The organism is Pseudoxanthomonas mexicana (assembly GCF_001556105.1).
In the GTDB taxonomy this organism is placed as follows: Bacteria; Pseudomonadota; Gammaproteobacteria; order Xanthomonadales; family Xanthomonadaceae; genus Pseudoxanthomonas_A; species Pseudoxanthomonas_A mexicana_A.
On sequence record NZ_LSIF01000092.1, the window covers coordinates 1 to 112430 of the forward strand.

At 68.1% G+C, this 112430-nt stretch carries 109 protein-coding genes, 1 tRNA gene, 1 pseudogene and 2 riboswitches (1 of these 113 running past the window's edge); of the genes and pseudogenes, 38 read left to right on the top strand and 73 right to left on the bottom strand.

Annotated features, from left to right (window positions below):
* Positions 1-18: 18 nt before the first annotated feature.
* The 6 genes from AX730_RS15685 to AX730_RS15700 all read right to left on the bottom strand — a co-directional run bounded on the left by AX730_RS15685 (position 19) and on the right by AX730_RS15700 (position 1741).
* Complete coding sequence (locus AX730_RS15685; protein ID WP_062358105.1) at positions 19-318, bottom strand: hypothetical protein; 300 nt, start codon at positions 316-318, stop codon at positions 19-21.
* Positions 299-817 (bottom strand): HAD domain-containing protein, encoded by a 519-nt coding sequence (locus tag AX730_RS18965; RefSeq protein WP_157074297.1) that lies wholly within the window; start codon positions 815-817, stop codon positions 299-301. The genes AX730_RS15685 and AX730_RS18965 overlap by 20 nt, the downstream gene beginning before the upstream one ends.
* Positions 814-1182 carry a hypothetical protein gene (locus tag AX730_RS15690; protein WP_232310282.1) on the bottom strand — a complete coding sequence of 123 codons (369 nt, stop codon included), beginning with the start codon at positions 1180-1182 and terminating at the stop codon, positions 814-816. Before AX730_RS15690 ends, AX730_RS18965 begins: the two co-directional genes overlap by 4 nt.
* Before the next feature lie 54 nt (positions 1183-1236).
* On the bottom strand, positions 1237-1380 hold the full coding sequence (locus AX730_RS19425; RefSeq protein WP_232310283.1) for a 3'-5' exoribonuclease: 144 nt from the start codon (positions 1378-1380) through the stop codon (positions 1237-1239).
* 4 nt (positions 1381-1384) lie between these two features.
* Complete coding sequence (locus AX730_RS15695) at positions 1385-1627, bottom strand: hypothetical protein (RefSeq protein ID WP_062358107.1); 243 nt, start codon at positions 1625-1627, stop codon at positions 1385-1387.
* Positions 1628-1648: 21 nt separating this feature from the next.
* A tRNA-Ile gene (locus tag AX730_RS15700) sits at positions 1649-1741 on the bottom strand.
* 381 nt (positions 1742-2122) lie between these two features.
* Here AX730_RS15700 and AX730_RS15705 point away from each other — a divergent pair.
* Positions 2123-2680 carry an outer membrane beta-barrel protein gene (locus AX730_RS15705; RefSeq protein ID WP_062358108.1) on the top strand — a complete coding sequence of 186 codons (558 nt, stop codon included), beginning with the start codon at positions 2123-2125 and terminating at the stop codon, positions 2678-2680.
* Between the two features lie 149 nt (positions 2681-2829).
* Here AX730_RS15705 and AX730_RS15710 read toward each other — a convergent pair whose 3' ends face one another.
* The 5 genes from AX730_RS15710 to AX730_RS15730 form a co-directional block, all read right to left on the bottom strand.
* The gene (locus tag AX730_RS15710; protein WP_062358110.1) at positions 2830-3867 is read right to left on the bottom strand and encodes an NAD(P)H-dependent glycerol-3-phosphate dehydrogenase; all 1038 of its coding nucleotides are present in this window, start codon (positions 3865-3867) and stop codon (positions 2830-2832) included.
* A gap of 52 nt (positions 3868-3919) precedes the next feature.
* Positions 3920-4435, bottom strand: a complete 516-nt coding sequence (secB, locus tag AX730_RS15715; protein ID WP_062358111.1) for a protein-export chaperone SecB — start codon at positions 4433-4435, stop codon at positions 3920-3922.
* Between the two features lie 99 nt (positions 4436-4534).
* Positions 4535-4978 carry a rhodanese-like domain-containing protein gene (locus tag AX730_RS15720; protein ID WP_062358283.1) on the bottom strand — a complete coding sequence of 148 codons (444 nt, stop codon included), beginning with the start codon at positions 4976-4978 and terminating at the stop codon, positions 4535-4537.
* Between the two features lie 63 nt (positions 4979-5041).
* Positions 5042-5464 carry a hypothetical protein gene (locus AX730_RS15725; RefSeq protein WP_062358113.1) on the bottom strand — a complete coding sequence of 141 codons (423 nt, stop codon included), beginning with the start codon at positions 5462-5464 and terminating at the stop codon, positions 5042-5044.
* Between the two features lie 26 nt (positions 5465-5490).
* Positions 5491-5949: a YiiD C-terminal domain-containing protein gene (locus AX730_RS15730; protein ID WP_062358115.1), complete on the bottom strand. Its 459-nt coding sequence runs from the start codon at positions 5947-5949 to the stop codon at positions 5491-5493.
* 16 nt (positions 5950-5965) lie between these two features.
* Here AX730_RS15730 and AX730_RS15735 point away from each other — a divergent pair, with 16 nt between their 5' ends.
* Genes AX730_RS15735 through AX730_RS15745 form a run of 3 tightly spaced genes read left to right on the top strand, consistent with a single transcriptional unit; the run spans position 5966 to position 9065 of the window.
* On the top strand, positions 5966-6736 hold the full coding sequence (locus AX730_RS15735) for a uroporphyrinogen-III synthase (protein ID WP_062358117.1): 771 nt from the start codon (positions 5966-5968) through the stop codon (positions 6734-6736).
* A gap of 44 nt (positions 6737-6780) precedes the next feature.
* Entirely contained in the window at positions 6781-7809 is a 1029-nt protein-coding gene (locus AX730_RS15740; RefSeq protein ID WP_062358118.1) for a uroporphyrinogen-III C-methyltransferase, read from the top strand.
* Positions 7806-9065 (top strand): heme biosynthesis HemY N-terminal domain-containing protein, encoded by a 1260-nt coding sequence (locus AX730_RS15745; RefSeq protein ID WP_062358120.1) that lies wholly within the window; start codon positions 7806-7808, stop codon positions 9063-9065. The genes AX730_RS15740 and AX730_RS15745 overlap by 4 nt, the downstream gene beginning before the upstream one ends.
* A gap of 3 nt (positions 9066-9068) precedes the next feature.
* Here AX730_RS15745 and AX730_RS15750 read toward each other — a convergent pair whose 3' ends face one another.
* Positions 9069-9929, bottom strand: coding sequence for a DUF4349 domain-containing protein (locus AX730_RS15750; RefSeq protein WP_198147219.1), 861 nt, complete (start codon positions 9927-9929; stop codon positions 9069-9071).
* Between the two features lie 282 nt (positions 9930-10211).
* On the opposite strand from AX730_RS15750, the gene ggt reads away from it, so the two are divergent.
* A complete protein-coding gene (gene ggt / locus AX730_RS15755) occupies positions 10212-11969 on the top strand; it encodes a gamma-glutamyltransferase (RefSeq protein WP_062358123.1) in 1758 nt (585 codons plus the stop codon).
* Positions 11970-12030: 61 nt separating this feature from the next.
* On the opposite strand, the gene AX730_RS15760 is transcribed toward ggt, so the two are convergent.
* Together AX730_RS15760 and AX730_RS15765 are read right to left on the bottom strand one after the other, a co-directional pair.
* Positions 12031-12300 carry a hypothetical protein gene (locus AX730_RS15760; RefSeq protein ID WP_062358125.1) on the bottom strand — a complete coding sequence of 90 codons (270 nt, stop codon included), beginning with the start codon at positions 12298-12300 and terminating at the stop codon, positions 12031-12033.
* A gap of 128 nt (positions 12301-12428) precedes the next feature.
* Positions 12429-13709 carry an acetyl-CoA C-acetyltransferase gene (locus tag AX730_RS15765; protein ID WP_062358127.1) on the bottom strand — a complete coding sequence of 427 codons (1281 nt, stop codon included), beginning with the start codon at positions 13707-13709 and terminating at the stop codon, positions 12429-12431.
* 107 nt (positions 13710-13816) lie between these two features.
* On the opposite strand from AX730_RS15765, the gene AX730_RS15770 reads away from it, so the two are divergent.
* Positions 13817-14701 carry a hypothetical protein gene (locus tag AX730_RS15770; protein WP_062358128.1) on the top strand — a complete coding sequence of 295 codons (885 nt, stop codon included), beginning with the start codon at positions 13817-13819 and terminating at the stop codon, positions 14699-14701.
* A gap of 63 nt (positions 14702-14764) precedes the next feature.
* On the opposite strand, the gene AX730_RS15775 is transcribed toward AX730_RS15770, so the two are convergent.
* A complete protein-coding gene (locus AX730_RS15775; protein ID WP_198147220.1) occupies positions 14765-17260 on the bottom strand; it encodes a hypothetical protein in 2496 nt (831 codons plus the stop codon).
* Between the two features lie 146 nt (positions 17261-17406).
* On the opposite strand from AX730_RS15775, the gene AX730_RS15780 reads away from it, so the two are divergent.
* Complete coding sequence (locus AX730_RS15780) at positions 17407-17964, top strand: ECF-type sigma factor (RefSeq protein ID WP_062358132.1); 558 nt, start codon at positions 17407-17409, stop codon at positions 17962-17964.
* On the top strand, positions 17961-20825 hold the full coding sequence (locus AX730_RS15785) for a serine/threonine-protein kinase (protein WP_062358133.1): 2865 nt from the start codon (positions 17961-17963) through the stop codon (positions 20823-20825). Before AX730_RS15780 ends, AX730_RS15785 begins: the two co-directional genes overlap by 4 nt.
* Positions 20826-20847: 22 nt before the next feature.
* On the opposite strand, the gene AX730_RS15790 is transcribed toward AX730_RS15785, so the two are convergent.
* The 11 genes from AX730_RS15790 to glnA all read right to left on the bottom strand — a co-directional run bounded on the left by AX730_RS15790 (position 20848) and on the right by glnA (position 32413).
* Positions 20848-21609, bottom strand: coding sequence for a DUF6683 family protein (locus AX730_RS15790; RefSeq protein WP_062358135.1), 762 nt, complete (start codon positions 21607-21609; stop codon positions 20848-20850).
* Positions 21606-22160 (bottom strand): hypothetical protein, encoded by a 555-nt coding sequence (locus AX730_RS15795; RefSeq protein ID WP_062358137.1) that lies wholly within the window; start codon positions 22158-22160, stop codon positions 21606-21608. The genes AX730_RS15790 and AX730_RS15795 overlap by 4 nt, the downstream gene beginning before the upstream one ends.
* Before the next feature lie 26 nt (positions 22161-22186).
* Positions 22187-23698, bottom strand: coding sequence for a hypothetical protein (locus tag AX730_RS15800; protein WP_062358138.1), 1512 nt, complete (start codon positions 23696-23698; stop codon positions 22187-22189).
* Between the two features lie 66 nt (positions 23699-23764).
* Positions 23765-24139, bottom strand: coding sequence for a hypothetical protein (locus AX730_RS15805; protein ID WP_062358140.1), 375 nt, complete (start codon positions 24137-24139; stop codon positions 23765-23767).
* Between the two features lie 2 nt (positions 24140-24141).
* Positions 24142-25410 carry a DUF6630 family protein gene (locus AX730_RS15810; protein WP_062358142.1) on the bottom strand — a complete coding sequence of 423 codons (1269 nt, stop codon included), beginning with the start codon at positions 25408-25410 and terminating at the stop codon, positions 24142-24144.
* 138 nt (positions 25411-25548) lie between these two features.
* Positions 25549-26121 carry a superoxide dismutase family protein gene (locus tag AX730_RS15815; RefSeq protein WP_062358144.1) on the bottom strand — a complete coding sequence of 191 codons (573 nt, stop codon included), beginning with the start codon at positions 26119-26121 and terminating at the stop codon, positions 25549-25551.
* A gap of 76 nt (positions 26122-26197) precedes the next feature.
* Positions 26198-27634, bottom strand: coding sequence for a nitrogen regulation protein NR(I) (ntrC, locus tag AX730_RS15820; protein WP_062358145.1), 1437 nt, complete (start codon positions 27632-27634; stop codon positions 26198-26200).
* Positions 27624-28676 carry a two-component system sensor histidine kinase NtrB gene (locus AX730_RS15825; RefSeq protein WP_157074299.1) on the bottom strand — a complete coding sequence of 351 codons (1053 nt, stop codon included), beginning with the start codon at positions 28674-28676 and terminating at the stop codon, positions 27624-27626. Before AX730_RS15825 ends, ntrC begins: the two co-directional genes overlap by 11 nt.
* A 61-nt stretch (positions 28677-28737) precedes the next feature.
* Positions 28738-30216: an ammonium transporter gene (locus tag AX730_RS15830; protein WP_062358149.1), complete on the bottom strand. Its 1479-nt coding sequence runs from the start codon at positions 30214-30216 to the stop codon at positions 28738-28740.
* Positions 30217-30232: 16 nt separating this feature from the next.
* Positions 30233-30571: a P-II family nitrogen regulator gene (locus tag AX730_RS15835; protein ID WP_055941078.1), complete on the bottom strand. Its 339-nt coding sequence runs from the start codon at positions 30569-30571 to the stop codon at positions 30233-30235.
* A 432-nt stretch (positions 30572-31003) separates the two neighbouring features.
* The gene (gene glnA / locus AX730_RS15840) at positions 31004-32413 is read right to left on the bottom strand and encodes a type I glutamate--ammonia ligase (protein WP_062358150.1); all 1410 of its coding nucleotides are present in this window, start codon (positions 32411-32413) and stop codon (positions 31004-31006) included.
* Between the two features lie 217 nt (positions 32414-32630).
* On the opposite strand from glnA, the gene AX730_RS15845 reads away from it, so the two are divergent.
* From AX730_RS15845 to AX730_RS15855, 3 genes are all read left to right on the top strand, one after another.
* The gene (locus AX730_RS15845) at positions 32631-33428 is read left to right on the top strand and encodes an undecaprenyl-diphosphate phosphatase (RefSeq protein ID WP_062358152.1); all 798 of its coding nucleotides are present in this window, start codon (positions 32631-32633) and stop codon (positions 33426-33428) included.
* A gap of 70 nt (positions 33429-33498) precedes the next feature.
* Complete coding sequence (locus AX730_RS15850; protein WP_062358154.1) at positions 33499-34317, top strand: META and DUF4377 domain-containing protein; 819 nt, start codon at positions 33499-33501, stop codon at positions 34315-34317.
* A 148-nt stretch (positions 34318-34465) separates the two neighbouring features.
* Complete coding sequence (locus tag AX730_RS15855) at positions 34466-35836, top strand: hypothetical protein (RefSeq protein WP_062358155.1); 1371 nt, start codon at positions 34466-34468, stop codon at positions 35834-35836.
* A gap of 15 nt (positions 35837-35851) precedes the next feature.
* Here the strand turns inward: AX730_RS15855 and AX730_RS15860 are convergent, their stop codons facing one another.
* The 10 genes from AX730_RS15860 to AX730_RS15905 form a co-directional block, all read right to left on the bottom strand.
* Positions 35852-36361 carry an RDD family protein gene (locus tag AX730_RS15860; protein ID WP_062358157.1) on the bottom strand — a complete coding sequence of 170 codons (510 nt, stop codon included), beginning with the start codon at positions 36359-36361 and terminating at the stop codon, positions 35852-35854.
* Positions 36358-36972 (bottom strand): YbhB/YbcL family Raf kinase inhibitor-like protein, encoded by a 615-nt coding sequence (locus AX730_RS15865; RefSeq protein WP_062358158.1) that lies wholly within the window; start codon positions 36970-36972, stop codon positions 36358-36360. Before AX730_RS15865 ends, AX730_RS15860 begins: the two co-directional genes overlap by 4 nt.
* Before the next feature lie 25 nt (positions 36973-36997).
* The gene (locus AX730_RS15870) at positions 36998-39064 is read right to left on the bottom strand and encodes a tetratricopeptide repeat protein (protein WP_062358160.1); all 2067 of its coding nucleotides are present in this window, start codon (positions 39062-39064) and stop codon (positions 36998-37000) included.
* Positions 39065-39113: 49 nt separating this feature from the next.
* Positions 39114-40103 (bottom strand): YheT family hydrolase, encoded by a 990-nt coding sequence (locus AX730_RS15875; protein WP_062358284.1) that lies wholly within the window; start codon positions 40101-40103, stop codon positions 39114-39116.
* A 91-nt stretch (positions 40104-40194) separates the two neighbouring features.
* Positions 40195-40992, bottom strand: a complete 798-nt coding sequence (locus AX730_RS15880; protein WP_062358161.1) for a lysophospholipid acyltransferase family protein — start codon at positions 40990-40992, stop codon at positions 40195-40197.
* Positions 40993-41074: 82 nt separating this feature from the next.
* Positions 41075-41503 carry a hotdog fold thioesterase gene (locus AX730_RS15885; protein WP_062358163.1) on the bottom strand — a complete coding sequence of 143 codons (429 nt, stop codon included), beginning with the start codon at positions 41501-41503 and terminating at the stop codon, positions 41075-41077.
* A gap of 88 nt (positions 41504-41591) precedes the next feature.
* Positions 41592-43568: a phospholipase D family protein gene (locus tag AX730_RS15890; RefSeq protein ID WP_232310284.1), complete on the bottom strand. Its 1977-nt coding sequence runs from the start codon at positions 43566-43568 to the stop codon at positions 41592-41594.
* Positions 43565-44149, bottom strand: coding sequence for a YceI family protein (locus AX730_RS15895; RefSeq protein WP_062358286.1), 585 nt, complete (start codon positions 44147-44149; stop codon positions 43565-43567). Before AX730_RS15895 ends, AX730_RS15890 begins: the two co-directional genes overlap by 4 nt.
* Positions 44146-44622 (bottom strand): SixA phosphatase family protein, encoded by a 477-nt coding sequence (locus AX730_RS15900; RefSeq protein ID WP_062358164.1) that lies wholly within the window; start codon positions 44620-44622, stop codon positions 44146-44148. Before AX730_RS15900 ends, AX730_RS15895 begins: the two co-directional genes overlap by 4 nt.
* Positions 44623-44649: 27 nt before the next feature.
* Positions 44650-45282 carry a ParA family protein gene (locus AX730_RS15905; protein WP_062358166.1) on the bottom strand — a complete coding sequence of 211 codons (633 nt, stop codon included), beginning with the start codon at positions 45280-45282 and terminating at the stop codon, positions 44650-44652.
* A 157-nt stretch (positions 45283-45439) separates the two neighbouring features.
* Here AX730_RS15905 and AX730_RS15910 point away from each other — a divergent pair, with 157 nt between their 5' ends.
* Positions 45440-46939: an AAA family ATPase gene (locus tag AX730_RS15910; protein WP_062358168.1), complete on the top strand. Its 1500-nt coding sequence runs from the start codon at positions 45440-45442 to the stop codon at positions 46937-46939.
* Positions 46940-46949: 10 nt separating this feature from the next.
* On the opposite strand, the gene AX730_RS15915 is transcribed toward AX730_RS15910, so the two are convergent.
* From AX730_RS15915 to yczE, 9 genes are all read right to left on the bottom strand, one after another.
* On the bottom strand, positions 46950-47255 hold the full coding sequence (locus tag AX730_RS15915; RefSeq protein WP_062358169.1) for a hypothetical protein: 306 nt from the start codon (positions 47253-47255) through the stop codon (positions 46950-46952).
* The gene (locus AX730_RS15920; protein WP_062358171.1) at positions 47252-47704 is read right to left on the bottom strand and encodes a hypothetical protein; all 453 of its coding nucleotides are present in this window, start codon (positions 47702-47704) and stop codon (positions 47252-47254) included. The genes AX730_RS15915 and AX730_RS15920 overlap by 4 nt, the downstream gene beginning before the upstream one ends.
* A 56-nt stretch (positions 47705-47760) precedes the next feature.
* Positions 47761-48189: a VOC family protein gene (locus AX730_RS15925; protein ID WP_310162909.1), complete on the bottom strand. Its 429-nt coding sequence runs from the start codon at positions 48187-48189 to the stop codon at positions 47761-47763.
* 120 nt (positions 48190-48309) lie between these two features.
* Entirely contained in the window at positions 48310-48537 is a 228-nt protein-coding gene (locus tag AX730_RS15930) for a hypothetical protein (RefSeq protein WP_062358174.1), read from the bottom strand.
* A 419-nt stretch (positions 48538-48956) separates the two neighbouring features.
* Complete coding sequence (locus AX730_RS18970) at positions 48957-49316, bottom strand: hypothetical protein (protein ID WP_157074300.1); 360 nt, start codon at positions 49314-49316, stop codon at positions 48957-48959.
* 123 nt (positions 49317-49439) lie between these two features.
* Positions 49440-49820 (bottom strand): energy transducer TonB, encoded by a 381-nt coding sequence (locus tag AX730_RS19585; RefSeq protein WP_083537989.1) that lies wholly within the window; start codon positions 49818-49820, stop codon positions 49440-49442.
* Positions 49821-50218: 398 nt separating this feature from the next.
* Positions 50219-50704 (bottom strand): MgtC/SapB family protein, encoded by a 486-nt coding sequence (locus AX730_RS15940; RefSeq protein WP_062358178.1) that lies wholly within the window; start codon positions 50702-50704, stop codon positions 50219-50221.
* 57 nt (positions 50705-50761) lie between these two features.
* Positions 50762-51601: a PhzF family phenazine biosynthesis protein gene (locus AX730_RS15945; protein ID WP_062358180.1), complete on the bottom strand. Its 840-nt coding sequence runs from the start codon at positions 51599-51601 to the stop codon at positions 50762-50764.
* Positions 51598-52275, bottom strand: a complete 678-nt coding sequence (gene yczE / locus AX730_RS18975) for a membrane protein YczE (protein WP_062358181.1) — start codon at positions 52273-52275, stop codon at positions 51598-51600. Before yczE ends, AX730_RS15945 begins: the two co-directional genes overlap by 4 nt.
* 72 nt (positions 52276-52347) lie before the next feature.
* On the opposite strand from yczE, the gene yczR reads away from it, so the two are divergent.
* On the top strand, positions 52348-53787 hold the full coding sequence (gene yczR, locus AX730_RS15955) for a MocR-like transcription factor YczR (RefSeq protein ID WP_198147222.1): 1440 nt from the start codon (positions 52348-52350) through the stop codon (positions 53785-53787).
* Between the two features lie 10 nt (positions 53788-53797).
* Here the strand turns inward: yczR and AX730_RS15960 are convergent, their stop codons facing one another.
* The gene (locus AX730_RS15960; RefSeq protein WP_062358185.1) at positions 53798-54949 is read right to left on the bottom strand and encodes a hypothetical protein; all 1152 of its coding nucleotides are present in this window, start codon (positions 54947-54949) and stop codon (positions 53798-53800) included.
* Positions 54950-55020: 71 nt separating this feature from the next.
* Entirely contained in the window at positions 55021-55935 is a 915-nt protein-coding gene (locus tag AX730_RS15965; RefSeq protein WP_062358186.1) for an AEC family transporter, read from the bottom strand.
* A gap of 130 nt (positions 55936-56065) precedes the next feature.
* On the opposite strand from AX730_RS15965, the gene AX730_RS15970 reads away from it, so the two are divergent.
* The 8 genes from AX730_RS15970 to AX730_RS16000 all read left to right on the top strand — a co-directional run bounded on the left by AX730_RS15970 (position 56066) and on the right by AX730_RS16000 (position 65564).
* Positions 56066-56725: an alpha/beta hydrolase gene (locus AX730_RS15970; RefSeq protein ID WP_062358188.1), complete on the top strand. Its 660-nt coding sequence runs from the start codon at positions 56066-56068 to the stop codon at positions 56723-56725.
* A complete protein-coding gene (zapE, locus tag AX730_RS15975; RefSeq protein WP_062358190.1) occupies positions 56725-57876 on the top strand; it encodes a cell division protein ZapE in 1152 nt (383 codons plus the stop codon). The genes AX730_RS15970 and zapE overlap by 1 nt, the downstream gene beginning before the upstream one ends.
* A 362-nt stretch (positions 57877-58238) precedes the next feature.
* The gene (locus AX730_RS15980) at positions 58239-58988 is read left to right on the top strand and encodes a hypothetical protein (RefSeq protein WP_198147223.1); all 750 of its coding nucleotides are present in this window, start codon (positions 58239-58241) and stop codon (positions 58986-58988) included.
* A gap of 25 nt (positions 58989-59013) precedes the next feature.
* A complete protein-coding gene (locus AX730_RS18980) occupies positions 59014-59457 on the top strand; it encodes a GIY-YIG nuclease family protein (protein WP_157074303.1) in 444 nt (147 codons plus the stop codon).
* An 89-nt stretch (positions 59458-59546) separates the two neighbouring features.
* The gene (locus AX730_RS18985) at positions 59547-59696 is read left to right on the top strand and encodes a hypothetical protein (RefSeq protein WP_157074304.1); all 150 of its coding nucleotides are present in this window, start codon (positions 59547-59549) and stop codon (positions 59694-59696) included.
* A gap of 112 nt (positions 59697-59808) precedes the next feature.
* Positions 59809-61173: a 2-oxoadipate dioxygenase/decarboxylase HglS gene (gene hglS / locus AX730_RS15990; protein WP_062358195.1), complete on the top strand. Its 1365-nt coding sequence runs from the start codon at positions 59809-59811 to the stop codon at positions 61171-61173.
* A 210-nt stretch (positions 61174-61383) separates the two neighbouring features.
* Positions 61384-61600: riboswitch (cobalamin riboswitch) on the top strand.
* A gap of 273 nt (positions 61601-61873) precedes the next feature.
* Positions 61874-64225: a ribonucleoside-diphosphate reductase subunit alpha gene (locus AX730_RS15995; protein WP_083538008.1), complete on the top strand. Its 2352-nt coding sequence runs from the start codon at positions 61874-61876 to the stop codon at positions 64223-64225.
* Positions 64226-64544: 319 nt separating this feature from the next.
* A complete protein-coding gene (locus AX730_RS16000) occupies positions 64545-65564 on the top strand; it encodes a ribonucleotide-diphosphate reductase subunit beta (protein ID WP_062358197.1) in 1020 nt (339 codons plus the stop codon).
* A gap of 154 nt (positions 65565-65718) precedes the next feature.
* Here the strand turns inward: AX730_RS16000 and AX730_RS16005 are convergent, their stop codons facing one another.
* Complete coding sequence (locus AX730_RS16005; RefSeq protein ID WP_062358199.1) at positions 65719-67767, bottom strand: S9 family peptidase; 2049 nt, start codon at positions 67765-67767, stop codon at positions 65719-65721.
* Between the two features lie 188 nt (positions 67768-67955).
* On the opposite strand from AX730_RS16005, the gene AX730_RS16010 reads away from it, so the two are divergent.
* Complete coding sequence (locus tag AX730_RS16010) at positions 67956-68363, top strand: acyl-CoA thioesterase (protein ID WP_062358200.1); 408 nt, start codon at positions 67956-67958, stop codon at positions 68361-68363.
* 123 nt (positions 68364-68486) lie between these two features.
* Here the strand turns inward: AX730_RS16010 and pncA are convergent, their stop codons facing one another.
* From pncA to AX730_RS16025, 3 genes are all read right to left on the bottom strand, one after another.
* Positions 68487-69149 carry a bifunctional nicotinamidase/pyrazinamidase gene (gene pncA / locus AX730_RS16015; protein WP_083537993.1) on the bottom strand — a complete coding sequence of 221 codons (663 nt, stop codon included), beginning with the start codon at positions 69147-69149 and terminating at the stop codon, positions 68487-68489.
* Positions 69150-69234: 85 nt separating this feature from the next.
* Positions 69235-71526 (bottom strand): 5-methyltetrahydropteroyltriglutamate--homocysteine S-methyltransferase, encoded by a 2292-nt coding sequence (gene metE, locus AX730_RS16020; RefSeq protein WP_062358202.1) that lies wholly within the window; start codon positions 71524-71526, stop codon positions 69235-69237.
* A 198-nt stretch (positions 71527-71724) separates the two neighbouring features.
* A riboswitch (cobalamin riboswitch) is annotated at positions 71725-71958 on the bottom strand.
* A 79-nt stretch (positions 71959-72037) separates the two neighbouring features.
* Positions 72038-74206: a prealbumin-like fold domain-containing protein gene (locus AX730_RS16025; protein WP_083537995.1), complete on the bottom strand. Its 2169-nt coding sequence runs from the start codon at positions 74204-74206 to the stop codon at positions 72038-72040.
* Positions 74207-74410: 204 nt separating this feature from the next.
* On the opposite strand from AX730_RS16025, the gene AX730_RS19215 reads away from it, so the two are divergent.
* The 3 genes from AX730_RS19215 to purU all read left to right on the top strand — a co-directional run bounded on the left by AX730_RS19215 (position 74411) and on the right by purU (position 76936).
* Entirely contained in the window at positions 74411-75673 is a 1263-nt protein-coding gene (locus tag AX730_RS19215; RefSeq protein ID WP_198147224.1) for a serine hydrolase domain-containing protein, read from the top strand.
* Between the two features lie 75 nt (positions 75674-75748).
* Positions 75749-76066, top strand: coding sequence for a hypothetical protein (locus AX730_RS16035; protein WP_062358206.1), 318 nt, complete (start codon positions 75749-75751; stop codon positions 76064-76066).
* Between the two features lie 18 nt (positions 76067-76084).
* The gene (purU, locus tag AX730_RS16040) at positions 76085-76936 is read left to right on the top strand and encodes a formyltetrahydrofolate deformylase (protein WP_062358207.1); all 852 of its coding nucleotides are present in this window, start codon (positions 76085-76087) and stop codon (positions 76934-76936) included.
* A gap of 125 nt (positions 76937-77061) precedes the next feature.
* Here purU and AX730_RS16045 read toward each other — a convergent pair whose 3' ends face one another.
* Positions 77062-78399, bottom strand: coding sequence for an APC family permease (locus tag AX730_RS16045; protein ID WP_062358208.1), 1338 nt, complete (start codon positions 78397-78399; stop codon positions 77062-77064).
* Between the two features lie 151 nt (positions 78400-78550).
* Between AX730_RS16045 and AX730_RS16050 the strand changes: the two genes are divergently transcribed.
* Positions 78551-79864 (top strand): amidohydrolase, encoded by a 1314-nt coding sequence (locus tag AX730_RS16050; protein ID WP_083537996.1) that lies wholly within the window; start codon positions 78551-78553, stop codon positions 79862-79864.
* 93 nt (positions 79865-79957) lie between these two features.
* Here AX730_RS16050 and AX730_RS16055 read toward each other — a convergent pair whose 3' ends face one another.
* On the bottom strand, positions 79958-80746 hold the full coding sequence (locus AX730_RS16055) for a TSUP family transporter (RefSeq protein WP_062358209.1): 789 nt from the start codon (positions 80744-80746) through the stop codon (positions 79958-79960).
* 101 nt (positions 80747-80847) lie between these two features.
* Between AX730_RS16055 and AX730_RS16060 the strand changes: the two genes are divergently transcribed.
* The 3 genes from AX730_RS16060 to AX730_RS16070 all read left to right on the top strand — a co-directional run bounded on the left by AX730_RS16060 (position 80848) and on the right by AX730_RS16070 (position 86105).
* Positions 80848-81729 (top strand): DUF6624 domain-containing protein, encoded by an 882-nt coding sequence (locus tag AX730_RS16060; RefSeq protein WP_062358210.1) that lies wholly within the window; start codon positions 80848-80850, stop codon positions 81727-81729.
* A 41-nt stretch (positions 81730-81770) separates the two neighbouring features.
* A complete protein-coding gene (locus AX730_RS16065; protein WP_062358211.1) occupies positions 81771-83099 on the top strand; it encodes a M20 family metallopeptidase in 1329 nt (442 codons plus the stop codon).
* 132 nt (positions 83100-83231) lie between these two features.
* Complete coding sequence (locus tag AX730_RS16070) at positions 83232-86105, top strand: serine/threonine-protein kinase (protein WP_198147225.1); 2874 nt, start codon at positions 83232-83234, stop codon at positions 86103-86105.
* 10 nt (positions 86106-86115) lie between these two features.
* Here AX730_RS16070 and AX730_RS16075 read toward each other — a convergent pair whose 3' ends face one another.
* Both AX730_RS16075 and folE read right to left on the bottom strand, forming a co-directional pair.
* Positions 86116-86526, bottom strand: a complete 411-nt coding sequence (locus AX730_RS16075; protein ID WP_062358213.1) for a YchJ family protein — start codon at positions 86524-86526, stop codon at positions 86116-86118.
* An 89-nt stretch (positions 86527-86615) separates the two neighbouring features.
* Positions 86616-87221, bottom strand: coding sequence for a GTP cyclohydrolase I FolE (folE, locus tag AX730_RS16080; protein WP_062358214.1), 606 nt, complete (start codon positions 87219-87221; stop codon positions 86616-86618).
* 242 nt (positions 87222-87463) lie between these two features.
* Between folE and dcp the strand changes: the two genes are divergently transcribed.
* Both dcp and AX730_RS16090 read left to right on the top strand, forming a co-directional pair.
* Complete coding sequence (gene dcp, locus AX730_RS16085; protein WP_062358215.1) at positions 87464-89611, top strand: peptidyl-dipeptidase Dcp; 2148 nt, start codon at positions 87464-87466, stop codon at positions 89609-89611.
* Between the two features lie 105 nt (positions 89612-89716).
* Positions 89717-90928, top strand: coding sequence for a glycosyltransferase (locus AX730_RS16090; RefSeq protein ID WP_062358216.1), 1212 nt, complete (start codon positions 89717-89719; stop codon positions 90926-90928).
* 10 nt (positions 90929-90938) lie between these two features.
* Here AX730_RS16090 and AX730_RS16095 read toward each other — a convergent pair whose 3' ends face one another.
* The gene (locus AX730_RS16095; RefSeq protein WP_062358217.1) at positions 90939-91490 is read right to left on the bottom strand and encodes a YdeI/OmpD-associated family protein; all 552 of its coding nucleotides are present in this window, start codon (positions 91488-91490) and stop codon (positions 90939-90941) included.
* Between the two features lie 141 nt (positions 91491-91631).
* On the opposite strand from AX730_RS16095, the gene AX730_RS16100 reads away from it, so the two are divergent.
* Positions 91632-92060, top strand: coding sequence for a hypothetical protein (locus AX730_RS16100; RefSeq protein WP_062358218.1), 429 nt, complete (start codon positions 91632-91634; stop codon positions 92058-92060).
* 189 nt (positions 92061-92249) lie between these two features.
* Here AX730_RS16100 and AX730_RS16105 read toward each other — a convergent pair whose 3' ends face one another.
* Entirely contained in the window at positions 92250-92759 is a 510-nt protein-coding gene (locus AX730_RS16105) for a M48 metallopeptidase family protein (protein WP_062358219.1), read from the bottom strand.
* A 75-nt stretch (positions 92760-92834) separates the two neighbouring features.
* Here AX730_RS16105 and AX730_RS16110 point away from each other — a divergent pair, with 75 nt between their 5' ends.
* From AX730_RS16110 to AX730_RS16120, 3 genes are read left to right on the top strand one after another with little or no spacing between them, the layout of a single operon-like run.
* The gene (locus tag AX730_RS16110; RefSeq protein ID WP_062358220.1) at positions 92835-93383 is read left to right on the top strand and encodes a DUF2058 domain-containing protein; all 549 of its coding nucleotides are present in this window, start codon (positions 92835-92837) and stop codon (positions 93381-93383) included.
* A 58-nt stretch (positions 93384-93441) separates the two neighbouring features.
* On the top strand, positions 93442-94140 hold the full coding sequence (locus AX730_RS16115) for a class I SAM-dependent methyltransferase (RefSeq protein WP_062358221.1): 699 nt from the start codon (positions 93442-93444) through the stop codon (positions 94138-94140).
* Between the two features lie 42 nt (positions 94141-94182).
* A complete protein-coding gene (locus tag AX730_RS16120; RefSeq protein ID WP_062358222.1) occupies positions 94183-95286 on the top strand; it encodes an alpha/beta hydrolase in 1104 nt (367 codons plus the stop codon).
* 67 nt (positions 95287-95353) lie between these two features.
* On the opposite strand, the gene AX730_RS16125 is transcribed toward AX730_RS16120, so the two are convergent.
* From AX730_RS16125 to AX730_RS16140, 4 genes are all read right to left on the bottom strand, one after another.
* Positions 95354-95782, bottom strand: coding sequence for an energy transducer TonB (locus AX730_RS16125; RefSeq protein ID WP_062358223.1), 429 nt, complete (start codon positions 95780-95782; stop codon positions 95354-95356).
* A gap of 52 nt (positions 95783-95834) precedes the next feature.
* The gene (locus tag AX730_RS16130) at positions 95835-96197 is read right to left on the bottom strand and encodes a hypothetical protein (protein WP_062358224.1); all 363 of its coding nucleotides are present in this window, start codon (positions 96195-96197) and stop codon (positions 95835-95837) included.
* Positions 96194-96580, bottom strand: a complete 387-nt coding sequence (locus AX730_RS16135) for a hypothetical protein (protein ID WP_157074306.1) — start codon at positions 96578-96580, stop codon at positions 96194-96196. Before AX730_RS16135 ends, AX730_RS16130 begins: the two co-directional genes overlap by 4 nt.
* A gap of 101 nt (positions 96581-96681) precedes the next feature.
* A complete protein-coding gene (locus tag AX730_RS16140; protein ID WP_062358226.1) occupies positions 96682-97602 on the bottom strand; it encodes a LysR family transcriptional regulator in 921 nt (306 codons plus the stop codon).
* A gap of 68 nt (positions 97603-97670) precedes the next feature.
* Between AX730_RS16140 and AX730_RS16145 the strand changes: the two genes are divergently transcribed.
* Positions 97671-98456: an SDR family oxidoreductase gene (locus AX730_RS16145; RefSeq protein WP_232310285.1), complete on the top strand. Its 786-nt coding sequence runs from the start codon at positions 97671-97673 to the stop codon at positions 98454-98456.
* 164 nt (positions 98457-98620) lie between these two features.
* Here AX730_RS16145 and AX730_RS16150 read toward each other — a convergent pair whose 3' ends face one another.
* Positions 98621-98971, bottom strand: coding sequence for a PDZ domain-containing protein (locus AX730_RS16150; RefSeq protein ID WP_062358227.1), 351 nt, complete (start codon positions 98969-98971; stop codon positions 98621-98623).
* Positions 98972-99134: 163 nt separating this feature from the next.
* On the opposite strand from AX730_RS16150, the gene AX730_RS19220 reads away from it, so the two are divergent.
* Entirely contained in the window at positions 99135-99647 is a 513-nt protein-coding gene (locus AX730_RS19220) for a GNAT family N-acetyltransferase (RefSeq protein ID WP_062358228.1), read from the top strand.
* 17 nt (positions 99648-99664) lie between these two features.
* Here the strand turns inward: AX730_RS19220 and AX730_RS16160 are convergent, their stop codons facing one another.
* The 6 genes from AX730_RS16160 to AX730_RS16185 form a co-directional block, all read right to left on the bottom strand.
* Entirely contained in the window at positions 99665-100033 is a 369-nt protein-coding gene (locus AX730_RS16160) for a GFA family protein (protein ID WP_062358229.1), read from the bottom strand.
* Positions 100034-100048: 15 nt separating this feature from the next.
* The gene (locus AX730_RS16165) at positions 100049-100267 is read right to left on the bottom strand and encodes a hypothetical protein (RefSeq protein WP_062358230.1); all 219 of its coding nucleotides are present in this window, start codon (positions 100265-100267) and stop codon (positions 100049-100051) included.
* Between the two features lie 147 nt (positions 100268-100414).
* Entirely contained in the window at positions 100415-101095 is a 681-nt protein-coding gene (locus AX730_RS16170; protein ID WP_062358291.1) for a L,D-transpeptidase, read from the bottom strand.
* 146 nt (positions 101096-101241) lie between these two features.
* Complete coding sequence (locus AX730_RS16175) at positions 101242-101508, bottom strand: hypothetical protein (RefSeq protein ID WP_062358231.1); 267 nt, start codon at positions 101506-101508, stop codon at positions 101242-101244.
* A 314-nt stretch (positions 101509-101822) separates the two neighbouring features.
* On the bottom strand, positions 101823-102641 hold the full coding sequence (locus tag AX730_RS16180; protein WP_062358232.1) for a restriction endonuclease: 819 nt from the start codon (positions 102639-102641) through the stop codon (positions 101823-101825).
* A 159-nt stretch (positions 102642-102800) separates the two neighbouring features.
* Positions 102801-103076, bottom strand: a complete 276-nt coding sequence (locus AX730_RS16185) for a hypothetical protein (protein WP_157074307.1) — start codon at positions 103074-103076, stop codon at positions 102801-102803.
* A gap of 200 nt (positions 103077-103276) precedes the next feature.
* Here AX730_RS16185 and AX730_RS18995 point away from each other — a divergent pair, with 200 nt between their 5' ends.
* Positions 103277-103444, top strand: coding sequence for a hypothetical protein (locus AX730_RS18995; protein ID WP_157074308.1), 168 nt, complete (start codon positions 103277-103279; stop codon positions 103442-103444).
* A gap of 71 nt (positions 103445-103515) precedes the next feature.
* Here the strand turns inward: AX730_RS18995 and AX730_RS16190 are convergent, their stop codons facing one another.
* The 5 genes and pseudogenes from AX730_RS16190 to recC form a co-directional block, all read right to left on the bottom strand.
* A complete protein-coding gene (locus tag AX730_RS16190; RefSeq protein ID WP_062358234.1) occupies positions 103516-103860 on the bottom strand; it encodes a hypothetical protein in 345 nt (114 codons plus the stop codon).
* An 8-nt stretch (positions 103861-103868) separates the two neighbouring features.
* A complete protein-coding gene (locus AX730_RS16195; RefSeq protein WP_062358235.1) occupies positions 103869-104141 on the bottom strand; it encodes a hypothetical protein in 273 nt (90 codons plus the stop codon).
* Positions 104142-104320: 179 nt separating this feature from the next.
* Positions 104321-106189: an exodeoxyribonuclease V subunit alpha gene (recD, locus tag AX730_RS16200; protein WP_062358236.1), complete on the bottom strand. Its 1869-nt coding sequence runs from the start codon at positions 106187-106189 to the stop codon at positions 104321-104323.
* Positions 106186-109812 carry a UvrD-helicase domain-containing protein gene (locus AX730_RS16205; protein WP_062358237.1) on the bottom strand — a complete coding sequence of 1209 codons (3627 nt, stop codon included), beginning with the start codon at positions 109810-109812 and terminating at the stop codon, positions 106186-106188. The genes recD and AX730_RS16205 overlap by 4 nt, the downstream gene beginning before the upstream one ends.
* A gap of 212 nt (positions 109813-110024) precedes the next feature.
* Positions 110025-112430, bottom strand: a pseudogene (recC, locus tag AX730_RS16210) (exodeoxyribonuclease V subunit gamma) (its annotated part continues 963 nt past the right edge of the window); the annotation flags it as partial.

Consider the following 112430-nt stretch of genomic DNA (forward strand, 5'->3'; position numbering starts at 1 on the left):
CCATGCGGAACAAAGTCTCTACTTTACGTTGGCCCAGTTCTCTGGGGGTGGGTCAGGCGCGTCTGCGAAGATCTCGCAAGCCCCCATTGGCTCCAGAAAGCTCCGCAGCGCATCGGTCATGGCGTTGTCTGTCATTGCCGCTTGCCCGCGGTTGAGAAGCGGATAAACAGTGTCACGTACGAAGCTGGACGGCATACCAGGTAGCGGATCTCGCTCCGCATAGAAGACATGCTCGGCGTCCTCACTGATTAGAGCCAAGCTGACGAGCTCACGAAGCGCATCGTTGGCCCATTCGCTGTCAAGAAACAGCCTGATCATGGCCCATACCGCTCGGCCAGAGCGGCCTCCAGTCTTCTAAGCGTCCGGCATCTCCCAAGTCTCGCTCGCAATGCACCAGCTGCGGCCGCATGGCCTCCGGCCAACCCGTGGCATCGTCATCGATGGCCAACCAGTGGCTCCCTTGGTAGGAGCGGACATTCTGCAGATACCAAGAGATCTCTTCCCAGCGCGATCTGGTCTTCGTAGTAGACGGCAGATGGTGATACACGGCATCTACCACTCGATCTGCGACAGGCACCGGAAGCAACTGCCTTAGTTCGTCCAAAGTACGGCCTTTTCCCCAAGCCGAAGAGACCACGATCTCCAGATGTTCCAGAAAGGGCGAAAGAACTGAAGCCAGAGCAGATGCATGCAGGAAGAAGGGGCCCGCGTAAGGCGTTGGGCCAAAGGTGACCTCAAGCTGCCAGTCATTGAAGGGAGCGGAAGTCCATAGCGGATGCAGCACGCCGTCAAAATCGAGAAACAGAACGGCGTTCATCCGGGTGGGCGCTTCGGTCGAAGGCGCAGCATGTGCATGGTTCTCGCCCACTCAGGGGCGTCTACCCTTCCGGCCACCACCAGCCACGCGATTCGCAAAGCTTCTGCGTCAACCAGTGCATGATGGCGCCGGGCGGAGGCCGCCGGATGCGCCGCAAAGTAGTCCTCAATTATCATTCCCAGCGCACCTTCCTTCAGCATTCTAGTCATCACGGGCTGCGGGATTGGTCCACACGCCGCAGCCTGATCGTCTGAAAGGTCGAACCCTGCGATCACATACTGCAGAAGTGCTAGATCATTGGGATAGTCAGCCAACACGATCGGATCTGTGACAGCGCTCAGAAAGGCGCGCAGGCCGGTCGTCATGGCTTGGTCTGTCATACGCCACCTGCCGCGCTCGAGCAGGGGATAGACAACCGATCACACGAAGTCGGTGGCTACATCAGGCAAAGGGTCGCGCTCAGCGTAGAACCGATGGATTCCGTCTTCAGTGATGAGCGCCAGGCTCACCAGCTCAGAGCCCGTCGGATCCGCCCATTCGGTATCAAGGAATAGGTAGGTCATGGCTTCAGCTTGACGTGTACTTCTTCGGCCAGATCACTGTTGCCCCCTTAACCATCTCCGGCTGGATGAAATGCGTATAGGTGGGAGGCTTTCGCCCCTCGATTACGTCCAGGCGATCAAGCTCCTTGGTCCTGGCAATCATCTCTTGGACAAGAAGCCACTGGCCTTCTTCAGTCAGGCACCAGCCACCACGCACTTCGTCATAGACGATGTGCGAAAGGTAGTCTTCGGGATCTAAGACGGGCATAAGCAACCCCAGTGAGAGGTATGGTGCCCCTGGCCGGACTCGAACCGGCACAAGCCGCTTATCTGGCGCTGACGGGTTATAAAACCGCTGCTGTAACCATTGAGCTACAGGGGCTGATCAGTCGACTGATCAGCCAAGTATTCGAAGCGCGCGGTTGACGGAGTTCACGGGACCAAATCTAACAAGTCTCGCGCACAAATCAACCGCAACCAGCGCTTGCTTTGATTGGACGCCAAACGACTTCCGATGCCCTCGAACCCGGATCAAAACACCATAGTTGCCACAGCTTGGCGCCGTTGGCGCAGCAACTATGCCGTTCGCAGTGCTGCAACTTTGCTGTTCTGTCTACGCAAGTGGGGAAGTTCCCATCACAATCTTATAATTTATGTACTGGTCAGTTTTATATTCAGGGGGTGTTGTGAGCTGAAGCGGATACTTCGCCCACCGTCACTCCCCCGAAGCGACGGACACACAACAACAAGAGAGAAACACCCCATGAAGAAGTCTTTGCTTGCCTTGACCCTGCTGGCTGCCACTCCCTTCGCCGCATCCGCTGCAGAAGGCGTGTCCTACAACTACGTGGACGGCGGCTATGTCGCATCCAATCTCAGCAATGGCCTTCCCGATGCCGATGGTTGGGGCCTGAAGGGCTCCGTCGCCATCGCGCCAAATTTCCACATCTTCGGCGACTACACCTCGCAGAAGTTCGACAACATCAATTCAGACATCGATAACTGGCGCGTGGGCCTCGGTTACAACCACGAGATCAGCCAGCGCGTCGACTTGCTGACGCGCGTTGCCTATGAGCGCTACGAGCTACCTTTCAATAATTTGACGGGCTATAGCGCCGAGGTCGGCGTGAACAGCTCGCTCACCAATCGTGTCAATGGTTACGCTCTGGCTGGATACGAAGACACCGATCTCTATAACGGTGAGTTTTATGGCCGCCTCGGCGCACAGGTGAAGTTCACGCCGAACTGGAGTGCTTCCGCCGACGTCAAGCTGATCGATGGCGACACCCAGTGGTTCGTAGGTCCGCGTTTCACCTGGTAATCCGCGACAACGGTCCCCCGCGACGCGTCCTCTCTCCCCGCGTCGCACCCAAAGCCCGGCCCCAAGGCCGGGCTTTTCTTTGCCTGTGGGAAAGCGCTAAAGAGAAAGCCCGGCGTTGCCGGGCTTGTCTAATCGCGCACTGATGCGCCTCACTTGAACAATGTTTCCGGATACTCCGGCTTCTGTTCGCGCGAAAGCAGATGCTGCAGCCCTGCCGCCGGCGTGAGATCGCCATGCAGCACCGCACGTACGGCACTCGAAATGGGAAGGTCGATGCCATGGCGCTCCGCCTGGCGCATCACTTCGTCGGCGGTCTGCACCGACTCGACCACCTGGCCGATCTCGCGCACGGCATCCTGCAGCGACTGGCCCCGGCCAAGCGCCAAGCCCAGGCGCCGGTTGCGCGACAGGTCGCCGGTACAGGTCAGCACCAGATCGCCGAGCCCGGCCAGTCCCATCAGGGTTTCCGGCTTGGCGCCGATGGCGGCCGACAGACGCAACATCTCGTTGAGTCCGCGCGTGATCAGGCCGGCACGGGCATTGAGGCCCAGTTGCATGCCATCGGATACGCCGGTCGCCACGGCAAGTACGTTCTTCATCGCGCCGCCGAGTTCGGCACCGACCATGTCATCGCCGGTGTAGGCACGGAATGCCGGCCCGTGCATCACGTCGGCCACCGACTGCGCGAAGTCCGCATCGGCGCCATGCACGGTCACTGCGGTCGGCAGGCCGAGTGCGACTTCCTTGGCGAATGAGGGACCGGTGACGACGGCGATCGGCACGTCAGGACCGAGGACCTTCTCGGCGACTTCGTGCAGGAAACGACCGGAGCCGGTTTCGAACCCCTTGGTCGCCCATGCCACACCCGCTTTGGCAGGACGCAGCGGGGCCAGCGTGCGAAGGGTTTCGGTGAAGGCATGCGAGGGCACGACCACCAGCACCTGATCGGCATCGGCGAGCGACGCGGCCAGGTCGGTGGTGGCACCCAAGGTGTCCGGCAACGCGATGCCGGGCAGGTAGCGGGTGTTCTCGTGCCGGCCGTCGATGGCGGCCGCGACCACCGGGTCGCGACCCCACAGGGTGACATGGTGCCCGTGCCGCGCCATCAGCGCGGCCAAGGCCGTCCCCCACGATCCGGCGCCAAGCACCGCGATCTTCAGCACATCGGTGGATTTCGGGTCAGACATCCGTCACCCCTGTGTGCGGCGTCGCCGCCCTGACGGGACCGTGCACCGGCAATCAGGCGTTGCCAGCCGGTTCCGAGTTGGCCAGGCTGGCGTCGCCGCCCTGTGCACGCTGGCGCAGCGATTCGGCGTACAGCGCTTCGAAGTTGATCGGCTGCAGGAAGAACGGCGGGAAGCCTCCGGCCTGCACCAGGTCGCTGACCAGCTGGCGCACGTACGGAAACAGGATGTTCGGGCACTGGGTGCCGAGCAGCACGTCCACGGCCTGCGGCTCCAGCCCGATCAGGCCGAAGATGCCCGCCTGCTGCACTTCCGCCACGTACGCGGTCTTGTCGCCGGCCTTGCAGGTCAGGGTCACGCCCAGCACCACTTCGAAGGCGTTCTCGCCCAGGCGCTGCACGCGCTGGTTGAGGTTGAGCTGCAGTTCCGGCTGCACGTTTTCGGCGAACACGGCCGGGGCGCCGGGGGCTTCGAAGGAAACGTCCTTGACGTAGATCTTCTCGACAGTGAAAGCGGGGCCAGCGGCTTCGGCGGCGGGCGCGACCGCGCCGTTGGTGATCTCGTCGGACATTTCTTTGACTCCGGAATCTGGATTGCAGCGGTGAATGGAAACTATCTCATGGCGACATGCGGGGCCCGGTTCAAGGGCGGGTGCGCGGCCACCGGGGAATCAGCGACCCTTGACCAGCGGCAGATCGGCCTGCTGCCAGGCGGCGATACCACCCTCCAGCGCGTAGACCTTCTCGAACCCGGCCTTCTTCAGCCGCTTGGCGGCGCCGCCGGACGCCTGCCCGGTGCGGCAGACCAGCACGACGGGCTGGGACTTGGCCCCGGCCAGCAGCTTGTTGTCGGGGTCGAAGTTGCTGGGCAGCACGTTGCGACTACCCGCGATATGGCCCTTCTCGAAGTCGTTGCTCGCCGACAGGTCCACGACCAGGGCGTTTTCGCTGTTGACCAACTGGGTCAGCTCGGCGGGGCGCAACGTCTTGTAGCCGCGGAAGAGGCGCGCGATCTCGGTATAGACGATGGCGACCGTCAGGCCGACGAGGGCCAGCGACAGCATCTGGTTGAAGGGAGAACGGGTGGCGAAAGCCAGGATTTCTTCGAAATTCACAAGGTTGGCGATCTTCGAGTGGGCGGCGATTGTCGCACAGGACGCCATCCGGCCGCCGGTCGCTTATTCCCCGTTCCACAGGTCCGGCAGGCCCACCACCAGCCACCAGCGCTTGGACTCCGCGTCCCATCGCCAGCGCTCGCGGTATCGCAGGGTGCGCTCGGCCATGGTGTGCTTGTTGATCACGCGCAGCTCGACGGCCCGCTCGACGGTGCCGTCCGGGCCTGAGCTGATCGACAGGTCCCGGTAACCGGAAATCTGCACCTGCTGGTAGCGCTCGAACTCCAGCTCGGTCATCGGATGCTCGGCCCTGTACGCCGGATCGACCGCCTTCCAGGCATTGTCGAAATCGCCCCAGCGGATGGCGGTCGCGTAGGCATCCTGCACTTCCAGCAGCCGGCCGCGCTGCAGGCGGTTCTGGGCTGCGGCAGGCACGAGCATCAGCAGCAATCCGGCCGCCAACAGCATTTTCCCGATCATCCGCATGGCATTCCCCCGGTCATGGCCGCATGCTACCGCTTCGCGATGGCGACGAACCGCCCGCTCAGCGTGGTGGCCATACCGCCTTCAGGCAGCCGTACGCAGGCGTCTACCTGGATCCGCGCCCGGCCGCGCTGCACCAAGGTGTCGATGAAGGTCTCCAGCGACTGGCCGTCGGCAAAGGCCGCGTCCGCCGCCAGGTCGCCGTAGAGCGGCGCGAGATAGCGGATCTGGCTGTCCGCCACGTAGACCTCGGCCTTCAGGCCGGCCAGCCGCAGCTTCAGCGTCACCAGCCCCCAGCCGGCGATGGTCATCAGCGACGTCAGGCTGCCACCGAACGCGTTGCCCTTGTCGTTGACGTTCGCGGCAAGCGGCGCGGTCAGCCGCAACGCTTCGCCATGAAAGCTATCGACCTCCACCCGCATCGCCGCCACCGGCGGCATGGCGAGGCAGTACTCACGCAGTTCCTGCAAGGCTTCTTCCGGACTCATCACTCATAATCCGCGCATGGGACATCCAACGCCGCCGGCATGGTACGTCATCTCGCTGCGGCCCCAGGGCGGCCACGACGCGCTCAGGCGTGCCGCACGACGCCATGGCGCGGGACTCCTGGCGCTGTCGCCGTGGCGTATCCGTCGGTGCGACGACACAGCCACGCGGGACGCCCTGCGCGCTGCGCTTGCCTGCCCGATCGTCGTATTCACCAGCCCTGCCGCCGTTGCCGCCGCACAGACATTGCAGCCTCTGGAGGCGCATCCAGGCCAGACCTGGCTGGCGGTGGGCGCCGGCACCGCGGCTGCGTTGCGCCGCGCGGGCATCGACCGGGTGTCCTTCCCTGCGCGCATGGACAGCGAAGGCCTGTTGGCGCTGCCCGACTTGTCCGACATCCGCGGCGTCGGACTGGGCTTCGTTACCGCACCCGACGGACGCAACCTGTTGGTGCCGACGCTGGAAGCACGCGGCGCGGACGTTCATCGCGCGGAGGTATACCGTCGCGAACCCACGCCGCTGGGCACTCGCGCGCTCGATGCGTTCGCTGACCTGCAGGCACCCGCCTTCCTGCTTCTGAGCAGTGGCGGTGCTCTGCAACACGTCCTGGATCAGTTTCCCGCGTCCCTCGCCTCACGATTGAAGACGGTGCCGGTGGTGGCCGCGAGCCAACGCCTGGTCGACACCGCGCACGCTGCCGGCTTCATCCACGTCATCCTCGCCGACGGTCCGCGCCCGGCCCAGTTGATGAAGGCGGCGTGCACGATCCGGTCCACCCGCATCCGGTAGCATCTGCGGCGTCCATCACGTTTCACCTGCCGCCAAGGAAGCCTGTGAACGACCCATCCTCCCTTTCGCCCCGCCCGGGCCATCGCACGCGACTCGTCGTCGCTGCGCTGGCGGTGCTCGTCGTCGGCATCGGTGCATGGCGCGGATGGAGTTGGTGGCAAGCACGCAGCGCACAGCAGCAGACCGCCCAATCGGTGGCAGCCCAGCGCCTGGAAGCCCTGGAGTCACGCACCGACGCACTGCGCCGCGATCAGCGCGCGCAGGCGCAACGCCTGTTGGATGCCGCGGCCACCAACCGCGTGCTGCGCGATGAAGTGCTCGGCCTCGGCCAGCGCGGCGCCCTGCTGGAAGAAAGCGTGGCCAAGCTCAGCGATCCCACCCGGCATGGCGCGCAAGCGCTGCGGCTCGACGAAGTGGAACTGCTGCTTTCGCAGGCGGCGCAACGCCTGGATATTGCACATGACGTCGCAGGCGCACGCCGTGCGTATGCGCTGGCTGCGGGTGCGCTCGACGGCATCGACGACCACCGGCTGCTCAACCTGAAACAGACGCTGGCGCAGGAACGCATCGCCGTGGATGCGTTGGGTGCGGGCCCACACGCCGATGCACTCGGGCGGCTGGGTGCCATTGCCGCTGCACTGCCCGGCCTGCCGCGCGAACGTATCGCGACCATGGACACACCTTCACGTCCGGCGTGGCAGCGCTGGCTGGCACCCCTGGTCGACGTCCGTGCCACGCGCGACACCACGTTGGTGGCACCGGATGCCCGCACGGCCGCCGACGCAGCACTGCAGATCGACATCGGCCTCGCGCGGGCCGCCGTGGAACGCGATGACGATGCGGGCTATCGCGCCAGTCTGGCGCGCATCGACGCCTGGCTGCCGCAGTTGTGGCCGGATTCACCGGAACGACGTCGGGTTCACGCGCAATTGCGCACTTTGCAGGCGACATCGGCGCCGGCGCGCCCGAATGAACTCGGCAGCACGCTGCAGCAGTTGCGCGCACTGCGCAATGCCGGCCTGAGGCTGCAGGTGCCGACGACACCCGCCGAAACGCCGGAGGTAGCGCCATGAAGCCATTCCGCACCGTGGTGCTCCTGCTGTTGCTGCTGCTGGCAGGCGTGCTGGCATCGCAATGGATGGCGAGCACCGATCGCGACCTGGGCGAGGTCTTTGTTCGCTTCGCCGGTTACGACCTGCACACCAACGTGCCGCGCGCGCTGCTGTCGCTGCTGCTCGTCGGCGGCGCGGCATGGCTGCTGTGGCGCCTGTTGACGCTGCCGTTCCGCGCATGGGGACGCCACCGTCGCAAGCAGGCGCGCGCGCGCCTCATCGATGGACTGGATGCGCTGCATGCCGGGCATTGGCAGAAGGCGGAGAAGTTGCTTGAGCGAGCCGCGGACGACGATGAAGTCGGCGCGATCGCGCGCGTGGCCGCCGTGCGCGCGGCGCAGGCCCGTGGCGACGACGCGGCGGTGCAACGCCATCTCATCGCCTTGCGCGAACGATCCGCGCAGGCGCATGCGGTCACCGCGGCACAGATCGCGCTCGACGCGGGACAGCCGCAGAACGCGCTGGTCTTGCTGGATGCTGCCGGCGTGCAGCCGTTGCCGCCGCGCGGCCTGGCGCTGCGCACCGAAGCACTGGCCGGCACCGCCCGGGCGGGCGAGGCCTACGGCTTGCTGGGCGCACTGAAGCAGCAGCAGGCACTCGCGCCCGCCGCATTCGACGCGATGGAGATCCGGCTGGCGGCGCAGTCGTTGCACGAAGCCACCGACCCCAATGTACTGGCCGAACGCTGGGAAATGCTGACCAAGCCGCTGCGCCTGCAAGCCGTCGTCGTGGCGGCTTATGCGGAGCGTGCCGCTGCGCTGCGTTGGGAAGACGCGGCGACGCGCAGCATCGAGCAGGCCCTGGAATCGCACTGGGACGAGAGCCTGGTCGCGCTATACGGTCGCCTGCCGGTGGGCAAACTGGATTCGCGGCGCGCCAGCGCCCAGCACTGGCTACAGGCGCACCCGGCCAGTCCCGCCCTGCTGGTCACCCTGGGGCGGCTCGCCCGTCTCCAGGGACAATGGACGACATCGCAGGACTTTCTTCATCGCGCCGTTGCGCAGGGCGCTGGCGTCGAGGCATGGGAAGAACTGGGCACCGGCTTCGATGAAGCCGGCGATGCCGCATCGGCGCAGCAATGCCGCGCCAATGCGGTGAAAGCCCTGCGGGGTGAGCCGCCTGCGCGGCTGTCGGGACGCGACATCAAGCAGGCGATCCGCGACGAGGCCGTCATCGAGGAGCGCGACGCCCACGGCCTGCCGCGCCTCAAGGACTGACGGTCAGCCGGCGACGGGCTTCCTGCGCCAGCGCCGCCACCCGATCACCACCGCCAGCACGACCAGCCACAGCGGCCACAGGGCCGACAGCGCCACGACGGCCTGCTGGCCGCCGCGCCAACCGACGGCCAGCGCATCGCCCAACTGGCGGAAGAAGCCGGGGCCGTTGTCGCGGAACACGGCGTCCACGTCGACCCGCTCGCGCGTGCGGATCTGCACGTCCTGGCTGAGCGACAGCGTGATGGTGCTGAACGCCACGCGGTCTTCGAACTCCTTCTGTGCGATCACCGCCTCATCGCGACTCGTGCGTGCGTCGCCCCGCGCCTGGATGGCGTCCGCCTTGTCGCCCAGTTTTCCGCCCGCCTGCACGGCAGCGCCAAGCTCCTGCTGTGCATCCTGCGCGCGTTGCCGCGCGAGCTGCTGGCGCAACAGGTCGAACTGCGCGTCGCGTGCGTTGAAGTTGCGGCTGTCGAGGAATTCCATCTGCGACGCAATGGCGCGCAGGAACACCTGCGTGCGCTCGCTGGGCACGCGCACCGTCAACGCGCCCTGCAGCCGGTACTCGGCAAGCTCCAGCCGCTTGCCATTGCCGATCGACCGGCTCTGCACGCGCTGCACCTGTGCCTGGATGTCGTTGTCGACGACGAATCCACCCTGCTTCGCGACCTCGTCCTCGATCGCCAGCGCCGTGCGGTAGACGTCCTTGACCTGGAAGTCCGCCGCGGCGGTACGGATGAAGCGGCGTTGCGGATCGGTCTGCACCAGGGCATCGGATGTCAATTGCGAGGGCGACACGCCCGGCACTTCAACGCTTTTCTGCAATGCCGGTGCCGGTGCCGCCGCATCGGCCGCTACCTCTGCCATGGCAGGCTCGGACGCGGACGCCATCTCGGCGTCGGCGGGCGCCATTTCGTGTTTGCTGCACGACACCGCCAACACCGAGAGGATCAAGACGGGGACAACGCGATACATCCTTGGCCTGCGCATGGAAGCTCCGAACGGAAGGGTGATGGCCGACAGGCCGGCCAGACGTCCAACGCACGGCGCCGCCCACCGGGGTTGGCCGACATCATTCCACGCCGGGGCGGCTCGTGGCAGGCCGACACCCATGTGACAATCGGATCGCCTCACTCGCGGTGACGTCCGATGCATCGACTCCTTCGCATTTCACTGCTCCTCTTCGCGCTGGCTTCCACGGCCGCGCACGCGAAGACCCCCTTGGCGAGGGGAACGGGAGGTGCTGCCGCCACGATCAGCGAGCAGGCCACGCAATCCGCGATCACGATCCTCGACCAGGGCGGTAACGCCATCGATGCCGCCGTCGCGGCCGCCGCCACGCTGGGCGTGACCGATCCTTTCAGCTGCGGCATCGGCGGTGGCGGCTTCATGGTCGTGTACCTGGCGAAAGACCGGCGCGTGATCACGATCGACCATCGCGAGACGGCGCCGGCCGCCACCACGCCGACCCTCTTCATCGAAGACGGCAAGGAGATGGAGTTCGACACAGCCGTCGCCAGCGGGCTTTCCGTCGGCGTGCCCGGCACCGTGCGTGGCTGGGACGAGGCGCTGCGGCGCTACGGCACGATGTCGTTCGAGCAGGTGCTCGCGCCGGCGATCGACGTGGCGGAGCGGGGTTTCCGTATCGACGCGAACTTCTCGACGCTGGTGGCGCGGAACGAAGGCAAGTTCGCCCGCTTCCCGGCGGCTGCGGCGCTCTACCTGCAGAACGGCAAGGCGATCCGGCCCGGCACCTTGCTGCGCAATCCCGATCTCGCAGGCACGTATCGCCTGCTGGGGCGCGACGGCGTGGATGCGTTCTACGATGGCCCGTTGGCGGATGCCATCGTCGCCACGGTCAACCGGCCACCGACCGCGCCCGGCGAGTCGGTGCGCGGCAGTCGGATGACGCTGGCGGACCTGGCCAACTACGAGGCGCGCCTGCGCCTGCCGGTGCATTCCACCTACCGCGGCTACGACCTGTACGGCATGCCGTTGCCGAGCAGTGGCGGCGTGACCGTATTCGAAGCGCTGAACCTGCTGGAAGGCTACGACCTGGCGTCGATGTCGCGCGCGCAGGTCGAGCATCTCTATCTGGAAGCGAGCCGCCTGGCGTTCGCCGACCGTGACGCGTACCTGGCCGATCCCGAGTTCGTCGATGCACCCGTGGCCGGCCTGCTGAGCAAGGACTACGCGACGCAACGTCGTACGTTGATCGACGCGGCCAGCGCTGCATCAGGCCCCGTGCCTGCGGGCGACCCCTACCCGTTCCAGCGGGATCCCAGCCAGCCGCTGCGGCCGACAACGCGCGTGCCGCAACCCGAGAGTGCGCACACCACGCATCTCACCGTCTCCGACAAGGACGGCAACGTCGTGGCCTATACCTTCACCATCGAAGACTGGGGCGGCAGCGGCATGGTCGTGCCGGGCTACGGCTTCCTGCTCAACAACGAACTCACCGATTTCGACTTCACCGCGCCGCACCCGAACATCCCCGAACCCGGCAAGCGACCGCGCAGCAGCATGACGCCGACGATCGCGCTGAAGGACGGCAAGCCCGCGTTCTCGATCGGCAGTCCGGGCGGCTCGACGATCATCACGACGGTACTGCAGACCATCGTCAATTACATCGACCTGGGCATGCCGATGGACCAGGCCATCGATGCGCCGCGGATGTCGCAGCGCAATGGCGGCACGACGGATCTCGAACCCGGATTCGCGAGCACTATGCAGGCGAAAGCACTCGTTGCCCGCGGGCAGCGCTGGTCGGATCAGCCGGAAGAAATCGGCGCCGCGAATGCGCTGGTGTTCAATGCCGATGGCACGGTGACCGCGGTGAGCGAAGGCCATCGGCATGGGGTCGGCAGTGCGCAGGTGCAGAAGCCTGCGCAGGACGAAACCCGCTAGACAGGCGGGTCAATCCGACTCACCGGAAGGACTTCGCTTGGATGAACCGTGGTTCGACAACCTAATTGTCGATGGTGGTGACCTTCGCATGGATGACGCACCCGCCACGTGAGATCAGGTAACCGCCGAATCCCCAGAAGCCGCCGCCGGCGAGCTCAGCACTGAAATGAAACTCATGCACCACGTCAGCGTCCTCGATGCCGCGCAGTGCCGACGGCGAGAATCGCTGCCTCGCATCGAGCATGCGTGCCGAATGGGATTCCGAGACGGACATGCGCTTGCGAAGTTGCTCGACGGTGCCGCCCGGGCACTGCTGGGTCGGGGTGATCATGGAGCGAAGGTCCCCATACCAGGTCCGCGGATCAGATGGCAGGACAACGTCCTTGCCCGCGGAGACTGCAGAACTACCTAGCAACAACCCAAGCAGTGTCCAGCGCCACGGCGACATTGCTCTTTCGCCTACCGCTCGATGATCGCCACCACGCCCATGCCGCCAGCGGTGCAGATGGACACCAGCGCGCGACCACCACCGCGCTGCTTCAGCTCCTTCGCCACGGTGGCGACGATGCGCGCACCGGTCGCGGCGAACGGATGGCCCGTTGCCAGCGAGGAGCCGTTCGGATTCATCTTGGCTGGGTCGATCCTGCCGAGCGGCGCGTCCAGACCCAGGCGGTTGCGGCAGTAGTCTTCGCTTTCCCACGCACGCAGCGTGCACAGCACCTGCGCGGCGAAGGCTTCGTGGATCTCGTAGATGTCGAAATCCTGCAGCGTCAGGCCGTGGCGCTTGAGCATCTCCGGCACCGCCACCGTCGGCGCCATCAGCAGGCCTTCGCCATGGACGAAGTCAACCGCGGACACCTGCGCGTCCTTCAGGTAGGCCAGCGGCTCATGGCCGTGCGCCTGCGCCCACTCGTCGCTGGCCAGCAGCACCGCGGCGGCGCCGTCGGTCAGCGGCGTGGAATTGGCGGCGGTCAGCGTGCCGCGGCCGGACACCTTGTCGAACGCCGGCTTCAGCGTCGCCAGCTTTTCCAGCGACGTGTCGGCGCGCAGGATGTTGTCGCGTTCCAGGCCACGGAACGGCGCGATCAGGTCGTCGAAGAAGCCGCGCTCGTACGCAGCGGCGAGCTTCTTGTGCGAGGCCACGGCCAGCTCATCCTGCGAATCGCGCGAGATGCTCCACTCCTTCGCCATGTCCTCGCAGTGCTCGCCCATGCTCTTGCCGGTACGCGGCTCGGCCACACCGGGGAACTCGGGCTTCAGCTCGCCGAACTTGAAGCCGCTGACCAGCGCCTTCAGCTTGTCCTGCGTGGTCTTGGCGCGGTTGGCGGCCAGCAGGCGCGCGCGCAGCTTCTTGCCGTAGACGATCGGCACTTCGGAGGTGGTATCCGAACCGCCGCCGATACCGGACTCGATCTGGCCCAGCGCGATCTTGTTGCCGATGTGGATGATCGTGTCGAGGCTGGTGCCGCAGGCGCGCTGCAGGGTGATGCCCGGCGTCAGCGGCGACAGGCCGGACGACAGCGCGGCTTCGCGGCCCAGGTTCCAGTCGGAGGAATGCTTGATCACCGCGCCCATCGCCACTTCGCCCAGCTGCTGGCCGTGCAGGCCGAAGCGCTCGACCAGCGCACCCAGCGTACGCACCGACATGCCCAGGTTCCCCACATCCGCGTAGGCCGTGTTCTGGCGGCAGAACGGAATGCGGACGCCGCCGAGGATGGCGACGGGACGGGGAGCGGGCATGGGGACCTCTGTGCGGATGGCGACGATGGGAGGGTGAAGATGCGCCTGCGTACGGCAGGCATAATGGGGGAGTGTAATGCGCCCCTCCACCGCCTCCAACCGCTGACATGACTCGATCCACAACCAGTCCCGTCGTCATGGGCGTGATCGCCCTCGAACTGGCGGCCGGCAGCACGCCACAGCGTGCGGCGCTGTCCGCAGCCGAGGCGAGCGGACTGGCGGAAAAGCTGGGGCGCGACCTCGCCACGCACGCGCCGCAGGTACGTGACCTGGATCTCATCTTCGCCGCGGCGCATTTCGACCCGGCAGAGGCGTTGCGGCCCGGCTGGTCGCTGCACCAGCGCCTGCGCGAGCTGCATCAGCGCGCACCAGGCCGCGGTGAAGGCGCGCGCATCATCGCCCTGGGCGCGGACGACACCGGTGACATCCCGATGCCATTGCAGGCGGACGACGGCCTCCGCGGCGGCCCGCTGCGCGTGGTGCCGTTCCTGCTCAGCGGCGATGACCATACGGTTGAAGCGGTACGCGAACGGTTGGAGGCGGTGTTGCTGGAAACCGGCATGGCCCAGGCCGATACCGCCCTGCTGGCGCAGACCGCGTTCGGTGCGCAGATCGAGCATGCGCGCTACATGACCCTGCACGACCTCGCGGCGATGACCGCGATGCAGTACGACCACGGCGGCCTCGGCGCGCTGTGGCCGGTGATCGAGACCGCACTGATGGCGCCCACCGACGAGCAGTGGCTGGACGCACCGCCGGAGCCGCTGCTGCGCTATGCAGAGGGCGAAGTGCATATCGCGCTGTTCGAACCGGTCGCCTGGCGTGCGCGCTATGCGGCGCAGGACGCTACCGACGAGCGCCTGGAGCGCGCCTACCAGCATTTCCAGGCCCGCCAGCAGCAGATCGCCGCGGTTCTGGAGGCGCATGGCATCCCGGTGACGTTCGCGCATTGCCGCTCCGCCACCGATCCGCACGCCGAACTGCGAGTCTGAGCCTTCTCCCCGTGGCGCGACGCGATGCGGTGACGATCCGCATCGCGCCGTGCCGGCCGCCGCTTACAGGTCGATGCCGAAGCCGCCGCCCACCGAGGATTCGCCACTGCTGAAGCTGGCGCCCAGCGAGAACGAACTGCGACTGCCGACCCGCTTGCCATAGCCGATCGACACCGCCCCCTGGCCGCCCTGCGCACCCACGCCGACCGCAAGCCGGCCCTTGCCCGCGCCACCGTTCGCCGCGTTGACCGCCATGTGCGTCATGGCGGCGCCCATCGCGCCGATCCGGTCGATGCGGCGGTCGGTCTTCGCGAAGCGCACATTCATGTCGGTGCGCAGCGCGTTGAAGTCGTCATCCCACCCTCCCAGCACGATCTGCGAGATGCGCCGGTCGGTGTAGCTGTTGGCCTGGTTCAATGTTTCGGTGGCGACCTCGTCGGTGTACTCCGTCATCTGGCCCACGTTCACCGCGTCGGTGGCTTCGGTGCCCGCGGCGACGTTCGTGATCTGGCGTTCGTTGCCGGCGCTGCCGACGGAGACCGTGTAGTCACGGTCGGCGACCGCGCCGTGGCCGATGGCGGTGCTGCCCGTCGCCAGCGCCTGCGACTGGTAACCGAACGCCGAACTCTGGTTGCCACTGGCAGTGTTGCCGTAGCCGAACGCGCTGCTCTGCTCGCCGCTGGCGGTGTTGGCGGAACCCATGGCGCTGCTGTTGCCACCCTGGGCCACGTTGTAGCGACCCGCCGCGATGCCGCCTGCGCCGCTGGCGGTGTTGTCGTCGCCGAAAGCCATGCTGGACAGGCCGGTCGCCTCGTTGTTGATGCCGAAAGCCTGCGCGAACGTACCGCTGGTCACGTTGACCGCACCATACGCGCCACTCCAGTCCCCACTGGCCGTGTTGTTGATGCCGACGGCGGTGCTCTGCTCACCGCTGGCGGTGTTGCCCACGCCCAACGCCATCGCATCGGTGCCGCTGGCACCATCGCCGCTGTAGTTGATCGCGCTGCTGTCGCTGGAATTGATGCCGACGAAGTTGCTGGCGCCCCCCCCGACTCCGGGCTCGCCCTGCGGCCCTTGCAGGCCCGGCGCCCCGGCGGCTCCCGCAGCCCCCTGCGGACCGACCAGCGACGCCAGCCATTGCGACTCCGTGCCGACAAACCCGTTGTTGACGGCCACCTGGTAGGCGCTGGCGCCGGCCCCGCCACCGCCGCTGCCCAGCGCGGTGAGCCGGCTGTCCACGGCGCTGAAGGCCGCACCGACATTCGTGTAGCTCGTGCCCTGGATGACATAGCTGGGTGCGGTGAACACGCCGCCGCTGAAACCGGCACCACCGCCAAACCAGTCCGCCAGTGAACGCAGTTGACCGACGTTCGCCGCATCGGTGTCGGCGGTGCCGGCGGCGACATGGATGATCTGCCGCGGTGCGGCACTCGAACCCACGGCGACGGCGTAATCGCGGTCGGCGACCGCCTGGTAACCGATTGCGGTGCTGCCGATATTCAGTGCCTGGCTCTGGAAGCCGAAGGCGCTGCTGTAATTGCCCGTGGTGCGAACCCCCGTACCCACGGCCAGCGATGCCTCGCCGCTGGCAATCGCACCGTTGGAATAGGCATCCGGGATGCCATCGCCATCGATGTCCACGTTCGGCGCCGGGACGCCTTCACCCTGGAAGAACGTCGACATCGCAAGGCTGCCATTGCCCCAGGCGGTGGCGTAGTTGCCCAGCGCCGCACTTTGCTGGCCCTCTGCGCGGTTGTGTGCGCCCATCGCGCTGCTGCCGAAACTGTTGGCGGTGTTGGCGTAGCCGAGCGCGTTGCTGTCGCCGCCATTGGTGAGGTTGAGGTTGCCCAGCGCGCTGCTGCCATATCCGTTGGTGGTGTTGGAATGACCAATCGCATTGCTCAAGGTACCGCTGGCGGTGTTCCTGTAGCCCACGGCACTGGCCCGTACTCCGGCAGCGCTGTTGCCCACGCCGATCGCGCTGGAATAGTCGGCCGATGCCACCACGCCCGTGCCCAGCGCCACCGAGGATGTGCCGCTGGCGGTCGCGAATTCGTCCGCGGCATCTTCCGCGCCATCGCCATCACGGTCGTACCAGCCGGAGAACACGATGCTGCGCAGGCCGGTAGCCGTGCCCTGGTAACCGAACGCCGCGCTGAAGTCGCCACCTGCTGCATTGCTGAAACCGAATGCACTGCTGACCCTGCCGGTCGCCTGGTTCCACGCACCAAAAGCACTGGCCCAGTTCCCGGCCTGGTTCCTGAATCCGAAGGCGGTACTTTCCACCCCAGCCGCAATGTTGAGATTGCCGAACGCCGCCGATGTGAATCCACTGGCATTGTTCCGTTCGCCGTACGCGCTGGCGTCCGGCGTGCAGGTGGCGTTGTTGTCGCCATGCTCGTTGCCCTGGTCGGTGGACGGCGCAGGCGTGACCGGCGTGCCATCCGGATTCGTGCACGGGTCGTCGGCCCACGCCGGCGCGGCAATGGCGCCCAGCAGGGCCAGACACAGTGCGGACGGGACCAGCGAATGCCGGCGGCGGATCTTCGAATGGCGCATGGTCATGCTCCTCTCACAATGGTGTCGGCGGAATGCCGGCCCTGGACAGGTATGCGGAATCCGGGGGCGGATCCGTTCACCGGTCGAACCCCGCCGCGCCACGCCCGTGCCACACTACGGACCGGCTCAATGGATGCCACTCGCGCATGATGGAACCTGCCCCGCCGCCCGACGTGACCCGCCTGCTGGCGCGCGCGCGCGCCGGCGATGGGCAGGCGATGGAGGCGGCCTATGCGGCGGTGTATGCCGAACTCAAGCGTGCCGCCCGCGCGCAGCTGCGACGCATGCACGACGCCTTCGAGACCACCGCGCTGGTGCACGAGGCCTACCTGAAACTCGGCGGTGCCCAACTGGCCGCGCAGGACCGCAACCATCTGCTGGCACTGTCGGCCCGCGCCATGCGGCAGGTGCTGGTGGACGACGCGCGCGCGCGCAAGGCGGACAAGCGCGGCGGCGGCCAGGACGCGCTGACCCTGGGCGCAGCGGCGGCGGCCGGCGAAGCCGCCGCGATCGAAGTGCTGAAGCTGGACGAACTGCTGGAGTCGCTGCACCGGCTTGACGCGCGCGCCGCGCAGATCGTCGAACTGCGCTATTTCGGCGGCTATACCGAGGGCGAAGTGGCCGCCCTGCTGGGCATCAGCGAAAGCACCCTGCGCCGCGACTGGCGGCGCGCGCGTGCCTTCCTGCTGAAGGAAACGGCATGATCGACGCCCGGGTGGCGCGGCAGCAACGCGCGATGGCGGTATTCGACGCCGTCGTCGATCTGGTGGGCGAGACGCGCGAACACCGCCTGCGCGCCCTGTGCGGCGACGATCCACTGCTGATGGAGGACGTGCGCGCAATGCTGGCGGCGGATGCCAGCGAGGACCAGCCGTTCCAGGGCAACGCCGCTGCCTGGGGCCAGGCCTTGCGCGAGCACGGCGACGCAGCACATGGCGATGGCATGCTGGGTCGCCAACTGGGCGCCTGGCGCGTGGTGGCGGTGGTCGGTCATGGCGGCATGGGCGCGGTCTACGCGGTGCAGCGCAACGACGGCGCCTATGCGCAGCTCGCCGCGCTGAAACTGATCCGCGCGGCCGCCGATTCGCCGGCCGCGCGCGAACGCTTCCTGCGCGAACGCCAGCTGCTGGCGCAGCTGCAGCACCCGAACATCGCCACCCTGCTGGACGGCGGCTTCAGCGACGAGGGCGACCCCTACTTCGTGATGGAGTATGTCGAAGGCGCACCGATCGACCGGTGGTGCGATACCCACCGCCTGGGCTTGCGCCAGCGCGTGCAGGTGTTCGCCCAGGTGCTCGACGCCGTCGCGCATGCCCATCGCCACCTGATCATCCACCGCGACCTGAAACCATCGAACCTGCTGGTCGATGGCGACGGCCGGGTGAAGCTGCTGGATTTCGGCATCGCCAAGCAACTGGACGCCGGCGATGCCACCGCCACCAGCGACCGCGCGCTGACGTTCGAATACGCTTCGCCTGAGCAGCTGCACGCCGCGCCGATCACCACCGCCACCGACATCTGGCAACTGGGCATCGTGCTGCATCGGCTGCTGAGCGGCTCGCATCCGTTCGGCCTGACCCGCGACACGCCGCTGGCGAAGCAACTGCAATTGCTGGAGCGCACGCCCGAGCCGCTGACGCGCGCCGCATCCCAAGCGAGCGTCGAGCAGGCCGCGCTGCGTGCCGAAACCGATGGTGCGGCGCTGGCGAAGGCATTGCGCGGTGGCCCGGCCGCGATCATCGAAACCTGCCTGCGCCGCGAACCCGGGGCCCGCTACGCCAGCGTGGATGCGCTGGCCGCCGACCTGCGCCGCTGGCTGGAGCACCGGCCGGTCAGCGCGGCACCCCTCGGCCCGGGCGGACGCGCGGCCCTGTGGTTGCGGCGCAACCGCTTGCTGGCGGCCGCAGCCGCGGCCGTCGCACTGGCGCTCGTCGCAGGCACCGGCGTCGCCCTGTGGCAGGCCAACGACGCGCGGCGCGAAAGCGCACGCACGCGCGAATCGCTGCAGTTCCTGTCGGATACCTTCGCAGCCGCCTCGCCCCAGCAAGCGATGGCCACTGAAGTCAGCGTGCGCCAATTGCTGGACAGCGCCCGCGCCGAACTCGACAAGCGCAAGACCACCGATCCACAGGTGAAGCAACCCGTGCAGCGCATGCTCGGCCGCCTTTATGAATCGCTCGGCGAACCAACCCTCGCCGCCGACCTGCTCGAACAGGGGCTGCGTGGCGCGGCGCCCGTCGGGCGCGAGGATGCGCTGGCGCTGGCCGGCGACCTGGACAGCTATTCCGGCGCGCTGGGGTTGCTGGAGCGTGGCAGGGAATCATTGGCCGCCGCACACCGTGCGGCCGACCTGCGCAACCGCTACGCGGCGGATGATCCCGCCCAGCAGCTGTATATCCACGATCAACTCGGCTTCGCCTACTACCGCAGCGGCGACAACGCGCGCGCCGAGCAGGAATGGATGCAGGTGCTGGCGCTGGCGCGCGGCATGGAGTCGCCCCCGCGCGATGCCGTGATCAACGCCAGCCAGCTGCTGTCGGGCATGCTGGCGTTCAACGGCGAGTTCAAGCGCTCGCTGGAGATCGCCGAGCAGGGCATGGCCTTCGCCGATCGCAGCGGCGTACCGGCAGAGGCACCGATGCGCATCAACCTGATGCGCGCGCGCGCCGAGGCCCTGCTGAAGCTGGGCGATGCCGTCAATGCGGAGCCGGTCATCCGCCAGGCCATCGCCCTGCAGCAGAAGACCACCAGTGCGCACGGCAATCACATGGCCGTGCTGCAGAACGCGTTGGCCATCGCGCTGAACGACCTGGGGCGGTTCCGCGAAGCCATGCAGGCGGTGACCGCGGCCGAAGCGATGGGCAATGCCGTCACGTCGGCACCCATCGAACGCGCCATCTCGCTGAGCAACCGCGCCAGCGTGCACGAAAGCGCCGGCGACTACGCGACGGCGGTCGATCTCGGCCGGCAGGCATTGCGTAAACTCGATGACGCAGGCCTGGCCGAGGACGATGCCGAGCGCCGGATGACCGAACGCAACTACGTGCGCAGCCTTGGCCTGTCCGGGCAGCACGATGACGCCTTCCGGCGCATGCAGGCGTTGCGCGCACGCGCACGCGCGCTGGACGGCGAGGACTCGGCGGAGTACGCACTCACCACCTGGCAACTGGTGGTGATGGCGCGCAACCGGCACGATCCCGTGCGCGGCAAGCCGCTGCTGGCGGAAGCGCGGACGCGTTGGGCCGCGCTGGTGCCGGAGGCACATCCCATCTTCGTGCATGCCTTGCGCACGCAAGCCTCGTTCGCGCGCGACACCGGCGACCTTGCCGGTGCCGAAACCACGCAGCGCAACGCCATCGCGCAACTCGAAGCCGCCAACGCATTGCCGGTCGATTTGGCAGGCGCGCGCGCAGAACTCGCCGCCATCCGGTTCGCGCAAGGCGACAAGCGCGAAGCAGGTGCATTGCTGGAACAGGCGCTGCCGGTGCTGCGCGATGCCGTGCTGCCGCAGGAAACCAGTCGCGTCAATGCCGAGTCCCTTGCCAGGCAACTCGGCGTGCGCTGACAGGCCGCGGCGGTAGCCCGGGCTACAGCATGCCGGTCAGCGCCTCCGGTTCCACGTTGAGGATTTTCCTGCTGAAGCCGGCCGCCATCGTCTTCGCCTGTGCGACCTGTGCGGCGTTGCCGGTCTGCTTGCCGTCCACGTAGAACACCAGCGGCAACCCGGCGCTGGCCAGCAGCGCGTTGTACAGCGCGGTCTTGTCCGCGTTGGAGGCCCGCACGATCTCCGACTGCGCCAGCGCGGCATTGAGCGAGGCGAACAGGTTGTCCTCGGCTGCCGCGCTGGGTTCCCGGTCAGTGGCGACGATGTACGTCGACGTCATGAAGAAGGTCACCGCGCCGGCCAGCGTGTTGTCCCAGCCCTTGCCCCGGTACTTCTGCGCGAACAGCTGTTTGCCCGCACCGGCCAGCTGCAGGATCTGCGCGCGCTCCTCCGGCGTGTTGCCCAAGCTGTCGGCGAGATTCTTCACCGACGCGTCGCCGGCGACCGGGGTGAAGCGGGTGGCCGCGACCGATGCGTTCGGCGCTGGGGTTGCGATCTGCCGTGGCGCTTTGTCCCCGGAGTATTTCGGGTACTTGGCGCATTCCGCCGGCAGGCGCCGGCCATTGCGGAGCGCGCCATCGCAGATGGCGGTCTCGATGATCTGGTGCTGGATCGAGTGGTTGACGATCGATTGCTGTGCATGTGCGGCGGGAGCGGCGAACAGCGCGGCGAGTACGAAGGCGACCATCGGCAGCGGGATCATCTTGTTGCGCATCGCTGCATCCGGGGTGGTGGTGATGTTCATGGCGTGCAGGCCTCAGCCGGCGTCAGGTTGAACGTGTCGGCGTAGCCCGCGTTCTCGTCGACCACACCACCCGCACGGGTGGCGGCTTCATTGGCCTTGACCGACAACGTGCCCGGCGCACCCGGGCCATCGGGCAGGTCGATGCGATAGGTGCCGCTGGCCTTCCAGTTCAGCCCCGGAATGTTCGGCGTGCGCACCATCCTGTAGGTGCCGTCCATGCCGCCGCTGAATTCTGTGCCGAACAACGTACCCTCCAGCACGAAGATTTTGCCGATGTCGCAGACGACCTGGTCGACCGGGTCGCCGCCACCAACGATGATGCGATACGCCTGCGGCGCAGGCGGTGCGGCCGCCATGCCTTCGCAGCGTGGCCGCTCGTCGCGTTCATCGGTGCGCGGTTCGTCGATGCATTTGCGCGCATCCACTGCTTCCGGCATCGCGATGCCTGCAGGCGCCGCGACCGGTGTCTGATCGCGCCCCGGCGAACACGCCGCCAGCGTCAACAACAGCCATGCGGCCGCGCAAGCGGACACGAACTGGCGTGTGCGCATCGGAACGCCGGATGCATGACGACGGTTCATTCGCCGCAGTCCTCGATCTTCGTCCAGGTGGCGGTGCTCGGCTTCGGTGTGGCGCAGACCGTCCGGCCGGCGGCATGTCCGCAGACCTTGTTGCTGACGAGATGCTGGGTGAGCGACTCCTCTGTTCCGCTCAACGTGTAGGTGCCGGTGGCGTCGGCGAAGCCACCCGCGCCCAGAAACTTGAACGTCCAGGTGCCGACCCGGTCGCTGCTGGGGGTATGGGTGATGCTCGCCGTGCCGCCGCAGGCGGTGACGGTGAAGGGTTTGCTCACGTCGCAGGCGCGCATGCTTTCGCGACCGCCGCCGGGACACTGGGCGAAATCAATGCGGTACGAAGGCCGCTTCTCCGTATCGAACGCCAGCGTGGCCTTGACCGTGCCGCCGGTGGGCAGGCCGTCCTTCTTCGCGCGCGGTTCCGCGAACACGGTGTACGCGGTGTTCGGGCGGGCACCGGTGCGCTTCTCCGGGGTGCTGCGCAGCTTCAGCTCCACGCAGCGCCCGGACTCCCACGGTGCCTGTTTGCCGAGTGCGCCGGTGAGCATGACCTCCGCGGTGAACCGCATGAACTGCAGCGCGGCGTCTCGCAGCTTGCCGGTATGCTCGGCGTCCTTCGGATTGAAGATGGTGAAACCACGCTGGCGCTCGACCTGGCCCGTCTGCAGGCCACCGCGGCCGGTGGTGGTGCTTTCGGTGAAGGACAGGTTGTTGCCGGAAGCGCCGGTGCCGCTCATCTCGATGCGGAATTCATCGCCGCTTCCGTCGCCCCCCTCGACCAGCCGGGCGTCGTCGTCCAGCCAGCGTTCGCGGCGATACGCGATCTTGACCGCGCCTTGCGCCGCACCGGCGGCCATCTGCGATTCGGTTTCGATGGTGACCACCAGCTTGCCTTGCGGATCGGGACAGGCATCGACGTGGATCTTGGTCTTGACCTTACCGGTCACGCCGTTCTCCTTGATGGTCTGCTCCAGCGTGGTGTTCACCCCATCCTGGGTGATGTCCACGCCCATCGCACCGTCCTGTCCCTCGAACTTCATCGGACCCTGTTCGATGGCCTGCGCCACCTGATCCTGGGTCAGCCCGCCATTGAGCATGCTGCCGGTCAGCAGGCCACCGACCATGCCGTAGCCGGCCCCCATCATCCCGGCATCCATGCCAGTGCCATCGAACGCAGCAGGCGTCATGCGCGGCACCTGCGTCTGCGCGACCACCGCAGAGCGCTCCACCGCCAGACCGAAGGCCTTCAGCGCCGCGATGGCGCGGGCCTCTCCGCCCAGCGCCTCCTCCATGCCGGTGGCCTGCATCACCTTGTAGTGCAGCCAGTACTCCAGCGCGGAGGCTTCGCGCGCGGACGGCAGGGGGCCTTCGGCCTTCAGCCGCTCCAGGCCGGCCTTCAGGTGCTGGTCCGGCGGCGGATCGGAGGAACGGGAAGGAGCATCACCGGATGAGGGCGAACAGGCGGCAAGCAGCAGGGCGAACGTGGACGCGACAAGCGGGCGACGGTGGGGCATGACGGCATTCCGGTGGGCTGTTCTCCAGTCAGCGGAAAACCAAGGCGAATCCAGTCATCCCTCCGCTCAGCCCGATGCCGGTACGGCGTCCCCTGTGGGCAGCGGCTGCCAGTGCGTCCAGTTCAACGCAGTCTGCGGACGCGTCGCCTGGATCTGCGCATACGGGATCAGCAGGTCCAGCCGGCAACTGTCGTCCGCGATGTAGCGCTGCGTCGCCGGCAGGTAGCGGACGGCTGGCGTGCCGCCCTCGAAATCCGCCGGGCGCAGGATCGTCACCCGGTCATCGCGGCGGTCCCACAGCCACGCCGCATCGTGCTTGCCGCTGACGTTGGTCAGGTAGTTCAACACCACCACCGGGTCATGGCCCGTGGCAAAGACGATATGCCCGTCGAAGCTGCGTACCCGATGGCGGTCAGGCGCCTGTCCACGACGAAAGGCCATGTTCACCGTGTATCGTTGTGCAGCCCATCCAGCGCCGCCTCCCGCCAGCGGCGGCCCTGCAGGTCCAGCTCCACCAGCCAACCGGTCTTTTCCTTCAGGTGCTCATGGGTGGGATGCGGCCGCTCTTCCCGGCGCACGTAGAGGACGCGGCCCGCATCCAGCCGATGGACCGACGCACCCATCGCACACGCGGGATGCGGCAGCTGGCAACGCAGCAGGACGGTCGCGCTCGCCAGGTCCAGCAGGAACAGGTCCATGGCACCGTCGGCTGCTTCGGTCCATGGCAAGGCGCGCAGCACCAGCAACCGATCCTCCGCCAGCAGCTGCAGCTGCATGCCGGCACCGCACGACAGGCTGGCCACATGCCGCAGCTCCCCGTGCTGCACGCACAGAACGCTGACCAGCGCGTCCTCCCCGCCACCGACCGGCGCCAGCACGTCCAGCACCGGCGCGGCGGCGTCGAACCAGGCGGCGGACGGGTCCGCGGGGCGTTCCAGGCACAGCGTGTCGCCCCATCCCGTCCGGCCACCATCCCCGTGCGCGCCGCGTGCCGCGCGCTCCACCTCCACGAAGGTGGCTGTCTGGTAGTCGGTGATCCGTATGAGCTTGATGCCATGCGCGTCCGGCGACCGGCCCCGGACCCGCGCCGGCTCCCACTCCCAATAGTGCCCGTCGGAGGTGGCATGGACGGGATGGAACGTGTGTCCCTGTTCCCGCAGTGCGAAGAAGCCGTCCGCTTCGATCTCTTGCGGCGGGAAGACATCCAGGTCCACGAGCAGGTCAAAGGCACCGCTTTCGTTCTCGAACGGCACGATCGCGTGGCGCACCGCACCGCCGCCGTGATAAAGGCCACCGTAGCCGCAGTGCCAGTCGGTGGATTCGACCAGCGTGGGCGGCTTCTTCCTGCCGGATTTCGCGGGTGCTTTCCAGGCCGGCGCGTCGGGCGCCAGGCGCTCGCAGCCGTGCGTTTGGCCGCCGTGACTGCACGCCTTTACGAACGCCTCCGCCTCGCCAGCGGCGACCGCGTGCAGCAGGTAGGCATCGCCACCGGTATCGACCGACCACAGCTGGTACCCGTGGCGGCGCAGGAAACCGGAAAGCGCCTCGAAGCAGGTCTCGCTGGATTCGTTCGCAAGCTGCAGCTGCAGCGCATCGAATGCGCCGCCACGCAGAAAATCCAGTGCGGGGTAAGCCCGCGGGAATTCACCAAGGAAGTCGCGCCCCACTGCCTTCCAGTCCAGCAAGATGCCCTGGCCAACCTCTCGATCCATCGACTGCGACTCTCGTGATTCCCTCGCGACATGCTACCAACGGCATTGCGCGCCACGTGCCCGCACTCGGCTCACAGTGCAGGCGGCACATCCGGGACGAGGGAGTGGTCATCCGCCACTCCCGCGCCTGTCCCGTCGCTACTGCGTGACCTTGATGATGCCGCACGCCACGCGCGCGCCGGCATTGCCGGCTGGCTGGCTGGCGTAGTCGTCCGCGGCGGCGTGCACGATCAGCGCACGGCCGGCGACATCGTTGACGGCACCGCCGCCGAGGGTGACGCCCTCGAGGTGCGCGTTGACGGTCGCCACGCCATCGGCGTTCGCGGCGAGGTTGTTCATGTCGCCAGCGTGATGCGCGCCGCTGCCGGTCCTGCCGTGCGCGGCGTTGAACGGATTGAAGTGCGGGCCGGCGCTGCTGGCGTCGACGGCGCCGCAGTCGCCCTTCTCGTGGATATGGAAGGCGTGCGTGCCGTTGGTCGGCAGGCCACCGATCTCACCGGTCAGGTGCAGGCCCTTGCCCATCGGCGTGAGGGTGACGCTGCCGCTGACCAGACTGCCGGAGGCCGAGGCCAGCACGGCGACCGCCTGCTTGGCGGTGCTGGTGGTCGGAACGACGGTCGTTGCGGCCGATGGTGGCGATGACGAAGACGGCGTGGTGCCGCAGGCGGCGAGCGCGAGGGCGGACGCGGCGGCCAGCAAGGCGATGCGCATGGAAAGCTCCGGGAGCAGGGTATGGCCCGCTAACGTAACCATCGATACCTTCATGTGCAATGAAAGCGATGGCGCCTCAGCCTCGCTTGCGGCCCGGCCCCAACTTGCGTGTCACCGTGTTGCGGCCGACGCCCAGCTTGGCGGCGGCTTCGGCGCGGCGTCCGTGGGTCATTTCCAGCGCCACCTCGAGCAGCGTGCGGTCCAGCCGTTCGCGCGCTTCGGCGTGCAGCGACTCCGCGCCCTCCAGCAGGCGGCGGCGCGCCCATTCGCCAAGGGCATGGTCCCATTCGCCGCGTCCACCGGCGATCGGTGCGTGCGACAGCGCGCCCTGCAGGTCGGTGGTGTTGATGACATCGGCCGGCGCCAGCGCGGCCAATCGCCAGCAGACGTTTTCCAGCTCGCGCACGTTGCCGGGCCAGTCGTGGGCCTGCAACAGGTCCAGCGCTGGATTGCTGAAGCGCTTCGGCGCGATGTCCAGCTTGCGCGTGGCCATCGCCAGGAAATTGTCCGCCAGTTGCGGCACGTCGGCGCGCCGCTCACGCAACGGCGGCAGCTGCAACCGCACCACGTTGAGCCGGTGCAGCAGGTCGGCGCGGAAACGGCCCTCGGCGACCAGCCCATCGAGGTCCTGGTGCGTGGCGGCGATCACGCGCACGTCGACGCGGATCAGTTCGCGGCCACCGACGCGGAAGAACTCGCCTTCCGCCAATACCCGCAACAGGCGCGTCTGCAACGGCAACGGCATGTCGCCGATCTCGTCGAGGAACAGCGTGCCGCCGTCGGCCTGTTCGAAGCGGCCGATGTGGCGCTTCTGCGCGCCGGTGAACGCACCGGCCTCGTGGCCGAACAGCTCGCTCTCCAGCAGCTCGGACGGAATGGCGGCCGTGTTCAGCGCGACGAACGGTTTGCGCGAGCGCGGTGATTCGTGGTGCAGCGCATGTGCCACCAGTTCCTTGCCGGTGCCGGTCTCGCCGGTGATCAGCACCGACAGCGGCGCCTGCGCCAACCGTCCGATGGCACGGAACAGCGCGCGCATCGCCGGCGTGTCGCCGATCAGCTGTGGCGTGGCGGCGGCCGGCGCATCGCCGTCCTGTGCCGCATCGGCTGCCTCTTCGGCATCCGGCAACGTGCGCGCGGCCAACGCGACTGCGTCGTCGAGGTCGAACGGTTTCGACAGGAATTCATGCGCGCCGCCGCGGAACGCACCGGCGGTGCTGGCGACATCGGTGTACGCCGACATCACGATGACCGGCAACTGCGGGTGCGTGGACTTCAGCTTGTCGAGCAGCACCAGACCGTCGTCGCCGGGCATGCGGACGTCGGTGAACAGCAGGTCGGGCGCGCCCCGCGCGCCGAGTGCGTTGAGCGCGGCGGCGGCGCTGTCGAAGCCATCCACCGTGTAGCCCGCATCGCGCAGCGCGGTGGCGAGCACGAAGCGGACCGAGCGGTCGTCGTCGACCACCCAGATGCGGCGTGCGTCGGTGGAAGTGGCAGCCAGGCGATCAATGGACATGACGTTCCTCGTCGGTGTCGTGCAACGATTGCGGCAGCAGCAGGGTGAAGACCGTATGGCCGGGGCGCGAGCGGTAGGTCAGCGACCCCCGGTGTTCGCGTGCCACCTGCTGCGACAGCGCCAGGCCCAGGCCGCTGCCTTCGGCGCGGCCGCTGACCAGCGGCAGGAACAGGTGCTCGGCGAGCGCTTCGGGCACGCCGCGGCCGTCGTCGACGATCTCCACCCGCAGCGCCATCGTGTGCAGGTGGTCGTGGATGCGCGACCCGTGTTCGACACGGGTGCGCAGGATGATGTTGGCCGCACCCGCCTGCAGGGCGTTGCGGACCAGGTTCCAGACCGCCTGGGTCAGGCGGTCGGCGTCGCCGGACAGTTCCGGCAGGCTGGGGTCGTAGTCGCGCTGCAGGCGCACCGACCAGCCACCCTCGTTCTCGGCCAGGCGCAGCACGCGTTCCAGCACGGTGTGGATGTTCAACGGCGCGTGTGGCCGCTGGGGCGAGGGCGACAGCAGTTGCTCCAGCAGGGTGTTGAGGCGGTTGATCTCGGACTCGATCAGTTCGATCAGCTCGCGCTCGTCGTCGTTGTCGTTGCGGTGTGCCGCTCGCCGCGCCAGCAGCTGGGCGGCGCCTTTCAGGCCGGCCAGCGGATTGCGCAGCTCGTGCGCCAGTCCCTTCAGGGCCGCGCTCAAGGCATTCGGCAACACGTGGGTGGGATCCAGCGCGGGAAACTCGTCGACCGGATGCGCTTCCAGCAGCCAGCCGCCGCCCTCCAGCCGCGACAGCCAGCCTTCGGCGAAGCAGGGCGACTCGCCCGGCATGCCCAGCGCCATGCGGTGCAGGCGCAGGACGTCGCGATCGGTGTTTTCAAGGAAGCGCGCCATGGCGTCGCCTTCGATCTCCAGGGCCGCCAGTGGTTGGGCCAGCAGGCGGCGGGTACTGACGCCCAGCCAGCGGGCGAAGGCAGGGTTCACGCCGCGGATCAGGCCGGCGGCATCCGCCCAGGCCACCGGCGTGCTCAGCGCGTCGGTGGTGGGCTCGAAACGCATAGGGGACGGGGCCGGGGACGACATTGCACCAGTTTAGTGCAAAGCCGTCCCCGGTAATCCATCAGGCCTCGTAGGCCGATTCGCCGTGCGAGACGATGTCCAGGCCCTCGCGCTCGGCGTCCTCGGTCACGCGCAGGCCGAACACGACCTTGGCGATCAGGAAGGCGACCACCGAGACCACGCCGATCCAGACGATGGTCAGGCCCACACCGGTCGCCTGCTTGATGACCTGCGCCACCCAGTCGAAGTCCTCGGCACCCGGACCACCCAGGCCCGGCGCATGGAACACGCCGGTCAGGATCGCGCCGATGATGCCGCCGACCGCGTGCACGCCGAACACGTCCGCGGTGTCGTCGACCTTCAGCAGGCGCTTCAGACCGGTGACGCCCCACACGCAGACCACGCCGGCGATGAAGCCGATGGCCACGGCGCCGAACGGACCCACCAGGCCGGCGGCCGGGGTGATGCCGACCAGGCCGGCCACCGCACCCGAAGCCACGCCCAGTGCGGACGACTTGCCCTTGAAGATCTTCTCGGTCAATGCCCAGGCGATGACGGCGGCAGCGGTGGCGACCAGCGTGTTGATGAAGGCCAGTGCCGCGCCTGCATTGGCTTCCAGGTTGGAACCGGCATTGAAGCCGAACCAGCCCACCCACAGCAGCGAGGCGCCGACGTAGGTCAGGGTGACGTTGTGCGGCTTCAGCGCGGTCTGGCCGTAGCCCAGGCGCTTGCCGACGAAGTACGCGCCGATCAGGCCGGCCACGCCCGCGTTGATGTGCACCACGGTGCCGCCGGCGAAATCCAGCGCGCCCAGTTCGAACAGATAGCCGCCGGTGGCCCACACGATGTGCGCGATCGGCAGGTAGCCGAAGGTGAACCAGATCACCGAGAACAGGATGACCGCGGCGAACTTCATGCGCTCGGCGAACGCACCGACGATCAGCGCGCCGGTGATGCCCGCGAACGTCGACTGGAACGCGACGAACACGTACTCCGGCAGACTGACGCCATCGGTGAACGTGGCCGCCAGCGTTTCCGGCGTCACGCCCTTCAGGAACAGCTTGTCGAGGTTGCCGATCCACTGGCCTTCGCCCGAGAACGCGAGGCTGTAGCCGTAGACGATCCACAGCACCACCAGCAGCGAGAACACGGTGATGACCTGCACCAGCACGGACAGCACGTTCTTCGAACGCACCATGCCGCCGTAGAACAGCGCCAGGCCCGGCACCACCATCAGCAGCACCAGCAGCGTGGACGTCAGCATCCACGCCACGTCGCCCTTCTCCACCACCGGTTCGGCAGCGGCTTCTTCAGCGGGCGCCGCTTCCGGCGCGGGCGCTTCGGTGACCGTCTCGGTGACGACCTCTGTGACCACGTCCGCCGCGGGTGCGGCTTCGGCGGTCGCTTCGGCCGCCGGCGGCGGCGTGGTGTCCTGCGCGATGGCGGTCGCCACCACGCCCATCGTCATCACGCCGCACAACGCGGCCAGGAGTAGCACTTGCGCACGGGTCTTCCACCCGGACAACAGTCGAGTCTTCATGTGGGGGCTCCGAGTGTTAGAGCGCGTCCGCGCCGACTTCGCCGGTGCGGATGCGGATGACCTGGTCGATGGTGGTGACGAAGATCTTGCCGTCGCCGATCTTGCCGGTGCCGGCCGCCTGCTGGATGGCCTCGATGACGGCCTCCAGTCGCTCGTCGGTCACGACGGTTTCGATCTTGATCTTGGGCAGGAAATCGACGACGTACTCGGCGCCGCGGTACAGCTCGGTGTGGCCCTTCTGCCGGCCGAAGCCTTTCACTTCGGTCACGGTGATGCCGGACACGCCCGCTTGCGACAAGGACTCTCGGACCTCGTCGAGCTTGAACGGCCGGATGATGGCGGTGATCAGTTTCATGCGCATACCCCGATGGTGGATGGAACCGGCCGACCGGAGCCGGCCGGCGGTTTCAGGTCACCGGTGCGCGCAACCCCCTGGCCGCGTGCACGTGATCGGTGCGGAGCGATGCATGAACCGCCTCCGTGCCTGCCGCGATCGTCTGCGGCAGGAGCGGATGACGTGGGAGGGAGCTGCGGTTCATGGACCTCTCCTGTGTTTCCCCAGTTACAACGTTGGTGCGATCTCCAGGAATCGAAGACGGGTGGTGCCCCGGTTCCCCAACCGGTCGAAGGCATCGCGAGGCGATGTCTTCAATAAGGTGCGGCGATGGCGACGGGTGGGAGGGGAGATCCGTCGCCATCGCCGCGATAACTCAGTGCACGCCCGCTGCACCGTGGAGGACCAGCATGCGGCCCTCCACGTGCATCGCGATGTGCGCGTACGCCGGCATCAGCTGGCGTAGTACAGCTGGTATTCGAGCGGGTGCGTGGCCGCGCGGAACTTGGTCACTTCCTGCATCTTCAGCGCGATGTACGCGTCGATGAAGTCGTCCGACATCACGCCGCCGGCCTTGAGGAAGTCGCGGTCCTTGTCCAGCGCGTCCAGCGCCTGGTCCAGGCTGGAGCAGACCTGCGGGATGTTCTTCTCTTCTTCCGGCGGCAGGTCGTACAGGTCCTTGTCGCTCGGCGCGCCCGGGTCGATCTGGTTCTTGATGCCGTCCAGGCCGGCCATCATCAGCGCGGTGAAGGTCAGGTAGCCGGACTGCAGCGGATCGGGGAAGCGGATCTCGATGCGGCGCGCCTTCGGATTGGCGACCCACGGAATGCGGCACGAAGCGGAGCGGTTGCGCGCCGAGTAGGCCAGCATCACCGGTGCTTCGAAGCCCGGCACCAGGCGCTTGTAGCTGTTGGTGCCCGAGTTGGCGAACGCGTTGATCGCCTTGGCGTGCTTGAAGATGCCGCCGATGTACCACAGCGCCATCTGCGACAGGCCGCCGTAGCCGTCGCCGGAGAACAGGTTCTGCCCGCCCTTGGCCAGCGACTGGTGCACGTGCATGCCGCTGCCGTTGTCGCCGACGATCGGCTTGGGCATGAAGGTGACGGTCTTGCCGTTGCGGTGGGCGACGTTGCGCACCACGTACTTCATGCGCTGCAGCTCGTCGGCCTTCTGCACCAGCGTGTTGAACTTGGCGCCGATCTCGCACTGGCCGGCGGTGGCGACTTCGTGGTGGTGCACTTCGACCTCGATGCCGACCTGTTCCAGCGTCTTGCACATCTCGGCGCGCAGGTCGTGCAGCGAGTCGGTCGGCGGCACCGGGAAGTAACCACCCTTGATGCCCGGACGATAGCCGCTGTTGGCGCCGTCGTAGCTCTTGCCGCTGTTCCAGGCGCCTTCCTCGGAATTGATCTTGAAGAAGGTGTTGCCCATGTCGTTGGCGAACTGCACGGAATCGAAGATGAAGAACTCGGGTTCCGGACCGAAGAACGCCACGTCGGCGACGCCGCTGGCCTTCAGGTGGGCTTCGGCGCGCTTGGCGATGCCGCGCGGATCGCGCGTGTAGCCCTGCATGGTGGCGGGATCGAGGATGTCGCAGACCAGCACCAGGGTCGGATCGGCATAGAACGGATCCAGATACGCCGTGCTCGGGTCGGGCAGCAGCACCATGTCGGACTCGTTGATGCCCTTCCAGCCCGAGATCGAAGAGCCATCGAACATCTTGCCGTCTTCGAACAGCGAGGCGTCCACGATGCTGACGGGGAAGGTGACGTGCTGCTCGACACCACGCATGTCGACGAAGCGCAGGTCGACGAACTCGACCTTGTGCTCCTTGATCAGCTTCTCGACGTTGTCCAGGGACATCTTGGAACCTCGGGTTGGATGAAGGGTTGAGCCTGACTAGAGCAATCGCCGTGCCAACCTTTCACCGCCTCCAACCCATTGATTTTCAATAGCCCTCGTCACGCCGCGCTCACAGCAAGGCACCCGATTGGCGCATTCATCCGGCCGTGAGCACCATTACGGTGCATTCGGCTTTCCTCTATCCTTGCGCCTCTCCGTCGCCCCTCACGCGAGCCCCATGACCGACCTGCTCGCCGCGCTGCTGCTCGGCATCCTCGAAGGCCTGACCGAATTCCTGCCGGTGTCCAGCACCGGACACCTGCTGATCGCGCAACACTGGCTGGGCGAGCGCTCGGACTTCTTCAACATCGTCATCCAGGCGGGCGCGATCCTCGCGACCACACTGGTGTTCCGCCGCCGGATCTGGGAACTGGCCACCGGCTGCTGGCGCGATGCCGAGGCGCGCGACTATTCGATGAAACTGGCCGCCGCCTTCCTGGTGACCGCGCTGGTCGGCCTGCCGGTGCGACTGGCCGGCTGGGAGTTGCCGGAGACCGTCACGCCGATCGCCTGGGCACTGATCCTCGGTGGCGTCTGGATGCTGATCGCCGAGCACTTCGCAGAAAAACGCGGCGACGTCGCCACGATCACGTGGAAGGTCGCGATCCTGGTGGGTCTGGCGCAGGTGGTGGCCGGCGTGTTCCCCGGCACCTCGCGCTCGGCCGCGGCGATCTTCATGGCCATGCTGGCCGGTACCAGCCGGCGCTCGTCGGCCGCGGAGTTCGTGTTCCTCCTCGGCATCCCCACCATGTTCGCGGCCAGCGGCTACGCGTTCCTGGAACTGGTCAAGGATGACGCGCTGGGCACCGAGAACTGGGGCGAGGTCGCGCTGGCGTTCGCCGCCGCCACCGTCACCGGCTTCATGGTGGTGAAGTGGCTGCTCGGCTTCATCAAGGCGCACCGCTTCACCGGCTTCGCCGTCTACCGCATCGTGTTGGGCGCGCTGCTGCTGTTGCTGATGCCGGCAGGCGCCTGAGCCGGGCGGGCGCTTCACCCCGATCCAACCCGTCATGCGTTCGGATAGTCCACCTTCGGGAGACATCACCATGAAACGACTGCTGCTGCTTGCCCTGCCACTGGCCCTGATTGCCTGCACGAAGCCCGCCGAGCCAGACTCTCCACCCGACGTGACGCCCGCAGCAGCGGTACCTGCGGTCGCACCAAGCATGGCGGATGCGGCGCTGCTGCCGAAGTACCACTGGCGACTCAGCGAGGCGACCGATGCGCAGGGCCAGCGCATCGCGGCACTGTTCGCGCGCGCCGATCAACCGGTGCAACTGGATTTCCGCGACGGTCGCGTCGGCGTGTCCAATACCTGCAACCGCATGGGCGGCACGTATACCGCCTCCGACAGTTCACTGACGGCCGGGCGCCTGGCCGCCACGCAGATGGCCTGTGGCGACAGCGCCGTCATGGCATTGGACCAGGAAGTCGGCAAGCGCCTGGAAGGCACGCTGAAGATGGCGACCACCACTGGCGAGCCGCCCACGCTGACGCTGACCACCGCCACCGGCGACGTGCTCGCCTTCGCCGGCGAACCCACCGCGGAAACCCGCTACGGCGGTGCCGGCGAGCGCGTGTTCCTGGAGGTCGCGTCCGAGACCAAGCCCTGCAGCCACCCGCTAATCCCCGACAAGCAGTGCCTGCAGGTGCGCGAGATCCAGTACGACGACAAGGGCCTGAAGGTCGGCACGCCCGGCGAGTTCCAGCATTTCTACGACAGCATCGAGGGCTACACGCAGGAGCCCGGCATCCGCAACGTGCTGCGCGTGGATCGCTACACGGTGAAGAACCCGCCGGCCGATGCCTCCTCGAAGGCCTACGTGCTGGACATGGTGGTGGAGTCGGCCAGCGAGAAGAAGTGACGCCTCTGCAACCGATGCGCGTCGTGCCCGCATGACGCGCATCGGTGCTGGGGACCAGACGCTATAGTGGCGCGTCACCGGCATCGACGCGTACCTGATGAATCACTCCGCAAGGAACGCTTCTCCTCTTCCGTGGATCGCCGTTGCCTTGCTGGCCGCCTCCGCACTGCTGATGTGGTGGCCGGCGCTGCAGACGCCGTTCTGGGGCGACGACTACGTTTTCCTCCACGCCGCGCACGCGACTAACGCCGCCGGCGCGCCCTGGTGGTCGGATTTCTGGCCGTCGTCGCCGCCGCGGTTCTGGCGCCCTCTTTCGCAGGAAGGCTACTGGCGCTGGGTCGACGCAGCGCTGGGCGGCAGCGCGCATGCGGCGCACATCGTCAGCCTGGTCCTGCATGTGTTGGCCACGCTCGGTGTGGCCCTGTTCGCCTTCCGCCTGGCGCGCGCGTGCCGCTGGCCGCATGCCGGCCGCATCGCCGCCTTCGCCGGTGCCGTGTATGGCGCGCTGACCCTGCACCTGTTGCCGGTGCATTGGGCAGCAGCGGCCAACAACGCGATGCTGACGCTGTTCACCACGCTGCTGCTTGCGGCCTGGGTCATCGCGCGCGCCGACGCCACCCTCCGGCTGCGCCCGCTCCTGCTGGCCTCGTTGCCGGTGTGGCTGGCGCTGGCGCTGCTGAGCAAGGAATCCGCCGCGCTGACGCCTGCGTTGATGCTCGTGGTCGCCGCATTCGTCGTCGTACGTCGGCTCGACCGCGGCGAACTCGTCGCCTGGCTGGCCTGCGTGGCCGTCGTCGCGATCTGGCTGTCGTTGCGCTCGCGTTTCACCGCCAACACCGACGCGTCCTACGACCTGAGCCTGGGCAGCAACGTGCTGCGCAACGCGGCCTCGTTCGTGGCGTGGCTGCTGAACGTCCCGCGCGAGGCGATGCGCATGGCGGTCGCGGGCGAACGCATGCAGGGCCTGGCCTGGATCGCCGCCACCGCGCTGCCGATGCTGGCCGCGTGGGCGATCGCCGGCTGGCGCGGGCGCACGTTGCTGACGCCGCTGCAGTGGTGGTGTGTCGCGGCCTTCGCCGGGCTCGCGTATGCGCCGTACTTCCTGTTCGCCTGGAACAGCTACGAGTACTACGCCGCCATCGCCGTGATCCTGCCGGTGATCGTGCTGGCGCGCTGCGTGGCCGCCGATGGCGTCGCGCTGGTGGTCGCCGTCCTGATCGCCGTGTCGTCGTGGATCGCCGTGGAAGGCACGCGGCGGCTGGATCATCCCGGCCTCATCGGCCGTACGCACTGGGCGGAGGCGACCCTGCAGGCGCTGGAACGGCAACCGGTCGCCGCCCCCCTGCATGTCGGCGTGGCGGACGAGCAGCGCTTCTACGCCATCGGCCAGATGGGCCTGGCATGGCGGCTCGGCCTGCCGCCCGAGCAGATCCGCGTGGCCCGGGAATGCCCTTCCTCGGACACATGCCTGGTCATCGATGCCGACGGGCGCTGGCGCTGGCGAAACGCCGCCAGGTGATGCGTTTGCTGCGGATCAAGCGGAAAGCGCGGCCGGACGGCGCCTGAGCACCACGCGCGTGCGCGGCCAGCGATCGTGCCACCCGCGCGGATCTTCGTCGTCGGCGAACAGGATCGAAAACGCTTCGAACGGCACCACGCGGCTCAGGCTGCGCAACAACGCCTGGTTGAAACTGATCCTGCGGCCGCTTTCGTCGACGACGCGCGTACGCGTCAGCAGCTTGCCGATCGTCGTCCCTGTCGTGCTTTCCATCAGTGTGTAGTACACGATCATCACCGCGGCGCCGATCAGCTGGTCCTGCCACCAGGTCATTCGTTCCGCCCAGTCCAGCACCTCGTCGCCACCCACGATGCCCGCGACGATCATGGCCAGGAAGATGATGCCGACCACGATGATCCGGTCGATCATCCAGTGCACGAAGCGCCGGAGCTTGGTGGCCGGCATCAGCACCACCGTTTCGCCGGCACGGTCGTCGACTACACTGCGGGGACTCTCGTAGGGATTGTCCCCGTCCGCCGGATTCATCCCTGCACCTTCGTATTCAACGAATACGTTCCGTAAACCAGCGCCTCGCCCAGCACGTGTCCCTGCATCGCGCACTCGACGTCACCGGCGGTGAAGCGCGCCGGCACGTCGAGCGAAGCAACATCGAGCGCGAACAGGCGGAAGAAATACCGGTGCGTGCGCAGGTCGTTGAACGGCGGATACGGGCCGTCGTAGCCGTAGTAGTCGCCGCCCATCTGCGCGTCACCGGCGAACCAGCCGGTGTAGTCGTTCAGGCCCTGTCGCGCGCCGGCCGGTCCGGCAGGCTGCTGCTTGCCGCGAGCGGTCACGCCATCGCTGCAGCTACCCGCCGCGATGTCGCGCACGTCGGGCGCGATGTCGACCATCGCCCAGTGGATGAAGTGCGCGCGCGGCTGCTCGACCGGGATCTGCACATCCTCGCGACCGACGGTCTCGGGCACGGTCGGCGCGTCCGGATCGATGCACAGCAGGGCGAAGGACTTCGTACCTTCCGGCACGCCCTCCCACGCGAGGTGCGGGTTGCGGTTGGCGGCGAACCCGTCTGGCTGACCCATCGCGAACGCGGCCGGGATGGATGTGGTGTTCTCGAAACTGTCGCTCCAGAGACGCATGCGTGGCTCCTGCTCGTGGGGGGAATCAGGTTTCCGGGTAACCCAGCCGCACCGCCACCGGCGTCAGCGCGGCGAACGGCCCGGCCAGTACTTCGGCGTAATGACGCCAATGGCCGGCCGGGAAGCGACGTGCACCCGAAGACGGTGGAACCGGCAGCTGCACCTCGAGCGCCGCTCCCAGGGCGGCGGACACGGCGCCCGCGTCGTCCTTGATGTCGTCCATCCGGATCAGCCGATGCGCATACAGATCTTCTTCGTGGAGATCGGCCATCTGATCGAACAGGCCGGCCAACCACGCTGCACCATGCTGGAGGTCATCCAGCGCGAGCGGTGCGGGCGCACCGAAAGCCAGCCAGTCCAGGAAGGCGTCACGGGGATCGCGCACGGCAAGCAGCAGGCACCCCTGTGGCAGCTGCGGGCGCAATGCCGTGAGGAATGCGTTGTCCCACAGCAGCAGCCAGTCGATCACCCGTCCGTCCTGCACGCCGCGGGCAGGCAGCGCGTCCCGCCATCCACGCAGGAAGGCGTCGGCCGACAGCTCGCCGGTCGACAGCGCCTCCGCAGTGCGGTAGTTCTGGAATCCATCGTTCGGCGGCTGCGGCAGGTAACGGTCTCCGCGAAACTCGTCGGTGATGTAGCCCAGCACACCGGCCAGCGATTCGACGACGGTGCCCGGGGGGCCCCATACCAGGAAGGGACGCACGGCCGGGCCATCCGGCTGCACGGCACGTGGCGGCCATGCGACCGGAGCCTCGGTCCGCGACCAGAGCGGCAGGCGCGACGGCGCCATCGCGTGCGCCAGCGCGGTCCAGCCTGCCACCGCTTCAGCGTAATGGCCCGCGCGGTCGCACACGAACGCCTGCCAACTGCGCAGGCTGTGCTGCTGATCGGGATCGTCCGCCTTGGAGGCCAATTCACCGGCCCGCGCGATCGCTGCCGCCGGATCCCGCTGCAGCAGGCCTTCCACCAGACGCTGTTCTCCGCTGGCACGTCCCGGCTCGAGTTCGATGATGCGACGGGCGACGTCCTCGGCCGCGTCATGGTCCCCACTCGCATCCAGCACCGACATCTGCGCCTCCAGTGCGGGCGCATGCTGCGGCATCGCCGAGATCCAGCGCTCGACCACGGTGCGCGCTTCCGCACTGCCCACGGTTTCGAACAGCAGGCGTGCGAGCCACAGATCATGCACGTCCGCAGTGGTCGCCAGCGCCGCATCCAGCGTGTTGCGCGCATCGTCCTGCGCACCCAGGCGGCGCCAGGCCTCGATGATCGCCAGCACGGTCTCGCGATCGCGCGGCTGGCCGGCCAGCGCGATGCGCAGTGCTGCCAGTGCTTCGTCGTTCTGTCCCGCCGCCAGACGCAGATGGCCGATGTAACGGTGCAGTGCCGGCGCGTTATTGATGGCGACCAGCGGCGCCAGTTCATCGGCCGCGTCTGCGGGCCGGCCCTGTCGGCGGATCAGGTCGGCGATCAGGCTGCGCAGGCTGTCCGAGCCGGGCACCTTCTCGACCACGCCGCGGAAGGCTTGCTCGGCGAAGGCCCAGTGACCCAGCCCCATGTGGATGAAGCCGAGCGCGTAACGCAGCTGCACATCGTCCGGCGCCACGTTCATGGCGGCCGTCACGACCTTCAGCGCGCCATCCGCATCGCCCCGGCGCAGCATGACCATGCCATTGATGGCCGCCAGCTGCGGATGATCGGGCGCGACACGCGCGGCCAGCCGGGCGAGGCGCTCGGCGTCGTCCAGGTCGCCGCGGCCCAGAGCCAGCTGGCCCTGGATCAGGTAGGCCGTGAACTGGTTGGGATCCAGCACCGTCGCCTGGCTCAATGCCGCCTGCGCGTCCTCGTTGCGGCGGCTGCCCACCAGCACGCCGGCACGGGCCAGGTGGAGGTCGGCGTTGTCGGGCGCCAGTGCGATGGCGCGATCGATGGTGGCCAGCGCGGCCTCGGGCTGGCCGCCCTGCATCTGCGCGGTGGACAGCCAGCGCAGCGCCTGCGTGTCGTCGGGACGCCCGGCCACCAGGGCCTCGGCAGCGATCAGGGCATCGGCCACGGCGCCACGGCGCAGGGCATCCAGGATGGTGTCGTACATGGGGCTACCAGCGTTCGGTCAAACGCCGATTGTAACGGGGCTTCCCGGCTCAGGCGGCGCTGCCGGCCAGCCGCTCCGCCACCCAGCGCTCGGCGTAACCGTCGCCGGCCACGTTCTCGATGAAGGCGCAGTGGCCGCCCCACGGCGCGATCTCCAGCGTGGCCTGCGCCGGCAGCGCCCAGTCGCGGAACGTGTCGAACGGGATGACCGGATCATCCTCGGCCATCAGGATGTGCGCCGGCACGCTGAGCCCCGCCAGCCGCTCGCCGGCGATGGCGTAGCCGTCGAAGTACGCATCCAGCGTGCCGAACGCGGTGTGCCGCTGCACCAGCCAGTCGGTCAGCGCGCGGATGTCGAGCGCCAGCACCGCGTCGTCGAAATCGTGCCGCTGCGGGAACAGGTCGCGCTTGCGCTCCAGCGAACGGCGCCATTTGCGCGCGAAGTACCAGTCGTACAGCGGCAGCCCGCTCTCGATGCGGTCCATCGTGATGGCCGGGTCCAGCAGCGGGCAGACCGCGGCCACGTGCGCCAGCGCCAGTCCGGCGGCCGGCGCGCGCAGCGCCAGCCGCAGCGCGAAGTTGCCGCCCAGCGAATACCCGGCCACCCGCATCGGCACGTCGCCGGCGAAGCGCCGCGATACGTCGAGCGCGGCATGCACCACCTCGTCGAGCCGGTTGGAGTGGAACAGGTCCTCGTTGAGGTGGTGGGTGTCGCCGTGATCACGGAAGTTCAGCCGGAACACGTCGAACCCGCGCTTCAGCAACTGCGTCGCCGTCAGCCGCATGTAGCTGGAATCGGCGCTGCCTTCCCAGCCGTGCAGCAGCAGCACCAGGCCGCGCGCCGTGCGGCCGGGAATCTGGCTAAGGAAGCCCTGCAGGCGCACCCCGTCGCCACCGTCCACGATGTGCTCCAGCGTCACCGCGCCGCTGCCCGCCAACGCCCGCAGCGCCAGCCGACGGCGCAGCGCACTGGAACCCAGCACCGATTGCAGGTGCGGGTTGCGCAGCCAGCGCGGGGGTCGGAAATCGGCGGCAGTGATCATGGGGTCATCGCGGCGGCAGCGGTACGAGGGTGGCACCGGGGGATGGAGTATTCCCTCGAATACGTCGCCATGCCGTCACGCCGGCCGCTCAGGCCTCGGCCATCGCCTGGACGATGCGCTCGCGCGACAGGTCCGCGATGCGGCGGCGGCCTTCGACGTCGGCGACGCGGATCGGCTCGAGGAAGCAGATGTCGGCGGTGCGCGCGGGTTCGCCCAGCAGGCGCAGGAAGTTGGCGAAGAAGCTCTCCTTCGGCCCGAACGCCACCACCGGCTGCGCACTGCCGCGGGCGCCATAGCGCAGCGCCACCGGCTGCACCGGCACCCCGGCCTCGACCGCGGCCAGGAAGATGCGCGCATGGAACGGCCCCACCGTGTGGCCATCGCGGGTGCGGCCCTCGGGAAACACACCGACCGGCCGGCCTTCGCGCAGGCGTTGCATCATCGCCTGCAGCACGCCGCCCAGTGATTCCTGGCTGCCGCGCTGGTGGAAGATGGTGTGGCCCTGCGCCGCCAGCCAGCCGACCACCGGCCAGCCGCGGATTTCCTGCTTGGCGACGAACCCCATCATCCGCTGGCTGTGCAGCGCCTCGATGTCGATCCAGCTGACATGGTTGGCCACGAACATCGTCGGGCCCGGCAGTGGGGTGCCGACCCGGCGCAGGCGGAATCCGAAAATGCGCATCAGGCCGCTGGACCACCAGCGCACCGCCACGTCGCCCACGCTTTCGTCGCCGACCCGCACCCCGGCCAGCAGCGGCGAGAGGCAGAGCAGGACGATCGGCAGGAAGACCAGCAGGTGGACCAGCAGCAACGGCACGCGGTACGCGTAGCGGAACGCCCGCGCGACACCGCTGCCGCCAGCAACATGAACAGGGGGCGGCGTCATGCTGTCACGATAGCAGGAGTCAGGCGGCCGGCGTGAGCGAAACGCCGCGCGCGGTGGGCCACCCGCTCAGTTCCCGTTCCCTTCAGCCCTTCGATACCGGCACCACCGCCAAGGTCAGCCGCGACACGCAGACCAGTTTGCCGTCGTCGTTCTCGATGCGGATGTCCCACAACTGCGTGCTGCGGCCGACATGCAGCGCCCGCGCGGTACCGGTGACCACGCCGCCGCGCATCGCGCGCACGTGGTTGGCGTTGATCTCCAGGCCCACGACCATCTCCTTGGTCGTGTCCACGCACAGGTTGCCCGCCACGCTGCCCAGCGTTTCCGCCAGCGCCACCGACGCGCCGCCGTGCAGGATGCCGTACGGCTGCACGGTGCGCGCATCCACCGGCATCGTGCCGCGCAACCAGTCCTCTCCTGCTTCGGTCATGACGATGCCGAGGTTCGACACCAGCGTGTTGGCGGCGTGCGCGTTGACGGCGGCGAGATCGACGGGAGCACGGAAGGCCATGGCGGAGGTTCTCTGCAAAAGGGAAGCGATACGCGTGGGAAACGAGGCGGGCAGCGAGGTCGAGCGCCGACGGCTCTCTTCGGAGGCCTTACAGGATCGGCACCAGGCCGGCGCCGAACGCGGTCAGCACGCGCGTGTACAGCCACTTCGGGCCGACGTTGACCTCGGGGAAATCACCCACCGAGACATAGCAGCGATGGAACGCGGGATCCTTCGGCGTCACCGGCAGCGGGCAATCCGGGCCGGGCTGGAACTCATAGCTGGTCGCGTAGCGCCACGGCCAGATGTCGAAGATCGGCAGCGCCTCGGACACCTTGCCCAGGCTGTAGTCGAGGCCGGAGAACACCACCGGCTTGGCGCGTGGCGCGATCGTCCAGGCATTTTCTGTCGACATGTCGCGACGGATGCTGCCGGCCAGTGCCTGCGCGAACGCGGTGTCGTTGATCACCACGGCCGCTTCGGTGTTGTAGTTCTCCGACCGCGGGTCGAAGTTGTGCGTGCCGATCACCGCGATCTCGCCGTCGATCACCATCGACTTGGCATGCAGGCCCATGCGCACGCCGGCACGCTTCAGCGGCAACGGCTCCGCCGCCGCGCCACTGCTGAAGAACGAGGGTCGCGACTCGGTGCGTTGCAGGCGGCGCGTGGTTTCACCGGCGTCGGACGACCCGCCGCTGGACGGCCCGATCGAGCCCGACGGCCCCCGGATGCCACCGCTGCGGCTGCGGCTGGCGCCCGCATCACCGGGCGATGTCACCGGCGGCCCATCCTGCATCAGCGCGGCGTAATCCACCGGCGCGTCTTCCGGAAACGGCTTGTATTCGTGGATGCGGAAGCCGAACTCGCGCAGGTACCGCCGTTTGTACTTGAACGACATCGAGTACACGATCGGGTTGTCCGTGGCGGCCAGGCTGTTGGTCGACACCACCACCTGCGGCGGCGGCTGGCGTTCGCGCATCTCGCGGAACATCGTCTGCGCCTGCTTCGACATCACCAGGTACGGCGTCTGCAGCAGCACTTCCGTCCGCGCACTGCGGATGAGCGCCTCCAGTTCCGGTGCGGCGGGCGCATCGTCGTCGCGCCGTTCGCGCCGGTGCTTCTGCGGCAGGTCGGCGATGTAGCGCACGTGGCTGACCCGGTACGCCGCATCGACGAAGCGCGCCCGCATCACGTCCGGATCGCTCGCCTCGTCCTTCGCCGCCTGCACGCGCTCCGGCCGCAGGTAGCGCGGCACCGGCATCGCCGGCACGCCACCCTCCAGCAGCGTGCGGCCGACGTCGTTCAGCCGTTCGGCCGGCACGCTGCGGCGCGCATTCCAGAACGCATCGAAGTTCGTCGCCATCGCGCCGGCCTCGGGCCCCGCGACCAGCACATCGCGGTCGCGGAAGTTGTACTCCGCATCCCAGTCGAAATAGTCGTCCTGGTAGTTGCGCCCGCCGCTGATGCCGATGCGGTCGTCCACCAGCAACAGCTTGGTGTGCATGCGCTGGTTGAAACGGCGGAAACAGCACAGCACGCTGCCCGCATAATCCAGGTAGTTGAGCTTGGCCTTGCCGAAGCTGGGGTTGTAGATGCGGATGGCGAAGTTCTCGTGCGAACCGGACAGCGCAGCCAGGATCTCCAGGTCGGCGATCGCGGACAGCTGGTCGATCAGCACGCGCACCTTCACGCCGCGCCGCGCCGCGGCCAGCAGTTCATCCAGCACCAGCCGCGCGCTGTCGTCCTTGTCGAAGATGTAGGTCTGCAGGTCGATGCGCGCGCGCGCGCTGCGGATCAGGTTCAGCCGCGCAAGCAACGCATCGGAACCCTTGTCCAGCATCACCGCGTAATGGCGGGGCGACACGGCGGTGGATTCCGCGCGCGCCTGCGCCGCCAGGTCGTACAGCGGCGACGGCAGTGCGCAGGCATCGGCCTGCGTGCACTCGACCACCGTCGAGCGCGCGGCGAGGGCGATGCCGGCGGCGCGGTCGTGCTGGCGATCGGACAGGCTGGCGCAGGCGGTGCCCAGCAGCGCAGCGCAGAGCACCACGCAACGCGCGGCAAGCGAGGAAAAACCGGGGTTCACGGGGTCTTTGCGCTCCGGATGCGTGCGCGCAACACGAATACCACGCGGTCGCTGACCGCCAGCATCCAGTCGTCCATGTCGTAATCGCTGCGGCGCACCGCACCGGTGGCCACCACGTCGCAGTCCACCGCAGGGCGGGAACACGTCGCCGCCGCCACCTCGAGGCTGCGCGGCCGGCTGATGCCCTTGATGCTCAGCTCGCCCTCCAGCGTACCGCCGTCGTAGAGCAGCATCGGGTCGTAGGGTCTGGAGGTGAAGGTGACCACCGGATAGTGGTCGGCGTCGAAGAACTTCTCGCTGCGCGCCCAGTCGCCGTAGCGCTGGTGGTCGATGATCTCCACCTCGCGCGTGTACATGCGCAGGCGCACCTGCTGGCGACCATCCGGCAGGTGCTCGACCGAGCCTTCATAGCGCGGGAACAGGCCATCCAGCACCTGGCCCCAGCGCGTGCGCAACTCGAAGCCCAGCCGTGTGTGCGCAGGATCGAAATCGTTGCGCCCTTGCGCCCATGCGGGTGCGGCGCACAGCAGGGCCAGGCACAGCATGGCCAGCCAGACGGCCAGCGGCAGATCGGACTTCATGGCCACCAGAAAGCGGACAGGTGCGCCACGCCCGGCTCGATCGCCGCATCCACCGGCAGCGTCAGTACCACCACGCCACCCGGCGGCATGCCGCGGTACTCGCTGGTCACGCCGGAATACATCAGGGCGGCCAGCTGCTCGAGGCCCGGGTTGTGCCCGACCAGCAGCAGGCGCTCGGCCTCGCGGTGCTGGTCGGCCAGATCGGCCAGGGTGCCGGGCGTGGCCTCGTAGATGCGCTCTTCCAGCCGCTGTTCCACATAGCCGATCGTGGCCAGCACCGCCTCCAGCGTCTCGCGCGTGCGCCGCGCCGGCGAACACAGCACGCGGTCCGGCACCAGGCCCTGCTCCTTCAGCCAGCGCGCGACGGCCTCGGCCTCGGCCAGGCCCTGCGGCGACAGGGGGCGATCCAGGTCGGACTGGCCGGCAGTGGCCGGTTCGGCATGGGCATGGCGCAGCAGGATCAGTTCACGCATGGGACAACGACTCCTTCAGTTTGGCCTTCAGGCCTTCTTGATCCATTTCAACAACGGTTCCCAGTCGGCCTGGTGCTCGCGCACCTGGGCCGAGCGGTAATCGAACAGGCTGCGGCCCAGGCCGGCCATCACCACGTAGGCCTGGGTGTCGCGCAGCTGGGTAATGACCGGGTACGGCCAGGTCTTCAGCATGTCCACCGCCTGCTGCGACGCATTCGTCCACGGCTTGCTGCGGTTGACCACCAGCCCGACCGGCAGCTTGCGCTTGTGTACGCGCGGCACCTTGGCCATGGTGTTGAGGAAGCCGACCGTCGCCTCGATGTCCAGCGCCGACGGCAACACTGGCACCACCACGGCGTCGGCCTGCTCGAGGAAGCTTTCCAGATCGTCCGCCATCGCGCCGGCCGGGGCATCGATCACCACGCGCTCGGCATCTTCAGGCAACCAGGCCTTCCAGGCGCGCTTGCCGCTGGCGTCGATCGGCAGCACCGCGGTTTCCAGTTCCGCCCGGCGCTCGGCCCAGCGGGTGGAGGAATGCTGGGGATCCACGTCCACCAGCACGGTGCGCTTGCCATCCAGTGCGAAGTACGCGGCCAGATTGGTCGCCAGGGTGGTCTTGCCCGCGCCGCCCTTGGAGCTGGCGACCAGAATCGTCTTCATGCGCGCACCTCGTTGCTGGAGAACCCGGAGGGTACACCGCGACAAGTGAAGCGGGAACCGGCGTGTCCGGCCCCCGCGACCCGCTGTCGCGGGCCTTCCGGCTCCCCGTTCCGTACGGCGCTTGCTATCGTGCCGGTCCCCACGGACCGGATGCCCCATGAACGAGCTGCAGGACCTGACCGCGCTGATCCGCGCCAACACCCCGCTGATCGTCATCGAGACCCAGGACGAGGCCCGCGTGGTGGAACTGTTCCGGCAGGCGCTGGGCCAGGTGTGGCGGGCGCTGTTCCGCTGGAGCATCACCGAAGGGCTGCGCCGGCTGGACATGGACCGCGAGGACGAGGCCGTGGGCCCGCCCGACGCCAGCGCCGCCCTGCAGGCCATCAAGCAGGCCGACCAGCGCGGCATCTACCTGCTGCTCGATTTCCACCCTTACCTGGGTTACGCCAGCAGCCAGCGCCAGCTGCGCGACATCATGCAGCGCCGCCACAGCCTGCCGCACGTGGTGGTGCTGGTCGGCGCCAAGATCGAGCTGCCGGCCGAACTCGAAGCCCTGGCCGTGCGCTTCAATCCGCGCCTGCCCGACGGCCCGGCGCTGCTGAAGATGGTGCGCGAGGAAGCCGAGCACTACGCCCGCGAGCACGGCGGCCGCCGTGTGGAAGCCGATGGCGAGGCGGTCAAGCAGATCGTGCGCAACCTGCAGGGCCTGAGCCTGGTCGACGCGCGCCGCATCGCCCGCCAGCTGATCTTCGCCGATGGTGCGCTGACCGCCAGCGACCTGCCCGCGCTGAACAAGCTGAAGTTCGAGCTGCTCAACCGCAGCGGCCACCTGCATTACGAGTACGACACCGCCCGGTTCGCCGACGTCGCCGGTGCCACCCGCCTGAAGCGCTGGATCGAACAGCGCCGCGCGGTGTTCGTCTCCGGCAATCCGCCGCCCGGCCTGGACCTGCCCAAGGGCGTGCTGCTGCTCGGCGTGCAGGGCTGCGGCAAGTCGATGCTGGCCAAGGCCACTGCCGGCGGCTTCGGCGTGCCGCTGCTGCGCCTGGATTTCGGCACGCTGTACGACAAGTACCACGGCGAGACCGAGAAGAACCTGCGCGCCGCACTCGCCTCGGCCGAACAGCTGGCGCCGTGCGTGCTGTGGATCGACGAAATCGAGAAGGGCCTCGCCAGCGGCGGCGACGAGGATGGCGGCGTCTCGCGCCGCGTGCTCGGCTACCTGCTGACGTGGATGGCGGAACGCAAGGCCGGTGCCGGCAGTGGACAGGTGTTCCTGGTTGCCACCGCCAACCAGGTGCAGGACCTGCCGCCGGAGCTGCTGCGCAAGGGCCGCTTCGACGAGATCTTCTTCGTCGACCTGCCCTCGCCGGAGGCGCGCGTCGAGGTGCTGCGCGTGCACCTGGCGCGGCGCGAGCTGGATCCGGAAGGCTTCAACCTGCCGGCGCTGGCCGCCGCGGCGAACGGCTTCTCCGGTGCCGAACTCGAGCAGGCCATCGTTTCCGCGATGTACGCCGCGCATGCCGAGCAGAAGCCGCTCGACACCGACCTGGTCATGCACGAGATCCGCGGCACCCGCCCGCTGTCCGTGCTGATGGCCGAACAGGTGCAGGCGCTGCGCGAGTGGGCGCGGGAGCGGACGGTGCCGGCCGATTGACGGGTCTACCTCAGCCCGCCAGGTAGGCGACGGCGTAGATGATCGAGATCGGTATCGATGCCAGGATGAAGAGCTGGAACCGGTAGTACAGGTGTTGCAGCTTTTGCTCGTCTGCAGGGAGAGCCTGCAGCGCGCGCGAGTGCTTGAACCTGATCAGGTTCAGGACAAGCTGATAAGGCGGCGCAAGCGATCGAAACTGATCAATCTCGGGATGGCGCGCATGCTCCCGCGCTATCGCGCGCTTCAGCCCACTGATCCACAGGTAGTTGTGGAGGTAGGCGACGAGCATCAGCGTGACCAGGACGTACCCGATCACGGTGATGGCGCTCCATCGCGGCGAAGGGTTGGCGTGCCCTCGGGGGCCGAGCACAGGTGCGTCCATCGTCTGGCCAAGTGCCGCGTGACATACCAGGCCAGCAGCACCTCCACGAGCACCAGCACGATCCAGCCGTAATCACCGGCCACGCCGGTGACCTGCCCAAGCCCGGTACCGTAGGCAGCACCTGCCTGTTCAAGCTGCGGCACGATGAAGATGCGCAGCACCGCCATCGGGACAAACAGGACAAGCGCGAGAAACGTCGAGACACCGTAGACCAGCGCGGCGGCGGTGGCCACGAACAGGAACGGCCGTGGCAGTCGTGGCTTGCGGCGCAACGCATGCACCGCCGGCCACCACACGGGCATCAACGTCACCAGGAAATAGGCGACGGCGACCGCCGCCAGCATCGCGGTGAGTTCTGCGCCGAAGACATCGATGAAACCCATGGGCACCTGCGTGCAAGTCGTGTTCGGGGAGGTGGGAGCGATGATCGCCGCGAAGACTACGCCTGCTTGTTCTTCTCATCCCACGCCATCGGTTCCCACAACTCCACCTTGTTGCCTTCCGGATCCATGATCCAGGCGAACTTGCCATTCTCGTGCGACTCGGGGCCTTTCACGATCTCCACGTCGGCAGCACGCAGTTGGGCGAGCAGCGCATCGAGATCGTCCACGCGGTAATTGATCATGAAAGCGCTGTCGCTGGGACTGAACCATTGGCTGTCCTTCTCCGCCACCGTCCACACCGTCAGGCCCTGGTCGCTGGCGGTGTCGTCCGGCCAGCGCAGCACGGCACCGCCCCACGTCTCCAGCGGCAGCCCCAGGTGCGTGTGGTACCACGCTGCCAGCGCCCCGCTGTCGTGGCGGCTCTTGAAGAACACCCCGCCGATTCCCGTCACCTTCGCCATCGCCCGCCCCTCGAGGTTGATCATCGAACATCGTCAGCGCGACCGGCCCAGCGTCGCTCTGCACGAATGAAAGCGTAGTCCACCATCACTGGCAACACACGGGGCCTCCATCCTCCGCAGCTCCATGCGGGCCAGTTTCATCTCCTACCGGAGCGGCTCGCCCTTGATCCAACACACCGCAATGAGGAGCGACGCGACCACCCACGTAGTGACGATGAAAGGAACTGGATGACCGGCGGGCGGAAAGACGAAGAAGTTGGCAAACAAAAGTACCGCTGCCATGCCGTAGGCCATCCATCCTTGCCACATCAGGGGCAGGCCCCATCCCCACCCATGGGTCTTCGCACGGAACCAGTAGCGCTTTGACGGCATGTGACGTCCTGTATCACCCGCTGGGAATCTTGTCATGGCCGCATTGCCGGGAGTGTGTCGGGGTTGCTCATTCCGCAGGCGCCCGGGGTGCTGTGGAAGAAATGGATGCGCCACGCGCCCTGTTCCCTGCGAAGCACGTCATGTGCCAATCGTGCAGGAACTCCTGGTTCTGCGATAGCCGATCAAGCTCCGCCCCGGAATCCGCCACGGCCCTGCGGTACAGATCCTCGGAACACAGGCGCCAGTAGCGACCCTGTTTATCGTTTATCAGCAGATTGCCGAAATCGTTGTCCCCGACAATCTGATCCGGCTCGAGGCCAGTCCAGTCCCACGCACTCTCGACTACCGCAACTAGCTCCATATGCATCCAATGCCTGGGTTGATTCGAGCCACAAAGCGATGTCGGCTCGAATGAATCGTTAACTGTCGCCGTCAGCGACGGTAACAGTCACTTCAAGGTCCCCAGACGAGACAACGATAGGCTTGTCCACGAATGTGGTAACGACACTTTTAAGTGATGCTTGAGATGTATCCACCTCTACGGACACGTCTAAGCCATCCGTCTCGGACGGGATGATTATCACCGCCAGGCGAAATCGGTTGTCTCCGGCGACAGAGACCTCCGCTGGTGCATTTGGCTTGACGCGAATGCGGGGCGCAGCAACCGATTGCCCGTTCTGCTTGATGCTTGCTGAAACCTCATAGACATTCGGTGAGGCAATCACTGAGCCAGAGATTGGAAGTAGAGTGGCGAGAAGTGCAGTGCATAGCTTGAACATCGACGTACCCTCCATGATGGCCAACGCCCGAGTCAGGCCGCGCAGCTCCGTGGAAGCAACCACATGGCAAGCTCTTCATGCAGTGCCTGCTTCCATCGCAAAGCAGCGGCGGCCAACGGACTGCTAACGCTCAGCCCTTTTGACTGAGCCATATGTTCTTACATACGTACACGATGGCGCTTTAGCGCCCTGTACGAACTCCGTTCGCTCCAGGATGCCGAGAGTGGATTCTTCAAAAAGTCCCTTTGGCTTTGAATCTGTCACGGTTGGGCTCATCGCCTTTCCGGAGCCGTCAAGGCTGTAGCTGATAACGACATATGCGCTGATTTCTCGGCCCCTGGCACGCTTCGGCCAGTCTTGAGCCGTAACGCGCGGTTCTGAGGCAATGTGCTCTTGGCACGTCGCTTGCACAGGGACTTCGATGACGGGGCCCGCAGCAAGCGCGTGATCTGCTGCGAAGAACAAAAGGAGCAGGATGGAATTCTTCAACTTACGACTCCCCATAATGAGCGCTAACGCCTGAGTTGGCCGGGCCGTGAAGCGGGTTCGACTTCGATGAATTGTTGGACGGCCATCCAAGGATGGCGTCTGGTGACGATCGCGGATACAAGGCCAGCCGCGAATCCTGGAGCAGTGCCTGGTTGAAGTGCCGTCATAAGCAAACCTGGCTGTACGAGCCAGATGGCTGACGCGAGTGCAGCGCCGATGATGCCACGTGTGATAGCAAGCGTAATGAATCCGACGTACTTATCAAGGAGGCAATCACAGAGAACTGTAGAGAGTGCAGGAAGCTAGCCGAACAGATAACCCATTGGGCAAGATGGACGCCGTGCCTGGAGAATCTGATTCCGACTCAAAGGCATGCGGAAGTGGGTGTTTGTGGGGCCGGAGTGCTGCAGGGATCAACCTCCGTCGTCTTCGTCCCCGGAATCGCGTCGCGACACGCGTCGCTCCATCCACGCCAGCACCGACAGCACGGCGAGCGTCAGCAGCGTGGCGAGCAGGGCCAGCCAGCCGTGACCGAAGCCGACCGCCACGCCGATCACCGCGACCATCAGCAGCGAGGCAGCGGTGGTGATGCCGGAAACCACGCGGCCACGGTGCGCGATCATGGTGCCGGCCCCGATGAAGGCGACGCCGGCGATCACCGCTTCGACCAGCCGGAAGGGATCGATCTGTACACGGCCGCCATGGTCGTGCTGCGGCTCCGCGAGCATCATTTCACCCATGCCCGTGAGCATCGCGGCCGCGCCGGCCACCAGCGTATGCGTGCGGAAGCCGGCCGGCCGGTCCTTCATCTCGCGCTCCAGACCGACCATGCCGCCCAGCAGCATCGCGAACGCGATGCGCGCGACCACCGATACCTGCGCTTCCCATCCGTCGAACATGGCAGACCCTCCTGCGTCGATGCTTCCATCGGGAAGGTCAAGGCGGCGCGAAGACGGTCAGCCCTCGACGATCTCCACCGCCGTCCCGCTCACCCGCACGCCGTCGCGCACGTCGGCCGGAACCGCCACCTCCAACAGGCCGGGGCGGCCGATGTCGTGACCCTGATGGAGGGTGAAGGCGCGGCTCGCGGGCAACTGGTCGCGGTCCGCGAGGTACGCACCCAGTGCCGCGGCCGCCGCGCCGGTCGCGGGATCTTCCACCACACCACCGGGCGGGAACGGATTGCGCGCGTGCAGGGTCTGCGCATCTTCGCGCCAGACCAGGTTGACCGTGGTCCAGCCGCGCGCCTTCATCAGCGCAGCGAGCGCATCGAAGTCGTAGTGCAGGTCGGCGAGGCGTGCGCGCGTGGCGGCGGCGATGATCGGATGCCACGCGCCGGCGTAGGACAATCCGGGCGGCAGGGCGGGATCGAGTTCGTCGTGCTGCCAGCCCAGCGTCGCGAGCAATGCGTCGAGATCGGCCGCATCGATCGGCGCGGTGCGCGGCGGCACGCTGGTCAGCGTGGCGGCGAAGCCGGCATCGACCGTCACCGGCACGCGTCCCGCCTGCGTGTGCAGCACGACATCGCCGGGACCGTGCGCACGCGCCTGCGCGACCATGGCCGCGATGGTGGCGTGCCCGCAGAAGCTCACTTCGGCCAGCGGGCTGAAGTAGCGCACGTCGAGATCGCCGTCCGCGCGCGGCGACAGGAACGCCGTTTCCGAGTAGCCCACCTCGGCGGCGATGCGCTGCATGGCGTCGTCGCCCAGGCCTCGCGCATCCAGCACCACGCCGGCGGGATTACCGCCGTCAGGATCGGTAGTGAACGCGCTGTAGCGCAGGATCGTCGGTGTCATGGCGTTTCTCCCGCGATGGCCGCGGGCGGATCAAGGCGCACCACCAGGTAGCGCAGGAAGAACTGGGTCAGCGGACCCACGCCGAACGCGAACAGCACGGTGCCGACCCCGGCGACGCCACCGAGCAGCACGCCGATGACCAGCACGGTGACTTCGATCAGCGTGCGGATGCTGCGGATCGACCAGCCGGTGCGGCGCGCGAGTCCCGTCATCAGCCCGTCGCGCGGACCCGGCCCCAGCTGCGCGCCGATGTACATCGCGGTGGCGACGGCGCACAGGACCACGCCGGCCACCAGGTAGGCACAGCGCAACGGCAGGCCTTGCGGTGTGTCGAGCAGGGCGAGGTTGAGATCGGCGAACGGACCCAGCAGCAGCGTGTTGGCGACGGTGCCCAATCCCGGCATCTGCCGTAGCGGAATCCACGCCAGCAGCACGCCCACCGCGGTCAGCACCATCACCATGCCGAACGACAGCGGCAGGTGGTGCGAGACACCCAGGTGGAAGACATCCCATGGCGACGCACCGACCGCGCCTTCGATCATCAGCGCGATGGCCAGGCCGTACAGCCACAGGCCGACGAGGAGGCGCAGCAGGCGTTCCGGCAGGCGGCCGGCTTTCAGCTGTGCGAGGGGACCGAGGTTGGCGAGTCCAGCGGGAGCGATGGGCGGTTTCATGGGGCCAACATCCTCCGGATTGGCCCTTTCCACTAGAGCCAATCGTGACATAGTGGCCCCATGGAACGTGCATTGGCCCCTGACCGTCTCGCCACGCTGGTCGGCGACTTCCCCCGCACGCCGGCCTACCGCGGCCTGCGCCAGGCCCTGCAGGAACTGATCGGCGACGGCCGGATTCCGCTCGGCATCCGCCTGCCCAGCGAGCGCGCCGTCACCCAGGCACTGGGCGTGTCGCGCAACACCGTCACCCGCGCATACGCGGACCTCGTCGCCGCCGGCTTCGCCACTGCGCGGCAAGGTGCGGGCACGTATGCCGCCGCGCCGGTCGACCGCCGCCGCGCACACGACCACGCGCTGCACGCGGTCGGCAAGGCGCATGCGATGGACGGTGTGATCGACCTCAACTGCGCCGCCGGTGGTGCCACGCCGGGCGTCGCCGCCGCCTATGCGCGTGCGATGACCGCCCTGCCCGCCTACCTGGCCAGCGACGGCTACCTGCCGTCGGGGCTGCCGGCGCTGCGCGGACTGGTCGCCGCGGACTACGTACGCCGCGGCCTGCCCACCGCACCGGAACAGATCGTCATCACCTCGGGCGCGCTGTCGGCCATCGCCATCGTCGCGCGCGCACTGTCGCGTCCGGGTGATCGCGTGATGATCGAGTCGCCGGTGTACTCGAATGCGATCGAAGCGCTGCGCCTCGGCGGCGCGCGACTGGTCAGCGCGCCGATGGCCGATCCGCTCGGCGACGACGGCTGGGACGTGGCCGCCATCGAAGCGACGCTGCGGCAAACCGCACCACGCCTGGCCTACCTGATTCCCGATTTCCAGAATCCCACCGGGTTCCTGATGCATGACGCGCAGCGCGCCCGCTACGCCGCGGCCCTGCACGCGACGCGCACCACCGCGATCGTCGACGAAACGCTGCAGTCGACCTGCCTGTCGGACGCGCCGATGCCCGCACCGTTCGCCACGCACTCGCCCGGCGCGTATACCGTCGGCGGCGCATCCAAGCTGTGCTGGGGTGGCCTGCGCGTGGGCTGGATCCGCGCGCCGCGCGACGCCGTCGATCGCATCATCGCCGCGCGCGTGCAGATGGACCTGGGCAGCTCGCTGTTCGACCAGCTGGTGGTCGCGGAAATGCTCGGTACCGACAGTTTCCTCGCGGTGCGCCGCGACCAGCTGAGGCAGCGGCGCGACGCGCTGGCGCTGGCGCTGCGCGAACACCTCCCGGACTGGCGCTTCCGCCTGCCCGATGGCGGCCTGACGCTGTGGGTACGCATGCCGCATGGCAGCGCCACGCAACTGGCCGCCGACATGGAACGGCAGGGTATCTACCTGGCACCCGGCCCGGTCTTCAGCGTCGAAGGCGGGTCCGACAGTTGGCTGCGGATTCCGTACGCCAAGCCGGAAGAGCAGCTGGTGCAGGCCGTGCGGGCGATGGCGGCGACATGGTCTGCGCGCCCGCAGGACGCGGGCGTGCAGCAGCGGCGTACGAAGCGGCTGATCGCCTGACGGCGACCCGTCAGCGCGTCGCGGCCGGGCTTCCGGTGAGTGCCGCGCGGTACTGCGGATTGTCCGGTTGCCAGCCCGCGGGCGGCAGGGTGGCGATGCCGTTGGCTTCCAGCTGGCGCCGCATGGCGGCGAGCTCGCCATCGCGCAGGAACACGTCGATGTAGTCCTCCGGCATGCGCCGCGTATCCGCGGGACGCTGATACAGCTGCATGGTGCGTTCGTAGACCCAGGCGAAACGGCGCAGGCGCTCGCGAGCGGCATCGCGCTCGGCATCGGTGTCGGCCCATTCCACCAGGCGTGGCAGCGCGATGGCGGGGAACAACAGCGTCGACGTGTCATCCGCCAGCAGCGTGTGGATCCGCTTGCAGGCGGACAGGGTGTCGGCCGGCAATTGACCGACCTGCGCACGGCATCGCTGCGTGAGGGGATGCAGGGTCGGAATCGCGGTGGCCGCATGCATCGCCATCACCACAACATCGGGCATGTCGTGGGGCGTGGCCGCGCGCCCCAGCATGAAGTCCTCGCCGATCGCCGCCGCCAATGCAGGATCGAGCGGCGGCATCGGGACCTGTCGCAGCATCTCGGCCATCAGCAGACCCGTCTCGTTGGCACGGGAACGGTATCGCGTCGCGCTGGTCGCGGCCTGCCAGTACCGCTCGGCCGACACGGTGTCGTTGCGCTGGACGGCATCGGAGTAATGGGTGAGCAACGGCTCGGCGTTGCCGGGGTCGGCCACCGCCAAGCGCTCCAGCAGCACCTCCCGGTCGCAACCTGCGTCCGTCTTCGCACAGGCGTTCAGCAGCGCCCAGTCCACCAGCGGATCGTCGCCGCGACTGGCCGCGTAGGCGGCCTGGACCCATCCGCGCGCCAATCGCCAAGAGGCCGCTTCCGGCCGCCCCGCTTCGTCGTACTGCATCGGCCACAGCCAGCCGGCCACCAGCAGGTCGCGCGGCGTGCCGCGCGCCGCAATGGACCGCAGATGCGTCTCGACATTCGCACGCCATACGTCATGCCAGGCCTTGCTGGCCGCCGCGAGTTGCGGATCGGACTCGACCCGGCCCGGCACTTCCGGTGGCGGACCTTCCTGCGCGAGTGCCGGCAATGGCACGGACACGGATGCCATCAACACCAGCCACAGACCCACCTTGCCCGGCTTGCGCATTGCCCACTCCTGTCGGGAAACGAGGTCGCACGCTCGCACGAAGCCGCCGCGCGCGCCAACGTCGGCGCCGCTCACCCCAACCGCTGCACCACCCACGCCCACATCGGCAGCGTGACCAGCGACAGCAGGATGCCGTAGCCGACCAGCGCGGCGGCCAGGCGCGGCGCGAGCTGGTGCGAGATCGCCAGCGCGGCGGCGGTGATCATCGTCGGCATGGCCGACTCCAGCACGTTCGCCTGCAGCATCTCGCCGCGCATGCCGAACGCCAGCGACAGCGGCACGGCGAGCGCGGGCATCACCAGCAGGCGCAGCAGCAGGCCGACCGCGAGCGGCTTCAGTTCGTCGCGCGGCAGTTTCAGCTGCAGGGTCAGGCCCACCGCCAGCATCACCAGCGGCAACATCGCGTCGGCGAGTTTCTGCAGGGCAGAGGCGATCCACGCCGGCGGCTGTTCCGGCATCAGCGTCAGGCCGAACAGCAGCGCCCACACCGGCGGGAACTTGAGGATACGCAGGACGATCTCGCGCGCCGTGGGCGGCGCGTCGCCGCCGTAGCGCGCCAGCACGTACAAACCGAACGTCGACAGCAGAATGAAGGTTCCGAACTGGTCGTAGACCACGGCGTACGGCAGCGCGTGCTCGCCCAGCAGCGCGCGCACCATCGGATAGCCGATGAAGCTGCTGTTGCACAGCGCCACGCACAGCAGCAGCACAGCATGCTCGTCGCGGCGGAACTTGAACATGCGCGTCGCCAGCGCGACCAGCGCGACCGTGGCCACGGTCAGCAGCCACGGCGTGACCACCACGCCCATCAACGAGGTGTCCAGGCGCAGGCGGGGCACGTAGGTGAGCATCGCCGCGGGCAGGCAGACGTAGAGCACGACGCGGTTGATGACGTCGCCCGCGTTGTCGGGGAAGGCGCGCAGGCGGGCGAACGCCATGCCGAGCGCCAGCATGGCCAGGATCAGGGCGAAGGCATCGAATGCCATGGTGCAGCGGGATACGACGTGGGGACCGCAGGATCGCATACCCGGCCATGCGATGCGCTTGGGCTTTCGTCGGTCGCGCGTTCCATCGCGATGGCGGATCGCGTCGTGGCGTAGGGCTTATCATGGCCGCATGACGAACCCCGCCTTCCCCGCGGCCTCCGGCCCCATCACCCTCGAGGGCCCCGACGGCGCGCTCGAGGCCCACATCGACTGGCCGGAAGACGGCGAGCCGGTGGCGCCGGTCACCGCGGTGGTCTGCCACCCGCTGCCCACCGAGGGCGGCACGATGCACAACAAGGTCGTGGTCATGGCCGCGCGCAGCCTGCGCGAACTCGGCGCAGTGACGGTGCGCTTCAACTTCCGCGGCACCGGCGCATCGGACGGCCTGTTCGATCATGGCGACGGCGAGGCCGACGACCTGCGCGCGGTGGTGCAGTGGGTACGTGAACAGCGTCCCGGCACGCAGCTGTGGCTGGCCGGCTTCAGCTTCGGTGCGTATGTGTCGCTGCGCGCCAGCGCCGACCTGCAACCTGACGCACTGGTCTCGATCGCACCGCCCGCCGGTCGCTGGGACTTCGCCGCGATCACGCCGCCGACGTGTCCCTGGCTGGTGATCCAGGGCGAGCAGGACGAGATCGTCGATCCGCAGGCGGTGTACGACTGGATCGATACGCTGAAGCAGCCGCCGGAACTGATCCGCATGCCGGAGACCAGCCACTTCTTCCACCGCAAGCTGATGGACCTGCGCGGCGCCATCAAGCACGCGATGAAAGGCTACGTGCCGGCGTGATGGCGGACGACGCACGGACCACGGCGCCCACGCCGTCGCAGGTGTACGCGCGCGGCGCGGCGCAGGGCCAATGGCAGGACGACCCGGCGCAGCATCCCGCGCTGGCGCAGCTGGACCGCATCCACACCGCGCTGCTGGCGGAACCGGCGTCGTCGGGTCTGTTCGGGCGTTTGTTCAACAAGGCACCGGAGACGGTGCAGGGCCTGTACTACTGGGGCGACGTCGGGCGCGGCAAGACCTTCCTGGTCGACCTGTTCTACGACAGCCTGCCGCTGCCGACGTATTCCGTATCGCAGAACAAGGCGCATGGCGAAGGCGGCGGCAAGTACCGCACGCACTTCCACCGTTTCATGCGCGGCGTGCACGAGCGGTTGCGCGAGCATGCCGGCGAGAGCGATCCGCTGGCGAAGATCGTGCGCGAGGCACGCGGCAAGCTGCGCGTGCTGGTGCTGGACGAGTTCTTCGTCACCGACATCGGCGATGCGATGCTGCTGGCGCGGCTGCTGGAACGCATGTTCGCCGAAGGCATCACGCTGGTGACCACGTCGAACACGGCACCCGAGAACCTGTACAAGGATGGCCTGCAGCGCGCGGGCTTCCTGCCGGCCATCGACCTGCTGCAACAGCACTGCGTCGTGCTGCGCTCGGACGGGCAGGAAGACTACCGCCTGCGTGCGCTGACGCGTTCGCCCGTCTATCGCACGCCGCTGGATGGCGAATCCGATGGCTGGCTGGCCTCGCGCTGGCGCGAGCTGACCGGTGGCGAAGAAGCGCAGGCCGGCAACATCGAGATCGACAGCCGCAAGATCCCGGTGCGCGGCCGCGGCAAGAGCATCGCGTGGTTCGATTTCGCCGCGCTGTGCGAAGGCCCGCGCGGCACGGCGGACTACATCGAGGTCGCGCACGAATTCAACACCGTGCTGCTGGGCGGCATCCCGACCTTCGACCGCATGAACGAGGACGCGGCGCGCCGCTTCGTCAACCTGATCGACGAGCTGTACGACCGCCACGTCAACCTGGTCTGCACGTCCGCCGCCGCGCCGACCGCGCTGTACTCCGGCACCCGGCTGCAGGGCGCATTCGAACGCACGGCCTCGCGCCTGATCGAGATGCAGAGCGCCGAATACCTGGCCACGCCGCACAAGGCCTGAGCGCATGGACACCGTGCGCGACGTACGCGGCAAGCCGCTGGTCGCGCGGTGAGCCTGCCCCCTCTCCCCCGACACGGGGTAGAGGATTGGCGTGAGGGGGAAGCGCAATGCAGCCGCATGTCCAGCGTCAAAGACGTTTTCCTACCATCGGCACGCGAGCCACACCACTCCGCTCGCCCCTCACCCGCCGTCGGTACCCTCTCTCCGCACGCGGGGCAAGGGAAGTCTGGAGCCCGCCAGCCGATCTCATGCCTTGAGATCGCCTCGCATCAGCCTCTCACCCCGGATAACCCCGTCCGGCCGCTGGCTGGACTGACATTCCGCCCAAGGTCGGGTGATATCGAACTCAAAGGAACATGTCCGTGTGTGGATTTTGCATCGAAGATATCTACTTCAATGGTCAATCCTCCGGCTCGTTCTTTGCTGAAAGATGCATCGGTTTAATGGAGACGGCAGACTGGCATATCTACTACTCTGAGCTTAGTGATCCAAGCGAGATCGAGATGCTGATCGCCTTGGGACGCGAGTTGGACGGGTACATCCACTGGACTCGCAATCAGGCCATCAGCCATCAGATTCCGCCCCCAACATGGCAAGCGCTCGTAAAGCCACTGGCGGAAACCGTTCCCGACGCCGCCTTCCTGCCTATGCTCGGCGACTTCAACATGGTCCCTTTCGACCTCTCCAGACATCAGGCTGCCGCGGATGCATTTCTGGCGGAGGTCGCGAATCGTTACTTCGTCATCGAGAACGATCACCACAGGCTCGAAGGAGACTGGTCGCCGTGGATTCCCCAGGAAGAGCCCGCCCGTTTGTTCTGGGCGTATATCTGTGTGGTAATCAGCGGAGCGGGAGGGCATGGTAAGCGATGGCTATACGAACTGGCGTTCGCGGCCACAAAACGCACACCCTCGTTTCTTGGAATGGAGCTATGGGTCCAACGACGCGCCGCGACGCTGCTCGTGATGTCGGACGGCCCCGGGGTTTTCCATCCGAGAGCGCCGGTTCGCTCGGCATTGGTCCAGTGCGCACACGCGGCAGTCGCTCGCAAGCTGGATGAGCTTGAGAGGACCTTGACTGAGCTACAGAATGTCGAACAGACCGACTCATAGGCAGTATTTTTGGAGAGCACCAGACATGGCGAACAATCACGATTTCCTGGACCAGGTTCAACGATACATTTCCGAGCACAGGAGGGATGGACTTGCCGCCTACAACATCTCAGGCATCTACGATCTCCTCCCGGAGACACAGTCCGGCGCTACAGATGTTGCGTACAAATGGCCAGAGTCATGGCCAAATTCCTCCAATGCTGGTGTGTATGCGATCTTCGGTTCGGACATGAGGCTTTTGTATGTTGGCAAGAGCTCCATGAATAGCTTCTTGGGCACGCGCCTCAGCTCCTACTTTGGCTACACGCCGGAGCGCACGTGTCGCATCAAGGGCGACTGGAGCATAACCCCACGCTATCTAATGACGGTGGCAGTCCCTGATGACGCAACCTGGGAAGCGCCTGCACTCGAGGAATTCTTGGTTCAGCGCCTCAATCCATCGCTCAACAAGAATGGGCGATCTTCGTAGTGCGACCTGGAAATTCATTCACACCGCTGCCACTTCACTGCGCGGTTTGAACAAGACGATGGCTCATCTCGGTCGAGGCGTACCGCCACGTGCGCAACGAGTGCTGCATCGCCATCGACCTGCTGGTCGCCGGCACCCGCCCGGAGGTCTACGACCCGCCCGCCACGGCACCGTTCGACGAAGCGGCCGCGCGTGCGCGTTTGCAGGAAGCGCTGGCGGCGGTGCGGATCACGCGCTGACGCATCGCCCCCTTTCCCCTGCTTCACGGAGCGAGGGAAACTGGCCCGCGCGCGCGCAGCCGGCGACAATACGCGCCCACGGCGGCCCCACGCCGCCCGCCTGCCGAGCCCCATGACCGCCTTCGTTACGCCCGACCGCATCCGCAGCCTGTTCGCCCAGGCCATGTCCGACATGTACCGCACCGAGGTACCGCTGTACGGCGACCTGATCGAGCTGGTGGGCGAGATCAACGACGCGACGTTGCAGCGGGACACCGGCCTGGCGGCACGCCTGCAGCGCAATGCGGAGACGGAGCGGCTGGACCTGGAGCGCCACGGCGCCATCCGCGTCGGCACGCCGGCCGAGCTGGCGATGCTCGGCCGCGTGTTCGCGCTGATGGGCATGCATCCGGTCGGCTACTACGACCTGACCGTGGCCGGCGTGCCGGTGCACGCCACCGCGTTCCGCCCACTGACCGAGGCGGCGCTGGCCGCCAATCCGTTCCGCATCTTCACCTCGCTGCTGCGGCTGGAGCTGATCGCGGACGAAGCACTGCGCGCGGAAGCAGAAAAAATCCTCGCCAGGCGCGACATCTTCACCGCCGGCGCACGCGCGCTGGTGGCGCAGGCCGAACGCGACGGCGGACTGGACGACGCCGATGCGCAGCGCTTCGTCGCCGAGGTGCTGGAAACCTTCCGCTGGCACGGCGACGCGACCGTGCCGCTGGAGACCTATCGCGCGCTGCTCGGCCTGCACCGCCTGGTCGCCGACGTGGTCAGCTTCCGCGGCCCGCACATCAACCACCTGACCCCGCGCACGCTGGACATCGACGCCGCACAGGCGGCGATGCTGGCACGCGGCATCCAGGCCAAGGCGCAGATCGAAGGCCCGCCGCGGCGCGCGGTGCCGATCCTGCTGCGCCAGACCAGCTTCAAGGCACTGGAAGAGGAAGTCGCGTTCCCCGACGCCACCGGCACGCTGGTGCCCGGCAGCCACAGCGCGCGCTTCGGCGAGATCGAACAGCGCGGCCTGGCGCTGACGCCGACCGGACGCGAGCTCTACGACCGTCTGCTGGCCGACGTACGCCAGGCCGGTGGCGCCGGCAACACCTCGGCCGACTATCCGCAACGGCTGGCGGCGGCGTTCGCCGCGTTCCCGGACGACGAGACCCTGCTGCGCCAGCAGGGCCTGGGCTACTTCCGCTACCGCCTGACCGAGCGCGGCACCGCCCTGCCGGCCACCGAGCGCGCGGCGATGACGCCGGACGCGCTGGTCGAGGCCGGCCACGCCGTCGTCGATCCGATCGTCTACGAGGACTTCCTGCCGGTCAGCGCCGCGGGCATCTTCCAGTCCAACCTGGGCGGCGGCGAACAGCGCGCGTACGACGCGCATGCCAACCAGGACGCCTTCGAGGCGGCGCTGGGCGCGACCATCCACGACCCGTTCGCGCTGTACGCGCAGGCGCAGGACGCCTCGATCGCCTCGCTGCGGTCGTAGGGCGGGCCCAGGCCCGCCATTGCCATGTCGGGCCTCGCGATGCGAAGCGAATGACGTCGTCGTCCCGCTGCCACGGCACCGAACGCCTGCGACGGCGGGCCCGGGCCCGCCCTACGAGGTGGTGCGGCACGTCGCCAATCCGTGAAACCCGCACCGCACGGTCACCCGCTGTTCCACACAACATTTGGTGTTGACGCTTCCCGGACCCCCCACTATCTTGTGGCTGTCGGTTCCGGCGGTGGCTAGCCTCCGGATGAAAAGGGAAGCCGGTGACGCCTCGCGCCACTCCGGCACTGCCCCGCAGCGGTAATTGGGAACGACCCCGCCACACAGCACTGAGGCCCAGCCTCGGGAAGCGGCGGACTAGGAGGAAGGCCTGCCTTCCGTGCCCATGAGTCCGAAGACCTGCCGACAGCCGCGCGTTGCACACCGCGCGGTGCCGGCCGCGGATTCTCCGGGGGGAGATGGCTGGCGAAGCAGGGCACCCGCAGTCCGTCTGCGTGGTCTCGCTCCCTGCGACGCCGCTTCCCCACTGTTGATCTCCATCCGGCCTTGCGCGACCCCGCGAGGGACGGGCCGCCGCGTGCACCACGCATGGAGGAATTTCGTGACCCAGATCGACAGCGCCGTCGCCGACGCCGGCACCACCCCGTCCCAGAAGGACGCGTTCTCGCTGACCCCGCCGCCCACCGCCACCGCGATGAGCGTGACCAAGCGCAACGGCGGCCGCGAGCCGGTGGACCTCAACAAGATCGTGCGCGCGGTGCAGCGCAACTGCGAAGGCCTGCACGCCATCGACCCGATGCGCGTGGCCACCCGCACCATTTCCGGCCTGTACGACGGCGCCAGCACGCGCGAACTGGATGAACTGTCGATCCGTACCGCCGCGCTGCTGACCGGCGAAGAGCCCGAATACAGCCGCCTGGCCGCGCGCCTGCTGGCGGCCTACATCGCCAAGGAAGTCACCGGCCAGGAGATCCATGCGTTCTCGCAGTCGGTGACACGCGGCCACGAGGTCGGCCTGATCAACGACCGCCTGCTGAACTTCGTGCAGACCAATGCGCGCAAGCTCAACGATGCGCTGGACGCCTCGCTCGACCTGCACTTCGACTACTTCGGCCTGCGCACGCTGTACGACCGTTACCTGCTGCGCCACCCGCACACGCGCAAGGTGATCGAGACGCCGCAGCAGTTCTTCCTGCGCATCGCCTGCGCGCTGAGCGAGGACGTGCCGGAAGCGCTGGCGCTGTACCGCCGCATGGGCAACCTGGACTACCTGCCCAGCTCGCCGACGCTGTTCAACAGCGGCACCACGCACGAGCAGCTGTCCTCGTGCTTCCTGCTGGATTCGCCGCAGGACACGCTGGAGTCCATCTACGCCAAATACGGCGATATCGCCCAGCTGAGCAAGTTCAGCGGCGGCATCGGCGTCAGCTACACCCGCGTGCGTTCGCGCGGTTCGCTGATCAAGTCCACCAACGGCCACAGCAACGGCATCGTGCCGTGGCTGAAGACGCTGGATTCCTCGGTCGCGGCGGTCAACCAGGGCGGCAAGCGCAAGGGCGCGGCCTGCGTGTACCTGGAAACCTGGCACGCCGACATCGAGGACTTCCTCGAGCTGCGCGACAACACCGGCGACGAAGCGCGCCGCACGCACAACCTCAACCTGGCCAACTGGGTGCCGGACCTCTTCATGAAGCGCGTCGAGGCCGACCAGGAATGGTCGCTGTTCGATCCGCGCGTGACTCCGGAGCTGACCGACCTGTACGGCGACGCCTTCGAGCGCGCCTACGTGCAGGCCGAGGCGCAGGGCAAGGCGATGAAGACCACCTCGGCCCGCAAGCTGTATGGCCGGATGATGCGCACGCTGGCCGAGACCGGCAACGGCTGGATGACGTTCAAGGACAAGTGCAACGCCGCCAGCAACCAGACCCTGCGCGCCGGCAACGTCATCCACCTGTCCAACCTGTGCACCGAGATCCTCGAGGTCACCTCGGCCGAAGAGACCGCGGTGTGCAACCTGGGGTCGATCAACCTGGCCAAGCACTTCGACCGCGATCCGGACAACGGCCGCATCTGGTTCGATTTCGACAAGCTGGCCGAGACCGTGCGCCTGGCCGTGCGCCAGCTGGACCGCGTGATCGACCTGAACTTCTATCCGATCGAAACCGCACGCCGCGGCAACCTGCGCTGGCGCCCGGTCGGCCTGGGCTGCATGGGCCTGCAGGACGTGTTCTTCAAGCTGCGCCTGCCGTTCGACAGCGCCGAAGCACGCACGCTGTCGGCGAAGATCGCCGAGACCATCTATTTCCACGCGCTGGAAACCTCGGTGGAACTGGCGCAGGAACGCGGCCGCCACCCGTCCTTCGCCGACACCCGCGCCGCGAACGGCGAGCTGCAGTTCGACGCCTGGAACGTCGTGCCGGAGAACGCCGAGCGCTGGGACGCGCTGCGCGAGCGCATCAAGGAGCATGGCCTGCGCAACTCGCTGCTGATCGCCATCGCGCCGACCGCGACCATCGCGTCGATCGCCGGCTGCTACGAATGCGTGGAGCCGCAGGTGTCCAACCTGTTCAAGCGCGAGACGCTGTCGGGCGACTTCCTGCAGGTCAACCGCTACCTAGTGGACGAGCTGAAGAAGCTGGGCCTGTGGACGCCGGAAACGCGCGACGCGATCAAGCTGTCCGAGGGTTCTGTGCAGGGCCTGGCGCAGGTGCCGGAAGCGCTGCAGCAGGTCTACCGCACCGCATGGGAACTGCCGATGCGCTCGCTGATCGACATGGCCGCCGGCCGCGGTGCCTTCATCGACCAGTCCGCCTCGCTCAACCTGTTCATGGAAAGCCCGAACATCGGCGCGATGTCGTCCATGTACATGTACGCGTGGAAGCAGGGCATCAAGACCACGTACTACCTGCGTTCGCGCCCGGCGACGAAGATCGCCAAGACCACGGTCAGCACCGTTGCGGCCACCGAACCCAAGCGCGAGTACACACCGACCGAAGCGATCGCCTGCTCGCTGGAGAACCCGGAAGCCTGCGAGGCCTGCCAGTAACGCATCCCCCACGTCGACACGATCGACGGACCCTGGAAACAGGAACACGGAGGTTCCCGGCGCATGGATGCGCCAGCTTCTGATTTCGAGCCCCTCTCCCCCGGGAGAGGGGTTGGGGGCGCCTCGATAGCCGTTGTGACTCAATGATGTTCAGCGAGCCGCAGCGAGTCATGACGGGTGGCCATCCGGCTGTTCACCTCCTCCACTCGCTGTGGCTCGCTTTGGCATGCAACTGCCGATAAGCGACTGCGGCACCCCTCATCCGCCCTACGGGCACCTTCTCCCGAAGGGAGAAGGAGAACCACGAGAACACCGCACCATGTCCGCACAACCCAAGCAGATGCTGCTCGATCCCGGTTTCGAACTGACGTTGCGCCCGATGCGCTACCCGCAGTTCTATGACATGTACCGCGACGCCATCAAGAACACCTGGACGGTGGAGGAGATCAACTTCCAGATCGACATCACCGACCTGCACTCGAAGATGACGCCGGCCGACCGCCACCTGATCCACCGGCTGGTCGCCTTCTTCGCTACCGGCGATTCCATCGTGTCGAACAACCTGGTGCTGAACCTGTACCAGCACCTCAACGCGCCCGAGGCGCGCATGTACCTGTCGCGGCAGCTGTACGAAGAAGCCCTGCACGTGCAGTTCTACCTGACGCTGCTGGACAACTACCTGCCGGACCCGTCCGAGCGCTTCAAGGCGTTCGCGGCGGTGGAGAACATCCCGGCGATCAAGAAGAAGGCCGACTTCTGCTTCAAGTGGATCGATTCGATCCAGGACCTGCGCCGGATCGAGACGCGCGACCAGCGCCGCCAGTTCCTGCTCAACCAGATCTGCTTCGCGGCCTGCATCGAAGGCCTGTTCTTCTTCGCCGCGTTCGCCTACGTGTACTACTTCCGCTCGCGCGGCCTGCTGCCGGGCCTGGCCTCGGGCACCAACTGGGTGTTCCGCGACGAGAGCTGTCACATGGAATTCGCGTTCGAGTGCGTGCGCACCGTGCGCGAGGAAGAACCGGACCTGTTCGACGACCGCATGCAGCAGCAGGTCTACGACATGCTGGAAGAGGCGATCGAGTGCGAGGTGCAGTTCGCCGAGGACGTGCTGTCCGGTGGCGTGGCCGGCATCTCCACGCGCGACATGCGCCAGTACCTGCAGCACTGCGCCGACCAGCACTTCGCCAAGCTCGGCATGCCGAAGCGCTACGACGTGCGCAACCCGCTGCCCTTCATGGAGCTGCAGGACGTGCAGGAGCTGACCAACTTCTTCGAGCGCCGCGTGTCCGCCTACCAGTTGGGCGTGCAGGGCGAGGTGGGCTTCGACCACGCGTTCTGAGGCGGATTTCGTCACCCGTTGCGGGAGCGACGTGAGTCGCGACCGCAGCAATGAAGCTCCGTTAGCCCTTCACTGCCCGGACATCCCAGGATCTCCGGGCGATTCATTCGTGCGATCGCGACTGACGTCGCTCCCACGACAAGCGCTGCTGCCGTTACTTCGCCTTGTGCCGGTTGAAGAAATCGATCGGCGCGAGCACCGATTGCAGCCACTGGCTGGGACGCCCCATGCCATGGCCGGCGCCGGGCAGTCGCACCATCTCGACCTCGACGCCGCGCAGCTTCAGCGCACCGAACATCTGCTCGGTCTGGCTCATCGGCGTGCGGAAGTCCTGCTCGCCGGTGATCAGCATGGTCGGCGTCTTCATCTGGCCTGCCAGGCGGTAGGGCGAGCGTTCGAAGTAGACGCCCGGCTTGTCCCACGGCGCGGCGCCCATCCAGTGCTTCATGAAGAAGGCCGGCAGGTCGGCGGTAGTGACCTGGTCGGTCCAGTCCACTACAGGACGCAGCGCCACCGCCGCGCGGAACTTGTCCGGCTCCTTGCCGATGCCCCACAGCGTCAGCACGCCGCCGCCGGAGCCGCCGCCGATGAACAAATTCCTGCCGTCGACATAGGGGCGCTTCGCGACTTCGTCCACGATCGACATCAGGTCGTCGTGGTCCTGGCCGGGATACGCGTTGGTGATCGCATTGGCGAAGCGCTCGCCGTAGCCGATCGAGCCGCGCGGATTGGCGAACACCACGATGTAGCCCGCCGCCGCATAGAGGCTGTGGGTGATCGAGAAGAACGGACCGTAGTCGGTGTTCGGGCCGCCGTGGATGTCGAGGATCAGCGGGTAGCGCTTGTTGGTACTGAAGTCGGGTGGGAAGGCGATCCAGCCTTGCACCGGCAGGCCGCCGGCACGGCTGACCACCGTGACTTCCTCGATCCCCGCGGACGACTTGCCATCGGCCCACGCGCGATTGAAATCGATGGCGCCGGTCTCGCCCTGGCCGCGGCTCACGCCCAGGCCGGCGGGTCGGTCGGCGAAGCTGGAGGTGTAGGCGAACGTGCCCCGCGCCGCGGAGAACTGCCCGCCCGACGACGGCAGGTACAGCCGCGTGCCGCCGACGCTGTTCACCACCTCGCTGCGCGCGCCGGTGATGGCGACGATCGTCGCGATGCGCTGCACGCCCCGGTCGTAGTACAGGGTGTGGAGGGCCGCGCTGTCTTCGCGCCAGAGCATGCCCGCCACCGGACGATCAAGGTCGGCGGCCAGTGCATGGATCGATGCACCTGGCGTCGGCCCGGTCGTCCACAGGCGCGGCATGTCGTAGAAGTTCGCGGAAGCCTCGCTGCCCAGGAACGCGATCCGACGGCCATCGGGCGATACCTCCGGCGCGTACTCGCTGCCGGCGCGCGAGGTCAGCCGCTGCTTCGCGGCCTTGCCCGCGGCGTCGTAGAGATACAGATCGCTTTCGAGCGGGCCGTTGATCGGGTCGGCCGTGTAGCTGCCGACCACGTGCCGGCCATCCGGCAGCCAGACGATGCCCGTCTTGTCGATCTGGTTCGTCTCGCCCTGGGTCAGCCGGGTGATCGCCGCAGTCGCCACCGTCACCGTGTAGAGGTGATTGGCACCGGGCTTGATCTCGCCGGTACCATCGGCCCGCCAGAACAGGTCGGTGACGATCTTCGCATCCGCTGCCGATTCGGCGCCTTTCGGCTTTTCGGGCATGCCCGGAATCGACGCCGGCTTGGCCTCTTCCCTGCCGATGAAGGCGATGCGGGTGCCATCGGGCGACCAGCGCAGGGTGCCGGGCGCCAACTCGCCGGTCGTCAGCGGTCGGCCTACACCGTCGGCCAGCACCATCTCGAAGACCTGCGGCTTGTCGATGGACGTCGCGACATAGGCGATGCGACGGCCATCGGGCGAGAACACGGCATCGCGCGGACCGACATCGCGCGCCACCAGCAGGCGCTGGTCGATGATGGCGCCGTGCTCGTCTAGATGCGCCAGCCACAGTTCGCCGGTGCGGCGATCCTGCGCGCGGTCGAAGGCGGCGCGGGTGAACAGCACGCGCTTGCCGTCGGGTGCGACGACCGGACTGGTCACCATCGAGAGGGCGTAGATGTCTTCCGCCTTGATGGGCTCCTTCGCGAACGCGGGAACCAGGCAGGCGGAGGCGAGCGTCGCGGCCAGCGCGAAAGAGAGGGTGGTCTTCATGCCCGCAGCCTACCCGTGGCCGCGCCGTCCACGCAACGCATCGCCTTCTGTCGTGGGAGCGGCGTCAATCGCGATCACGATCCGACGTACAACGATGCCATGCGGTCGCGACGGACGTCGCTCCTGCACCAGCCCACGACATCTCCACGCTATCCTTGCGACAGCGAGATACGAACCGGAGCACCCCGATGTCAGAACTCCCCAACGCCGAATCACGCCCCACTGAGGCGCGATTGCTGCACATGGTCTTCCCCGACCACACCAACCATCTGGGCACACTGTTCGGTGGCCAGGCGCTGGCATGGATGGACATGTCGGCGTTCATCGCCGCGTCGCGCTATGCGCGCGCCACCGTGGTGACCGCGCGTTCGGAACAGGTGGACTTCAACCAGCCGATCCACAAGGGCGACCTGGTCGAAGTGGTGGCCCGCATCGTCAAGGTCGGACGCAGTTCGATGAATGTCGATGTCGACGTGATCACCGAAGACCTGATCAGCGGCGAGCGCAAGCTGTGCACGCGTGGCCACTTCGTGATGATCGCGCTCGATCCGCTGGGCCGGTCGACGCAAGCGCCGCCGCTGACGCCCACCCCGTAGGGCGGGCTCAAGCCCGCCGTCGTGCGGTATGGATCACATGGATGATGATCGAAGGCGCTCGCTCCGATACTTGCCATCGCAAGCGCCTACATGGCAATGGCGGGCCTGGGCCCGCCCTACGCGTTACGCTCGGTCGATCGCGATACCGGCGGCGTCCAGCGCAGCGCGCGTCGGCGCATCGCCTGATGGCGTGACCGGCCGGGTGAGGTCCCACAGGAAGCGCACGCGGAATCCGGCCGCGGCTGCATCCTGCGCCGACCACAGCACGCAGTAGTCGCGCGCCAGTCCGCAGACATGCACTTCCTCGATGCCGCGCTCGCGCAGCCAGCCGGCGAGGCCCGTGGTCGGGCGCGTGCCGTCGGGTCCATGGTTCTCGCGAAAGGCGCTGTACGAATCCACCTGCGGCCGCGTGCCCTTGCGCAGGATCAGGTCGGCGGGCGTCCAGTCGACGCCGGCAGCCAGCGCTGCGCCGGACGTACCCTGCACGCAATGGTCCGGCCACAGCACCTGCGGCTGGCCGTGCAGCGCGATCGTGTCGAACGGCGAATGTCCTGCGTGGCTCGACGCAAAGGACGCATGCCCGGCGGGATGCCAGTCCTGCGTCGCCACCACCGTGGCGTAGCGTCGCGATGCGAGCAGCGCGGCGATGCCCGGCACGATGGCGTCGCCGTCGTGGCAGGCCAGCGCGCCGCCCGGCATGAAGTCGGGCTGCAGGTCGATCACCAGCAGGGCGGTGGAAGCAGGCAACGGGGACGACATCACGATCACGCGGCGATAGCGGGGCATTGCAGCCTAGCAGGCGCACCGCCCGACGACGTTGCGCGAGCGCAATGACGGGCAAGCCCCGGCACGGGCCGGGGCCTGCCCTGCCTCATGCAGCCTGTGCCGTCTCGCGGCGCAACGCATGCGCTGCCCGCACCATGCGTTCCAGCGCCGTGCGCACTTCCGGCCAGCCACGCGTCTTCAGCCCGCAATCCGGATTGACCCAGATCTGTTCGGGCGCCAGCACCGCACGCGCTTTCTCCAGCAGATCGAGCATCTCGCCACCCGTGGGAATGCGCGGCGAGTGGATGTCGTACACGCCGGGCCCGATCTCGTTGGGATAGCGGAACTTCACGAACGCCTCCAGCAGCTCCATGCGCGAGCGCGAGGTCTCGATGGAGATCACGTCGGCGTCCATCGCGGCCACGGCATCGATGATGTCGTTGAACTCCGAGTAGCACATGTGCGTGTGCACCTGGGTGTCGTCGGCGACGCCGGCGGCGCTGATGCGGAAGCATTCCACGGCCCAGTCGAGGTATGCCTGCCAGTCGGCGCGACGCAACGGCAGCCCTTCGCGCAGGGCGGGCTCGTCGATCTGGATGACGCGGATACCGGCGTCTTCCAGGTCCAGCACTTCGTCGCGTAGCGCCAGCGCGATCTGCCGGCACGTCTGCGCGCGCGTCTGGTCGTCGCGCACGAACGACCATTGCAACACCGTTACCGGCCCGGTCAACATGCCCTTCATCGGCCGGTCGGTCAGCGACTGGGCGTACTGCGACCAGCGCACCGTCATCGGCGCGGGACGCGACACGTCGCCGTAGATCACCGGCGGTTTGACGCAGCGCGAGCCGTAGCTCTGCACCCAGCCGTTCTTCGTGAACGCGAAGCCATCCAGCTGCTCGCCGAAATACTCCACCATGTCGTTGCGCTCGAACTCGCCGTGCACCAGCACGTCGATGCCGATCTCTTCCTGGAAGCGCACGCAACGCTCGGTTTCCTCGCGCAGGAACGCCTCGTAGTCGGCATCGGACAGCTTGCCGCCCTTGTTGCGCGCACGCGCTTCGCGCACCTCGTGGGTCTGCGGGAACGAGCCGATCGTGGTGGTGGGATACGCGGGCAGCCCGAGTAGCGTCGCCTGCGCGATGCGGCGCTGCGGATACGGTGAATCACGGTCGATGTCGCCCGCCTCCGGCGACGCCAGCCGCGCCGCGACCTCGGGACGATGCACGCGCCTGGACTGGCGGCGCGACTCGATGCGGTCGCGCGCCAGCGCGAGGCCGACATCGGCCGCACGCGGATCCTGCAGCGCGTCGGCGAGCAGGCGCAGTTCCTCAATCTTCTGGCGGGCGAATGCCAGCCACGACTTCAGGTCGACCGGCAGCGCCTTCTCGCCCGCCAGGTCGACGGGCACGTGCAGCAGCGAGCACGACGGCGACAGCCACAGCGCGCGGTCGCCGACATGGCCCTGCGCGTACTTCGCTAGGATCAGCGCGTTGTCGAGGTTGGTGCGCCAGATGTTGCGCCCATCGACCAGGCCGGCCGACAGCACGCGGCCCTTCGGCAGCTGTCTCAGCACCTCGTCCAGTTGTTCCTTGCCGCGGACGAGGTCAACGTGCAGGCCGTCGACCGGCAGCGCGCAGGCCAGCGGCAGGTTGTCGCCGAGGCGGCCGAAGTAGGTGGCGAGCAGCAGCGATGGGCGCGTGCCTTTCGCGAGCGCGGCATACGCGCGCACGTAGGCATCGCGCGCAGCGTCGTCCAGATCGAGCACCAGGCAAGGCTCATCGATCTGCACCCAGTCGGCGCCGGCATCGTGCAGCTTCGACAGCAGGTCCGCATACACAGGCAACAGGCGGTCCAGCAGGGCGAGGCGGTCGCTGCCATCCACCGTCTTCGCCAGCAACAGGAAACTCACCGGCCCCAGCAACACGGGTCGCGCCGCGTGGCCGGCGGCGCGCGCTTCCAGGAATTCCGCGACCGGCTTGTCGCCGCGCAGGCGGAAATCCTGGCCCGCATGCAGCTCCGGCACCAGGTAGTGGTAGTTGGTGTCGAACCACTTGGTCATTTCCAGCGCACGCAGGTCGGTACCGTCGCGCTGCACGCCGCGCGCGAGCGCGAAGTAGCCGGCGAGCGGATCGCTGTCCGCCAACGTGCGATACGCCTCGGGGATGGCATCGAACAGGAAGGCCGTGTCCAGCACGTGGTCGTACAGCGCGAAGTCGTTGCACGGCACCACATCGGCGCCGGCATCGCGCTGCAGCTGCCAGTGGCGATGGCGCAGGTCGCGCGCGGTGGCTTGCAGGTCGTCGGCGGTGGTGTCGCCGCGCCAGTAGCTTTCCAGGGCGGCTTTCAGCTCGCGCTTCGCGCCGATGCGCGGGAAGCCGAGGGTGGTAACGGTGGTCATGGTGCGTGTCCTCATGCGTGGCGGATGAGGAACGAAGGAACCGCGCGCCGGAAAGGAGCCCGCCACGCCAGCGACCTTCGCCCCCGCGGGCGAGCCGGAGTGCCGAAGTCGGGCGCAGGAGGACGCATCCGGGCAGGCGCGCGCGGACACGGGCTCCGGCCACCTCCCCTCGGAAGCTCCAGGTCAGTCGGAGGACGGTCATGTCCTCCGGCCAGGGCAGGTCTTCGGGCTCATGGACGGGCGCGGGTGCGCTGGCCTACTTCCCGCCGCTTCCCGGTCCGCGTGGACCAGTGCTGTTGGCGAGGTTCGTTTCCAAATACCGCTGCGGGGCAGCGCCGGAATAGGCCCATCGAACAGGCCGCACCGGCTTCCCTTTTAATTCCATCGCTTCATTGGGATAAAGCGATGGAAACCTTGGCGGGGCGAACGTTACGCCGCCGTCGTGGATGGGTCAAGCCCGACTGCCGGGCCGTCAGATGCCAAAGGCAGCGAGCAGGTCAGCACCGCTGGGTCACGGCACGCCGCTGGCGGTGACGCGGCAGGTCAGGCCGATGGTGACGACGCCGCCATTGGGAAACGTCGGGATCGCCGCGCCGGCTTGCAGGCCACTGGCGGTCAACGGACTCGGGCACGTGGCGCTTCCCGTTGCGGAACACGTCGGCGCGGGCAGGCCCGAGGCCACACAGTCGAGGCCTGCCATCGCCGGGTCGCGTACGACCGCTCCGTGCGCAGCGGCGACGCCAAGATTGCGCACTATCAACGTAAAGGTCACTTGGCTTCCACTGACTACCTGACCGGGTGACGCGGACTTTTCGATCGACAGGTCGGTTTCGTTGCTGTCGTTGTTGTTGATCGTGCAGATGACCGTGTCGCCGGCGGCCAGCGTGATGCTGTTGCCCACGACCGCAGCACCGCCATTGCGGACACAGCTGTAGAGGCTGGCGATGTAACCGGTCGGCGTGGCGCTTTCCGAGAGCGTGTACGTGCCTGGTGTGACCGTGGCATTGGTCACCGCTGCGCTGCCGGTCGCGCCACTGATGGAGGTGGGACCTGCGGCGGACAACGTCCATGCCGACGCCGGCTGCGTCCCCCCGTGGTCGTTGGTCACCGTCTTGGCCAGCGTCAGCGAGGTGCCGCGCGTATTGGTGAAGGTGCAGGTCAGGTTGGCGCCCGCGGCCGTCGCGGCGGCGTTGAGCGTCAGCGTCCGCGTTGCCGCGTTCAACGTCGCATCGCCGCCCGAAGGCAAGCCGGTGCAACTGGCCGCCGTGAGGGTATAGCCTGTCGGTGGCGCGCTCTCGGTAATCGTCGTCGCCACGCCTGCGGTCGTGAGCTCCTGCGTGGTTCCGCTGACCGCCGTCCCTGCCGTTGTCGTGGTCAACGTCTGGCTGCCGATGCCATTCGTGCCCGTGAAGCTGAAGGCGCCGGTGCCACCGACACTGATCTTGCGAATCGTCACCCGCGGCGGCACCGCATTGGTGATGGTGCAGACCACATCGGAGGGTCCGGTGGTGCTGGGGATGTTCAATGTGCCCGGGAACGTCGTGCCCGACCCCACCGACGCATTGCCATTGGCCGCGTCCACGCACTGCCAACTGCGCCGGTAGTTGGCCAGGTTCGCCCCCCCGGAGGCAACTTCATTGATGGTGAAGCTCTGCCCGTCCACACCGCCCAGCAAGGGGCCCACGACAGCCGCCTGCAGGCCGGAGGCGGTGCCGGAGGTGGTGACGCTGCCGGACGAGCCACCCGACAACTGCAGCGTGAACTGGTCATTTGTTGCGAAGCGCCCACCGGGCAGATCCTTGCGCAGCGTGATGGTGTTGGGGCTGGCGCAGGACGCCAGGTCGCTCACCGCACCTGCACTGGCCGTCCCTGTGCTGATCTGCGCGCCGGTCAACGGGTTGTAGCGCCGGATCACGTTCCCCCCCGACTGCATGCTGGTCATGATTTCGCCCGCCGCATTGAAGGCGATGCCGCCCACGTTGCCTGCGCCGCTCCCCGCCGCCACCTGTGCAACGATCGATGCAGGCAAGGTCTGAACCCCGCTGGTCGGCACCTGACCGATCCGATAGATATGGTTGGCAGGGGTGTTGTCCGCATTGCCCGACAGCAGGTAAAGGTTGCCCGCGCTGTCGAACGCGATGTCGCCGTTGTTGCCGGTGGTGCCCGTGATCTGCGCCACCCGGACCGGCGCCGCAGAAGGCGTGGCAGGATTGAAAACGTACAGCTGCCAACTGGTGGCCGAGAGCGCGTTGGTGGAGGCACCCGCCAGATACAACAAACCGTTGGCCGGATTCACTGCGCCGCTGTTGAAGCCACCCATCCCGGACTGCAGGGTGGGCGTGCCGGAAGTACTCAGCGCCGTCGCCGTGCTGCCGCTCATGCTGTACACGGTGACCTGGCCACCCGAAGACCCGCTCGTCGCCACGTAGGCGCGGGTTCCCCCGGACCCGATGCCGAAGGCATTCACTGCGCCCGCGCCCGACAGTGTGGCAACGTAGCTTTGCGTGCCGTTGTTCGCAGTGAGATATACGTCACCGTCGGCGCCATTGATGGCATACACGCTGCCGCAACTGAACTGCGCGAAGGCCGGGCTGGCCTGCACACCGGCGACCAGCGCGAGCAGCGCGGCACCGCCACGCATCCACGAACCACGCGCCCATCCCCTCATCCTGCCCGTCATGACTTCCCCTCGCCCCGCAGTGAGGCCGCACCTGCGGCCGTTCGACATCCCGATGGCGAGCGGTACTCCTCTCACCACCAGAAAGGTGACGTAACAGAAATCGCGACCATTCCCCGAAACAGGACATGGCCTGTCTTCGGGGGAAGGGGTCGTACGCCCTCATTCGTCACCCTGCATGCCACCCCGACCATGGACCAGGCCCCGATGCTGGATTCCCCCCCGTCACCCCGTCGCCGCCAGCTCCTCACGAGCTCCGCACTGTATGCCCTGACAACGGCCACGCTCTGGCCGTATGTCGGCCGCGCCGCCGCCTGCGACGACGCCGCCAACTGGATTCCGCCCGACGCCTTCCTCGCCGACCTGCCGCGCCTGATGCAGGCGCTGCGCGTGCCCGCCATCGGCATGGCGGTGGTGGAGCGCGGCGAAGTGGTGTGGTCGCGCAGCCTCGGCGTAATGAATGCGGAAGCACGGACGCCGGTGGTGGAAAGCACGCTGTTCGAGGACGCGTCGCTCAGCAAGCCGGTGTTCGCCTACCTGGTGCTGCAACTGGCCGACCTGGGCGTGATCGATCTCGATGCGCCACTGGTGCGCTACCGGCGGATGGACTACCTGGCCGACCACCCGTGGGTGGACCTGGTCACCGCGCGCGACGTGCTGCGCCACTCCACCGGCTTGCCGAACTGGCGCAAGGACCCGGCCAAGGAGACGCTGGTGCCCGCCGTGAAGCCGGGCACGCGCATCGACTATTCCGGCGAAGCGATCTTCTGGCTGCAGCTGGTGGTGGAGACACTGACCAACGAAAGTCTCGATGCCTCCATGCAGCGGCTTCTGTTCGGCCCGGCCGGCATGCGCGACAGCAGCTATACGTGGAGCAAGGACCTCGCCGCGCGTTCGGTCTACGGCCACCGCGCCGTGGAGGACGAAGAAACCGGCATGCCGCCGCAGATGCTGCGCGACACATGGAACGCGGCGCAGATCGTCGCCGACCGCTGGGGAAAGCCGCTGTCGGCATGGCGCTACGAGGACGCGGCACGCGCGTTGCCGGACGTGCAGGCGATCACGCCGAAGGGGCTGGTGAACTGGGCCGGCGACATCCTCGCCAATGCCGCCGCCAGCCTGCGCACCACGCCGGGCGACTACGCGCGCTTCATGGCGCTGATGGTGCGTACACGACGCGAACCCTGGCAGATCACGGAGGCCACGCGGACGGCGATGCTGACCAAGCAGATCGACGTGCCCGGCCGCTGGACCGACAAGGGGCTGGGCTGGAACCTGGAAGCCACGCCGCGCGGCCCGGTGTTCTACCACTCGGGCAGCAACGGCGGCATCTTCAAGAACTTCGCCCTCGGCGATGCCCGCGGCCAGCGCGCGCTCGTCGCGCTGACCAATGCCGGCAGCGGCAACGTGCTGTACCGGCGCGTGGTGCGCGCGGCCACCGGGCACGACCTGCTCGCGTTCGACCTGTAACCGCCACAACCGCGCAGCGCGCTCGTCGTTGGATGTGTTAAACAGCGATCCTGCCCCGCATCAGGATCCGCTGACATGGCCTTGACCCGTCCGTACCGCCGTCCGTCGCTTCGTTGCCTTGGCATCATCGCCACCACCCTCGCCCTGTCCGCCTGCGTCAGTACACCAGGCCCGCAAGTCGCCGGCAGCGGTACCTGCAAGGACGCCTCGCTGGGCTGGGCCGTGGGGCAACCCGCGGACGAAGCCACCCTGCGAAAGCTGTCGAGCGAAAGCGGCGCCGGCCTGGTCAATCCGATCGGCCCCACGACCGTGGTGAAGCACGACACCCGCAGCGACCGCCTGCGGGTCTACATCGACGCGCAGAACCGCATCACCGCGGCGCGCTGCGAGTAAGGCGAACCCGGCTGCCCCATGCGTCGCGACCACATCCTCACGCTGTCCTGCCCGGACCGCACCGGTATCGTCTACCGTGTCACCGGCCTGCTGTTCGATGCCGGCTGCAACATCCTCGATGCGCAGCAGTTCGGCGACGACGAATCCGGCCGCTTCTTCCTGCGCGTGCACTTCGATCTTCCGGCGACGATCACTGCCGACGGCCTGCGCGCGCGCTTCGAGCCGCTGGCCGAGGCATTCGCGATGGAGTGGCAGCTGCACGACGCGCGCCGCAAGGCGCGGCTGATGGTGCTGGTCAGCAAGCAGGGCCATTGCCTCAACGATCTGCTGTTCCGCGTGCATAGCCGACAGTTGCCGGTGGAGATCGCCTGTGTGGCGTCGAACCACGACGACTTCGCCGCGCTGGCGCAGTCCTACGGCGTGGCGTTCCACCACCTGCCGGTGTCGGGCGACAACCGGGCCGAGCAAGAGAAGCGCATCATCGACCTGGTGGAGCGCGAGAACATCGACCTGGTGGTGCTGGCGCGCTACATGCAGATCCTCTCGCCCGACCTCTGCGATGCGCTGTCCGGCCGCGCGATCAACATCCACCACAGCTTCCTGCCCAGCTTCAAGGGCGCCAAGCCGTACCACCAGGCGCACCAGCGCGGGGTCAAGATCATCGGCGCCACCGCGCACTACGTGACGCGCGACCTCGACGAAGGCCCGATCATCGAACAGGATGTCGCCCGCGTGGACCACGCGATGACGCCGAAAGAGCTGGTTCGGATGGGCAGCGACATCGAATCGCTGGTGCTGGCGCGCGCGGTGCGTCGCCACGTGGAGCACCGCATCCTGTTGAACGGGCACCGCACGGTGGTGTTCCGCTGACGGCGGACCTGGTCGTGGAGCCAAGGCGGTTGTGGGAGCGACGTAAGTCGCGAGCTCTTGTTGGGCAACCGAAAAGCTCGCGACTTACGTCGCTCCCACAGCCTCTCCTCAGGCGATGCCTTTGCTCAGGTGCTACTGCGCCGCCGCAGCCCGACCAGCACCGCGTACACGATCGCCAGCACCACCACCGCCACGCCGATTGCCGTCCATTCGCGCGTGCTCAGCGTGGTCAGGATGGCGAGCATGCCGATGACGGCGAGGCCAGGCACCAGCGGACCGCCGCGCAGCACGAACGGCTCGCCGCGCTCGCGCAGGTCGGTGCGTTGCGCCCGCCAGGCCGCGATACCCACCATCACGTAGACGAGGCAGACGGCGCCGCCGGAGATCAGCACCAGTGCCTCGAAGTTGCCCAGCACCGCCAGCACGCAGGCAATGCCGGCATGCGCGGCCAGCGACAGCAGCGGCACTCGATGGGTCGCGCTGACCCGGCCGAACGCCTGCGGCAGGTAACCGTCGCGGCCCAGCGCGAACAGCAGCCGCGACGATCCCAGCAGGTTGCCGAGCAGGAAGCCCGCCATCGAAACGCAGGCGGTCACCAGCAGCGCGATGCGCGCCGGATCCCACAGCCGCCCCGCCGCTTCGGCGATCGGCACGCTGCTGCTCGCCAGCGCGGGACCGAGCACACCCTGGCAGACGATCTGCAGGCCCAGGTACAGCAGCACCACCAGCAGGATCGCGCTCATCGCCGCGCGCGGCACGCTACGCGAGGGGTCGCGCACTTCGCCACCGGGAATAAGCGCCGTCTCCACGCCGGAATAGGCGAACACCACCATCACCATCGCCGCGCCCAGTGCCGTCCACGACGGCACGTCGGCGAACGCGAAACTGACCTGGGTTGTATCGACGAAGGCGAGCCCGACGATCACCAGCAGGAACAGCGGCACCAGCTTCAGCGTGGCCAGCGCCATCACCGCGCGCGCGCCCAGCTTCACGCCGAATGCGTTGAGTGCGTAGATGGCCGCGTACACGCCCAGCAACAACAGCGCGCGCGGCAGCGGTGCGGCGAACATCGGCCACAGACTGGCGGCCTGCAGCGACAGCGCCGCTGCCACGCCCGCGCTTGAGGCCACGTTGCAGATCCACATCAGCGCGCCGGCCAGGAAGCCCGGCAGCGTGCCGAACACCGCACTGACATAGGTGTAGGGACCACCGGTCGCCGACGCGCGGCTGCCGATCGCGGCGAAGCACAGGGCCACCGGCACCATCACCAGCGCGCCGGCCAGCAGCGCCAGCGGTGCGGCCGCACCGACCTGTGCCGACAGCGCGGCCGGCATCTTGAAGATGCCGCCGCCGACGATGATGTTGATGACCGCCGCGGCCAGCGCCAGGCTGCCGACCGCGCGCAGCAGCGCCGCATCGCCCTGCAGCGGGCGGGAGGAAGCGGAGTCGGCGTCGTGGGTCATCGGCGTACGGCGGCGGGAAGGAGTGCGAGCCTGCCACGCGACGACCGCGATGGCGAGCCACGGGCCCGCATGCGCTCATGGCGATTCGCCATTGGACGCGCGTGCCCCGCGGGCTAGCATCGGGTTCCGTTTCCCGGATCCATCCCCCTCGATGCCCACGCGTTCTGTCCGGCCCCTGCGCCACGCCTGCCTGCTCGCCCTGTTCGGCGTCCTCGCCTCGCCCGCCCATGCCGCGGAATCGTCCGCATTCGCCGCCCTGGAACAGGCGCAGCCCAAGCTCGTGCAGTGGCGCCGCGACCTCCACCAGCATCCCGAGCTCGGCGAACAGGAAACACGCACGGCGAAGCTCGTCGCCGACCACCTGCGCTCGCTCGGCCTGACGGTGCGCACCGGCGTCGGCAAGACCGGCGTGGTCGCCGTGCTGAAGGGCGCGAAGCCCGGCCCGCGCATCGCACTGCGCGCCGACATGGATGCACTGCCGGTCACCGAACAGACCGGCCTGCCGTTCGCGTCGAAGGTGAAGGCGGACTACCGCGGCCAACCGGTCGGCGTGATGCACGCCTGCGGCCACGATGCGCACGTCGCGATCCTGATGGGCGTCGCGCAGGCGCTGGTCGCCGCGAAGGACGAGCTGCCGGGCGAGGTGATGTTCGTGTTCCAGCCGGCCGAGGAAGGCCCGCCGGTCGCAGGCGAAGTGTTCGGCGCGGCGTTGATGCTGAAGGACGGCATCTTCAAGGACTTCACCCCCGACGCGGTGTTCGGCCTGCACGTGTGGGCCGGGCTGCCGATCGGCACAGTGGGCTACCGCAGCGGGCCGTTGATGGCGGCGGCGGACGAATGGACGCTTGTCGTGCGCGGCAAGCAGACGCACGGGTCGCGGCCGTGGGATGGCGTGGACCCGATCACGCTGGGCGCGCAGATCCTGCTGGGCACGCAGAGCATGATCGCCAGGCAGGTGAACATCGCCGCCAATCCTGTCGTCCTGACCGCGGGCCAGTTCAACAGCGGCGTGCGCTTCAACATCATCCCCGACGAAGCCACGCTGGTCGGCACGCTGCGCACCTTCGAACCCGCCGTGCGCGAGGACGTGATCGCACGGTTCCGCCGCATCGCCGGCGACTACGCGCATGCCAGTGAGGGCCATGCCGACCTGCACGTGGTCAACAATGCGCCCGCGACGATCAACCAGCCGGCGCTGGCCCAGCGGGTGCGGCCATCGCTGGCGCGCGCGGTGGGCGAGGACAAGGTGATCGACGTGGCGCCGGTGACCATCGCCGAGGATTTCTCCCAGTTCGCCAACACCGTGCCGGGCTTCTACTTCTTCGTCGGCTCGACCGCGAAGGGCATCGATCCCGCCACCGCGCCGATCAACCACTCGCCGCAGTTCCTGCTCGACGAACAGGCGCTGGAGACCGGCAGCAAGGCGATGCTGCAGGTGGCATGGGATTACCTGCACACGCCTTGAGGGAGAAGGGTTGTGGGAGCGACGTAAGTCGCGATGCTCTTCCTCGGGCCACACGAAAAGCTCGCGACTTACGTCGCTCCCACAACAGCTGGGTCAGAACGACGCGACCCACACCCGCAACGGATGCTGCGGATCCGCCAGCAGGCGGATCGCCAGCGCGATCGACACGGTGACCAGCAGCGGCTTGATGATGCGCGCGCCCTGCTTCATCGCGAAGCGCGAGCCGAGCTGCGCGCCGAGGAACTGGCCCGCGCCCATCAGCAGGCCGACCTTCCACAGCACCGCGCCATGCGCGAGGAACACCGCGAACGCGCCGAGGTTGGAGCCGAAGTTGAGGAACTTGGTGTGCGCGGTCGCCTTGAGGATGCCGAAGCCCGCCAGCGCCACGAAGCCCAGCATCAGGAACGAGCCGGTGCCCGGGCCGAACAAGCCGTCGTAGAAACCGATCGCCGGCACGAAGGTCAGCGCGAACACCTGCGGCCGCATGCGCTGGTGGCGGTCGATGTGGCCGATGTCGGGCTTCAGCCCGAAGTACACCGCGATGCCGACCAGCAGGAACGGCAGCGCCCACTTCAGCCACTCGACCGGAATCACCGTCGCCAGCAGCGCGCCGCCCACCGCGCCCAGCGCGGCGGTCAGCACCATCGGCAGCTGGCCCTTGAGATCCACATGCCCGTGCCGCGCATACGCCCAGCTCGCCGAGCCGGAGCCGAACAGCGACTGCAGCTTGTTGGTGCCCAGCACCTGCAACGGCGGAATGCCCGCCAGCAGCATCGCCGGGATCGTCACCATGCCGCCGCCGCCGGCGATGGCGTCGATGAAGCCCGCCAGCATGGCGGCGAGGAACAGCAGCAGGAGCACCTGCAGGGCGAGGTCGGGCATGGGGACGGGCGAGGCGGGCGGAAGATCGGTCGTTCGCATCCGGCACACATGCGGAACGCCTGTGTATTCTAGAACTTCCTCCATCGCCAAGGACGACGACGATGCGCTCTGCGCTGATGCTTGCTGCGTGCCTGGGGTTCTGCGCCACGGTGGACGCCGTTGCCGCCGAGTACCGCAGCGCGCTGGGTGCCTACAAGGCGAAGGACTATCCCGCGTGCGCCCGCCTGTACGGCCAGCAGGCCGACCGCACGCCGCCGGTGCGCGGCGCGGCCTACGATGCCGCGTGCTGCCTGGCCCTGGCAGGCGAGAAGGAGGCCGCGTTCGCCCGGCTGCTGGCGACGCCGTCGGATCTGCTGCGCAGCCATGTCGCCGACGATGCCGACCTGGCGTCCCTGCACGACGATCCACGCTGGCCGGCGCTGCTGGCCCGCCACCGGAGCGACATGGCATCGCAGATGGTCCGCCGCGACGATGCCCTGCTGGACGAGCTGCAACGCCGCATCGACAACGACCAGAACGCCCGCAACCAGGCAATGCAGGACCCGGCGAACGAGACCCTGGCGACGGCGATGGGCGACATCGATCGCGACAATACCGCCTGGCTGAAGGCCTACCTGACCGAGCACGGATGGCCCGGCTATGACGTGGTGGGCCGCAGCGGCAGCATGGGATTCTTCCTGCTGGCGCAGCATGCCGACCACGATCCCGCCTTCCAGGATCAGGTGCTCGTCATGCTGCAGGACGCGGTGACCCGCAAGCAGGCCTCCGGCATCCATCTCGCGTACCTGACCGATCGTGTGCGGCTCGCGCAGGGCAAGCCGCAACTCTATGGAACGCAGTTCCATACCGTGGACGGAAAGCTCGAGCCGCAGCCCATTGCCGATCCAGGGCAGGTCGAGGCGCGACGCGCCGCCCTGGGCATGGAATCGCTGGACGAGTACACCGCGAACCTGCAGGACATGCACGCGACACCGAAGAAGTAACCGACTACTGTCCAGGCTTGCGCCTCCTGCCGGACTCCGCCATGCCCAACGCCCTCCCGCTTTCCGCCATCACCTTGGCCATCGCCCTGTTCGCCCCTGCCGCCGCCGCGCAGGACGCGCCCATGGCGCAGCGTCCCGAGGTCGCCGCCGCGGGCAGGTCCTTGCAGCAGCAGGTGATCGACTGGCGCCGGCATTTCCATCAACACCCGGAACTGTCCAACCGCGAGGAACAGACGGCGAAGCGCGTGGCCGAGGAGCTGCGCACGCTGGGCCTGCAGCCGCGCACCGGCATCGCGCACCACGGCGTCACCGCCGTCATCAAGGGCGGCAGGCCCGGCCCGCGCATCGCGTTGCGCGCCGACATGGACGCGCTGCCGGTGCCCGAACGCAACAGCCTGCCGTTCGCGTCCAAGGCGACGGCGACCTACCGCGGCGAGACCGTCGGCGTGATGCATGCCTGCGGCCATGACGCGCACACCGGCATCCTGCTGGGCGTGGCGAAAGCGCTCGTGGCGATGCAGGACCAGCTGCCCGGCGAAGTGCTGCTGGTGTTCCAGCCCGCCGAGGAAGGCGCGCCGGCCGGTGAGGAAGGCGGTGCCTCGCTGATGCTGGCCGAAGGCGTGTTCAAGGACTTCAAGCCCGAAGCGGTGTTCGGCCTGCATGTGTTCTCGTCGATTCCGGTCGGCCAGATCGGCGTGCGCCAGGGACCGCTGATGGCCGCGTCCGACGCCTTCACCCTGAAGGTCATCGGCCGGCAGACGCACGGCTCGCGGCCGTGGGGCGGCATCGACCCGATCGTGGCGATGGCCGACATCATCGGCACCACCCAGACCATCGTCAGCCGCCGCACCGACATCTCCAGGCTGCCGGCGGTGGTCAGCTTCGGCGCCATCAAGGGCGGCATCCGCTACAACATCATTCCCGACGACGTGGAAGTGGTCGGCACCATCCGCACCTTCGACGACGGCATGCGGCAGAAGATCTTCGCCGACCTGAAGAACGTCGCCTCGCACGTGGCCGCCGCGCACGGCGCGAAAGTGGAAGCCAGCGTGCCCGACAACGATGGCAACCCGGTCACCGTCAACAATCCCGCACTCACCGCGCGCATGCTGCCCAGCCTGCAGGCGGCCGTCGGCGCGGACAACGTCATCACGCCGCCGCTACAGATGGGGGCGGAGGACTTCTCGTTCTACGCGCGCGAAGTACCGTCGATGTTCTTCTTCGTCGGCAGCACCGCGAAAGGCACCGATCCGGTGACCGCACCAAGCAACCACTCGCCGGAATTCATGCTCGACGAAGCCTCGCTGGACGTCGGCCTGCGTGCGTTGCTCCAGGTCACACTGGACTACCTGCACGCACCCAAGGGCTGACCGCCCCACCGTTGCCGCGCGGCGGGCGCGAGGCCACAATGCCGCGCGCATGAAGCCCTCCCGCCGCCCTCCGCGTTCCCTTGCACTGGCCGTCGTCGGCGGCGGCGCGTGCGCGTCGGCATGGCCAACGGCATGAGTCAGCCGTTCGCCCGCGCGCTGGCGTTGTTCGACGACTGCGTGGCGATGCCGCCGGCGGAGCGCGACGCGACGCTGGCCGAGCTCGCCCAACGCGACCCGGACACGCATCGCGCACTGTGGATGCTGCTCGAGGCGGATGGTGCGCTGCAGGAGGCTGGCGATCACGATCTGCTGCCGCGGGCATCGCTCGAGGTGCTGCCGACGCGGGCGGGCGCGCCCGCGTCATCCCGGACCGACGCGGACCTGCGGATCGGCAGCCGGCTGGGTCCCTGGCGGATCGAACGGCTGCTGGATTCCGGTGGCATGGGCACGGTGTACGAAGCCTGGCGCGATGATGGCCAGTACCAGCAGCGCGTCGCGCTGAAATGCATCCGCACCGAACTGACCTCGCCGCGGCTGGTGGACAGCTTCCGCCGCGAACGCGATGCGCTGGCCGCACTGGAACATCCCGGCATCGCCACGCTGTTCGACGGCGGCGTGGAACCCGATGGCCACCCATGGTTCGCGATGCGCTATGTACAGGGCGCGCAGATCGACACCTGGTGCGATGCCCGCATGGCTGGCCTGCGCCAGCGCGTGGAGCTGCTGGTGCAGGTCTGCGATGCGCTCGCCTACGCACACCAGCGGCGTGTGCTGCACCAGGACATCAAGCCGTCCAACCTGATGGTCACCGGGACCGGCCAGGTGCAGGTGCTCGACTTCGGCCTGACCGCGTCGCTGGCGGCCACCGATTCCCTGCCGCGGCTGGCCGCATCCGACGGCTACACGGCGCCGGAAGCCCTCGCGGGCGCCATGCCGGCGATGACCATGGACGTCTGGTCGCTGGGCACCCTGATGTACCGCCTGCTGTGCGGCGTGCTGCCGCGCGTCTCGCAGCCCCTGCTGTCCACGGTGGTGGCGCGCGAGGACGACGATACCCCCACGATGTCGCGCCTGGCCGCACGGGTCGCGGCGACCGAGGCGCAGGCCCGTGGCTTCGCCAGCGCGGCGGCACTCGCGCGCGGGCTGGCGGGCGACCTGGACGCCATCGCCGCCCGTTGCATCGCGCACGATCCGGATGAGCGCTACACCAGCGTTGCCGCGTTGCGCGACGACCTGCAGGCCTGGCTGCAGCTGCGGCCGGTGCACGCACGCGGCGGCGGCGGCCTGTACCGTACCCGCCGCTTCCTGCAGCGGCACCGGCTTGCCGCCGGGCTGGCCGGCACCGTCGTGGTGGTGGTGCTGGCCGGCGCGGGCGTCGTCGCCACCCAGCACCATCGCGCCGCACAGGAAGCCGCGGCGACCCTGGCGCTGTCGCAGGTATTCGAAGAGACGCTCGGCACCGCCACGCTGTCGGGCCTCGGCGACACCGCCATGTCCTCGCGCGCCCTGCTGCTCGATACCGAGCGTCGCGTGCGTACCGTGGTCGGAACCGGCCACCCCGACGTGCTCGCGCGTGGCCTGTCGATCCTCGCCCGCAACCAGGTATTGGTCGGCGACTACGCCCGCGCCACGGCACTGGCCGAGGAAGCGGCCTCGCTGCGCGACGGCAACGCCGCCGCCAACGCCGCCACGCTGGCGGCGCTGTTGAACTTGCAGGGCAAGCCGGCGGACGCGCGTCGCGTCGCCGGCGACGCACTCGCCGCGCTGGGCGGCACGCAGGACAACGCGGAGGCCCGCACGCAGCTGATCGCGGAGCTGGCCCTGGCCCACTGGGACATGGCCGAGCACGCGCGCGCGCGGGAGCTCCTGGACCAGGCCTTGGCCCAGCCCGCCAGTCCGCCGGCCATCCGGGCGCAACTGCTGACGCTGCGTGGCCAGTGGAGCACGCGCCTGATGCGCTTCGCCGAGGCCGATGCCGAGCTGCGGCAGGCGATCGCGTTGGCCACGCCCGACCATCCGCTGGTGGCGAACGAAGCGCGCAACTACCTCGCCCAGAACCTGCTGGTGCAGGAGCGCACCGACGAAGGCCGCACGATCATCGAAGCGCTGCTCGCCGATTACCGCCATCGCCTGGGCAACACGCATCCGCTGGTCGGCCGCACCCTGCGGGCGCTGGCCAACCTGCAGTGCTCCGGCGGCGACCTGGACGGCTGCGCCACCAGCATCGACGAGGCCGAGCGGATCGTGCGTCGCCACTATGGCGAGCAGCACCCCGAGTACGCGGAGGTCCTGCGCGTGCGCTCGCTGCTGCATGTGTTCGGCCGGGGCGATCCCGCAGAGGGCGTCGCGCTGCTACGCCAGGCCATCGCGATGCTGGAAGCGGCCTATCCCGACCACCACTACACGGTGATGCGCGCCCGCTTCATGCTGGCGCGCCGCCTGCTGATATCGCCGCCCGCCGCTGCGCCCGACGTGCGCAAGCGCAGCCTGGCCGAGCCGATCCGGCTGCTGGAATCGGTGATGGAGCATTTCGCCCTTGCCCGGCTGCCGGTATTGCCGCTGCACCGGTACACGCTGGCGCAGGCCCTGCTGCAACGGAGCGACCCGGGCGACCTGGCGCGCGCTCGCCAGTTGCTGGTGGAAAACCAGTCGACGCTGCGCGCGTATCCCGCCAGCTCCAGCATGCACGCCTTCAATGCGTACCTGCTGGCCGACGTCGTCCGCCGCACCGGCGACCTCGAACAGGCCGATGCGATGCTGGCCGCGCTGATGCCGGCGTTGCAGGCGCAGCAGACCAGCACCAACAGCCGCTTCGCGCTGCGCGACGTGCTGCTGCTGCGCGCGACGATCGCGGCTGAACGCGGAAAACCGAAAGAGGCGCGCGACTGGCTGGTACAGACCGTGCGCCACATGGAAACCGCCTTCGGCCCCGACCATGTCGGTGTCGGCCGCATGCGCGAGCGGCTGGCGACGTTCGACCGCACGGGCGAAGCGACGCCGCCCTGACGCGATACCGTCAGCGGTGGTCGCCGTCCAGGTAGTACCAGCGGCCGTCGATGCGCGCGAACCGGCTTCGTTCCTGCATCCGCACCGCACTGCCGCCGCCGATGCGGTAGCGCGCGATGAATTCGACCTCGGCGGTGTCCGGCCCGGTGACGCGGTGGTCCTTCACGCTCAGGCCCAGCCAGGTGGTGCGCGGTGCGCCGGGCGCGTCCAGTCCGAGTTCGTCGGGGCGCGTATCCGGATGCCAAGTGGTTCGCAGGTAATCGGCATCACCCACGACGAACGCGCTGTAGCGCGAGCGCATCAGGGCGTCGGCGTCTGGCGCAGGCTCACCGGCGTGGTAACGGCCGCAACAGGCGGCGTAGTCGCGGCCGGTGCCGCAGGGACAGGGGGAGGTGTTCAATGAGGGTGCCGATCCATGCACGTGGGAGCGACGTCAGTCGCGAAGTGGCCGCCGTGGCAGCTCATCGCGACTGACGTCGCTCCCACACCGGTATCCCGCCTCAGCGTCCATCAACGGCGGTTGTGGCCGGTCTCGATGAAGCGCAGGAACTCGGCGCGCGTGCGCGCATCCTCGCGGAACGTGCCCAGCATCTTGCTGGTCACCATGCTGACGCCGCGCTTGTGCACGCCACGGGTGGTCATGCATTCGTGCGCGCCGTCGACGACGACCGCCACGCCGCGCGGCTGCAGCACGTCCTGGATGCACTGCGCGATCTGCGCGGTCATCTTCTCCTGCACCTGGAAGCGGCGCGCGTACACGTCGACCACGCGCGCCAGCTTGCTGATGCCGACCACCTTCCCGTCGGGCAGGTAGCCGACGTGCGCGCGGCCGATGATCGGCGCCATGTGGTGTTCGCAATGGCTTTCGAACTCGATGTCGCGCAGCACGATCATCTCGTCGTAGCCGGCGACTTCCTCGAACGTGCGCGCCAGGTACTCGCGCGGATCCATCTGGTAGCCGCTGAACCAGTCCCGGTACGCCTTGGCGACGCGCTTGGGCGTGTCCAGCAAGCCTTCGCGCGAGGGATCTTCACCTGCCCATTCGAGCAGTACGCGCACGGCGTCCTCGGCCTGCGCCTGGCTCACCTTGCCGGATTTGTCGTCGGACTGGCTCATCGGAGGGATTCCTGCGGGGGGCGTGGAGGATAACGCATCTGTCTTGCGCGCCCTCTACGGCGCGCACCGCCCCACGGATGCGGAACAGCGCCTTGCCGGATGCGGCGGATGCGTGCGCCGCAGGCGCCGGCCCGCCGTCCGGCACTCGCCAAGCCGGGCGCGCGGGCGCACCCTATGCGCCGGTCCACCACCGTGACGGGCGATCCCGTCGTACTTCCCGTTGTCCGTCCCGGAGTTCCTCCATGCTGCGTACGCTGTTGCTCTCCTCCGCCATCGCCGTCGCCCTGTCCGCCTGCGGCGACCGCCCCGCTGCCGAATCCGCCATGCCCGCCACCGCCGCCACGCCCGCCGAAAGCGCGAATCCCCTGTTCACCGCCAGCACCCTGCCGTTCCAGGCACCGCCGTTCGACAAGATCAAGGACGCCGACTACCAGCCCGCCATCGAGGAAGGCATGCGCCAGCACCTCGCCGAGGTGCGCACCATCGCCGACAACGCCGAGCCGGCCACCTTCGCCAACACGTTCGAGGCGCTGGAGCGCAGCGGCACGCTGCTGACGCGGGCGAGCGCCGCGTTCTTCGCGATGACGGGCGCCAACACCAATCCCGCGCTGCAGGCCGCCGAAGAGGCACTGGCGCCGAAGCTGGCCGAGCACAGCGACAGCATCCACCTGGATCCGACGCTGTTCGCGCGCGTGAAGGCCGTCTACGACCAGCGCGACACGCTCGGCCTGACGCCCGAGCAGAAGACCGTGGTGGAGCACACCTACGACGGCTTCGTGCGTGCCGGCGCGCAGCTGTCCGACGACGCCAAGGCCGAACTGCGCACGCTCAACAGCGAGGAATCGTCGCTGAGCACGGCGTTCAGCACCAAGCTGCTGGCCGCCGACAACGCCGGTGGCGTGTTCGTCGCCGACAAGGCGAAGCTCGACGGCATGGACGAGGGCGCGATCGCCGCCGCCGCCGATGCCGCGAAAGCCGCCGGCAAGGACGGCCAGTGGCTGCTGAGCCTGCAGAACACCACGCAGCAGCCATCGCTGGGCTCGCTGAAGGACCGCGCGCTGCGCGAGCAGCTGATGGCCGCGTCGCTGGGTCGCGCCGAGAAGGGCGACGCCAACGACACCCGCGCCACCATCCAGCGCCTGGCCGAGCTGCGCGCGCGCAAGGCGCAGCTGCTGGGCTTCCCGAACTACGCCGCCTACAGCATCGCCGACCAGCTGGCCGGCACGCCCGAGGTCGCGCTGAAGCTGCTCACCGACACCGTGCCCGCCGCCACCGCGCGCGCGCGCGCCGAGCTGGCCAAGATCCAGGGCGTGGTCGATGCGCAGAAGGGCGGCTTCACCGCCGGCGCGGCCGACTGGGACGTCTACGCCGAGCAGGTGCGCAAGGCCGAGTTCGACCTGGACGAGTCGCAGATCAAGCCGTACTTCGAACTGGACCGCGTGCTGAAGGACGGCGTGTTCTTCGCCGCGCACGCGCTGTACGGCATCACCGCGAAGGAGCGCAAGGACATCCCGGTCTACCACCCGGACGTGCGCGTGTTCGACATCATGGACGCCGACGGCAAGCAGCTGGCGCTGTTCTACCTGGATCCGTTCAAGCGCGAGAGCAAGCAGGGCGGCGCGTGGATGGGCAACTTCGTCGAGCAGAACGGCCTGACCGGCGACATCCCGGTGGTCTACAACGTGGAGAACTTCACCAAGCCCGCCGCCGGCCAGCCCGCGCTGCTGAGCTTCGACGACGTCACCACGCTGTTCCACGAGTTCGGCCATGCGTTGCACGGCTTCTTCTCGAAGACGCAGTACCCCAGCGTGGCCGGCACCAACACACCGCGCGACTTCGTCGAGTTCCCGTCGCAGTTCAACGAGCACTGGGCGCTGGACCCGAAGGTGTTCGCCAACTACGCCAAGCACCACCAGACCGGCGAGGCGATGCCGCAGGCGCTGGTCGACAAGATCGTCAAGGCGCGCACCTTCAACCAGGGCTACGCGACCACCGAGTACCTGTCCGCCGCGCTGCTCGACCTCGCCTGGCACCTGCAGCCGGCCGGTGCCGGCAAGCAGGATGTCGACGCGTTCGAGAAGCAGGCGCTCGCGACGTACAAGGTGGACCTGGCCGCGGTGCCGCCGCGCTACCGCAGCAGCTACTTCAGCCACATCTGGGGCGGCGGCTACGCGGCCGGCTACTACGCCTACTTCGGCGCGGAAGTGCTCGACCACGATGCCTTCCAGTGGTTCCGCGAGAACGGCGGCCTGACCCGGCAGAACGGCCAGGTCTTCCGCGACAAGGTGCTGTCGATCGGCCACTCGCGCGACCTCGCCACCGCCTACCGCGAATTCCGCGGCAAGGACCCCAGCGTCGAACCGCTGCTGGAACATCGCGGCCTGAAGTAAGCCGCACGCCATGACGTACGACACGAAGGCCCGCGCATGCGGGCCTTCGTCTTTCCGCGAACCGCGTTGCATCCGGCATCGACACCGCGCACGTATCCTGCGTGCATGAAGCTGCTGATCATCACCTACGGCACCGAGGGCGATACGCGCCCGCTGGCCGCACTCGGCCATGCGCTGATGCAGGCCGGGCACGAGGTCGAACTGCTCGGCGATGGCAGCACGCTCGGCATCGCGCAGACGCTCGGTGTGCCGTCACGGGCACTGGCCGGCGATATCCGCGCGACCATCGCCGCCGACGGCGCGATGCGCGACATCACGCGCAACCTCGCGAACCTCACCATCGCGCACAGCAGCGACTGGTTGCATCAGGCCATCGACGCCGGCCACGGCTGCGACGCCATCATCGTCTCCGGCCTGGCCGCCTTCGTCGGCTTGTCGGCGGCCGAAGCGCTGGGCGTGCCGGCGATCGGCGCGATGCTGATCCCGATCTCGCCGACCTCCGCGTTCGCCTCGCCGTTCCTGCCGCTCACGCCACCGCGCCTGTTCAACCACGCCAGCCATACGCTGTTCGGCCGGCTCAGCTGGCGGCTGTTCCGCAAGGCCACCAACCGCGCACGCGCGCAGGCGGGACTGCCGCCCCGGCGCTCGCTGTGGACCGATCACCCGATGCTGTACGGCGTGTCGCCCGCACTGGTGCCGCGCCCGGGTGATTGGCCGGACAACGCGCATGTCTGTGGCCAATGGGTGCCGCCGCTGGCGGCGACGTTCGCGCCTTCCGAGGCGCTGCTCGCCTTCCTCGATGCCGGCGAGCCGCCGGTCTACGTCGGCTTCGGCAGCATGGCCGGCTTCGACAATGCGCGGCTGGCGGATGCGGTGATCGGTGCGGTCGGCCAGCGCCGTGCGCTGTTCAATGCCGGTTGGAGCGGCATCGATGCGGCGCGCCTGCCACTCAACTTCCACGCCGTCGGCCACGTGCCGCACGACTGGCTGCTGCCGCGCTGCACGATGGCGATCCACCACGGCGGTTCCGGTACCACACACTCCGCCTGCCGCGCCGGCATCCCCTCGGTCATCGTGCCGTTCGCCGGCGACCAGTCCTTCTGGAATGCGCGCCTGCGCGATGCCGGCGTGATGGCGCATGCGCTGAAGGGCGCGTCGATCACGCCCGCGCGGCTTCGCGAAGCCATCGCGTTCGCCGACAGTGGTGACGCTCGCCGGCATGCCGCGGAACTCGGCCGACCGATGCGGCAGGAAGACGGCTGCGCCGCCGCGGTTGGCTGGGTGGAACGCTACGTCTCCGCCCTACGCCGGCACTGACGAAACCGCCTCACTCCGCCGCGACCGGCGCGCCCATGTTGCCCTTGCTGTACATGCCCGAGCGGTCGAAGCAGCACGCACGGCGCTTGCCCGAGGCGAGCATGTCGCAGGCGGTGGCGACGCGCTTCACCCGCGTCTCGGCCTTCTTGCCCGAGGTGATCCAGTGGATCCAATCGCGGCGCGCCACCGGCGTGAGGCTGCTCCACACGGCTTTCGCTTCCGGTGCGGCCGTGAGCGCCTTGCGGATGTCGGGCGGTACGACGGGTTCGGGTTCTTCCGCCACCGGGGCGATCACCAGCTCGACCTGGTCGCCGGCCGCGACCCCCGCCGCCGTGCGCAATGCCTTCTCGACCTTCAGCCAGTGACTGCCCACGCCATCCGGCTCCAGCGTGGCCTGGAACGGCTGACCCGCGAACGTGCCCTCCACGGTCGTCATGCCGCGGGCCGGCAGCTTCGCGCTGGCGGCTTGCGGCAGCACGAGGAACGTCCACGTTGCGACCTTCGGTTCGGCGGGTCGGCGCAAGGTGGCGGTGAAGCGGATCGGCGCCGTCGATGTGCTCATGAGCCGATGGTAGCGCCGTCGCCATCGCGATGTCGTTGCCTGGGGATTCCGGGGTGTGAAGGCCGTGCATCCGAGGCCATCACGCGATGTTTCCTCGTGCGTACCTAGAACAGAGGCTTACGAGGACTCCAGGAGGCGGCCATGCCCCCGATCCAGCGACACGACGACCTGCACCACCACGCCATCGATGTGGTCGCGGTGGATCCTGCGCTGCTGAATTTCGGCATCGACGTATTCCAGGCGGTGATGAACGGTGCGATGCCGGTCGCCGAGTACGACGGCGACGATCTCGCCTGCACCGGCATGAACGTCATCGCGCGCCAGATCGGCGGCCACGGCCTGACGCTGGAAGAGGAGGCCTCGGTGGTGTTGCGCGTGGTCGCGTTCGGCGACCTGGTCAGCCAGGCCGAGGCCGACAGCCGCATCGCCGCGCACATCGGCGTGTCCGCCGATGGTTACCAGATCACGCCGGCCTTCCTGCACGCCGCGGCCAGCGCGGATATCGTGCGCCGCGTCGATGGTGGCTTCGGCTACGACCTCGACAGCGTGGCGGCACGGTTGGTGCATTGATCGGCATGCCCTCTCTCGCCCACCGATTCCATCCGCAGCGGCCTGCTCGTCGACGACCGTTCCTGCGCGGCCGGGAATTCGAAGGCCGGCAGGAAGCGCCGGTATTCGGCAGCTTCGCCACCCGCCGGATGCTGTAACCACGCGGGGCGACGACAGGATCGCCGGCCGGCTGCCGGCAAGCCGTGCCCGCTAAGTGGTTGGCGTCGTCGCCACGATTTCCGCCTGCGTCAGATACAACCGCAGGTCGAACTCCAGCTGGTGGTAGTCCGGCTCGATGTGCGTGCACAGCTGGTAGAACGCCTTGTTGTGGTCGGCTTCCTTCAGGTGCGCGAGTTCGTGCACGGCGATCATCTTGAGGAAGTCGGCCGGCGCGTCGCGGAACACGGTGGCGATGCGGATCTCGCGACTGGCCTTGAGCCGGCCGCCATGCACGCGGGAGATCGCGGTGTGCGTGCCCAGCGCGTGCTTCATCACCTGCAGCGTGCTGTCGTAGACCACCTTGCCCAGCGGCACCGAGCGGCGCAGGTACTGCTCCTTCAACGCCTGCACGTAGGCGTACAGCTGGCCGTCGCTGCGCCCCGCATGCGGCTCGGCGTACTTCTTCGCCAGCATCGGCCGCAGCCCGTCCTGCGCGATCAGCGCGCGCACCTGCGCCTGCAGGTGGTCGGGATAACCGGCGAGGTACTTCAGCGGTTCCATCCGGGCGGCAGTGATACGGGTGGTGGTGGCTCGACGGGTATGATGGACCCTCGGACTCCAGCACGAAACCGCGACATGGCGAAGGGAAACCCACTGCAGGAACAACTGCTCAAGGCCGGCCTGGTCAAGAAATCCAAGCTGGCCGAGGTCGCGCGCGAGCAGAACAAGGCCCGCCATGGCAAGGGTCCTGTGGCGCCCAGCGAGAGCCAGCGCGACGCCGAACGCGCCCGCAGCGAGAAGGCCGAGCGCGACCGTGCCCTGGACGCCGAACGCAAGGCGCAGGCCCGCACCGCGGAGCTGCGTGCGCAGGCACGGCAGATCGTCGCCGATCGCAAGGTGCCGCGTGCCGGCGAGATCGAATACCGTTTCACCGTCGACGGTGCCATCCGCACCGTGCTGGTCAACGACGACCTGAAGAAGAAACTGGTCGCGGGCGCGCTGGTCATCGCCCGCGTCGACGACCGCTACGAACTGCTGCCGCGCGTCGCCGCGGACAAGGTGCGCGAACGCGACGCCAGCATGATCGTCCTCGACCACGGCCAAGGGACCGAAGCCGCCGCGTCCACCTCCGAGGACGACGACTACTACGCCCAGTTCAAGGTCCCCGACGACCTGATGTGGTGATGGCCGGACGGGCTTGACGGCTCCTGTAGGGTGGAATGAGACCCCTGCGGAGACCGCCATGCAGCAGCACGAACTCGATGCCCTCTTCGACCAGCAGGCCGCCGGCTACGACGCCCGCTGGGTGCGCATGGCGCCGATCCGCGAGAGCCTGCTGTTCCTGATGGAGACGGTGTTCGCGGACCTGCCGGAGGACGCGCACCTGCTATGCGTGGGTGCCGGCACCGGCGCCGAGATCGCGCACCTGGCGAAGCGCTTTCCGCGCTGGACCTTCCTGGCTCTCGATCCCTCCACGCAGATGATCGCCGCCTGCCGCGAACGCGCCGAGCGCGAGGGCTTCGCCGACCGCTGCCAGTTCCATGCCGACGTGGTCGACACGCTGCCGGACGTGGCGGCCTTCGATGGCGCCACCTGCCTGCTGGTCTCGCAGTTCTTGCTCGATCCCGCCGTGCGCACCGCGTTCTTCGCATCGATCGCGCGCCGCCTGCGCACCGGCGGCACGCTCGCCTGGGCCGACCTCGCCTGGGACACCGACGCCGCCGACTACCCGGCAATACTGAAGCTGTGGATGGAAACCATGTCCGGCGCCGGCCTGGATGACGCCGCACTCGAGCAGATCCGCGCCAACTACGCCCGCGATGTCGCCATCCTGCCGCCCGACCGCGTCGCCGCGCTGGCGGCAGCCGGCGGCTTCCTGCCGCCGCTGCGCTTCCACCAGGCCGGCATGATCCACGGCTGGTCCGCACGCACGGCGCGGTAGGCTCGCGTCACCACCTCGTTCCCCGACGCCAAGGAAGACCGCATGCGCCTGACCTGCCTGTCGTTCGCGTTGTGCCTCGCCGTGTCGCCCGCCTTCGCGCGGGACGCCTCCACCGCGGTGTCACCGCCGGTCGAAGACACCGGCACGCTGGCCGGCGCGCCGTACCGCATCGATATCCCGGCCGAGTGGAACGGCGAACTCGTCGTGCTGGCGCACGGCTTCGAACCGGTCGGCGTGCCGCGCGACACGCCGTGGCCGGCCGATCCCGCCACGCCGATGTTCACCTCGGGACGCTACGCGGTGGCGCAGAGCGGCTATGCGACGCAGGGCTGGGCGGTGCGCGACGGCATCGCCGACAGCGAGCGCCTGCGCGCGCATTTCGTGCAGCAGCACGGGCATCCGAAGAAGACATGGATGGTCGGCATGTCGATGGGCGGCGGCATCGCCATCGCCAGCCTGGAGCAGCAGCCTACGCACTACGACGGCGCGCTGTCGCTGTGCGGCGCGAACCTGCCGGGCGAGGTACTGGCGGAGGAACTGTTCACCTCGCTGGTCGCGTTCGATGCACTGTTCCCCTCGGGCGACGGTGCCGCGGCGCATCGCCTGTCCGATCCCGCCGCACCCGTCCTCGGCCAGGGCGCGGTGATGGATCGGGTCGACGCCGCCCTGCCGCGCGATCCCGCGGCGGCGCAGCAGCTCGCGGCGAAGCTGGAGGTATCCGTGGACGCGCTGCCCGGCACGCTGGGCCTGCACTACCTGGTCATCCGCGACCTGATGACGCGCGCGGGTGGCATGCCGGTGGACAACCGCGCAACGCGTTACACGGGTTTCGGCGACGACGCGGCGTTCAACGCCGCCGTGCCGCGCTACACGGGCGATGCGAAGGCGGTGGCCTACGCGGCCTCGGCCCCGGTGCTCACTGGCCGCCCGCAGAAGCCGCTGGTGCTGCAGTACAACGCCGACGACCCGACCATCAATCCGCGCTTCCGACCGGTCTATGCGCAGAAGGCGCAAGGCGCCGCCGTTGCGCCGCTGACACTGCCGGACGTGCCTGGCGGGCATTGCCGCTTCACCGAAGACCAGGTGCGCGACGCGTTTCGCGTGCTGACGGAGTGGGTGGAGACGGAGTCGCGGCCGGGCGGTTGATCGCGAGATCAGCGCGCTGCGTCCTGCACGCCAGCACCGACGATCAGGACGACGAGGCGTGACGTCGTCACCCCGGCAAGAAGGGAACCGTCTGCCTGACCGGACCGATCCGGACCGGCTTGCCGCCCAGTGTGGCGGGCCGATACCTCCACAACCGGATCGCCCGGAGTGCCGCCTCACCGAACTCCGGCGTGGTCGCCTTTTCGAGTGTCGCGTTACTGACGACACCCTGTTCGTCGATCTCGAACAGCACGGACGCTTCGCCCGATTGCCCCGCGCGCAGTGCTGCGACTGGATAAGCCGGCGCTGCCGCACTCACCAGGGTCGGCGGGCAATCGCACTTGCCGTCGCTGCAGTAGTGCATCACGCCTTGCTTGGACATTTCGCGGTTATAGACGTCCGCCGATACGGATTCCCCGGCCGGCGTGGCCAGCGTGCTGCAACCGGCCAGGATCAGCGACGATACGATGAGGACGAGTCTGATGGGACGAACCATGGAACCTCCTAGTGAGCGCCAGCAGTGGGATGTTTCCAACAGGCGGGAAACCCTAACCCGCACTGCGGTAGATGAATACATCGGTGATGACGACCTCATAGCTGGGGTCGGCGTCTGCGCTCGGGATGAAGTCCGATGCCGGATCCAGCAGGAAGATGCCTTTCTGCTCGACGAAGAATTCGTAGGTGTAGAGATAGACGCCCCGTTCGTTACGGTAGACCCGTTCCGGCTTCAACCGGGTCACGGCCGCGGGCCACGCCGAAGGTGCGATATCGCCGACGGGATGCCGGAGCAGATCCTCGCGCGCGGCAACCAGTGCCTCGGCTTCAAGGCGCGACACCGATGGCGTGCATCCACACGCCACGATCAGCAGAAGCAGGAGGGCCAGCCGCGGTAGTTGCCGCACGCCGCTCACGCCTGTTGTTCGGCGGCTCTTTTTTCGCGCAGCTGCTGCACGTGCCGCTGATGCGCCTTCTCCGTCCTGAAGCTGAAGAAGTAGTAGACAGCGACGGCGCCCACGATGAGGGCTGGTCCGACATTGCGACCAAGGGCGTAGCCCAGCTCATACGCCGGCAGGCTGGACTGCCATGCCATGAAGACGTTCCAGGCGATGAAGACGGCCACCAGCGCAAGGAAGATGCCCGCACCGTTGACGGTCAACCGGCCGCGCATCGCGTTGATCGCCTTGGCGATCCCCATGCAGACGAGAAAAACGACGAAGAATCCGACAAGCTCCATGCATTCCCCCTGGTGATGTCCTGTTCCCCGATCAGCGGATGCGGATGCGGTGCGCTGCATGCCCTGCGCGCGCCGTCCCCACGGCGCCGTCCGATCTTAGGTTCGGACGCATCGGCCAACAAGATGCATCGCTTGCGGACCCGCGCCGTCAACCCGACCGCTCACCCAGCCCCCACCTCGATCCCCTTCACCAGCCGCGACGCCAGCCGCTCGTTCCGCAACTGCGCCAGCCACCACTCCAGCGCGCGGCCCTGGTGGTCGCCGCGCCAGGCGACGTAGAGCAAATTCGGTTCGCGCGGGTCGGCCATCTGCTTTTCCACCAGCTCACCACGCGTGAGCAGGCCGGCGACGCGATCACGCGGCAGCCAGCCCACGCCGAGGCCCTCGCACTGGGCCTGGATCTTCGCGCGCATGCTGGGCACCGCCAGTGAGGCTTGCCCGCTCTGCATGCCGTAGCCGCGCACGTCGACGCGGCGCGAGGTATCGGCCACCACCACCGCGCGATGCTGCAGCACCGTGGCGCGCTCCACCGGTTCGCTCGCCTTCGCCAGCGGATGCCGTGGCGAGACCGCGAACACCCAGTCCATCACGCCCAGTTCGAACCAGCGCAGCCCCGGGATGACCGGCGGCTCGTTGGTCGCGCCGACCACCACGTCCGCACGCCCATCGCGCAGCGCATCCCAGGCGCCGGTGAGCACTTCATGGGTGATGCGCAGCGTCACGCCCGATTTCAGGTCGTCGAACGCGCGGATCACCGGCAGCAGCGTGTCGAATTCGAGGATCTCGTCGGTGACGATCCACAGCCGGTCTTCCCAGCCGCCGGCGACCTGCTTCACCCGCTGGGTCAGTCGCGACACGTCCAGCATCAGCCGCGCGGCTTCCTGCGCCAGCAGGTGGCCGGCCGGCGTCAGCTGCAGGCGGTAGCGGCGGCGGTCGAACAGCAGCGCGTCGAAGCGCGTCTCGAGCTGCCGTGCCGCGTGCGACACGGTGGACGGCGCCTTGCCCAGGCGGGCGGCGGCGCGCGACAGGCTGCCGCTCTCGCGGATGGCGTCCAGCAAGGCCAGTTCGTCTGCCGACAACATGTTCGATCCCGTCGAACGAGTCCGTCGCGATTGTGGCACGGAAAGCGCCGGGAGCCTTGCCACCATGCATGCACAGCATCCCGCTGGCATCGAAGGACTTCACCATGAACCGCTTCACCGACAAGACCATCCTCATCACCGGCGGCAGCAGCGGCATCGGCCTGGCCACCGCCCAGGCCTTTGCTGCCGAGGGCGCACGCGTGGTCGTCACAGGCCGCGACGCCGCCACCCTCGAGCAGGCCAGGACCACCCTCGGCCCCGACACCATCGCCCTGGTCAACGACGCCGGCCGCCTGGCCGATGCCAAGGCCCTCGCCGCCACCCTGGCCGACGCCGGCGCGCGCCTGGACGGCGTGTTCCTCAACGCCGGCACGGCGAAGTTCGCCGCCTTCCCCGACGTCGACGAAGCGCTGTGGGACCAGATCTTCGACACCAACATCAAGGGTCCGTACTTCCAGGTGCAGGCGCTGCTGCCGCTGCTCAATCCCGGCGCCTCGATCGTCATCAACGGCTCGACCAACGCCCGCATCGGCATGCCGAACAGCTCGGTCTACGCCGCCAGCAAGGCCGCACTGATCTCGCTGGCGAAGACGCTGTCGGCCGAGCTGTTGCCGCGCGGCGTGCGCGTCAACGTCGTCAGCCCCGGCCCGGTGGCCACGCCGCTGTACGGCAAGCTGGGCCTGGATGCCGCCGCGCTGGACGCCACCGCGGCGCAGATCCAGAACCAGATCCCGCTGGGCCGCTTCGGCACGCCGGAAGAGATCGCCTCCACCGTACTGCACCTGTCCGCGCCCGAGTCCGCCTTCATCGTCGGCACCGAGATCATCGCCGATGGCGGCATGAGCCAGCTGTAAGCGCCGCGCCACATCGAATCCATCGTCGGAGGCTTTCAGGCGAACGTCGAACCTTGTCTGAGAAGAATGGATGCTTCTCGGACAATGCTGGGAATCTGTCGCTCGTCGTTGACCGGTAGCGCGAGCAGAGCTTCCTTGAACCTCGCCTGCGCCGTGCAGCGCCTCTACTCCGCCACCAGCACCAGCGCGACCGGCTTGCCGGCGCGCAGCACGACCAGCGCCACCCTGTCGCCGGGCTTCACCCTGCCCATGTCGCCGAAGAACGTGCGTGCGGAGCTGCCGACCAGCGGCTTGCCGTTGAGCTGCTGCACCACGTCGCCCACCTGCAGGCCGGCGCGTGCCGCCGGCGAGGCGGGCGCGACCACCTTCACCACGACCTGCCTGATGTCGGCGTCCAGCATCTTGCGGTCGAACTTCGCATCGACGGTGAAGCCGAGCTTGCCCTGGGCGGCGTGGGCCGAGAACGCGAGCAGGCTGGCGAGGAGGACGGCGATCAGGCGGAGGGCGATGGACATGGAGGCGCACCTGGAGGGTCGCGGGCATCATGCCTGTTCGCGACCCATCATGCCGGCTTCACTTCCCGCAACGCCGCCTCCGACGATGATCGCGCGGACGGCAGGCCGGCTTCGCGACCGACAAGGACAACGGATGAGGCATGGGAGGGCGACTCGGGTATCGGTGCGGCGGGCAACGCTGCACGACGCGGCGCTGCTCTCGATGATCGGCACGGCCGCCTACGCAGCGACATACGCCGACATCTGGGAAAACGCGGGCGGGCTGGCCGACAAGCTGGCGACGTTCCGACCCGATGCGTTCGCGGATTGCCTGCAGTCGGCCAACGCGCAGACGTGGATCGCGACGCTCGATGGCGCGCCCGCAGGCTTCCTGACACTGGTGAACGGCGTGCCCAGTCCGGCGTCCAAGCGCGACGGCGGTGCGGAGATCACGCGCTTCTACCTGCTGGGCCCCGCGAGCGGCCAGGGCATCGGCCGTGCCTTGTTCGAAGCGGCGCTGGCGGAAGCCACGACCGTGGGGGCGCGCTACCTGTGGCTCGACCTGATGGCGCACGCGCACTGGGCGGAGAAGGCGTACATCCGCCTCGGGTTCCGGGTTACCGGCCAGAGCGAGATGACCGCGGCGGTGCGCGCGGACAGGCGCGCGAAGTTGGTGATGGAGCGGGAGATCGCGTGAGGCGCGATCCTTTCAGGTCAGGCTGAAACCAGCGTCTGCGCTGCGCCATCACTGGCACCGACCTCGCCGATCGTGGTGAGGTCGATGCCGTCGATGCAGGCGAGGTTGTACCCGTATTGGTTGGGCACGCTGCGGCGCTGGTGGTGGGTGTAGATGCCGCACACGCTGCAGAACCAGTGCTTGGCGATCCTGGTGTTCCACTGGTAGAGGCTCAGCCTGTCCTCGCCGCGCGTGATGCGCAGGCGGTCGAGCGTGACACCGGCCATGATCGCGCCACGGCGGCTGCACATGGAGCAGTTGCAGCGACGGATGTTCTGGTGGCCGTCGATGAGATCGACTTCGAACTCGACCGCCTTGCAGTGGCAGGCACCGGTGACGGTGTGCATGGAGATCGCGCTCGCTTATTTCTTCATGCCCGCGACGACTTCGCGCACGCTGAGCCCGAGTTCGAGCTGGACGCGCACGTACTCGCGCTCCTTGCGCGACAGGGTGCGACCCACTTCGATACGCACGTCCTCGGCTTCCAGGATGCGCAGGATCCTCGGCATCGCCGAGCCGATGGCATCCGGTCCGTAGCCCGCCTCCCGCAATGCGGCACTCAGAAGGTCTTCAATATCCATCGCGGCGTCCAGATCGGTTCGAGGCGCGCATTGTGCACCAGCGCCATGGCTGGGAGTGGGGCGCGAATCCGCTTATCGGGCCGACGCACACGCCGCGTCATCTCCCACGCTGCCTGGATCATCCACGAGAAAGCACCGGCGCGCTTTTCACTTGCGGGCACGCCGTGCGCGCTTTCCATCGCCGTCTTGCGTCGCCGCGCGGCTCTGCGCGAACTCCGGGAAGGTCTCCGCTATCGAATCCTTGTCCGGCAGGATGTAGAACAGTCCACCCTTCTCGAACGTGGTCCGCATGATCTGCTCGTAGAACTCGGGCGAGACGTTGATGCAGCCATGCGTGATGCGATTGTCATCCGGCGAAGGCGATGCAAGGCGTTCGGTGCGTTTCTCCGCCGGGACACCCGTCGCGGTCGGGTGGATGGAGACCGCGGAATCGTAATCCACCCACAGCACGCGTCCTGCGTCGATCGACGGACCGTAACCGCCCACGAAGCGACCCGCAGGTGTCGTGCGATCCCGGCCGGGAATCTCGCGAAGCGCGAGACCCGCGACGCCGGGGGCCGTGTGATCACCGACTGCCGAACCAAAGAGCCCGGGCGCAGCGCCACGAAGCTTGCCGTCGCCGCCGAACACCAGGATCTGTGCAGCGGCCTTGTCCATGATGGCGAAGGGATAACCCTGGCTGTCCTTGGTCGCCACGATCCAGCCTGCAAGCTCGATGACGGTATCGGCGACGTCCTGGCCCGGCGGAAGCTGATCGACGCTGCCTGCCGCTTGCTTGGCAGCACTCTCGGCATTGGCCGTGCCGGAGCCTGCGAACGCCAGCGCCAACACCAGCGCGCCACACGCGGTCCGGATCGCGGGATGTATGCACGTACGGATGGTCCAGCTCCTCGATTCAAGAAAGGAACCCGGTGGCCAGCACAGGCCACCGGGTTCCGGATTCACGCGGTTCGTCACAGATTCCGCAAGCGCGATCAGCCGCGGGGCACGCGACGCGGCGCCGTCTCGAGCCGCTGCACGCGGCCTTCGATCTGATCCAACCGCTGGTTGGCCTGCTGCGCGGACTGGTTCGCCGACTCGGCACTCTGGGCCGCGCCCTGCACCTTGGTATCGAGTTGATCGAGGCGCGAGTTGATGCCGGCAAACTCGTCGTCATAGGTCGCGCAGGCGCCAAGGCTCAGGGCGACCAGCGCCACGCCGAGCGTACGCGTTACGGTCAGGTGTTGTTTTTTCAGAAACATTTCAATCCTCCTTCGTCTGGGGGACTGGGAATATAGCGGCCTTTTTGCCGGCGCTACGACGCGCCTTAAGCTCACGTTGGAGTACGTAGATGCTGCGTGAAGATGGCGTATCCAATCTCTGCTGGTGGCCAAACTGCGACATGGATCAAACGCCGCAATTTGACTAATGACCAGCAAGTTAAGGCCGAATGAATTGCCGTTCTTGATCCCGCTCCACCTCAGGACTGGCTGGCAAGGCTACCAAGCAAGCGTGCGGCCGAACCCGTCCTTTCACAGGGGTTGCGTGATGTCCACGCGCGATCGAATACCGATACTCAGCGCGTTCCCCTGCATACGGGAAACGTAGAGCATCCCCAGAAGGTATCGGCGGTTCGTCGGTTGCTTCTTCTTACCATCACCGCCTCGCACGTCGGGCAGTTCGGCGCCGCTGGATCATGTGCGATATCTCTGCTTGCTACCGACTCGACGCTCGGCAAACGCGTCAACGCGACGGCTGACTGCGCTTGCACTTCCCGAATCATTCGCAGCAATGCTGCGCCATCGATCAGCTCGATCGGCTTGCCCTCGGCAAACGCCGCCGCATCCGCCGTGAATCCACCGAGTGCCGCGATGTGCGCGGCATCGGCGCGGTGATGGGTCAACAGGCCATACATCTCGCGCACCACGTTGACCGGCACCTTCTCGCGTCGCCACTGCTTGCACTGCACGAGCGTGCGCCTGCCGTCGCGGCGCACGATCAGGTCGACACCACCATCGGCGCCACCCAATCCGGTCTCCTCCACCGTGTAGCCACGACGACGGAACGCCTCGCCGACCAGCCGTTCGAAATCGCGCCAACCGAGCGCCGAGATGCTGTCCAGTCCCGCGCGTGTATCGAGCAGGCGACGCTTGTGCCGCGCGCGGAAGAACGACGCGACCGCCGCCATCACGCACAGACCCAGGAAAACCCATGCCAGCGGCATCAGCGGATGGCTGCCTGCCTTGAATGCCGGCGCGAAGGCGCTGCCTGGCCGTGCGAACACCAGCGGGATGCCGTACGCGATGGCCAGGTAGCCGCACACCCCTAAGGCGAGGCCGAGCGGCCAAGGCAGGGCGGAAAGATCCTTGAAGAAATGCGTCCTTCCACGTCCCATGTGGCGCCCCTCTTGTCCCGAGGCGGACCATAGCGCGAAGGCGGACACAGCGGGAAGGTGGCTTGCCCTACCGCTCGTCAGATGGAAACAACGGCGGCGCCGTCCCGCAGCAGGCGCCACGAAGGCGTTGCGCCGACGGGCCGCGTCGCCCGTCGAGGATCAGGCGTTGGGTGCCTGCTCGGAGACGGCGCGGATCAGCGCGGACTGGCGTTCCAGCATCCAGCGGGTGGCCCACCCTGCGCCGGCATCCAGCGAGCGCACGGCCACCTGGTCCTGACGAACGCCCTTGCCGCTGACGAGGATCTTCGCGATCCATCCCTGCCGTTCCGGACCGATCTGCACGATCGGATGCCCGTGGCAGATCAACGTCCTGTGCCGGTCACCGACGTCCCAGGAGAATCCTTCCGGCAGCGGGGTTGGGGTACGAGTGCTCACGGCATGCTCCTGCTGGGCGGACCGCAGCGTCACACGCATGCTGTGCGTGCCGTGTGACGACTGCGCGACACGCGCGCATTCATCTTCATGCCGATGTTCACGCACATGATCGCCACGCGACGATGGCGCGCACACGTTGCTCACCATGCGAAGCGCACCGTGGTTCCACCTCGGCACGTGGCCGAGCTGGAGAAGTATCGATGGGCAACAATCCCAACCCACAGACCCCGCAGCCGCAGAAGCGCGATCCGCAACAGGATCAACAGGGGCAGAAGACGCAGCAGAACAACCCGAATCAGCAGGATGACCAGGACCATCAGCGCAAGCCGCAGCAGGATCAGCAACGCGGCCAGGATCGGAAGCACTGATGCACGAAAGCGAAGAGCCCCGCGAGGGGCTCTTCCTTTCTACGGCGCGGGAACGATCCGGTGGCGCAACATCAGCGCCAGCTCGCCTTGCGCGACGGCGGTGGTGGCGTAGGCGTGGGATCGATGGTCGGCACCAGCAACGACAGGCGCGTTTTGGCGAAATCGCCGCTACCGTCCACATCCAGCTTGCCCACCGTCGTGGCGGTGATCAGCCCGGTGTCGAGGAACACCTCGCCACCCACCGCCACCGGATGGCGTGGACTGCACACCTTCACGGGCACCTGCAGCACGCTGATGCCATCGCGCTGCCATTTGGTTTCCGGCACCAGTCGCCGGACGATGGAGCCGTCCACCCAGACATCGACCGAATCCGATTGCACCGATCGGCACTTGCCGATCCCGACATCAAAAGCCATGCACCCTCCTACAGGGCGGTATGCGTCAACGTGAAAAGAAAACCGCGCGCCTCCAGCAGCGCACGGATGCGCTGCTCGGCCGGCACGCGATGGAACTGGCGACCGGCCCACAGCCCGAAGCAGGGCCGGCTGGTTTGGTGGCCGTGGCCCAATGGCCGTCGCGACACCGCGACGTCCATGGATTCGCACGCGGTCGCCCACATCACCCGAAGATCATCGGGGCTGATCGATTGCTGCGACCCCAGGTGAAGGATGTAGACCTGGACGTGCTGGTTCGCCACACACCCCTCCTGGGCACGACGGAACGTCGCTTGGGTGAAGCCGAGAGGGAGAGGGTTCGACCGGCGGGGCGGCGACGAGGACTGCCAGTCAGCCGAGACAGGTATACGCCGTTGGGGGGGCGAGGGCAAATACACGGCCCTGCATCACGTTATGCAGGGCATCGCATGACGACAACGCATCACCCGCGCGCGGATGCCGCCGTGCGCAATCGCCAACCCAACCCGGACCAGCGGCTGGCATGTCGCGACAGCGCGTCGCGGATGACGGCATCGCTGCCGGCGACATGCAGTTCGCGCCGCGCACGGGTGATGCCGGTGTAGACCAGTTCGCGCGAGAGCACGCGATTGCCGCGCACGGGCAGCAGGAGCCACACCGTGTCGAACTCCGAGCCCTGCGCCTTGTGCACGGTCATCGCGAAGGCCGACTCATGCGCGGGCAGCGCCGCAGGATGGAAGGCGCGAGGCTGTGTGGGATCCTCGCCGGGGAACCAGGCGACCAGCGCGCCGCGGTCGTCGCGAAGGCAGAGGCCGATGTCGCCGTTGAACAGGCGGTGGCGGTAGCTGTTCTCGGTGACGATGAGCAACTGGCCATGGAAGTGGCCTGGGCCACCACGCGTCATGCCAGTGCCGGCATCCACCAGCAGGCGCTCGATGCGCGCGTTGAGCGTGCGCGCGCCCTGCGGGCCTTCGCGCACGGCGGTGAGCAGGCGCAACCGCGTGGACTGCGCCAGCGCGTCGGCCGGCGTGGCGGCATGCGCGAGCGAGCGCCAGTGCTTGAGTAACGCATCGCGCTGGGCGTCGAGCGGATCGGCGAGGCCTTCGTGGAAGTGCACGTTCGACAGCGCATGGCCGCGCAGCAGATCGAGCGCCGTGTCGGCATCGCCCTCGCGCACGGCGGCGGCGAGCGGAGCGAGCTGCAGCGCCTCGCTCTGGCGCCAGCCGCGTTGCAGGTGCACGCGTGCGCCGGGAAAGGTCCTCGCGTCATCGCGCGCCGGTGACGGCATCGATTCGCCGAGCAGCGGACGCAGTGCGTCCGCATCGTCCTGCACGAGATGATCGCCTTCGCCGGCGGCGGCGAGGATGGCGGCCAGCACGTCGCCGGCTTCCACCGACGGCAGCTGGTCGGGGTCGCCGAGCAGCACCAGGCGCGTGCCATCGGCCACCGCGTCGACCAGCTTGGCCATCAGCGGCAGGTCGATCATCGAGGCTTCGTCCACCACCACCACGTCGAATGGCAGCGGATTGTCGCGGCTGTGGCGGAAACGCGGCGAATCGGGAATCGTGCCGAGCAGTCGGTGCAGCGTGGTGCCGGTGGCAGGCAGCGCCGCGAGCAGCGTGGTGTCGATGCCCGATGGAGCCAAGGCCTGCACGGCATGGCGTACGCTTTCCGCCATGCGTTCGGCGGCACGGCCGGTGGGCGCGGCCAGTGCGATGCGCGGCGGTGCGCGGCCGGCGAGCTGCGCCTGTGCCGCCAGCAGCACCAGCAGGCGCGCGGTGGTGGTGGTCTTGCCGGTACCGGGGCCGCCGGTGACCAGCAGCAGCGCGTGCCGCAACGCCAGCGCGGCGGCGCGTGCCTGGCGGTCGTCGTGCGTGGCCTGCGGGAACAGTGTGGCGAACAACGGTGCGAGCGATGCGAGGTCGTCCGCCGGCAGCGCGCGGCATGCGATGCGATGCAGGCCGAGCGCGAGCGAGCGTTCGTATTCGCGGTAGCGGCGCAGGTAGAGCAGGTCGCCTTCCAGCACCAGCGGCTGGTGCGTGTCGGCCTCGGTAATGGCAGCGCGTGGCGTGGCGACCCAGCGCGAGTTGGCAAGCTGCGCACGCCAGTCATCGTCATCGGGCCATGCGATGTCGGCGTCTGCCTCCAACAACGCTCGCGGCGACGCCAGCGACACGCCGGCATGGCCCTTGGCGACCGCCAGCGAGGCGAGGGCGGCGGCGGCGAGCACGGCATCGGGCGTGTCGCGGTCCAGCCGGCGCAGGCTCTGCGCCAGCGCATGGTCCAGCGTGCGCAGGTGGCCACCGCGATAGAGCGCATCGAGCAGGCTCATGCCGCGGCTCCCTGCGGCGCACCAGCGAACAGCGCATCCAGCGCATGCACCAGGTCCGGCGCGAAGCGTTGCGCATGCACGCCGGGCGACGCCTCGCGCGTAAGGTCCAAGCCACGACAGAACAGGTAACGGATGCCGCCGAAGTCGCGCGCGTAGTCGTAGGCGTCGCCAAGACGGAAGCGCAGCCAGCGGTGCAGCGCCAGCGTGTAGATCAGCGCCTGCAGGTCGTATTCGCTGTGCGCCATCGCCTGCTGCATGGCCACGGCATCGTAGGCGGGCAGCTGGTTGGACTTGTAGTCGAGTACGTACCAGCGGCCGTCATGCAGATAGGTCAAGTCGATCAGGCCGGTCATCAGGCCTTCCAACCGCTGTCGCGCACCGAATCCCGTGCGATGGCGCAGCAGGCCGTGGCGGTGCAGCAGTGCGAGCAGCGCCGGCACGCCGGTGGGCTGCATGGCAAAGTGGAATTCGATTTCTGCGCGGCGCTGGTCCGCCGGCACATCAGCCAAGCGCACGCCTTCGGGCAGGACCGTGCCCAGCGTGTGGCCGACCAGCGGCACCAGCACGTCCAGGCCGTCGACGATCTCGGCGTCGGCATAGCCGCCTTCGCGCAGCGCGTCGGCGATGACGAGGTCCTGCCCTGGAGGCGCCGCGTCGCCCGGCCGCCAGTCGCGCCATGCGGCGAAGTCGGCGTGTTCCAGCGCACCATGCATCACCACGCCGAAGCGGCTGCCGGCGAAGCGCGGATCGACGAGGGCAGGCACGGCAGCATCGTGTGGTGCCTCGTCGATGCCCGACGCCAGGGCTTCGTCTTCGCCGCCTGGATCGGCTTGCGTGGCGGCCGCGAGCGGATCGGCACCGCCGTCGGCATGCGCCAGCTGGGTGAAGCTGTAGACCCACCAGTCCGGTGCGATGCGGCGCGTGGCGACGCGCGCGGGCGCCACGACGGCGTCGCGCTCGGGTGGCAGGCGCGGCGGCGGCGGTTCGGCCGGACCTTCGACGATGCGTACGTCGGCGTGCGCGTCGAGCAGGGCGAGATCGGCGATCAGCGGCGCGAGACGGCTTTTGGCGAGATCGGCGACGTCGCCGGCGGCGATCCACAGCGCATGTTCGGCGCGGGTCAGGCCAACGTAAAGCAGGCGTGCGTCCTCGGCGACCGACTCACGACGCACGGCGTCGCCGGCCACCTTCCAGGCAGGATCGTCCTTCTCCAGCTTCCATTGCAGCACGCGCTGCGTGCCGTCGTGCACCACGCGATGGCGACCGCTATCGGGGCGCGACGTGCCCAAGCCCGCGAACGGCAGATAGACCAGCGGATACTCCAGGCCCTTGCTCTTGTGCAGGGTGACGATCTGCACGCGCAGCGCATCGGACTCCAGCCTCAACAGCTGCGTCTCGTCGTCCGCGTCGGCCTCGGCCACGCGCGCCTGCAGCCAGTCGAGCAGTCCGTGCAGGCCCAGCGTGCGGGCAGCGGCTTCCTGCAGCTGCTCGCCGAGCTGCAGGTAATTGGTCAGGCGGCGCTCGCCATCCAGCAGGCCGAGCAGGCGTTCGGCCTGCGCGGCGCACAGTTCGGACACCAGCGCGAACGGGCCGCCGCGCTGCCAACGGTCGCGCCAGTGCAGCACGCGCGACAGATGCTGGCGTTGCGCCTCACCGTTTTCGTCCAGTGCGGCAAGCGCGGCCGCCCCTTCGCCCAACAGCACCGTGGCAAGCGCGGCGCGCAGGCGGCCGTTGTCGGCGGGATGCAGCAGCGCCAGCAGCAGCGTGCGCAACTCCGCTGCCTCGGTGCTGGCGAACAGGCTCTGCTTGCCGGCCGCGACCGCAGGCACGCCGGCGCGGGCGAGCGCCTGCTGCACGCGCGTGGCCTCCTTGTGGTTGCGCACCAGCACCGCGATGTCGCCGGGCCGCACGGCATGACCATCGATGTACGCACGGCCGGCGCGCGCGTCGGCGAGTACGCGGTGGATGTCGGCCACGCACGCCGCGGTGGCGGCCTCGCGGGAACCGTCGGCATCGAGCGGGCCGCCGGCGTCGTTGCGCAGCAGGCGCAGGGTCAGCGCTGGCGCAGCGGCACCGTCGTGGCGATAGTCGTCATCGCCGCGCTTGCCGCCAGGTTCGACCGGTTCAAAGCGGATGTCGGGGTGCGCGAAAGCGTCGTGTCCCGCGCTGTCGTACAGCGCACGCACCGCGCGCAGCACCGACGGACGCGAACGGAAGTTGTGCGCCAGCCGCGGCGCTTCGTCCGCTACGCCACGGGCGAGCAGATAGGTCGCGACGTCGCCACCGCGGAAGCCGTAGATGGCCTGCTTGGGATCGCCGATCAGGAACAGCGCGGGCGTATCGCCCAGCGCGCGTACCTCATCGGAATCGCCGAACACCCGCGCAAAGATCCGCCACTGGCGTTCGTCGGTGTCCTGGAATTCATCCACCAGCGCGACGCGGTACTGCGCACGCAGGGCGGCGACCAGTGCCTGCCGGCGCGGGCCATCGAGCGCGATGGCGACGCGTTCGATCAGGTCGTCGTAGGTCTGCACGCGACGCGTGCGCTTGAGATCGTCCAGCCGGCGGCGGGCGTCGTCGCGGAGATGGTGAAGCAGGCCGGCACGCAGGCGCAGCTGCAGCTGCCGCCAGGCATCGTCAGCTTCGCACCAGTCGCGCCACGCGTCGAACAGCGGCGAGGTCGGCACGCGCGAGTCGTCCACGTCCTTGCAGAAGCCGCGCAGCGCCTCCGGCAGCAACTTCTGCACATGCGTCTTGTCGGTGCGCGGCCAGTCGGCGAGCGCCGCACCGGCCTGCAGTTCCTCGAAGGCCTTGTCGAAGCTGGGACGGCGTGCGCGACGGCCATCGAAGACTTTCTGGTCGAACGCGGTGGCGATGGCGGTCTGCGCATCGGCCAGATGCAGGCCGAGGGCATCGATCAGATGCGCGGCGCGGCCGGCGCGCGTGGCCTGCACGGCGATCTGGCGTTCGCCGTCATCGTCGGCTGGTGCGGGTGGCAACAGCGGCAGCGGTCCGCACAACGCCGGCAGATCGTCGGCCAGCGCGTCGGGTCCGTTCCATAGTCCGGCCAGTGCGTCGACCGTGGCCGGATCGGCGGCGTAGGTGCGCCACAGGTCGGCGGCGAGATCCGCATGCAGTGCGCGCGTATTGCCGAGCAGGTCGGTGGCTTCGAAACCCTGCCCGGCATCGAGCGCGTGTTCGCGCAGCACGCGTGCACAGAAGCCGTGGATGGTGAAGATGGCGGCGAGATCGGTTTCCTCGGCGGCCGTGCCCAGGCGGTGCGCGAGCTGTGCGGGTGTCTCCTCGCCCTGGGCCAGATGGCGCTCGAGGATGAATCGCGTCAGCGCGACCTCGTGCTTCTCGTCATCTTCCGGCGACGTGCCGACCAGCTCGGCGGCGAGCGCGAGACGTTCGCGGATGCGCTTGCGCAATTCCTGCGTGGCGGCCTCGGTGTACGTCACCGCCAGCACCTCGCCCATGCGGCGTCGCTGCTCGACGATCAAACGCGTGAACAGCGTGGCCAGCGTGTAGGTCTTGCCGGTGCCGGCACTGGCCTCGATCAGCTGCACGCCGTCGAGCGCACGCGTCAGGTAGGGCTCGCGGGCGGCATCGAACGCGCTCATGCGGCGTCCTCCCCGCGTCGTCCGCGCAGGGCGTCGTAGACCCGCAGGCTGGTCTCGATGAAGGCGGCTTCGCCATCGCGGTCGGCCAGCGGATCGCGACCACGGAACGCGAGCTGGATGGCCTCACCCGTGCTTTCGCCCCAGCGGTAGTCGCCGGGATACCAGGCCTCGTGGGCAGTTTGCTCACGCAGCGCGGGCTCGGCGGTGTGGATGGCCCAGCCGGTGGCCGGTGCGAACGGCAGCGGCGCGCGCAAGCCGTCGCGACGTAGCGACAGCAGCGTGCGCAGGGCCTCGTTTGCCTCGTCGGCCGATCGTGCCGGCGTGACGTAGGCGCGGATACCGTCGTCGCCGTCATGGATCTGCACGAGCGGGACGGCGACGCCGCTGGCGTTGAGCAGCAGCACGTCCAGCCCATGGCGGATGACTGCCGCGCCATTGAGCGCGCCGATCTGCACGCGCGCCAAGCCATGCGGATAGACATCGGCGATGCGGCCATGCACACGCACCCCGTCGATCACCATCTCGACGCGTGGCGCACCGAAGTCGTCGGCCGCGACCAGGCCGCGCCATTCGACATGCTCGCGCCACTGCGACTGCAGCCGTGCGTACTGTTCGGCTTCGTGCACCAGCAGCATCAGGCGACGCAGCTCCGCGTCCGATCCTGGTGCGCGCCCATGGCCGCGTTGCCACGGAAACAGTTGTCGTTCCGCCAGCCGCGCACGCAGTGCGTCAGCGTCGATCGCCTCGCCCGCCAATACCGCAGCGAGCACTGCTTGGCCATCCGGCTCGGTCAGTGCGTCATGCAGCCGATGGCGCCGGTCGTGGCTGACCCAGTCGGCGAAGGCCCGCGCATACGGTTCCACCTCGGCGAAGACCTGCTCCGCCGCATGCTCACCCAACGGACCACTCGGCACCTGCCCGCGCGCGCGTAGCCGGGTATAGAGCGCGGACGGCGTGCGGGCGTGCTGGGGATGTGCGAGGTCGAGCAGCCAGTCGAACACCTCGCGCCGCAGATGGGCGCGTTCGCGGCCGCGCACCGGCGCGACCAGCGGCTCGGTGTCCTCGGCGATGTCGATCGGGTCGGGCAGGCGCAGGCCGAGGCGGTGCGCCAGGAAGGCGCCGGCCGGATCGAGCAGGAAACGCCGCAGCGTCTCAAGCGGCAGGTCGTGTTCGTCTTCAGGCGCAGGCAATGGCCTGTCGACCCATGGCGTCAGCACGCCGCGCGCGGCATCGACGCGATCGGCGGCCGGGCGCCAGGCGGCGCGGTAGCTGAAACGGCGCGGCTCGTCTGCGCTGCCGAACGCGGCGGGCGCGAACGGTTGCAAGGTATGCCGGACGACGAGCGCGGCCTTCGCTTCCGGATCGGCGTGGTAGCGCGCAGCGACGTCGAGGAGCTCGCTGACCAGCACCGAGGGTTCGCGCACGCTGCCGTCGCGCGGATCCGCGCCCAGGTAGCTGACGTAGAAGACGTCCTGCGCGGCGGCGAACAGCTGCAGGAACAGGAAGCGGTCGTCCTCGCGCGTGGAGCGGTCGCCGGCCATGCGCTTGCCGGCGTGCAGCTCCGCGGTGAGCTTGTTGAGGCCGGCCGCGGGATCGCGGCGCGGGAAGTCGCCGTCGTTCATGCCGAGCAGGCAGAGGGCGCGGAACGGCAGCAGGCGCATCGGCACCATGCGGCCCACGCTGACGCCGCCGGTCAGCAGCGGTGCGCGCGTGTCGGCCTGCGAGAGCTGGTCGTTGAAATGCGCACGCATGACCTCGGGCGGCACCAAGCCGTCGTAACCCGCGTCGCCCGCGTCACGCGCGAAGCGATCGATCAACGTGCGCAGGCGGTCCAGCGTGCGTTGCGCACGCGGCGCGCTGGGCTGTTCCGGCAACAGCACCGCGATCAGGTACAGCAGGCGCTCGCGCCACTGCGACGGCGTCGCCGCTTCACCGAGGACACGGCGCTGCCGCGCGAGCTCACGCAACAGCCGCACCAGCGTATCGAGCGCATCGAGCGCGCCGCCTTCCAGTTCCGGCCAGGGCGCCACGCCGGCGATCGTGTCGTCGGCGCCGCTGGCGTGGCCCAGCAGCAGGCGGTCGAGTGCGAATTGCCAGGTGTAGGCGTCGTCGGCCGGCGCGTCGGACGCGGCGCGATGGCCGGCATCCAGGCCCCAGCGCGCGCCGGCCTCGCGCAGCCAGCCGTGCAGGCGGTCAATGGCATCGGTGTCGAGGCCTTCGACTTCGGCAACGGGCGCGCTGGCAATCAGGTCGAGCACCTCGTCCAGGCCGAAGCGCGACAGCGGCAGGTCGAGCAGGCGCAGGAACACCTCGGCCAGCGGCTCGCTCGCCAGCGGACTGGTGTCGGCCAGCGCCCACGGCAGCGCGTCGTCGTGGCCGCTGCCGCCGAACACCGCATCGAGGTACGGCACGTAGGGATCGATGTCGGGCGCGAGCACGGCAATGTCGCGCGGCTGCAGCGGTGGATCGAAGCGCGGGTCTTCCAGCAGCGCGCGCAGCTGGTCGTGCAGTACCTGCAGTTCGCGCAGGCGCGTGTGGCAGGCGTGCACCTGCAGGCTGGGATCGGCGAGGTCGAGCGCGGCGCGCGGTGACGGCGATGCCGGCGCACGGCGATGGAA

Coding starts and splice junctions, on each gene's coding strand:
- AX730_RS16095 (WP_062358217.1), bottom strand. CDS start 91,490: ATGAGCACATCGACGGCGCCGATCCGCTTCACCGCCACCTTGCGCCGA.
- folE (WP_062358214.1), bottom strand. CDS start 87,221: ATGAGCCAGTCCGACGACAAATCCGGCAAGGTGAGCCAGGCGCAGGCC.
- AX730_RS15815 (WP_062358144.1), bottom strand. CDS start 26,121: ATGCGCATCGCCTTGCTGGCCGCCGCGTCCGCCCTCGCGCTCGCCGCC.
- hglS (WP_062358195.1), top strand. CDS start 59,809: ATGACCGCCTTCGTTACGCCCGACCGCATCCGCAGCCTGTTCGCCCAG.
- pncA (WP_083537993.1), bottom strand. CDS start 69,149: ATGCCCCGCTATCGCCGCGTGATCGTGATGTCGTCCCCGTTGCCTGCT.
- AX730_RS16160 (WP_062358229.1), bottom strand. CDS start 100,033: ATGCACACCGTCACCGGTGCCTGCCACTGCAAGGCGGTCGAGTTCGAA.
- AX730_RS15775 (WP_198147220.1), bottom strand. CDS start 17,260: ATGCGCCATTCGAAGATCCGCCGCCGGCATTCGCTGGTCCCGTCCGCA.
- AX730_RS15710 (WP_062358110.1), bottom strand. CDS start 3,867: ATGTCTGACCCGAAATCCACCGATGTGCTGAAGATCGCGGTGCTTGGC.
- AX730_RS15780 (WP_062358132.1), top strand. CDS start 17,407: ATGATGGAACCTGCCCCGCCGCCCGACGTGACCCGCCTGCTGGCGCGC.
- AX730_RS15695 (WP_062358107.1), bottom strand. CDS start 1,627: ATGCCCGTCTTAGATCCCGAAGACTACCTTTCGCACATCGTCTATGAC.
- AX730_RS15785 (WP_062358133.1), top strand. CDS start 17,961: ATGATCGACGCCCGGGTGGCGCGGCAGCAACGCGCGATGGCGGTATTC.
- AX730_RS19585 (WP_083537989.1), bottom strand. CDS start 49,820: ATGGGGAGTCGTAAGTTGAAGAATTCCATCCTGCTCCTTTTGTTCTTC.
- AX730_RS16125 (WP_062358223.1), bottom strand. CDS start 95,782: ATGGTTCGTCCCATCAGACTCGTCCTCATCGTATCGTCGCTGATCCTG.
- AX730_RS15920 (WP_062358171.1), bottom strand. CDS start 47,704: ATGGGTTTCATCGATGTCTTCGGCGCAGAACTCACCGCGATGCTGGCG.
- AX730_RS16050 (WP_083537996.1), top strand. CDS start 78,551: ATGCCCACGCGTTCTGTCCGGCCCCTGCGCCACGCCTGCCTGCTCGCC.
- AX730_RS15795 (WP_062358137.1), bottom strand. CDS start 22,160: ATGCGCACACGCCAGTTCGTGTCCGCTTGCGCGGCCGCATGGCTGTTG.
- AX730_RS15995 (WP_083538008.1), top strand. CDS start 61,874: ATGAGCGTGACCAAGCGCAACGGCGGCCGCGAGCCGGTGGACCTCAAC.
- AX730_RS15845 (WP_062358152.1), top strand. CDS start 32,631: ATGACCGACCTGCTCGCCGCGCTGCTGCTCGGCATCCTCGAAGGCCTG.
- AX730_RS15940 (WP_062358178.1), bottom strand. CDS start 50,704: ATGTTCGACGGATGGGAAGCGCAGGTATCGGTGGTCGCGCGCATCGCG.
- metE (WP_062358202.1), bottom strand. CDS start 71,526: ATGACCACCGTTACCACCCTCGGCTTCCCGCGCATCGGCGCGAAGCGC.
- AX730_RS18995 (WP_157074308.1), top strand. CDS start 103,277: ATGGGCAACAATCCCAACCCACAGACCCCGCAGCCGCAGAAGCGCGAT.
- AX730_RS15705 (WP_062358108.1), top strand. CDS start 2,123: ATGAAGAAGTCTTTGCTTGCCTTGACCCTGCTGGCTGCCACTCCCTTC.
- AX730_RS19215 (WP_198147224.1), top strand. CDS start 74,411: ATGCTGGATTCCCCCCCGTCACCCCGTCGCCGCCAGCTCCTCACGAGC.
- recD (WP_062358236.1), bottom strand. CDS start 106,189: ATGAGCCTGCTCGATGCGCTCTATCGCGGTGGCCACCTGCGCACGCTG.
- AX730_RS16055 (WP_062358209.1), bottom strand. CDS start 80,746: ATGCCCGACCTCGCCCTGCAGGTGCTCCTGCTGCTGTTCCTCGCCGCC.
- glnA (WP_062358150.1), bottom strand. CDS start 32,413: ATGTCCCTGGACAACGTCGAGAAGCTGATCAAGGAGCACAAGGTCGAG.
- AX730_RS16120 (WP_062358222.1), top strand. CDS start 94,183: ATGCGCCTGACCTGCCTGTCGTTCGCGTTGTGCCTCGCCGTGTCGCCC.
- AX730_RS15690 (WP_232310282.1), bottom strand. CDS start 1,182: ATGACGACCGGCCTGCGCGCCTTTCTGAGCGCTGTCACAGATCCGATC.
- AX730_RS16145 (WP_232310285.1), top strand. CDS start 97,671: ATGCACAGCATCCCGCTGGCATCGAAGGACTTCACCATGAACCGCTTC.
- AX730_RS15730 (WP_062358115.1), bottom strand. CDS start 5,949: ATGAGTCCGGAAGAAGCCTTGCAGGAACTGCGTGAGTACTGCCTCGCC.
- AX730_RS16105 (WP_062358219.1), bottom strand. CDS start 92,759: ATGGAACCGCTGAAGTACCTCGCCGGTTATCCCGACCACCTGCAGGCG.
- AX730_RS15835 (WP_055941078.1), bottom strand. CDS start 30,571: ATGAAACTGATCACCGCCATCATCCGGCCGTTCAAGCTCGACGAGGTC.
- AX730_RS15805 (WP_062358140.1), bottom strand. CDS start 24,139: ATGGCCTTTCGTCGTGGACAGGCGCCTGACCGCCATCGGGTACGCAGC.
- AX730_RS15760 (WP_062358125.1), bottom strand. CDS start 12,300: ATGATCACCCCGACCCAGCAGTGCCCGGGCGGCACCGTCGAGCAACTT.
- AX730_RS15685 (WP_062358105.1), bottom strand. CDS start 318: ATGATCAGGCTGTTTCTTGACAGCGAATGGGCCAACGATGCGCTTCGT.
- AX730_RS16150 (WP_062358227.1), bottom strand. CDS start 98,971: ATGTCCATCGCCCTCCGCCTGATCGCCGTCCTCCTCGCCAGCCTGCTC.
- AX730_RS15865 (WP_062358158.1), bottom strand. CDS start 36,972: ATGCGTCTCTGGAGCGACAGTTTCGAGAACACCACATCCATCCCGGCC.
- AX730_RS16175 (WP_062358231.1), bottom strand. CDS start 101,508: ATGTTTCTGAAAAAACAACACCTGACCGTAACGCGTACGCTCGGCGTG.
- AX730_RS16065 (WP_062358211.1), top strand. CDS start 81,771: ATGCCCAACGCCCTCCCGCTTTCCGCCATCACCTTGGCCATCGCCCTG.
- zapE (WP_062358190.1), top strand. CDS start 56,725: ATGGCGGACGACGCACGGACCACGGCGCCCACGCCGTCGCAGGTGTAC.
- AX730_RS18970 (WP_157074300.1), bottom strand. CDS start 49,316: ATGTTCAAGCTATGCACTGCACTTCTCGCCACTCTACTTCCAATCTCT.
- AX730_RS15750 (WP_198147219.1), bottom strand. CDS start 9,929: ATGGCAGAGGTAGCGGCCGATGCGGCGGCACCGGCACCGGCATTGCAG.
- AX730_RS16025 (WP_083537995.1), bottom strand. CDS start 74,206: ATGACGGGCAGGATGAGGGGATGGGCGCGTGGTTCGTGGATGCGTGGC.
- AX730_RS16045 (WP_062358208.1), bottom strand. CDS start 78,399: ATGACCCACGACGCCGACTCCGCTTCCTCCCGCCCGCTGCAGGGCGAT.
- AX730_RS16205 (WP_062358237.1), bottom strand. CDS start 109,812: ATGAGCGCGTTCGATGCCGCCCGCGAGCCCTACCTGACGCGTGCGCTC.
- AX730_RS16005 (WP_062358199.1), bottom strand. CDS start 67,767: ATGAAGACCACCCTCTCTTTCGCGCTGGCCGCGACGCTCGCCTCCGCC.
- AX730_RS16060 (WP_062358210.1), top strand. CDS start 80,848: ATGCGCTCTGCGCTGATGCTTGCTGCGTGCCTGGGGTTCTGCGCCACG.
- AX730_RS16110 (WP_062358220.1), top strand. CDS start 92,835: ATGGCGAAGGGAAACCCACTGCAGGAACAACTGCTCAAGGCCGGCCTG.
- AX730_RS16165 (WP_062358230.1), bottom strand. CDS start 100,267: ATGGATATTGAAGACCTTCTGAGTGCCGCATTGCGGGAGGCGGGCTAC.
- ggt (WP_062358123.1), top strand. CDS start 10,212: ATGCATCGACTCCTTCGCATTTCACTGCTCCTCTTCGCGCTGGCTTCC.
- AX730_RS16000 (WP_062358197.1), top strand. CDS start 64,545: ATGTCCGCACAACCCAAGCAGATGCTGCTCGATCCCGGTTTCGAACTG.
- AX730_RS16010 (WP_062358200.1), top strand. CDS start 67,956: ATGTCAGAACTCCCCAACGCCGAATCACGCCCCACTGAGGCGCGATTG.
- AX730_RS15930 (WP_062358174.1), bottom strand. CDS start 48,537: ATGCCGTCAAAGCGCTACTGGTTCCGTGCGAAGACCCATGGGTGGGGA.
- AX730_RS15735 (WP_062358117.1), top strand. CDS start 5,966: ATGGGACATCCAACGCCGCCGGCATGGTACGTCATCTCGCTGCGGCCC.
- AX730_RS15905 (WP_062358166.1), bottom strand. CDS start 45,282: ATGAAGACGATTCTGGTCGCCAGCTCCAAGGGCGGCGCGGGCAAGACC.
- AX730_RS15765 (WP_062358127.1), bottom strand. CDS start 13,709: ATGCCCGCTCCCCGTCCCGTCGCCATCCTCGGCGGCGTCCGCATTCCG.
- AX730_RS15810 (WP_062358142.1), bottom strand. CDS start 25,410: ATGGATCGAGAGGTTGGCCAGGGCATCTTGCTGGACTGGAAGGCAGTG.
- AX730_RS15910 (WP_062358168.1), top strand. CDS start 45,440: ATGAACGAGCTGCAGGACCTGACCGCGCTGATCCGCGCCAACACCCCG.
- AX730_RS15895 (WP_062358286.1), bottom strand. CDS start 44,149: ATGAAGTCCGATCTGCCGCTGGCCGTCTGGCTGGCCATGCTGTGCCTG.
- AX730_RS15830 (WP_062358149.1), bottom strand. CDS start 30,216: ATGAAGACTCGACTGTTGTCCGGGTGGAAGACCCGTGCGCAAGTGCTA.
- ntrC (WP_062358145.1), bottom strand. CDS start 27,634: ATGTCCATTGATCGCCTGGCTGCCACTTCCACCGACGCACGCCGCATC.
- AX730_RS16115 (WP_062358221.1), top strand. CDS start 93,442: ATGCAGCAGCACGAACTCGATGCCCTCTTCGACCAGCAGGCCGCCGGC.
- AX730_RS19425 (WP_232310283.1), bottom strand. CDS start 1,380: ATGACCTACCTATTCCTTGATACCGAATGGGCGGATCCGACGGGCTCT.
- dcp (WP_062358215.1), top strand. CDS start 87,464: ATGCTGCGTACGCTGTTGCTCTCCTCCGCCATCGCCGTCGCCCTGTCC.
- AX730_RS16190 (WP_062358234.1), bottom strand. CDS start 103,860: ATGGCTTTTGATGTCGGGATCGGCAAGTGCCGATCGGTGCAATCGGAT.
- yczE (WP_062358181.1), bottom strand. CDS start 52,275: ATGAAACCGCCCATCGCTCCCGCTGGACTCGCCAACCTCGGTCCCCTC.
- AX730_RS15885 (WP_062358163.1), bottom strand. CDS start 41,503: ATGGCCTTCCGTGCTCCCGTCGATCTCGCCGCCGTCAACGCGCACGCC.
- AX730_RS16180 (WP_062358232.1), bottom strand. CDS start 102,641: ATGGGACGTGGAAGGACGCATTTCTTCAAGGATCTTTCCGCCCTGCCT.
- AX730_RS15965 (WP_062358186.1), bottom strand. CDS start 55,935: ATGGCATTCGATGCCTTCGCCCTGATCCTGGCCATGCTGGCGCTCGGC.
- AX730_RS15860 (WP_062358157.1), bottom strand. CDS start 36,361: ATGAATCCGGCGGACGGGGACAATCCCTACGAGAGTCCCCGCAGTGTA.
- AX730_RS15770 (WP_062358128.1), top strand. CDS start 13,817: ATGACTCGATCCACAACCAGTCCCGTCGTCATGGGCGTGATCGCCCTC.
- AX730_RS15825 (WP_157074299.1), bottom strand. CDS start 28,676: ATGCGTTTCGAGCCCACCACCGACGCGCTGAGCACGCCGGTGGCCTGG.
- AX730_RS15870 (WP_062358160.1), bottom strand. CDS start 39,064: ATGTACGACACCATCCTGGATGCCCTGCGCCGTGGCGCCGTGGCCGAT.
- AX730_RS16070 (WP_198147225.1), top strand. CDS start 83,232: ATGAGTCAGCCGTTCGCCCGCGCGCTGGCGTTGTTCGACGACTGCGTG.
- AX730_RS18980 (WP_157074303.1), top strand. CDS start 59,014: ATGGCGAACAATCACGATTTCCTGGACCAGGTTCAACGATACATTTCC.
- secB (WP_062358111.1), bottom strand. CDS start 4,435: ATGTCCGACGAGATCACCAACGGCGCGGTCGCGCCCGCCGCCGAAGCC.
- AX730_RS16100 (WP_062358218.1), top strand. CDS start 91,632: ATGCCCCCGATCCAGCGACACGACGACCTGCACCACCACGCCATCGAT.
- AX730_RS15745 (WP_062358120.1), top strand. CDS start 7,806: ATGAAGCCATTCCGCACCGTGGTGCTCCTGCTGTTGCTGCTGCTGGCA.
- AX730_RS15970 (WP_062358188.1), top strand. CDS start 56,066: ATGACGAACCCCGCCTTCCCCGCGGCCTCCGGCCCCATCACCCTCGAG.
- AX730_RS16035 (WP_062358206.1), top strand. CDS start 75,749: ATGGCCTTGACCCGTCCGTACCGCCGTCCGTCGCTTCGTTGCCTTGGC.
- AX730_RS16135 (WP_157074306.1), bottom strand. CDS start 96,580: ATGCAGCGCACCGCATCCGCATCCGCTGATCGGGGAACAGGACATCAC.
- AX730_RS16140 (WP_062358226.1), bottom strand. CDS start 97,602: ATGTTGTCGGCAGACGAACTGGCCTTGCTGGACGCCATCCGCGAGAGC.
- AX730_RS15800 (WP_062358138.1), bottom strand. CDS start 23,698: ATGCCCCACCGTCGCCCGCTTGTCGCGTCCACGTTCGCCCTGCTGCTT.
- AX730_RS15725 (WP_062358113.1), bottom strand. CDS start 5,464: ATGCGGATGATCGGGAAAATGCTGTTGGCGGCCGGATTGCTGCTGATG.
- AX730_RS15850 (WP_062358154.1), top strand. CDS start 33,499: ATGAAACGACTGCTGCTGCTTGCCCTGCCACTGGCCCTGATTGCCTGC.
- AX730_RS15945 (WP_062358180.1), bottom strand. CDS start 51,601: ATGACACCGACGATCCTGCGCTACAGCGCGTTCACTACCGATCCTGAC.
- AX730_RS18965 (WP_157074297.1), bottom strand. CDS start 817: ATGAACGCCGTTCTGTTTCTCGATTTTGACGGCGTGCTGCATCCGCTA.
- AX730_RS15790 (WP_062358135.1), bottom strand. CDS start 21,609: ATGAACATCACCACCACCCCGGATGCAGCGATGCGCAACAAGATGATC.
- AX730_RS15900 (WP_062358164.1), bottom strand. CDS start 44,622: ATGCGTGAACTGATCCTGCTGCGCCATGCCCATGCCGAACCGGCCACT.
- AX730_RS16090 (WP_062358216.1), top strand. CDS start 89,717: ATGAAGCTGCTGATCATCACCTACGGCACCGAGGGCGATACGCGCCCG.
- AX730_RS15960 (WP_062358185.1), bottom strand. CDS start 54,949: ATGCGCAAGCCGGGCAAGGTGGGTCTGTGGCTGGTGTTGATGGCATCC.
- AX730_RS15925 (WP_310162909.1), bottom strand. CDS start 48,189: ATGATCAACCTCGAGGGGCGGGCGATGGCGAAGGTGACGGGAATCGGC.
- purU (WP_062358207.1), top strand. CDS start 76,085: ATGCGTCGCGACCACATCCTCACGCTGTCCTGCCCGGACCGCACCGGT.
- AX730_RS15880 (WP_062358161.1), bottom strand. CDS start 40,992: ATGACGCCGCCCCCTGTTCATGTTGCTGGCGGCAGCGGTGTCGCGCGG.